This is a genomic window from Acinetobacter tjernbergiae DSM 14971 = CIP 107465 (assembly GCF_000374425.1).
Taxonomy (GTDB): domain Bacteria; phylum Pseudomonadota; class Gammaproteobacteria; order Pseudomonadales; family Moraxellaceae; genus Acinetobacter; species Acinetobacter tjernbergiae.
This window is the reverse complement of sequence record NZ_KB894353.1, coordinates 173,015-288,357: the sequence shown is the minus strand read 5'-3', so window position 1 is coordinate 288,357 and position 115,343 is coordinate 173,015. Positions and strand designations below refer to the sequence as shown.

Annotated in this window: 109 protein-coding genes and 1 tRNA gene (2 of these 110 running past the window's edge); 54 read left to right on the top strand and 56 right to left on the bottom strand. The window is 38.1% G+C overall.

Annotated elements, in window-relative coordinates:
* The 4 genes in view from C502_RS0101250 to C502_RS0101235 are tightly spaced (at most 11 nt apart) and all read left to right on the top strand, a layout consistent with a single transcriptional unit that may run on beyond the window.
* Window positions 1-759, top strand: partial view of an AAA family ATPase gene (locus C502_RS0101250; RefSeq protein WP_018677046.1) — the 3' portion only. 447 nt of this gene lie to the left of the window's left edge; 759 of the gene's 1,206 nt are visible here — the last part of the coding sequence; the start codon falls outside the window, past its left edge; it ends in the stop codon at window positions 757-759.
* An 11-nt stretch (window positions 760-770) separates the two neighbouring features.
* Window positions 771-1,310, top strand: coding sequence for a hypothetical protein (locus C502_RS0101245; RefSeq protein WP_018677045.1), 540 nt, complete (start codon window positions 771-773; stop codon window positions 1,308-1,310).
* Window positions 1,307-2,770: a toll/interleukin-1 receptor domain-containing protein gene (locus tag C502_RS0101240; RefSeq protein WP_018677044.1), complete on the top strand. Its 1,464-nt coding sequence runs from the start codon at window positions 1,307-1,309 to the stop codon at window positions 2,768-2,770. The genes C502_RS0101245 and C502_RS0101240 overlap by 4 nt, the downstream gene beginning before the upstream one ends.
* Before the next feature lie 9 nt (window positions 2,771-2,779).
* Window positions 2,780-7,414: an NACHT domain-containing protein gene (locus tag C502_RS0101235; protein WP_018677043.1), complete on the top strand. Its 4,635-nt coding sequence runs from the start codon at window positions 2,780-2,782 to the stop codon at window positions 7,412-7,414.
* A 50-nt stretch (window positions 7,415-7,464) separates the two neighbouring features.
* Here C502_RS0101235 and C502_RS0101230 read toward each other — a convergent pair whose 3' ends face one another.
* The 3 genes from C502_RS0101230 to C502_RS0101220 form a co-directional block, all read right to left on the bottom strand.
* A complete protein-coding gene (locus C502_RS0101230; RefSeq protein ID WP_018677042.1) occupies window positions 7,465-8,685 on the bottom strand; it encodes a tyrosine-type recombinase/integrase in 1,221 nt (406 codons plus the stop codon).
* A 176-nt stretch (window positions 8,686-8,861) separates the two neighbouring features.
* Window positions 8,862-8,937, bottom strand: a tRNA-Arg gene (locus tag C502_RS0101225).
* A gap of 70 nt (window positions 8,938-9,007) precedes the next feature.
* Window positions 9,008-10,366 (bottom strand): amino acid permease, encoded by a 1,359-nt coding sequence (locus C502_RS0101220; RefSeq protein ID WP_023274470.1) that lies wholly within the window; start codon window positions 10,364-10,366, stop codon window positions 9,008-9,010.
* A 368-nt stretch (window positions 10,367-10,734) separates the two neighbouring features.
* Here C502_RS0101220 and prpF point away from each other — a divergent pair, with 368 nt between their 5' ends.
* The 4 genes from prpF (at window position 10,735) to C502_RS0101200 (ending at window position 13,857) form a co-directional block, all read left to right on the top strand.
* On the top strand, window positions 10,735-11,922 hold the full coding sequence (gene prpF / locus C502_RS0101215) for a 2-methylaconitate cis-trans isomerase PrpF (protein ID WP_018677040.1): 1,188 nt from the start codon (window positions 10,735-10,737) through the stop codon (window positions 11,920-11,922).
* 163 nt (window positions 11,923-12,085) lie between these two features.
* Window positions 12,086-12,997 (top strand): polyprenyl synthetase family protein, encoded by a 912-nt coding sequence (locus C502_RS0101210; RefSeq protein WP_018677039.1) that lies wholly within the window; start codon window positions 12,086-12,088, stop codon window positions 12,995-12,997.
* Window positions 12,998-13,092: 95 nt separating this feature from the next.
* On the top strand, window positions 13,093-13,413 hold the full coding sequence (locus C502_RS0101205; RefSeq protein ID WP_023274471.1) for a hypothetical protein: 321 nt from the start codon (window positions 13,093-13,095) through the stop codon (window positions 13,411-13,413).
* A gap of 75 nt (window positions 13,414-13,488) precedes the next feature.
* Entirely contained in the window at window positions 13,489-13,857 is a 369-nt protein-coding gene (locus C502_RS0101200; protein ID WP_018677037.1) for an MmcQ/YjbR family DNA-binding protein, read from the top strand.
* A gap of 44 nt (window positions 13,858-13,901) precedes the next feature.
* Here C502_RS0101200 and C502_RS0101195 read toward each other — a convergent pair whose 3' ends face one another.
* The 4 genes from C502_RS0101195 to C502_RS0101180 all read right to left on the bottom strand — a co-directional run bounded on the left by C502_RS0101195 (window position 13,902) and on the right by C502_RS0101180 (window position 17,023).
* Window positions 13,902-14,753 carry an SPFH domain-containing protein gene (locus C502_RS0101195; RefSeq protein ID WP_018677036.1) on the bottom strand — a complete coding sequence of 284 codons (852 nt, stop codon included), beginning with the start codon at window positions 14,751-14,753 and terminating at the stop codon, window positions 13,902-13,904.
* Between the two features lie 18 nt (window positions 14,754-14,771).
* Entirely contained in the window at window positions 14,772-15,233 is a 462-nt protein-coding gene (locus C502_RS0101190) for an NfeD family protein (RefSeq protein ID WP_018677035.1), read from the bottom strand.
* Window positions 15,234-15,416: 183 nt separating this feature from the next.
* Window positions 15,417-16,334, bottom strand: coding sequence for a patatin-like phospholipase family protein (locus tag C502_RS0101185; protein WP_023274472.1), 918 nt, complete (start codon window positions 16,332-16,334; stop codon window positions 15,417-15,419).
* A 62-nt stretch (window positions 16,335-16,396) separates the two neighbouring features.
* On the bottom strand, window positions 16,397-17,023 hold the full coding sequence (locus C502_RS0101180) for a 1-acyl-sn-glycerol-3-phosphate acyltransferase (RefSeq protein ID WP_023274473.1): 627 nt from the start codon (window positions 17,021-17,023) through the stop codon (window positions 16,397-16,399).
* A gap of 145 nt (window positions 17,024-17,168) precedes the next feature.
* Here C502_RS0101180 and C502_RS0101175 point away from each other — a divergent pair, with 145 nt between their 5' ends.
* From C502_RS0101175 to C502_RS0101155, 5 genes are all read left to right on the top strand, one after another.
* The gene (locus tag C502_RS0101175; protein ID WP_018677032.1) at window positions 17,169-18,416 is read left to right on the top strand and encodes an MFS transporter; all 1,248 of its coding nucleotides are present in this window, start codon (window positions 17,169-17,171) and stop codon (window positions 18,414-18,416) included.
* A 335-nt stretch (window positions 18,417-18,751) separates the two neighbouring features.
* Window positions 18,752-19,867, top strand: a complete 1,116-nt coding sequence (locus tag C502_RS0101170; protein WP_018677031.1) for a porin — start codon at window positions 18,752-18,754, stop codon at window positions 19,865-19,867.
* Window positions 19,868-20,156: 289 nt separating this feature from the next.
* Window positions 20,157-21,797, top strand: coding sequence for a phosphoethanolamine transferase (locus C502_RS0101165; protein WP_018677030.1), 1,641 nt, complete (start codon window positions 20,157-20,159; stop codon window positions 21,795-21,797).
* A gap of 14 nt (window positions 21,798-21,811) precedes the next feature.
* On the top strand, window positions 21,812-22,489 hold the full coding sequence (locus C502_RS0101160; protein WP_018677029.1) for a DNA-binding response regulator PmrA: 678 nt from the start codon (window positions 21,812-21,814) through the stop codon (window positions 22,487-22,489).
* Between the two features lie 6 nt (window positions 22,490-22,495).
* The gene (locus tag C502_RS0101155) at window positions 22,496-23,821 is read left to right on the top strand and encodes an ATP-binding protein (protein WP_018677028.1); all 1,326 of its coding nucleotides are present in this window, start codon (window positions 22,496-22,498) and stop codon (window positions 23,819-23,821) included.
* A 45-nt stretch (window positions 23,822-23,866) separates the two neighbouring features.
* On the opposite strand, the gene C502_RS0101150 is transcribed toward C502_RS0101155, so the two are convergent.
* From C502_RS0101150 to C502_RS0101140, 3 genes are all read right to left on the bottom strand, one after another.
* Window positions 23,867-24,673 carry a hypothetical protein gene (locus C502_RS0101150; protein ID WP_018677027.1) on the bottom strand — a complete coding sequence of 269 codons (807 nt, stop codon included), beginning with the start codon at window positions 24,671-24,673 and terminating at the stop codon, window positions 23,867-23,869.
* Window positions 24,674-24,733: 60 nt separating this feature from the next.
* Window positions 24,734-25,450, bottom strand: a complete 717-nt coding sequence (locus C502_RS0101145; protein WP_018677026.1) for a phosphatase PAP2 family protein — start codon at window positions 25,448-25,450, stop codon at window positions 24,734-24,736.
* A 113-nt stretch (window positions 25,451-25,563) separates the two neighbouring features.
* Window positions 25,564-26,751 (bottom strand): ammonium transporter, encoded by a 1,188-nt coding sequence (locus tag C502_RS0101140; protein ID WP_018677025.1) that lies wholly within the window; start codon window positions 26,749-26,751, stop codon window positions 25,564-25,566.
* Between the two features lie 413 nt (window positions 26,752-27,164).
* Between C502_RS0101140 and C502_RS0101135 the strand changes: the two genes are divergently transcribed.
* From C502_RS0101135 to C502_RS0101115, 5 genes are all read left to right on the top strand, one after another.
* Window positions 27,165-28,835: a sensor domain-containing diguanylate cyclase gene (locus tag C502_RS0101135; protein ID WP_023274474.1), complete on the top strand. Its 1,671-nt coding sequence runs from the start codon at window positions 27,165-27,167 to the stop codon at window positions 28,833-28,835.
* Window positions 28,836-28,940: 105 nt separating this feature from the next.
* Window positions 28,941-29,960, top strand: coding sequence for a coiled-coil domain-containing protein (locus C502_RS0101130; protein WP_018677023.1), 1,020 nt, complete (start codon window positions 28,941-28,943; stop codon window positions 29,958-29,960).
* A gap of 158 nt (window positions 29,961-30,118) precedes the next feature.
* A complete protein-coding gene (locus C502_RS0101125; protein ID WP_018677022.1) occupies window positions 30,119-30,943 on the top strand; it encodes a hypothetical protein in 825 nt (274 codons plus the stop codon).
* A 208-nt stretch (window positions 30,944-31,151) separates the two neighbouring features.
* On the top strand, window positions 31,152-31,484 hold the full coding sequence (locus C502_RS0101120) for an endonuclease domain-containing protein (RefSeq protein WP_018677021.1): 333 nt from the start codon (window positions 31,152-31,154) through the stop codon (window positions 31,482-31,484).
* A gap of 178 nt (window positions 31,485-31,662) precedes the next feature.
* Entirely contained in the window at window positions 31,663-32,154 is a 492-nt protein-coding gene (locus C502_RS0101115) for a hypothetical protein (protein WP_018677020.1), read from the top strand.
* A gap of 118 nt (window positions 32,155-32,272) precedes the next feature.
* Here C502_RS0101115 and C502_RS0101110 read toward each other — a convergent pair whose 3' ends face one another.
* Both C502_RS0101110 and C502_RS0101105 read right to left on the bottom strand, forming a co-directional pair.
* Entirely contained in the window at window positions 32,273-33,166 is an 894-nt protein-coding gene (locus C502_RS0101110) for a hypothetical protein (RefSeq protein ID WP_018677019.1), read from the bottom strand.
* A 45-nt stretch (window positions 33,167-33,211) separates the two neighbouring features.
* Window positions 33,212-36,112 carry a valine--tRNA ligase gene (locus C502_RS0101105; RefSeq protein WP_018677018.1) on the bottom strand — a complete coding sequence of 967 codons (2,901 nt, stop codon included), beginning with the start codon at window positions 36,110-36,112 and terminating at the stop codon, window positions 33,212-33,214.
* Window positions 36,113-36,318: 206 nt separating this feature from the next.
* Between C502_RS0101105 and C502_RS0101095 the strand changes: the two genes are divergently transcribed.
* From C502_RS0101095 to C502_RS0101080, 4 genes are all read left to right on the top strand, one after another.
* Window positions 36,319-36,999 carry a hypothetical protein gene (locus tag C502_RS0101095; protein ID WP_018677016.1) on the top strand — a complete coding sequence of 227 codons (681 nt, stop codon included), beginning with the start codon at window positions 36,319-36,321 and terminating at the stop codon, window positions 36,997-36,999.
* A 117-nt stretch (window positions 37,000-37,116) separates the two neighbouring features.
* Complete coding sequence (locus tag C502_RS0101090; protein ID WP_018677015.1) at window positions 37,117-37,779, top strand: hypothetical protein; 663 nt, start codon at window positions 37,117-37,119, stop codon at window positions 37,777-37,779.
* Window positions 37,780-37,794: 15 nt separating this feature from the next.
* Window positions 37,795-38,601: an SDR family NAD(P)-dependent oxidoreductase gene (locus C502_RS0101085; protein WP_018677014.1), complete on the top strand. Its 807-nt coding sequence runs from the start codon at window positions 37,795-37,797 to the stop codon at window positions 38,599-38,601.
* The gene (locus C502_RS0101080) at window positions 38,598-39,305 is read left to right on the top strand and encodes a Dph6-related ATP pyrophosphatase (RefSeq protein WP_018677013.1); all 708 of its coding nucleotides are present in this window, start codon (window positions 38,598-38,600) and stop codon (window positions 39,303-39,305) included. Before C502_RS0101085 ends, C502_RS0101080 begins: the two co-directional genes overlap by 4 nt.
* Before the next feature lie 32 nt (window positions 39,306-39,337).
* Here the strand turns inward: C502_RS0101080 and C502_RS0101075 are convergent, their stop codons facing one another.
* From C502_RS0101075 to sdsA, 8 genes are all read right to left on the bottom strand, one after another.
* A complete protein-coding gene (locus C502_RS0101075) occupies window positions 39,338-39,778 on the bottom strand; it encodes a YbjQ family protein (RefSeq protein WP_018677012.1) in 441 nt (146 codons plus the stop codon).
* Window positions 39,779-39,786: 8 nt separating this feature from the next.
* Complete coding sequence (locus C502_RS0101070) at window positions 39,787-40,137, bottom strand: YbjQ family protein (RefSeq protein WP_018677011.1); 351 nt, start codon at window positions 40,135-40,137, stop codon at window positions 39,787-39,789.
* A 108-nt stretch (window positions 40,138-40,245) separates the two neighbouring features.
* Entirely contained in the window at window positions 40,246-41,706 is a 1,461-nt protein-coding gene (adeK, locus tag C502_RS0101065) for a multidrug efflux RND transporter AdeIJK outer membrane channel subunit AdeK (RefSeq protein WP_018677010.1), read from the bottom strand.
* Window positions 41,707-41,711: 5 nt separating this feature from the next.
* A complete protein-coding gene (gene adeJ, locus C502_RS0101060; protein ID WP_018677009.1) occupies window positions 41,712-44,885 on the bottom strand; it encodes a multidrug efflux RND transporter permease subunit AdeJ in 3,174 nt (1,057 codons plus the stop codon).
* A 12-nt stretch (window positions 44,886-44,897) separates the two neighbouring features.
* A complete protein-coding gene (locus C502_RS0101055; RefSeq protein ID WP_018677008.1) occupies window positions 44,898-46,154 on the bottom strand; it encodes an efflux RND transporter periplasmic adaptor subunit in 1,257 nt (418 codons plus the stop codon).
* Window positions 46,141-46,791: a phosphatase PAP2 family protein gene (locus C502_RS0101050; protein ID WP_018677007.1), complete on the bottom strand. Its 651-nt coding sequence runs from the start codon at window positions 46,789-46,791 to the stop codon at window positions 46,141-46,143. The genes C502_RS0101055 and C502_RS0101050 overlap by 14 nt, the downstream gene beginning before the upstream one ends.
* A gap of 152 nt (window positions 46,792-46,943) precedes the next feature.
* Complete coding sequence (locus C502_RS0101045; protein WP_018677006.1) at window positions 46,944-48,995, bottom strand: site-specific recombinase; 2,052 nt, start codon at window positions 48,993-48,995, stop codon at window positions 46,944-46,946.
* Between the two features lie 14 nt (window positions 48,996-49,009).
* Entirely contained in the window at window positions 49,010-49,987 is a 978-nt protein-coding gene (gene sdsA / locus C502_RS0101040; protein ID WP_018677005.1) for an All-trans-nonaprenyl-diphosphate synthase, read from the bottom strand.
* A gap of 447 nt (window positions 49,988-50,434) precedes the next feature.
* Here sdsA and rplU point away from each other — a divergent pair, with 447 nt between their 5' ends.
* Window positions 50,435-50,746 (top strand): 50S ribosomal protein L21, encoded by a 312-nt coding sequence (gene rplU / locus C502_RS0101035; protein ID WP_018677004.1) that lies wholly within the window; start codon window positions 50,435-50,437, stop codon window positions 50,744-50,746.
* 19 nt (window positions 50,747-50,765) lie between these two features.
* Window positions 50,766-51,020, top strand: coding sequence for a 50S ribosomal protein L27 (rpmA, locus tag C502_RS0101030; protein WP_005296333.1), 255 nt, complete (start codon window positions 50,766-50,768; stop codon window positions 51,018-51,020).
* 76 nt (window positions 51,021-51,096) lie between these two features.
* On the opposite strand, the gene C502_RS0101025 is transcribed toward rpmA, so the two are convergent.
* Window positions 51,097-51,960: a pirin family protein gene (locus C502_RS0101025; RefSeq protein ID WP_018677003.1), complete on the bottom strand. Its 864-nt coding sequence runs from the start codon at window positions 51,958-51,960 to the stop codon at window positions 51,097-51,099.
* Window positions 51,961-52,260: 300 nt separating this feature from the next.
* On the opposite strand from C502_RS0101025, the gene lolA reads away from it, so the two are divergent.
* The 6 genes from lolA to C502_RS0100990 all read left to right on the top strand — a co-directional run bounded on the left by lolA (window position 52,261) and on the right by C502_RS0100990 (window position 58,799).
* Entirely contained in the window at window positions 52,261-52,959 is a 699-nt protein-coding gene (lolA, locus tag C502_RS0101020; RefSeq protein ID WP_018677002.1) for an outer membrane lipoprotein chaperone LolA, read from the top strand.
* A 132-nt stretch (window positions 52,960-53,091) separates the two neighbouring features.
* Window positions 53,092-54,537, top strand: coding sequence for a carotenoid oxygenase family protein (locus tag C502_RS0101010; RefSeq protein ID WP_023274477.1), 1,446 nt, complete (start codon window positions 53,092-53,094; stop codon window positions 54,535-54,537).
* A gap of 155 nt (window positions 54,538-54,692) precedes the next feature.
* Window positions 54,693-55,436: an RsiV family protein gene (locus C502_RS0101005; RefSeq protein WP_018676999.1), complete on the top strand. Its 744-nt coding sequence runs from the start codon at window positions 54,693-54,695 to the stop codon at window positions 55,434-55,436.
* 117 nt (window positions 55,437-55,553) lie between these two features.
* Window positions 55,554-56,825: a serine--tRNA ligase gene (gene serS / locus C502_RS0101000; protein WP_018676998.1), complete on the top strand. Its 1,272-nt coding sequence runs from the start codon at window positions 55,554-55,556 to the stop codon at window positions 56,823-56,825.
* Window positions 56,826-56,892: 67 nt separating this feature from the next.
* Window positions 56,893-58,266 carry a siroheme synthase CysG gene (gene cysG, locus C502_RS0100995; RefSeq protein ID WP_018676997.1) on the top strand — a complete coding sequence of 458 codons (1,374 nt, stop codon included), beginning with the start codon at window positions 56,893-56,895 and terminating at the stop codon, window positions 58,264-58,266.
* 62 nt (window positions 58,267-58,328) lie between these two features.
* Entirely contained in the window at window positions 58,329-58,799 is a 471-nt protein-coding gene (locus C502_RS0100990; RefSeq protein WP_018676996.1) for a tRNA (cytidine(34)-2'-O)-methyltransferase, read from the top strand.
* A gap of 351 nt (window positions 58,800-59,150) precedes the next feature.
* On the opposite strand, the gene C502_RS0100985 is transcribed toward C502_RS0100990, so the two are convergent.
* Window positions 59,151-59,534 carry a winged helix-turn-helix transcriptional regulator gene (locus tag C502_RS0100985; protein ID WP_018676995.1) on the bottom strand — a complete coding sequence of 128 codons (384 nt, stop codon included), beginning with the start codon at window positions 59,532-59,534 and terminating at the stop codon, window positions 59,151-59,153.
* Window positions 59,535-59,651: 117 nt separating this feature from the next.
* Between C502_RS0100985 and C502_RS0100980 the strand changes: the two genes are divergently transcribed.
* Together C502_RS0100980 and C502_RS0100975 are read left to right on the top strand one after the other, a co-directional pair.
* Window positions 59,652-60,206, top strand: a complete 555-nt coding sequence (locus C502_RS0100980) for a flavodoxin family protein (protein ID WP_018676994.1) — start codon at window positions 59,652-59,654, stop codon at window positions 60,204-60,206.
* Window positions 60,207-60,550: 344 nt separating this feature from the next.
* The gene (locus tag C502_RS0100975; RefSeq protein ID WP_018676993.1) at window positions 60,551-60,955 is read left to right on the top strand and encodes a PH domain-containing protein; all 405 of its coding nucleotides are present in this window, start codon (window positions 60,551-60,553) and stop codon (window positions 60,953-60,955) included.
* A gap of 60 nt (window positions 60,956-61,015) precedes the next feature.
* Here the strand turns inward: C502_RS0100975 and C502_RS0100970 are convergent, their stop codons facing one another.
* The 8 genes from C502_RS0100970 to rpoD form a co-directional block, all read right to left on the bottom strand.
* On the bottom strand, window positions 61,016-62,419 hold the full coding sequence (locus C502_RS0100970; protein WP_171067593.1) for an APC family permease: 1,404 nt from the start codon (window positions 62,417-62,419) through the stop codon (window positions 61,016-61,018).
* A gap of 252 nt (window positions 62,420-62,671) precedes the next feature.
* Window positions 62,672-63,856: an iron-containing alcohol dehydrogenase gene (locus tag C502_RS0100965; RefSeq protein ID WP_018676991.1), complete on the bottom strand. Its 1,185-nt coding sequence runs from the start codon at window positions 63,854-63,856 to the stop codon at window positions 62,672-62,674.
* Window position 63,857: 1 nt separating this feature from the next.
* Complete coding sequence (locus C502_RS0100960; protein WP_018676990.1) at window positions 63,858-64,391, bottom strand: hypothetical protein; 534 nt, start codon at window positions 64,389-64,391, stop codon at window positions 63,858-63,860.
* 81 nt (window positions 64,392-64,472) lie between these two features.
* Window positions 64,473-65,141, bottom strand: a complete 669-nt coding sequence (gene lipB / locus C502_RS0100955; protein ID WP_018676989.1) for a lipoyl(octanoyl) transferase LipB — start codon at window positions 65,139-65,141, stop codon at window positions 64,473-64,475.
* Between the two features lie 135 nt (window positions 65,142-65,276).
* The gene (locus C502_RS0100950; protein ID WP_018676988.1) at window positions 65,277-65,915 is read right to left on the bottom strand and encodes a hypothetical protein; all 639 of its coding nucleotides are present in this window, start codon (window positions 65,913-65,915) and stop codon (window positions 65,277-65,279) included.
* A gap of 36 nt (window positions 65,916-65,951) precedes the next feature.
* Entirely contained in the window at window positions 65,952-66,860 is a 909-nt protein-coding gene (locus C502_RS0100945; RefSeq protein WP_018676987.1) for a lysozyme inhibitor LprI family protein, read from the bottom strand.
* A gap of 121 nt (window positions 66,861-66,981) precedes the next feature.
* Entirely contained in the window at window positions 66,982-67,269 is a 288-nt protein-coding gene (locus tag C502_RS0100940) for a YbeD family protein (RefSeq protein WP_018676986.1), read from the bottom strand.
* Window positions 67,270-67,398: 129 nt separating this feature from the next.
* On the bottom strand, window positions 67,399-69,282 hold the full coding sequence (rpoD, locus tag C502_RS0100935) for an RNA polymerase sigma factor RpoD (protein ID WP_018676985.1): 1,884 nt from the start codon (window positions 69,280-69,282) through the stop codon (window positions 67,399-67,401).
* Between the two features lie 350 nt (window positions 69,283-69,632).
* Between rpoD and C502_RS0100925 the strand changes: the two genes are divergently transcribed.
* On the top strand, window positions 69,633-69,839 hold the full coding sequence (locus C502_RS0100925) for a PA3496 family putative envelope integrity protein (RefSeq protein ID WP_018676983.1): 207 nt from the start codon (window positions 69,633-69,635) through the stop codon (window positions 69,837-69,839).
* A 70-nt stretch (window positions 69,840-69,909) separates the two neighbouring features.
* Window positions 69,910-70,434 (top strand): YecA/YgfB family protein, encoded by a 525-nt coding sequence (locus tag C502_RS0100920; protein ID WP_018676982.1) that lies wholly within the window; start codon window positions 69,910-69,912, stop codon window positions 70,432-70,434.
* Window positions 70,435-70,587: 153 nt separating this feature from the next.
* Here the strand turns inward: C502_RS0100920 and tmpT are convergent, their stop codons facing one another.
* The 3 genes from tmpT to trhO all read right to left on the bottom strand — a co-directional run bounded on the left by tmpT (window position 70,588) and on the right by trhO (window position 72,966).
* Window positions 70,588-71,232 carry a thiopurine S-methyltransferase gene (tmpT, locus tag C502_RS0100915; RefSeq protein WP_018676981.1) on the bottom strand — a complete coding sequence of 215 codons (645 nt, stop codon included), beginning with the start codon at window positions 71,230-71,232 and terminating at the stop codon, window positions 70,588-70,590.
* A gap of 45 nt (window positions 71,233-71,277) precedes the next feature.
* On the bottom strand, window positions 71,278-71,889 hold the full coding sequence (locus tag C502_RS0100910) for a DedA family protein (protein ID WP_018676980.1): 612 nt from the start codon (window positions 71,887-71,889) through the stop codon (window positions 71,278-71,280).
* Window positions 71,890-72,033: 144 nt separating this feature from the next.
* Complete coding sequence (trhO, locus tag C502_RS0100905) at window positions 72,034-72,966, bottom strand: oxygen-dependent tRNA uridine(34) hydroxylase TrhO (RefSeq protein WP_018676979.1); 933 nt, start codon at window positions 72,964-72,966, stop codon at window positions 72,034-72,036.
* Window positions 72,967-73,075: 109 nt separating this feature from the next.
* On the opposite strand from trhO, the gene C502_RS0100900 reads away from it, so the two are divergent.
* Window positions 73,076-73,567: a DUF1289 domain-containing protein gene (locus C502_RS0100900; protein WP_026315706.1), complete on the top strand. Its 492-nt coding sequence runs from the start codon at window positions 73,076-73,078 to the stop codon at window positions 73,565-73,567.
* Here C502_RS0100900 and C502_RS0100895 read toward each other — a convergent pair.
* The gene (locus C502_RS0100895; protein WP_018676977.1) at window positions 73,564-74,220 is read right to left on the bottom strand and encodes a DUF2306 domain-containing protein; all 657 of its coding nucleotides are present in this window, start codon (window positions 74,218-74,220) and stop codon (window positions 73,564-73,566) included. The genes C502_RS0100900 and C502_RS0100895 overlap by 4 nt on opposite strands.
* A gap of 70 nt (window positions 74,221-74,290) precedes the next feature.
* Here C502_RS0100895 and C502_RS0100890 point away from each other — a divergent pair, with 70 nt between their 5' ends.
* Window positions 74,291-74,956, top strand: coding sequence for a YARHG domain-containing protein (locus C502_RS0100890; RefSeq protein ID WP_018676976.1), 666 nt, complete (start codon window positions 74,291-74,293; stop codon window positions 74,954-74,956).
* A gap of 79 nt (window positions 74,957-75,035) precedes the next feature.
* On the opposite strand, the gene gltA is transcribed toward C502_RS0100890, so the two are convergent.
* Window positions 75,036-76,310 (bottom strand): citrate synthase, encoded by a 1,275-nt coding sequence (gltA, locus tag C502_RS0100885; protein WP_018676975.1) that lies wholly within the window; start codon window positions 76,308-76,310, stop codon window positions 75,036-75,038.
* An 898-nt stretch (window positions 76,311-77,208) separates the two neighbouring features.
* Between gltA and sdhC the strand changes: the two genes are divergently transcribed.
* The 9 genes from sdhC (at window position 77,209) to sucD (ending at window position 89,178) form a co-directional block, all read left to right on the top strand.
* Entirely contained in the window at window positions 77,209-77,610 is a 402-nt protein-coding gene (gene sdhC / locus C502_RS0100880) for a succinate dehydrogenase, cytochrome b556 subunit (RefSeq protein WP_018676974.1), read from the top strand.
* Window positions 77,610-77,975 carry a succinate dehydrogenase, hydrophobic membrane anchor protein gene (sdhD, locus tag C502_RS0100875; protein WP_004664449.1) on the top strand — a complete coding sequence of 122 codons (366 nt, stop codon included), beginning with the start codon at window positions 77,610-77,612 and terminating at the stop codon, window positions 77,973-77,975. The genes sdhC and sdhD overlap by 1 nt, the downstream gene beginning before the upstream one ends.
* Window positions 77,976-77,987: 12 nt before the next feature.
* Complete coding sequence (sdhA, locus tag C502_RS0100870; protein WP_018676973.1) at window positions 77,988-79,883, top strand: succinate dehydrogenase flavoprotein subunit; 1,896 nt, start codon at window positions 77,988-77,990, stop codon at window positions 79,881-79,883.
* A gap of 14 nt (window positions 79,884-79,897) precedes the next feature.
* Window positions 79,898-80,608 carry a succinate dehydrogenase iron-sulfur subunit gene (locus C502_RS0100865; RefSeq protein ID WP_023274479.1) on the top strand — a complete coding sequence of 237 codons (711 nt, stop codon included), beginning with the start codon at window positions 79,898-79,900 and terminating at the stop codon, window positions 80,606-80,608.
* A 752-nt stretch (window positions 80,609-81,360) separates the two neighbouring features.
* Window positions 81,361-84,201, top strand: coding sequence for a 2-oxoglutarate dehydrogenase E1 component (locus tag C502_RS0100860; RefSeq protein ID WP_023274480.1), 2,841 nt, complete (start codon window positions 81,361-81,363; stop codon window positions 84,199-84,201).
* Window positions 84,201-85,394: a 2-oxoglutarate dehydrogenase complex dihydrolipoyllysine-residue succinyltransferase gene (gene odhB, locus C502_RS0100855; RefSeq protein ID WP_018676970.1), complete on the top strand. Its 1,194-nt coding sequence runs from the start codon at window positions 84,201-84,203 to the stop codon at window positions 85,392-85,394. Before C502_RS0100860 ends, odhB begins: the two co-directional genes overlap by 1 nt.
* Before the next feature lie 134 nt (window positions 85,395-85,528).
* Window positions 85,529-86,962: a dihydrolipoyl dehydrogenase gene (lpdA, locus tag C502_RS0100850; RefSeq protein ID WP_018676969.1), complete on the top strand. Its 1,434-nt coding sequence runs from the start codon at window positions 85,529-85,531 to the stop codon at window positions 86,960-86,962.
* Window positions 86,963-87,108: 146 nt separating this feature from the next.
* Window positions 87,109-88,275, top strand: coding sequence for an ADP-forming succinate--CoA ligase subunit beta (sucC, locus tag C502_RS0100845; RefSeq protein WP_018676968.1), 1,167 nt, complete (start codon window positions 87,109-87,111; stop codon window positions 88,273-88,275).
* Between the two features lie 12 nt (window positions 88,276-88,287).
* Complete coding sequence (gene sucD / locus C502_RS0100840) at window positions 88,288-89,178, top strand: succinate--CoA ligase subunit alpha (RefSeq protein ID WP_018676967.1); 891 nt, start codon at window positions 88,288-88,290, stop codon at window positions 89,176-89,178.
* 481 nt (window positions 89,179-89,659) lie between these two features.
* On the opposite strand, the gene C502_RS19340 is transcribed toward sucD, so the two are convergent.
* The 14 genes from C502_RS19340 to C502_RS0100770 form a co-directional block, all read right to left on the bottom strand.
* On the bottom strand, window positions 89,660-90,430 hold the full coding sequence (locus C502_RS19340) for a phage tail protein (protein WP_018676966.1): 771 nt from the start codon (window positions 90,428-90,430) through the stop codon (window positions 89,660-89,662).
* On the bottom strand, window positions 90,430-90,960 hold the full coding sequence (locus C502_RS0100830; protein WP_018676965.1) for a DUF2313 domain-containing protein: 531 nt from the start codon (window positions 90,958-90,960) through the stop codon (window positions 90,430-90,432). The genes C502_RS19340 and C502_RS0100830 overlap by 1 nt, the downstream gene beginning before the upstream one ends.
* Window positions 90,960-92,003, bottom strand: coding sequence for a baseplate J/gp47 family protein (locus C502_RS0100825; RefSeq protein WP_018676964.1), 1,044 nt, complete (start codon window positions 92,001-92,003; stop codon window positions 90,960-90,962). Before C502_RS0100825 ends, C502_RS0100830 begins: the two co-directional genes overlap by 1 nt.
* Window positions 92,003-92,365 carry a phage GP46 family protein gene (locus tag C502_RS0100820; RefSeq protein WP_018676963.1) on the bottom strand — a complete coding sequence of 121 codons (363 nt, stop codon included), beginning with the start codon at window positions 92,363-92,365 and terminating at the stop codon, window positions 92,003-92,005. The genes C502_RS0100825 and C502_RS0100820 overlap by 1 nt, the downstream gene beginning before the upstream one ends.
* A 7-nt stretch (window positions 92,366-92,372) precedes the next feature.
* Complete coding sequence (locus C502_RS0100815; protein ID WP_018676962.1) at window positions 92,373-92,852, bottom strand: phage baseplate assembly protein domain-containing protein; 480 nt, start codon at window positions 92,850-92,852, stop codon at window positions 92,373-92,375.
* Entirely contained in the window at window positions 92,849-93,985 is a 1,137-nt protein-coding gene (locus tag C502_RS0100810) for a phage baseplate assembly protein (RefSeq protein WP_018676961.1), read from the bottom strand. The genes C502_RS0100815 and C502_RS0100810 overlap by 4 nt, the downstream gene beginning before the upstream one ends.
* On the bottom strand, window positions 93,975-95,180 hold the full coding sequence (locus C502_RS0100805) for a DNA circularization N-terminal domain-containing protein (RefSeq protein ID WP_018676960.1): 1,206 nt from the start codon (window positions 95,178-95,180) through the stop codon (window positions 93,975-93,977). Before C502_RS0100805 ends, C502_RS0100810 begins: the two co-directional genes overlap by 11 nt.
* Window positions 95,181-95,197: 17 nt before the next feature.
* Window positions 95,198-95,359: a hypothetical protein gene (locus C502_RS19075; RefSeq protein ID WP_018676959.1), complete on the bottom strand. Its 162-nt coding sequence runs from the start codon at window positions 95,357-95,359 to the stop codon at window positions 95,198-95,200.
* Between the two features lie 73 nt (window positions 95,360-95,432).
* The gene (locus tag C502_RS19070; RefSeq protein ID WP_018676958.1) at window positions 95,433-95,570 is read right to left on the bottom strand and encodes a hypothetical protein; all 138 of its coding nucleotides are present in this window, start codon (window positions 95,568-95,570) and stop codon (window positions 95,433-95,435) included.
* A 1-nt stretch (window position 95,571) separates the two neighbouring features.
* Window positions 95,572-96,171 (bottom strand): Rha family transcriptional regulator, encoded by a 600-nt coding sequence (locus C502_RS18585; RefSeq protein WP_018676957.1) that lies wholly within the window; start codon window positions 96,169-96,171, stop codon window positions 95,572-95,574.
* Between the two features lie 304 nt (window positions 96,172-96,475).
* Window positions 96,476-96,991 carry a hypothetical protein gene (locus C502_RS0100785; RefSeq protein WP_018676956.1) on the bottom strand — a complete coding sequence of 172 codons (516 nt, stop codon included), beginning with the start codon at window positions 96,989-96,991 and terminating at the stop codon, window positions 96,476-96,478.
* A gap of 35 nt (window positions 96,992-97,026) precedes the next feature.
* Window positions 97,027-98,244 carry a glycine zipper domain-containing protein gene (locus C502_RS18580; protein ID WP_023274482.1) on the bottom strand — a complete coding sequence of 406 codons (1,218 nt, stop codon included), beginning with the start codon at window positions 98,242-98,244 and terminating at the stop codon, window positions 97,027-97,029.
* Entirely contained in the window at window positions 98,199-99,062 is an 864-nt protein-coding gene (locus C502_RS0100775) for a MerR family transcriptional regulator (RefSeq protein ID WP_018676954.1), read from the bottom strand. Before C502_RS0100775 ends, C502_RS18580 begins: the two co-directional genes overlap by 46 nt.
* A gap of 2 nt (window positions 99,063-99,064) precedes the next feature.
* Window positions 99,065-99,331, bottom strand: a complete 267-nt coding sequence (locus C502_RS0100770) for a helix-turn-helix domain-containing protein (protein WP_018676953.1) — start codon at window positions 99,329-99,331, stop codon at window positions 99,065-99,067.
* 197 nt (window positions 99,332-99,528) lie between these two features.
* On the opposite strand from C502_RS0100770, the gene C502_RS17970 reads away from it, so the two are divergent.
* The 4 genes from C502_RS17970 (at window position 99,529) to C502_RS0100745 (ending at window position 101,808) form a co-directional block, all read left to right on the top strand.
* Window positions 99,529-100,200: a hypothetical protein gene (locus C502_RS17970; RefSeq protein WP_018676952.1), complete on the top strand. Its 672-nt coding sequence runs from the start codon at window positions 99,529-99,531 to the stop codon at window positions 100,198-100,200.
* 1 nt (window position 100,201) lies between these two features.
* Entirely contained in the window at window positions 100,202-100,393 is a 192-nt protein-coding gene (locus C502_RS0100760; RefSeq protein ID WP_018676951.1) for a hypothetical protein, read from the top strand.
* A gap of 326 nt (window positions 100,394-100,719) precedes the next feature.
* On the top strand, window positions 100,720-101,184 hold the full coding sequence (locus tag C502_RS0100755) for a lipase family protein (RefSeq protein ID WP_228129314.1): 465 nt from the start codon (window positions 100,720-100,722) through the stop codon (window positions 101,182-101,184).
* 384 nt (window positions 101,185-101,568) lie between these two features.
* Window positions 101,569-101,808, top strand: a complete 240-nt coding sequence (locus C502_RS0100745; RefSeq protein WP_018676948.1) for a hypothetical protein — start codon at window positions 101,569-101,571, stop codon at window positions 101,806-101,808.
* A gap of 78 nt (window positions 101,809-101,886) precedes the next feature.
* Here C502_RS0100745 and C502_RS0100740 read toward each other — a convergent pair whose 3' ends face one another.
* From C502_RS0100740 to trpS, 3 genes are all read right to left on the bottom strand, one after another.
* The gene (locus C502_RS0100740; RefSeq protein ID WP_018676947.1) at window positions 101,887-103,596 is read right to left on the bottom strand and encodes a flotillin family protein; all 1,710 of its coding nucleotides are present in this window, start codon (window positions 103,594-103,596) and stop codon (window positions 101,887-101,889) included.
* 30 nt (window positions 103,597-103,626) lie between these two features.
* Window positions 103,627-104,271 (bottom strand): YqiJ family protein, encoded by a 645-nt coding sequence (locus C502_RS0100735; protein WP_023274484.1) that lies wholly within the window; start codon window positions 104,269-104,271, stop codon window positions 103,627-103,629.
* Between the two features lie 418 nt (window positions 104,272-104,689).
* Window positions 104,690-105,703, bottom strand: coding sequence for a tryptophan--tRNA ligase (gene trpS / locus C502_RS0100730; protein WP_018676945.1), 1,014 nt, complete (start codon window positions 105,701-105,703; stop codon window positions 104,690-104,692).
* Window positions 105,704-105,892: 189 nt separating this feature from the next.
* On the opposite strand from trpS, the gene C502_RS0100725 reads away from it, so the two are divergent.
* From C502_RS0100725 to C502_RS0100710, 4 genes are all read left to right on the top strand, one after another.
* A complete protein-coding gene (locus C502_RS0100725; RefSeq protein ID WP_018676944.1) occupies window positions 105,893-106,816 on the top strand; it encodes a DUF808 domain-containing protein in 924 nt (307 codons plus the stop codon).
* A 38-nt stretch (window positions 106,817-106,854) separates the two neighbouring features.
* Window positions 106,855-107,748: a KPN_02809 family neutral zinc metallopeptidase gene (gene ypfJ / locus C502_RS0100720; RefSeq protein WP_018676943.1), complete on the top strand. Its 894-nt coding sequence runs from the start codon at window positions 106,855-106,857 to the stop codon at window positions 107,746-107,748.
* 261 nt (window positions 107,749-108,009) lie between these two features.
* Complete coding sequence (locus C502_RS0100715; RefSeq protein WP_018676942.1) at window positions 108,010-109,509, top strand: cation:proton antiporter; 1,500 nt, start codon at window positions 108,010-108,012, stop codon at window positions 109,507-109,509.
* Between the two features lie 215 nt (window positions 109,510-109,724).
* A complete protein-coding gene (locus C502_RS0100710; RefSeq protein WP_018676941.1) occupies window positions 109,725-110,042 on the top strand; it encodes an MGMT family protein in 318 nt (105 codons plus the stop codon).
* A 97-nt stretch (window positions 110,043-110,139) separates the two neighbouring features.
* Here C502_RS0100710 and C502_RS0100705 read toward each other — a convergent pair whose 3' ends face one another.
* A complete protein-coding gene (locus C502_RS0100705) occupies window positions 110,140-110,577 on the bottom strand; it encodes a universal stress protein (protein WP_018676940.1) in 438 nt (145 codons plus the stop codon).
* A 211-nt stretch (window positions 110,578-110,788) separates the two neighbouring features.
* Window positions 110,789-111,412, bottom strand: coding sequence for a CatB-related O-acetyltransferase (locus tag C502_RS0100700; protein WP_018676939.1), 624 nt, complete (start codon window positions 111,410-111,412; stop codon window positions 110,789-110,791).
* A gap of 498 nt (window positions 111,413-111,910) precedes the next feature.
* On the opposite strand from C502_RS0100700, the gene C502_RS0100695 reads away from it, so the two are divergent.
* On the top strand, window positions 111,911-112,393 hold the full coding sequence (locus C502_RS0100695) for a hypothetical protein (protein WP_018676938.1): 483 nt from the start codon (window positions 111,911-111,913) through the stop codon (window positions 112,391-112,393).
* Between the two features lie 105 nt (window positions 112,394-112,498).
* Here the strand turns inward: C502_RS0100695 and greA are convergent, their stop codons facing one another.
* On the bottom strand, window positions 112,499-112,975 hold the full coding sequence (gene greA / locus C502_RS0100685; RefSeq protein ID WP_018676937.1) for a transcription elongation factor GreA: 477 nt from the start codon (window positions 112,973-112,975) through the stop codon (window positions 112,499-112,501).
* A gap of 91 nt (window positions 112,976-113,066) precedes the next feature.
* Window positions 113,067-115,343, bottom strand: the 3' portion of a protein-coding gene (carB, locus tag C502_RS0100680; protein WP_018676936.1) for a carbamoyl-phosphate synthase large subunit. Its footprint extends 957 nt past the window's final position; 2,277 of the gene's 3,234 nt are visible here — the last part of the coding sequence; its start codon lies off the right edge, out of view; the stop codon is at window positions 113,067-113,069.

The following is a 115,343-nucleotide window of genomic DNA, read 5'->3' as shown; positions in this document are numbered from 1 at the left end:
GATGAAGAAATTGTAAGTTATAAACACCGTCATTTCCTTTCACCCTCATTAGCTGATGATGCTAATACAAATGTTTCTTTGATTGCTTATGCTAACTTGTTAGACAGTCCGATAGCTAAAAAAGTTGTTCATTTCTTTAGCAGTTTTGCTTTTAATGTTCATCCAACGGGACGAGAGGAACACTCTAGCGAGGCTTTAATTGAAGCTGCTGAGTTGTTTAATGATAATGAAATTCTTAAAAATCAAGTAGAAAATTTACTGTGTAAGTTCGATATTGGAATTTCAAAGTTAAAATTTGAGCAGGTTGTTTCATTTGATTTAGATCAACAAGCTAAAGAAGTTTTAATGCCAGTAGCAATACATCAATATGGCAATGAAGAATTAAAATTCTGGTTCATTAATGAATCTAATGGCACTCGCTCTGCTTTTATTTTGTTAAGTATAATTTTGCCAATTTTACAGAAAGGTGGTTTAGCAATTATTGATGAAATTGATAACGACTTGCATCCACATCTTTTACCTCATTTAATTGATTTATTTAAATTTGAACAAACAAATCCTTATCAAGCACAACTTATTTTTAGCTGTCACACACCTGAGGTATTTAACATACTTCAGAAGCATCAAATTTATCTTGTGCAGAAAGAAAATCAAGAATCAGAAGCTTGGCGTTTAGATGATGTAGTTGGTGTCAGGGCAGATGATAATTTATATGCGAAGTACATGGCTGGCGCATTTGATGCTGTTCCAAATGTGTGAGGTTATGCATTATGGCTAGAACTCGTCACATTAAAAAAACAACACTCATCATTGTTGCAGAGGGAGCGCACGATAAAGCCTTTTTAGATCACATGAAAAGTCTTTATGACCATCGGGATTCTGGTCAAAAAGTTACGATTAATTCAGCAGATGGTGGTTCACCTCACGATGTAATTAAGACAGCAATTAAAAAGACAAGTCATGCCGCCTACGATCAAAAATACATTTTTATGGATAGTGATGTTGCTATAAAGCAGCAAGATCTAAGTTTAGCTAAGAAAAATAATATTATTGTCTTGCTATCCGAACCTTTATGTCTAGAGGGTATGTTACTTGATATTTTAGGGCAGCGAATTCCTGAAAATTCAGAGTTATGTAAAAGAGCTTTACACCCTCAATTGGCAGGACAGCCAACAGAAGCAAAAAGCTATATGGTACTTTTTCCACACGCCGTACTTAATGCTACGGAAAAACAAGCAGTTGTTGAATTAAGAACTCTTCTAATCAATGAAATGAAGAAAATTAAAAAGCATGAGGACAATAGTTCATGACGGCACCAAAGTTATTTATTTCCTATAGTTGGACTTCTACTGAGCATGAAGATTGGGTTTTAAGATTAGCTCATGAATTAACAGAGTCAGGTGTAGAAGTAAAATTTGATAAATGGGATCTAAAAGAGGGTCAAGACCCTTATCATTTTATGGAACAAATGGTTGCAGATGAGACTATTACTAAAGTCATCATGATTTGTGATAAGAAATATAAGAGTAGAGCCGATGATAGAGAGAAAGGCGTTGGTGTTGAAACACAAATTATTTCTTCAAAAATTTATAATGAGGTTAAGCAAACGAAATTTGTAGCTGTTATTGCAGAGGTTGATGATCACGGGAACCCTTTTATACCAGTATATTACTCAGGAAGAATCCATATTGATTTGAGTAATGATGATAAATATACGCAAAATTTTGAACAGTTAATACGATGGGTATTTGATAAACCCTTGTACCAACGACCACAGTTAGGTAAGCCACCAAGTTATATTTTAGAAGAAAAGTTTTCTTTGCTTGGGACTGATGCGCTAGCAAGACGATGTATAGATTTGCTCAAGAGTGGAAAGCCTAATGCTCAAGGAACAGTAAGTGAATATTTTGATACAGTGCTAGAGAATCTAAGTAGATTCAAATTAGAATATTCTGATGATTTAGAACCAGTTGATCATGCAAAATTAATTTTTAATAGAATTGAAGAGTTTAAGCAACCTCTAGAGCAAATTATTGGAGTGCTATATACAATCGCTTCACATGCCGCAAATGAGGATAGTATCTTGGCTCTTCACCGTTTTTTTGAGGGAATGTCTCAATATTTCTATCCAGATTCAAATGGAAAAACGAGCTATAGTTATAGAGCATGGGATTTTGATTTTTATAAATTTATTGGATGTGAACTTTTTCTTTATACATTAGCAATTTTTATAAAAATGGAAAAATTTTCTGTTATTTCATTTTTGTTAAATCAACCATACTACTGTTATAGAGAGTCAGGTCGTTCAAAAAAGATCAAGCAATTTGATTTTTTAAATGAAGATATTGAATCACTTAAATTTTATTTTTCAAATGCGGAGTCTCAGAATTGGATATCTCCACTTGGTGAGCTTATCAAAAGAAGATTTTCCATAAAATTTTTAGGACTGGATCATTTATGTCAGGCAGACTTTATTTGTTATTTAAATTTGATGTCTAAAAATATAGAAAGTAATGGATATGATTACTGGCACCCATCCTTACAGGTATATCACGATGGACATGATGCTTATGAAATTTTTGCAAAATCAGTTTCAAAGAAATACTGTGAAAAAATATTACCATTATTAGGTATTAACTCTACATCTCATTTGAAAGAATTATTAGAAAAACTTTCTAGTAATTCAAATATGCTTCCAAGAGTAGGGGGATGGAGAAATTTGCCTATCCAGCGTTTATCCAATTATGACTTACTTTTAACCTTACCTTAGTTTTTGAATATGCCAGAATTAAATTTTTCAAATATAAGAACTTTTGATGGGAGTAAAGATGGTGGATTTGAAGAATTAATCTGCCAATTAGCTCACCTGTGCCCTCCGGCAAATGCCCGGACCTTTGAAAGGAAAGAGGGGGCTGGTGGAGATGCTGGTGTAGAGTGTTATTGGATACTTGATGATGGTACAGAACATGCTTGGCAGGCTAAATACTTTTTAGAGAATGTTGATGATTCTCAATGGACTCAAATTAGTGATTCAGTTTTAACAGCATTGGATAAACATCCAAATATCACAAATTATTATGTTTGTATTCCTCAAGATTTACCAGATAGCCGAAAAATGGGGCGTGGAGGAAAGCAGGTCGTAAGTGCCAGAGATAAATGGAATACTCATTGTTATAAATGGGAAAAAGAAGCTCTAAAAAGAAATATGCTGGTAAATTTCCATTTTTGGGGAAAGCATGAAATTTTATTAATGCTAAGCCAACGGGATAATCCATTGTTTAATGGACGAGCAAGATATTGGTTTGATGAGTTAATTATAACTAAAGATATTTTTGAAAGAATTATTAACAGGTCTAGGCTTTCTTTAGGTGATCGTTTTACACCAGAATTTCATGTGGATCTACCTATAGCTAAAATATTTGAGGGGTTAGGTCGGACAAAAGAATATATAGAATTATTGAACTCCAATGTGTATGAGTGGCTTTCAATAGTTGGTGAGGTGGAAAAAGCTCTTTTACGTTTGGAAAGTTGTGATAAGAATTATTTTAAAGATTTAGTTAAAAATATAAGTTATCAAGATAAATGGAGTTTAATAACTACTACTATTGAAGATATAAAAAATAGTTTGAAATATAAGGACTGGTTCTCCAATCTGGAAATATATATTTCAGTATTTAGTGAAATTAAAGAATTTTGTTCTGAACTTATTAGAGTTTATCATTTTGCTTCTGATCATAAAAAAACTGTAGAAACTGTAAGAATATATCAAAATGATATTTATAAATTTAGTGATATAACAACTAATCTATTGAATTTTTTTACTGATAAAATTACTCAAGCTGCTTATACAAGGCAGTTTCTATTACATGGCGATGCTGGGAATGGTAAGTCTCACATGCTGTGTGATATTGCTTTAACGAGAATGGGTAAGGGATTATCTACAGTATTTATGTTAGGGCAGCACTATCAGGGTGGTAATCCTCTAGATTTTTTAAAAAGAGAATTAGATTTAGCAACAATAGATGATAGTACACTTTTAGGAGCATTGGATGCTTGTGGAGAAGCAGATAAGTCTAATCTTCTGATCATAATTGATGCAATTAATGAGGGGCGATTTAGTAGAGATTGGAATGACTGGTTGATCAGCTTTTTTCATCAAATTAGCCAATATCCACATATAAGTATAGTTGTCAGTTGTAGATCCACCTATCTTAACTATATATTTCCTGAAGGTTTAAGAAGTAATATTACTCAACAGGAACACAATGGATTTAAAGGGTTTGAGCATAGAGCTGCTTCGATTTATCTAAATAGACAAGGGATTGTTAAGCCATCTGTACCTATATTAGCTCCTGAATACACGAACCCCCTTTTTCTTAAGACATGCTGTAAAGCAATAAAACAAGCAGGTCTGAGTGAGTTTCCTAAAGGGTTACATGGAATAGTAAATATTTTTGAGTTTTATATTCAAAGTGCCCAAAATAAAATTTCTAAAGTTAAGGGATATAGACCGCATGAAAAGGTTATTTATAATGCCTTGCTGCGGTTAGCAGAAAAACTGTTTCCAGATAATATTTATGGGCTAAAATTTGAAGAAGCATTTGAATTAATTAATAGTGTAGACTCACGTAATGGTTCAGATAAATGTTTATATGATTTGATGCTAGAAGAAGGACTGATATCTGAAGATATTGAGTATAATGGAGTAGATGGTCAAACGAATCATAATGTGGTCGTTCGTTTTACTTTTGAAAGGTTTAGTGATTACTTAATTGCTATTAGCATAATGGCTGGCATAAAAAGTATACCTGAACTAGAAGTAGCACTTTATGAAAATTATAATTTCCAAATTCTAAAATCAAAACCGAACAGCTTTAAATTTTTAGGTATCTGGTCTGCACTTAATATTATCATAGCTGATGAATTTAAAACTGAGTTGATTGACTATTTTCCTATTGAAATTCTAAACTATTATTTTTTTAAAGAGATTTTTGTTAAGACCTTAATAAGTCGAAGCACAAGTTCATTCACTGATAGAACAATAGAAATTTTTCACCAAATTCCTAACAAGTGTTATGAAGATCATAGGATAAATATTTTATTTGCATTAGCAACAGAACCTACTCATAAATTGAATGCAGTTTTCTTAAATGATTGGCTTAAAAATATGTCTCTCTCTTCAAGAGACTCTTATTGGTCAACTTATGTGGCATATGCTGATGAAGTTGAAGAGGAACATGAAACAGAGTCCAACCTTAGAGCATTAATAGAATGGGCTTTGAGCAAAGAGATTGCTTTAGCAGAAGAAGAAAGGCTCTATTTGTGTTCTATAGCATTAACTTGGATAACATCAACTACAAATAGAAAGCTACGAGATGAGGTAACTAAGGCAGTTACTCATTTGCTTTGCTTTATTCCAGAGAGAATTATCTTATTTCTTGAAAATTTTTATGAAACAAATGACCCTTATATTAATGAAAGAGTTTACGCTATTGTCTATGGGGTTTTGACAAATCTTCAAGATAACTCTTATACATCTAAAATAAGTAAGTGGATTATAGAACATCACTTTAAAGATAAATATCCATATCCACATGTTCTATTAAGGGACTGTATTGTCAGTATATTGCTTTATGCAGAACATAAACAAAGTCTTCCTATTGATATAAAAAGAGAATATTTTTTACCACCTTATAAGCAGAAATGGGCTTTAAAAGACCCTGTTCATGTTCTGAATATTGCTGATCAAGATAAAAATGAGATTTATCACTCTGTTATGAGTTCTATGTCAGATTTTTATTGCTACAGCATGAGAGCTATTGATGAAGTTACTTGTACTGAATTAGATATAGAGGATATGAGGGTAGGATTAGATGAGAAAATAAAATTTGCAAAAGAATTACCTGCAAATTTAGCTACTGAGTTGGAAGCTTTGATTTTGGAAGAAGCAGATTATCTTTTGATGAAAAAATTAGAAGAATCTAAATTATGGAAATCTTTAAATTTTGATAAAATTTTGGAAGAAATTTCTAATAATAGAACAAAGCAGATTGTTCTTGATCCGAATCCAGAACCTAATGAAATTATTAATTTTAATAAAAAAAATAAAAAAAATGAGAAAACAAAAATACAGTTATTTTTAGAAAATAACAAAGATAAATTTAATTCATTGCAACAAATTAGAGCTAAATGGGTATTTAAATTATCTAATTTCGAAATTGTGATGCAATCAAAAAAGCAAGCTCAGCGATGGATTTATTTTAGAGCAATGCAGCTTGGTTGGAGTGATGAGTTATTTAAATCATTTGATAGAAACTTATCTTCTAATGGCGGAAGTAGACCTTTGATAGAGCGAATCGGTAAAAAATATCAATGGATTGCTTATCATGAATATTTAGCCTATTTAACAGATAGCTTCCAAGTGAAGCCCGATAGTCGTTTCCCTGAAGCAGTTTCTACTGATTTTTTTGGGGGGTGGCAACTTGGTGTAAGAGATATCGATCCAACATTATTGATTAGAAGAACAGGAGATGATGGTTGGTCAATAAATAACACTACTACATGGTGGCAACCAATTTCAATAAACTTTGCTACGAGCAATAAGATAAATGAATTACAGGAATGGCTTTGGACTGAAAAGAACTTACCGCAGTTTAATAAAGCTCTTATAGTAAAAGATGAATGCGATATAAGTTGGTATGCTTTAGCTGGTTTTGTGAAATTTAGAAAAGAGCCAAAAGTAAATAAAGATGAAATTCCATCTCAGGATTTTTGGTATAGAATTAATCCAGTTATTATATCTAATCAATTTTTTTCTGATTTTAAACAAAAGGTCTTGGGGCAGGAACTTTGTAATCCTGATTTAATTGAAACGCTACGAATAGGATATCATTCTTTTCTAGGTGAGCATTGTTGGCACCCTTGTGTAGATGATTATCTAAATGATTTATCTGAAGGTTTTGGATGTAGATTGGAGCATATAGATGAGAATTTAGAAGCCTTTTCTCCAATCTCAAAATATGAATATGAAGGTAGTACTAATGATGCTTCTGTTAAAGATGGCATAAATTTTTTTCTTCCTTCACCACAATTCATTCATTCATTAGGTTTAAAGAGAAAAGCTTTGTCTGTTAATAATTGGATTGATTCTTCAGGGCGAATTGTTTTTCAAGATCCAAGTGTTGATGAAAGTGGTTCTAGTTTTGCTTTATGCAGAAAAGATATACTTGATAATTGGTTAGAAGAAAATGATTATAGATTGATTTGGTTAATAGGTGGTGATAAAAAACTTTTTACAGAATACAATTATGATTTCTATGGCAAGTTAAATTTCAATAGCTTTTTATCTTTTGATAACAATTATATAGATGGTAGTATTTGGACAACTAAGACAGAGCCTGTCCTAGAGGATTAATTTTATAAGTAGTACTTTATAAGTCTTTTATTAAAAAGATAAGCACCAGTTTATTTAATTGAATTAAGTTTAATATTCTCACAATAATCTGCCCAAGCCTGCAACATTGCACTACGCTTCTCTAAATGCTTGGTGCGATTGTAAGCAGTTCCATGCATATCTCTGACTTTATGAGCTAGTTGTTGCTCAATCCATTCAACAGGGTACTCAAGTACCTCCTCCAAAATAGTTCTGGCGGATGCTCTGAAACCATGTCCACAAGCTTCTTCTGATGTATAGCCTAAGCGACGTAATGCCTGATTAACTGTATTTTCTGACATCGGGCGTTGCCATGAAGTAAGAGAAGGGAAAACGTATGCGCTGTTTGCCTGAGTAATTTCAGCAAGCTCTTTCAGCATTTGGATGACTTGAGTGGATAAGGGGACGATATGCGATACACCTGTTTTTTTCTTGGTTTTAGGTGGTGTGTATTCCCAACGATTTTTTTCTAAGTCTATATCTGCCCATTTTGCATGACGTAATTCACCAGGGCGAACAAAGACTAGAGGAGCAATACGCAAAGCATATTGCGTGATAACTGAACCATTATAATGATCTAGATCATTTAGAAGCTTTGCAAACTCATTTGGATCTGTGATTGCTGCCATATGTTTAATCTCAGGTGTAGTTAAAACCCCTCTTAAATCTTGTGTTACATCACGTTCACATAAGCCTAATGAGACAGCGTAACGGAAAATTTGACCACATTTAGTTTTTACCTTCTTTGCTGTTTCATGTTTGCCTTCTTTTTCGTAAATACGACAAATATTTAAAATATCCATTGGCTTTAGTTCATGGATAGGAATCCTGCCAATATGTTTGAAAATCACTTCAAATAAACGTTGTTGTCCTTTAACTGTAGCCTCAGCAAAATTCTGCTTTGTTGCCCATTCTAGAGCTACAGTGGAGAATATATTCTTATTTGCATTTAGAATCTCATTCTCAATTCTTAATTTCTCTACTTGGGGATCAATGTTCTGAGCAAGTAATGTACGAGCGTCATCACGTCGTTGCCTTGCTTCTGCCAAACCAATGATAGGGTAATTACCAAAGCTTATAGAGTTACGTTTCTTTGTATAAGGACGAGCATAGTCAAAACGCCAGAATTTTTCTCCATTCTTGGTAATCATTAAAAATAAGCCTTTTCCATCAGATAGCTTTTGTATGTTTTCAGGATCAGCTTTGGTCTTTTTTATTTTGGTATCTGTAAGTGGTACAACAACTTTTGGCATTTTTGCGGTATCAGTTTATACGGTAAAACGAGTTTACCGTATAAATTACCGTAAAGAAACATGGATTTTGGTAGATCAATAGAGACAGTTATTAACTTTTATATTAATTAAAATATTAATTTATATTGATTTTTTTCGTGTTGTATACCATATAGATACTGAATTAGACTATAAAATGGTGCGCTCAGCGGGACTCGAACCCACGTCGGTCGCTTAGGAGGCAACTGCTCTATCCAGTTAAGCTATAAGCGCATAATTTTCTGATTATAAACAAAAAAATGATTGCCGAAGCAATCACTTTTTAATTAAACCGATCAAATGCTTAGTCTTTTGTTCTAAGATTTAAAACTTTATATAGCATAAACATCAATGTGATCCAAATTGGAATCATCAGCACAGATTCTTTGAAACCTTGCTGCCACATAATGTATAAAACAACGCCAATGAAAGCTAAAACTAAATAGTTACCAAACGGTGACCATAAAGCAGGGAAGTTTGTCTTTAAATTATTCTCTTTGACCATGGCTTTAAATTTTAAATGCGTTAATGTGATCATTGCCCAGTTTAAAACTAAAGCACCAACGACCACATACATTAAATGACTAAGTGCTTCTTCTGGGACTTTATAATTCAAAATCACACAGCCAAAGATTAATAAAGCAGAAAGTAAAACTGCTGGAACTGGTACACCTTGTTTATTTACTTTGGCGAAGACCTTGGGTGCATTGCCTTGTTGTGCCAAACCAAAAAGCATACGGCTGTTGGCGAACATACCACTGTTATATACCGATAATGCCGCAGTCAGAATAACAAAATTGAGTAAATGAGCCGCCCAACCAATCCCCATTTGACTAAAAATCATCACAAATGGGCTCTTGTCTAAACCACCTAAATCAAGTTGGTTCCAAGGCACAAGTGATAATAGGATTGCTAAAGAGCCAATATAGAAAACTAAAATACGCACTACAACTTGGTTAATCGCTTTAGGTATTGTTTTCTTTGGCTCATTTGCTTCTGCCGCAGCCATACCAATCAATTCGATTCCGCCAAAGGCAAACATAATAAAGGCAAGCATATAGAACAAACCATCGAAACCATTTGGGAAAAATCCACCATGTGTCCAAAGGTTACTAAATGATGCGGTTGAGTTTGCATCAGCCGTGAAAAGCAAGAATAAACCAAATAAAATCATGGCCACAACAGCGGTGACTTTAATGATGGCTAACCAAAATTCTGATTCACCATAAAATTTAACATTGGTTAAGTTAATTGCTGTAATAATCACAAAGAAAAATAATACAGATTGCCAAGCTGGAATTTGGGGCCACCAATAATTGATATATTTACCGACAGCTGTTAATTCAGTCATTGCAACTAAAATATAGAGTACCCAATAATTCCAACCTGATAAAAAACCTGGAAACTTCCCCCAATAACGGTGAGCAAAATGACTAAATGAACCCGCAACAGGTTCTTCAACGATCATTTCACCGAGTTGACGCATGATGAGAAATGCAATTAGACCGCCAATTGCATAACCTAAAATAATGGATGGTCCAGCAGACTGGATGACTTGCGCAGAACCTAAAAATAAGCCCGTACCAATAGCTCCACCCATCGCGATGAGCTGAATATGGCGGTTTTTAAGTCCACGCTGAAGTTGAGAGGAATCGTTGTTCAAAGGACTGAGCTCGACGGAAAATAAGTGGAATATTCTAATAGATTGCAAGGTTTTAGCCTAGTAAAAGTACAGCTTGGCTATGACTGGAAAGTAGTTTTTAAAAGTTATTTAAAATCTGATATTTGAACGAATAGTAAACTGTGAGGTGTTTGGTTTTTATGCAGATAAATCCTATTTTTGTTTTTTAAACGAGACTTCTTTATGTTAGTGCCATTGTTAAGTCATTTAGTTTTACTCAATATAGCGAACGAGCTTTATCCATTCTGCTTTACTTTAATCGTATAGTCGTATGGCATTTCAGATGACTGTACGATAATTTAAGCTCACAATCTACTTGACCAAGAACATGATAAAAGGATGAAATTGACATGAGTTCAGTACCACAAATTAAAGTCCCTGCAACCTATATGCGTGGTGGCACGAGTAAGGGTGTCTTTTTCAATCTAAATGATTTACCACAAGCTGCACAAATTGCAGGCAAAGCACGAGATCAACTTCTGTTACGTGTGATTGGAAGTCCTGATCCATATGGTAAACAGATTGATGGTATGGGCGGTGCAACTTCAAGTACCAGTAAAACGGTAATTTTGACAAAAAGCTCAGAACCAGAACATGATGTAGACTATTTATTTGGACAAGTTTCGATTGATCAAGCTTTTGTCGATTGGAGTGGTAACTGTGGCAATCTGACAGCAGCTGTAGGCTCCTTTGCTATTTCAAATGGTTTAGTTGATGCTGATCGAATTCCTGAAAATGGAATTTGTACGGTACGCATTTGGCAAAAGAATATTCAAAAAACCATTATTGCACATGTCCCTGTGACCAATGGTCAAGTTCAGGAAACCGGTGATTTTGAATTAGATGGGGTGACTTTCCCCGCAGCAGAAGTTCAAATTGAATTTTTAGACCCTGCCGATGATGGTGAAGAGGGTGGGGATATGTTTCCTACAGGAAATGTTGTTGATCAATTGGTGGTTCCAGATGTTGGAACATTCCAAGCGACATTTATTAATGCAGGTATTCCAACGATTTTCTTGAATGCTGAAGATATTGGTTATCAAGGGACAGAATTACAAGATCATATCAATGGCGATGCCGCAGCTTTAGCTCGTTTTGAAAAAATTCGTGCTTATGGTGCAGTACATATGGGTTTGATCAAAGACATTTCGGAAGCTGCTGCACGTCAGCATACGCCTAAAATTGCATTTGTTTCAAAACCAAAAAGCTACACCTCTTCAAGTGGCAAAACTGTTGAGGCAACAGATGTTGATTTATTGGTACGTGCATTGTCTATGGGCAAATTACATCATGCTATGATGGGTACAGCAGCCGTGGCGATTGGAACGGCAGCAGCTATTCCGGGTACTTTAGTGAATTTAGCAGCAGGGGGTGGCGAACGTGAAGCAGTTCGTTTTGGTCATCCATCAGGCACTTTACGTGTCGGCGCTCAAGCAGAATTCATCAATGGTAAATGGGCTGTGAAAAAAGCAATCATGAGTCGTAGTGCACGTGTTTTGATGGAAGGTTGGGTTCGTGTACCGGGTGATACTTTCTAAATGCTAATTTAATCCCGTGAATAAAGCCTTCATTTGAAGGCTTTATTATTTTGAAGTTATTCAAAACACAAAAACAATTTCTCTAAATAAATGATGTTATGATGTTGTCATTCTGGCATTTTCTTGTCAGTTGATCCTTTCATTAAAATTTCCCGAGGCAATCGTGTCATCTATTTCTCAAGTTAATGCGGATGTTCTACAACAAGCTCAACAACGTATTCAACAAGATTTATTGACAGCATTGGCTGCATTTTCCATTCCTGAACCATTAAAGTCAGCCGTTCATCATGCGGTGATGTTGGGGGGGAAACGTGTCCGTCCAGCGTTATGCTACGCAGCAGCTTCGTTACAGTCGAACCACAATTTTGCGGCGGCGCGTCGTGCTGCTGTTGCTGTTGAGTTAATTCACTGTTACTCGTTGGCGCATGATGATTTGCCATGTATGGACAATGATTTGCTTCGCCGTGGTCAGCCAACGTGTCATGTTGCATTTGGTGAGAATACAGCATTATTGGCAGGCGATATTTTGCAGTCAATGGCATTTGAGATTTTGGGAAGCCGTTTGTTTGATGAACAGGGACAGGGCACAGATGCAGCAGTTGTCTTGAAACAAATGCAGATTTTAGCGACAGCCAGTTCGAGAATGGTCAGTGGTCAGGTCTTAGATTTGCAGGCTGAAGGCAAACAAGTTGATCAAACTGAATTAGAAAATATTCACCGTAATAAAACGGGTGCATTGATTCAAGCGGCAATTATGATGGGTGCTGTGACAATTTTTGCAGGGACGGATCAGGCAATTCCTAAACTACGTCAATTTGGACAAAGCATTGGTTTAGCTTTCCAAGTTCAAGATGATATTTTAGATATTACGGCAAGCACTGAAATTTTAGGTAAAACTGCAGGTAAAGACGAGCAAGTACAAAAATCTACTTATCCCGCATTGATGGGCTTGCAACAGGCTCAAGCTTATGCCCAAAATTTACATGATCAAGCCTTTGAAGCATTGGCATATTTTGGTGATGATGCCAAAGAATTAGTTGAGATTTCACAATTCTTGTTAGCACGGAAAAGCTAAGATATGCTCTATAATCTAGGGGCTTAGGAATTAATAAGTATTTTCAAGATTGAGGTATTTGTCGAATTTTTACAGTTTGATTTAGGTGGAATGTGATGTACATGCTCAATGTTCAGATCGTTCGATTTGTAGATTCCTCTTTTCCTGGTTGGGTTGAGTGCGTATTAACAGATAGTTCAAATCGAGAATGGTTGTTTATTGATAAAGTACCTATATTTACAGATCAAAACTTACATGAAATGAGCCATTATCCACAACAAGGAGTGATTGCTTGCGAAATTATTCGCATATGGGTTGAATCCGATGGGCGAAAGCGTTGCATAATCACGACTGAAATACCTTGGGGTATTGCAGCACAAGATGGTAAAACTGAGTTTGAGGTATTTTATGATCAGCTCAGATTTGAGAAAGAATGAATAGAAAATAATTCAAAGTTTATTTATAGCAACGAAATATTTTTATAAGTATTCATAACAATAGGATACGGTTTTATGAATGAAGATCAACTAGAACAATTGGCACTGGAGTATGGACAAACACTTGCTTTTTCGATCCAGTCACAACCTTTTGGTCCAGATTGTGAAGTGTTTAAAATTTTTGACAAGATGTTTATGTTGATTGGTTCTTACTCAGGAAAATTGATCATCACTGTAAAATGTAAGCCTGAAAAAAGTCTAGAATATCAAGAACTCTATGCCTCAATTTCAGCGGGTTATCATATGAATAAAAAGCATTGGATTTCGATTGCCAGTAATTCAGATATCACAGCTGATTTAGTTCAGGATCTCATTCAAGATTCTTATGATTTGATCGTAAAACAGCTACCAGTCAAAGATCGAAAATTGATTTTGAATCGTTAAAATAAAAGCAGCATTATCGCTGCTTTTATTTTTAGAAGTAACAGTTAGTGTTTACCCATAATTCCACGAATTGCATTGAGTACATCTGCTGGAAGTACCACAGTTTTTGCGTTGCTTGATTTAGATAGATCCTGCATCGCTTTCACATATTGCTCACCGAGTAAGTAAGCGACAGGGATTTCTTTGTCACCAACAGCACTCGTTACCATTTCAATGGCACGTTGAGACGCTTCAGCAAGTACTACTTGTGCTTCGGCATCACGACGAGAGGCTTCCAAACGACCTTCTGCGCTCAAGATAGCTGCTTGTTTTTCACCATCTGCTTTGGTTACGGCAGCACGACGTTGACGTTCAGCCGCCGCTTGTTCTTCCATTGCCGCTTGCATTGTGTGAGATGGCTGAATATCTTGAATTTCAACTGTTTTAAGGGTGATGCCCCAATCTGAAATATCATCAGAAATGGCAGCTTTTAATTTTGCTTTAATATGATCACGTGAAGATAAAGCATCATCCAAATCCATTTCACCGACAATTGATCGTAGTGAAGTCTGAACTAGATTTTGAATCGCCCAGATATAGTTTTCAATCCCATACACAGCTTTTTCAGGTGTGGTTAAATTGATATAGGCAACGGCATTCATCACTAATACGGCATTGTCTCGGGTAATCACTTCTTGTGATGGAATATCTAAAACAATATCTTTGGTCGTGATTTTATAAGCCACTTCATCAATATAAGGAATAACAAAATTCAGACCAGGACCTAAAGTGGTATGGTATTTACCTAAACGTTGCACAATCCATTTATAACCTTGGGGAACAATACGAACCCCTTTAAAAATAGTTGTACCAATAAAAGCTAAAAGTGCTAAGACAACAATAGTACCGACAGACATTGGAAACCCTCTTTATGTTTATGAGTTGCTATGCGGTTGAACGACTAAATCATTACCCAAAATATCAATTACTCGAACGCGATCACCGACTTGTACTGGAACAGCACAACGGCAATTCCATTCATCAGAACCTAAAACAGGCATCGAAAAACGGACGATAATTTGCCCATGATTCAGTCCCGTTTGAATGACCATACCCACTTGACCGATGGTTGCTTCACGAGGAAGCCCTGCTTTGGTTTTATCGATAGAAAGTGGTTTGATAAATTTGAACCAAAGAATCGTACATAAAATAGATAAAATCCCCCAAGTAATCACTTGGGTGGTAAAGCCCATCATTGGGAAAAGCCATAGTAAAATGCAGACCATCACTGCTGCTATACCAAACCATAACGCAGCAAAAGCGGTCAGAATCAATTCTGAAAGAATCAGTAAAATTCCTAATACAAACCAGTGCCACGGCTCAACTACAAATTCCATAGATTTGCTCACATCATTAAACTGAATGGAGGTGAAAAAACATTCACCTCTAGCACTCTAGCAGATCATTATCTTGATGAATATACAATGATTGTTTTTTTAGAATTTAGGGCTGGTGGTCATCAAGAATCTTGCTCAGATGGCAAGTAGCGATCAAATACCAGTAGCCCTTCAAGATTATTTTTAGAATTTAGAACGAGAAGCAGGTTTAAAAGCAGCAGGGGATTTCTTAAATGCTGTAATCGCATTTTGAATTGCGGTAATCTTTGCTTGAGCCGATTTTTCACCTTCTAAGATCGCTTGATTACTTGATTTAAGATCAAGCACACCTAAATGACCTACTTTAGGCTGGATCACCACATTCGCTTGGCTCAATTCTTCATTAATACTTTGTTGTCCCATAATATTAATGGTTTGGTCTAATAATCCCCACATGCTTAATGGTTTGTCACCAGTTGGGCGTGCAGAAATATCAACAGCAATCACAATATCAGCACCCATATCTTTCGCTGTTTTAACAGGAATTGGACTGACTAAACCACCATCTACATATTTAGTATTCCCAATCACCGCAGGGACAAAGACGTTTGGAATACTACAAGAAGCCCGTACTGCTTGACCTGCATTCCCTTTAATAAACTCGGCTTTTTTACCATTGTCTAAACGTGTCGCTACAGCAGCAAAACGAATTGGGAATTTCTCAATTGGTTTATTGCCGACTTGGCTGTTCACATAGTTTTGCAGTTTTTGACCCAAAATAATGCCTTGGCTATTCAACGTTAAATCACGTAAGTCTGATTCTTGTAGTTTTAATGCAAGATTCTGCATTTGATATGGTGTTTGACCACTGGCATAAATACTGCCCACAAAACTACCTGCGCTAGTACCTGTGACAATTTTCGCTTTAATCCCATGTGACTCTAACACTTTAATCACACCGATATGGGCAAAGCCTTTTGCACCACCGCCACCTAAAGCCAATGCAATGACAGGTTCACGTGCTTTAATCGCTGTTGTTGGGGGAGTTTTCTTTGCGGTTTGATCACAACCAAATAAAGCTAAGCTAAGAAGTGCAAAGCAAGACAGTCGAGCAATTTTCATATGAAATGGAGATAAAATATACAAAAAGATGGTCACATCAGAGCAGATTTACCCCTAATTTTCTAGTTCTTTTTCACAAGTTTTTGTAATGGTTCTGCAAGCCAGTGTGGATTCTTGGGAGAGAAATGACCGACGTAACGTTGCATGATTTGTTCAAGATCATGTTGATAATGACCTGTTGGCGTGAATGCACCTAAGCAGTAAATGATCTTGTGATCATAGTCAAAGGCAAACATCACAATTGGAATTCCCGCTGCATGGGCAATATGATAGAAACCACTTTTTATTTTTTCAGCTTTTTTACGTGTTCCTTCTGGTGCCATACCCACCCAAATTTTGTCATATTTTTGAATGGTTGCGACCACTTGTTCTGTCAGACCATGCGCACTATCTCGATGAACAGGAATGAGACCCGCCCAATCTAGAAGCGGCTTAAATGGTGGTTTAAATAAAGTATCTTTGCCGAGAACGGTCACTTTTAAACCAAGACCACCAATCGCTAGAAAACCATACCAACCGTCAATATTTGAGGTATGGGGAGAAATAATTGCAACCGCTTTGGCTAAATTAGGAATTTCGCCTACCACTGTCCAACCTTGAGTTAGAAACAGTTTTCGACACAAGGCTCGGCTAAATGCTGTCCCACGTTGAGGAACTAAAGGAGGGAGATCTGGAAAATATTGTGACATAAATTCAGAATTATGATGACAACTACAATTGATGTTAAACATTCATGACATACACTGCATTGGCAAAAACTAAGATTTTATTGCCAGATGAATGAAAGGATTGGATACTTAAGCCCCCTTATTGTGCTGTTATGGAAAACTCTAAATGCTTAATCTTCGACAGATTTACATTTTATTGTTTTCTCTATATTGGGCACAGGGATTGCCTGTTGGTTTTATGACCCATGCTTTACCTGTGATTTTAAGAGCGCAAGGCGTTTCTTTGGCGCATATCGGTGGTTTTGGTTTGCTGATGTTGCCGTGGTCAATCAAAATCTTTTGGGCACCTTATGTTGATCGTTTTGCGCTTTCTCGTTTAGGGCACTATCGTAGTTGGATTATTCCAACGCAATTATCCAGTGTTTTGATTCTCATCATCCTGTCTTTTTTCCCTATTCAAGCACTTGATCAACCCAGTTATTTATTTATTTTCTTTGCCTTACTTTTTCTGATGAATTTGACAGGTGCCACTCAAGATATTGCGACAGATGCCTTAGCTGTCAATTTACTCAAAAATGATCAACAGCATTGGGGCAATACCTTTCAAGTGATTGGCTCGCGTCTAGGGTTTATTGTGGGCGGTGGGGCGGTGTTGTGGTGTTTAGATTGGTTGGACTGGCAGAAAACTTTTTTAGTTTTAGCTGGGCTGGTTTTTTTGAATACCGTACCTGTTTTGTTCTATCGAGAACCTATACATGCAGTGAAAAATATTGCAGATCAAAAGACTCCTCTTTCATTTAGCCAAGCCATCAAAAAATATCTCAATTATTTTACGTCTTCTAAAGAGTTAGAAACGTGGTTAATGGTTTTGTTGAGTTTTAAAGTTGCTGATGGTTTAGCAGGGCCTTTATTAAAACCGCTGATGGTAGATATGGGGTTAAATTTTAGCCAGATTGGTATTTTTATTACCATATTTGGTGCAGTTGCAGCACTGATAGGTGCAGGGATTGCTGGGCTATTGTTAAAACATTTTTCAAGAGTGAATTGCTTAATTGTATTTTCTATTTTGAAAATTATCAGTTTAGCGGCTTATACTGTCATTGCTTATGGTTATGAATTTAACGCTTCGATCGCTCCATTTTGGTTGTATAGCGTAAATGCATTTGAAGATGCATGCTCAGCCATGTTGTTGGTTGTAATGTTAACCTTGATTATGCAATACAGCCGTAAACAATCTGCAGGTACAGATTTCACTTTTCAAGTTTCTATTATGGCGACAATAAGTGGTTTATTGTATTTAGGAAGTGGCATTATTGGCGATCTAGCGGGTTACTACCACTATTTGCTCATCATTGTTATGATTTCTATTTTATGTTTATTGCCTATTTTTTATTGGAAAAATAATACAAGGTAAAAATAGATTTTTATTACAAATTTATGGGTGTTTTTTTATTTTTTGAAATAAATTAAGGCAATTGTTTTGATCACTTATCGACTAAAGTACAGACTCCTCTTAGAAATACCATTTTTATGAATAAGTAATTTTTATTGAATAGTATTGTTTATTTTTGTTTCAATATATTGATATTTATTGATAAATTTGTTTTCTAATCTGATTTTTAATAGGTGTTTAATACGTATAAAAATTAAACTTTAGTCGAAAATAGAATAAATAAATAAGATTTTAATCGTTTTGTCATATAAAGTTAATGTGTAGGATTTGTTACAAATTTAGCTAGGACGTAAACAATGAAAATCAAAATTGTAACAGCAGCAGTGCTTGGTTTACTCGCAACTTCAACATTTGCAGCACCAACAATCTATGGTGAGATTGATGCCAGTGTTGATTATTTACCAGAAAAGAATGCAAAGACGGCTAATCGAGATGTTTGGGAAATCAGCTCAAATAGTTCGTTTATTGGGATTAAAGGCGATGAAAAACTAACAGATCGTTTAAGTGCTGTGTATGCTGCAGAGTGGGGATTGAGTGCTGATGGTGATAGCACTGATTGGACGCAACGAAACCGATTTGTTGGTTTAAAAGACAGTCAATTAGGTACAATTAAAATTGGCGTACATGATACTCCAGTTAAACAATTATCGAGTGTTGTTGATACTTTTAATAACTATGTTGCAAATAAAGCTGATGTGAATGGTATTTTCACTGGTGAAAATCGTATTAGCAATGTCGTTGTTTATGAATCTCCAGCGGTAAAAGTACCTGTATTAGATGGTGCGATTAAAGTAAATGCTTTGTTGGCAACGGGTGAAGCAACAGGTATTGATAATAGTAAAGCCGGCGTTGCGAAGGTTGATGGGCGTGGATTAGGTGATTCTTGGTCAGCATCTGCAAGCTTTGAAAGCCGATTATTGGTTGCTGGCATTGGATATGATAAAGCGATTCCTAGTAATTTCTTAGGACGCGGTATTCTCAATGCTTCTGATAAGGCTATTACAGGAAGTTCATTATTTGCTGCTGCAAATACGGTTCGTGTAATTGGTCGTTTGAATCCTGTGGAAGGTTTAGCATTAAAAGCACTTTATCAAACATCTGAAGTCGAAAAAGCATTAGGTAACGCTGCTGGATCTGAGAATATTGATGATGCTCAAGGTTGGTTACTTGGTGCGGAATATAATATTCCACAAGCGAAAAGTTGGACTGTAAAAGGTCAATATAGCCAAAATGATACCAGTTTTAAAAATAACACTGCTGATTTTAAAGCTAAGCAAATTATTGGTGGTGTAGACTATGCCTTTAATAAACAAGTTAAAACCTATGGTTACGCAGGTTATTTAACACTTGAGCAAGCCGATAAAAAAGATAAACAACCTGTAGCTGGGTTGGGACTAGAATTCAAATTCTAATATCTTAATATCTAAAAACACCCTCTAAGTTTCGCTTAGAGGGTGTTTTTTTATTTCTATTTCATTATGCTGTCATCTAATAATTTAACTGAATAAGATGATTTCAGACAAGAAGATGAAGATCATTTATAGATGAGAAAGTAAAGAAAAGTCATTTTCAATTCACACTTTCATATATAGAGATTGATCCATAGTTTTGTTAAGTCTCAATTATTTAGTTTAAGTCATTTTTAAGTTTTTATTCTTATCTTAACGAAGCTAAGAAATTTATTTTCAGATTGTGAAGATCATGCTCCTACAGAAACTCAAGACTAAATCGATATCCTTATTTGCTTTCAATCTATTGCTTGCAATATGGTTGGGTGTTTTTCTAAATATCGCTTTTTATGAAAAAATCCAATCGCTTACACCTTATACTGGTATAAAAGCAGGACTGTTTGTTGTTGCATCAGTTATGGTGGTTGTTGCGGGATATAATTTTATTTTTCAGCTTTTAAACTGGAAATGGACAGCAAAGCCGATTGCGATTGCTTTAGTTTTTATCGGTGGATTTGCCTCATATGCCGTAAATACTTTAGGTGTGTTGATTACTTCAGATCAAGTTCAGAATTTAATGCAAACCGATATTTCTGAGGCGCGTGATACATGGTCATGGCATTTGGTTGTGTGGACATTGGGGATGACGGTGCTACCGATCATTGCCATTTTAATGCTTAAATTAAAGCCTGAGCCAATCGTTCGTCTAGTCATCAAAAAAGTAGTGGCCTCAATTGTTTCTTTAGCATTGGTTGGTGGATTATTATTTGTGTTCTATGTCGATTTTGCGGCAATCTTCCGTGAAAATCGTGATTTAAAAGGCATGATTTCACCGCAAAATATGATTGCTTCATTCGCTTCATATTATAAAAAGAAAGCGCCTAAAGAGAAATTACCTCTTGTCACTTATGGTGAAGATGCTGTGATGCAAAAAGCGAATGGCAGTACTTTACCTAAATTGATGGTATTAGTCGTAGGTGAGACAGCACGTGCGGAAAACTTTTCTTTAAATGGCTATGCGAAAAATACCAATCCAAAACTGTCGAAACAGGATTTACTTAATTTCTCTCAGGTCAGTTCGTGTGGTACAGCAACAGCAATTTCAGTACCTTGTATGTTCTCTGGTATGCCGAGAGAAGATTATGATGAACGACTTGCGAGCCATCGTGAAGGTTTGTTAGATATTGCAAAACGTGCTGGCTATCAAGTGACATGGATTGATAATAACTCGGGTTGTAAGGGAGCATGCGATCGGGTTGAACAATTTAAAATTCCTGAACCACTGCAACAAAAATGGTGTCAAGACGCAGAATGCTTCGATGATATTTTGATTGAGAGTTTAAAAGCATATCTTGCAACGATTCCTAAAGGCGATACCCGTCCACGTTTAATTGTTTTACACCAAATGGGCAGTCATGGCCCTGCGTATTACAAACGTATTCCAGCAGCATTTAAAGTTTTTAAACCGACGTGTGATACCAATGCGATTCAAGGATGTTCGCGTGAAGCTTTATTAAATAGTTATGATAATACGTTGTTGTATACAGATTATGTTTTAGATTCTTTAATTGAAACATTAAAAACGGCAACACAATATGAAACAGGTTTGTGGTATTTATCTGATCATGGCGAGTCGACAGGTGAGAGTGGTATGTATTTACATGGCGCGCCTTATGCAATTGCACCAACTCAGCAAACCCATGTTCCGATGTTTATGTGGTTCTCTGACCTTTGGAAAAAACAGGCAACTCCACAAATTAAATGTTTAGCGCAACAGAATAAAAGTGAATTAAGTCAAGACAACCTATTTCCAACGATGTTGAGTTTACTTGATGTGAAAACTCAAGTCATTGACCCTAAAAATGACATGTTAGCTACATGTTCTAAACCTTAAAGTGAGATGAAATCATGACTAAAATCTTGATGATCGAAGATGATTTTATGATTGCAGAGTCTACATTGACCCTGTTGCGCTACCATCAATTTGAGGTAGAGTGGGTCAATAATGGGGTTGATGGGCTTTCCTTACTAGGCAAACAAAGTTTTGATTTGGTCTTGCTTGATTTAGGTTTGCCATTGATGGATGGTATGCAGGTTTTGAGACAAATCCGTCAGCGTAGCTCACTTCCTGTACTGATTATCTCAGCAAGGGATCAATTACAAAATCGTGTAGATGGGTTAAATCAGGGGGCAGATGATTACTTGATTAAACCTTATGAGTTTGATGAATTATTGGCTCGAATTCATGCGTTATTGCGTAGAGGTCATGCTGAAACATCTCAATTGAAGAATCAGGCACATTTATTAAAAAATGGTGATCTAATTTTAGATGTAGAACAACACTTAGCAACCTTCAAAGGTCAGCAGATTGAGTTATCAAATCGTGAATGGGCGATTCTCATCCCCTTAGTGACGCACCCGAATAAAATCTTTTCTAAAGCAAATCTTGAAGACAAGCTTTACGATTTTGACAGTGAAGTCACCAGTAATACCATTGAAGTCTATGTACATCATTTACGTGCCAAACTAGGTAAAGATTTTATTCGAACAATTCGTGGTTTAGGCTACCGACTAGGACAATCATAAATATTTATGAAAATATCTAAGCAATATTCACTGAAAAAAAGGCTGGTTTGGGGAACATCGGTCTTTAGTTTTTTGCTTGGATGTTTATTAATTTTTACTGCTTATAAAACAGCGTTGCATGAAGTTGATGAAATCCTTGATACGCAAATGCAATACATGGCTGAACGTTCGACAACTCAGCCCTTAACCACAGTTGCAAGTAAAGTTGAATTACATCGAACTTATCATGAAGAAGACTTACTAGTTGATATTTGGGCATATAAAGATCAGAGCCATTTATGGCATCAGACACATTTATTGATTCCACCTGTAAAACAAGCTGGTTTTTATAGTCAAGACACGCCGCAAGGTAAATGGCGTGCTTATGTTATTCCGCTCAAAGATTATCAAATACAGGTGAGTCAACAAGAAGAAGTACGCCAATCATTTGCATGGGAATTGGCGGGGAGTATGTTTGTTCCTTATGTGGTTTTATTACCTTTCGCTATTTTAGTTTTAGCTTTTATTATTCGATTAAGTTTGAAACCTTTGGATGATTTTAAAACAGAATTAAAGCGGCGTGATTCAGAGGGCCTCAGCCCAATTGATAGTCATGATTATCCCCAAGAACTCATCCCAACGATCGAAGAAATGAATCATTTATTCGAACGGATACAACATGCACAAACTGAGCAGAAGCAGTTTATTGCCGATGCAGCGCATGAGTTACGGACACCCGTCACCGCATTAAATTTACAAACTAAGATTCTGATTAGCCAATTTCCTGAGCATGAAGCTTTACAAAATTTGAGTAAAGGCTTAGCTCGTATACAACATTTGGTCACACAGTTATTGGCATTGGCAAAACAAGATGTTGCATTAAGTTTGATAGAGCCAAATACGCAGTTTTGTCTTAATGATGTCGCACTGAATTGTGTTGAACAGCTTGTTAATCTGGCTATGCAGAAAGAAATTGATTTGGGTTTTGAGCGTAATGATCTGATCGAAATGCAAAGCCTTGAATCAACTGTACATTCAATTATTTTTAACCTGATTGATAACGCGATTAAGTACACGCCAGATCAAGGTATCATTAATATTGCCGTGTATAGCGATAGTGATGATTTTGCCTGTATCCAAATTGAGGATAGTGGCGTAGGTATCGACCCCGAACAGTATGATAAAGTTTTAAAACGCTTTTATCGGGTGCATCACCATTTAGAGGTGGGGAGTGGCTTGGGGCTTTCAATTGTCGATAAGGCAACACAGCGATTAGGTGGAAGCCTAATCTTATCCCGAAGCCTTGATTTAGGCGGGTTATCAGTTTTAGTACGTTTACCTAAAAAACTTTAATTGTGACATTAAGCACTGCATTTGTATTGAAGGACTATTTTAAAATTACGTATTTTTTTCTGATTGCTCTTTCAAATAACGTAAGAATAAAACACATTTTTGGATACGTTTTCCATCATTGCCAACTTTGCTGATATTAAAATTTAGAACCCACTTTAAGCGTTTTCCAACTTTACAAATGTCACTATATACTTGTGGTTCGGCAAGTAATGCACGATAAAGGATTTGGCTAGCATCAGCTAATTTTTCAAATTCAAAATGATAGGCTGTAGAGAAAATAAATAGTAACCAATCACGGACAAAGCAATCATGTAAACTGAGTACCTCTAAAGGGTCAGTTTCAAAATCAATAAAACTAAACTGATGATTTTGATCAACAAGAATGTTTCGAGCAAATGCTTCGCTTAAATAGCCTTTTTGTGAATGAATATATTGAATTGCTTGAATTGCTTGGCTAAATAATAATGATTTTGAGGCAATATCATTTTGACATTGAGCAAGTGCTTGATCGAGTTGGATAACTTGGGTTTGGTGTTGTGATCCGATATCTTCGAGTAAGATCCCTTTCTGTGAGATAGCCAAAACATTGGGTGTTGAAACACCTAGAGATTTTAGTTGTTGAATACGTTTTGATTCACATTGTATCGCAGCAGAACCGCCCTGATTGGGAACAGGAACCATTGCACCTAAATTAAAAATCTTGGCTAACCATTTGAGTGGTGTATAAAGCCATAAACCATGACGTTCAGATGCTTTCTTTAACCATACTTTACGTGAACTTAGATCATAAACGTGTATAGAAGATTGTTGCCCAGTTAAAGAAGTTTCTAAAAAATTTTGAAAGTCATCCATGAGCAGCAAAAAGTACCTAAGTGATTATTGTGAGGTGCATGTGTGAATGCAGATTGAGCCTCACTTTATCATATTAGGACTCATTTGCGTTACAGAATTGCGTTCTGCAAGCAGCAAGTGACGTTTATATGTGATCATATAAACTACAAAATTTATGACTAAACAGATCCATCCTGTCCATAGATTATGACTTAGAAAGTGAGCACCACGCATCATTTGCGCCCAACCCATAGCAAAGCCAAGTAAGACACCTGCGAATAAATAAAACCATGCTCTGTTGGTTTGATCAAGACGATAAACAAAATAACCCGTGACTAAAGCAAAGCCTGTACTTGCGTGCCCACCTGGGAAACAATGTCCTGCCGTTGCCGAAAAATCCCAAATAAATCCTGTTGCTGTTGGATGAGTCATATCATAAGGGCATGCATGCATCGAATGTGCTTTGAGTAAACCTATGATACATGTACACAACATACTGACCCAAAACATATAACCATATTGCCAACGTTTGCTTTTGAGTTTTTCAACTTTAAATGATGCACACCATAGAATGAAAAAGCTGAGATAAACCGCAGTAATCATTTGTTTGACATAAGTATGATTAAGTTTTGCGAGATACCAATCACCTTTTAATGCAAACTCACCAAAAGTACCGACCCAAGGTTGAATTAAATAAAGATCAATTGCTCCGCCAACTGGAAACAGAAATAACAGGATAAAAAAACTGATGCACAATAAAGAGCTTGTGAGTAAAAAAAAGCGGGTTTTGAAGATCATAGCGCATGCAGTTTGGGCGGAAAAATCATGCTGCTATTTAATATTTTAAAGCTTAATTGTCTCTTAAATATCCATAAAAAAAGCGGCTTGATTGCCGCTTTAAACATTACAGTTTAGAACATTGATTCTTCTGAATTGGCTGAAATCTTGTGAATAGAAAGATCTGCACCACGATATTCATCTTCTTGAGAGAGACGAATACCAATTGTGGCTTTCAATACACCATAGACAATAAAACCACCGGCAAGTGCAATGATAATACCTAAACCAGTTCCAATGATTTGCGAAATAATGGATACACCGCCTAAACCACCTAATGCTTGTTGACCAAAAATACCTGCTGCGATACCACCGAAAGCACCACACACACCATGCAAAGGCCATACACCAAGCACATCGTCGATTTTGAGTTTGTTCTGAGTATAAGTAAATAGATAAACAAACATACCGCCTGCGGCACTACCAATCAACAATGCACCAATTGGGTGCACAATATCCGAGCCTGCACAGATTGCAACTAGACCTGCAAGTGGGCCATTGTGTAAGAAACCAGGATCATCTTTACCCATAAAGTTTGCAGTCAATGTACCGCCAACCATTGCCATGAGTGAGTTAATCGCAACTAATCCTGAAATGGCATCGACACGCTGTGCACTCATGACATTAAAGCCAAACCAACCGACAATCAAAATCCATGAGCCTAAAGCAAGAAATGGAATCGATGAAGGTGGATGTGCACTTACACGACCATCTTGTTTATAACGACCGTGACGTGCACCGAGCAAAATCACTGCTGCTAAAGCAATCCAACCGCCCATTGCATGTACGACAACTGAACCTGCAAAGTCATGGAAGCTTGCACCAAAAGAGCTTTCTAACCATTTTTGAAAGCCGTAGTTACCATTCCAAATCATGCCTTCAAAAAAAGAATAGATTAAAGCGACTAAAATCAAGGTTGCTATTGCTTGTGAACGCATTTTGGCACGTTCCGCAATACCACCTGAAATAATCGCGGGAATCGCCGCTGCAAAAGTCAGGAGGAAGAAGCAGCGCATGAGGTTGTAACCATGATCGGCTGCTAAAGCACTGCCCGCATGGAAAAAGTTTTGTCCATAGGCAATCCAGTAACCGACAAAGAAATAAGCGATTGCTGAAATCGCAAAATCGGTCAGAATTTTACTGAGTGCATTGACTTGGTTTTTGTGGCGGACTGTACCCAGCTCAAGAAATGCAAAACCTGCATGCATTGCCAATACGAGTACTGCACCGAGCAGTAAGAAAAATAGATCTACGTTTTGCATAGTGGTGCTCAAAAAAAGTGCTAAATTTAATTTCGATGCAAACATTTGATTCGTTTTTTGCACCAAAATAGATTTAGTAAATCTAAAAACTTAAGTTGTCATTGAACAACCCAATTTGATAAAAAATATAATGCAAAAAACGCACCAATTTAGAAAATAAATTATAATTTTGGTGAAAAGTGGTGCATTTTTCTTAAAAATAGCACCATTTATTGTGCTTTGAGAACTAAATTTTTAAATATTAATGCGTTATTGCAAACGAAAATTGCAGTTTAAGCTCGAGCAATAGAACTTGAGTCTACTTTCATCGGATTCAGCGTTTTTCCGAGTCCATTCGTTACTTTGACTTAATAATTCATAAAAGATCTTTGATATATTGCTGAGCTTAAAAAGTGATTTGCTATAGGGTGTAAATGAACGTATTTCGCATAGATTCCTTTCGTAATCGACTACTAATCCTGTTTGCAGGGATGTCTTTTATGTTTGGGCTGTGTATTACTTTATATATTGGTAAGACTGCTTCGGCGCAAATGAATCAAACCAGTGGTCAGACTTTATATATTGCAGCGAAAAGTATTAGCAATACCTTGGCAAACTCACTTACAGAACGTGAACGAGAAATGGTGTTATTAAGTCAATCTCCATTTTTTGCTGAGGCTGACTTTCATAACCCGCGAGTACAGCAACAACTTGAGCAAGTTAAAAAGTCTTATAAATATTATGCTTGGTTAGGAATCGCCAATACTCAGGGGCAAGTTGTCGTTGCAGCTAATCATTTACTAGAAGGGGCTGATGTTTCTGAACGCCCGTGGTTTATTCATGGTGTGAATCAAGTGTATTTGGGGGATGTCCATAAAGCTGTTTTACTGGCTAAGAAAATTAAAGCGATTAATCCTAATGAACCATTACGTTTTATTGATTTCGCTACGCCAATTTATGATCCATCGACACAGAAAATTAAAGGCGTTTTGGCTGCACATGCAGATTGGAGTTGGGCGAGTCATGTATTGAGCAGTTCACTGTCGGAAAATTCTGCACAACGAGGTATTGAGGTATTTATTGTCAATCAGCATGGTGAAATTCTATATCCCTTTAAAAGCATTGGACAAGTCCAGCCTCCTGTATTTCAGGCAAATCGTGGACATTCTTTTTTGCATAATTGGAATGAAAAACAACAGTATTTAACTACAGATGTCCCCGTGCTTTCTCAAACTAAGAGCAATTTAGGTTGGCACGTAATTATTCGTCAGCCTATTTCGATTGCTTTAGCAGAAGTGAAATCACTACAACATAAAATTTTAGCCCTCGGCTTTATTTTGTCATTATTGCTGTTGCTACTCACTTATAAATTGGCGAATAAGTTCAGCCGTCCGATTGAATTATTAGCAGATTCAGCGCATGCAGTAGAAAAAGGGCAAGAAGATATTCAATTTGAAGCACAGACCAGTATTCGTGAAATTCAAGGTTTATCGCAATCGTTGCAAAGCATGACCGATACCTTGCTTACTCAAAAGCATCAACTTCAAGATGCCAATGCCACACTTGAGCAAAAAGTTGCAGAACGTACGCACGAACTACAAGTTGCCAATGTCGAATTAGCTCATATTGCGCGTTATGACGCACTTACGGGCTTACATAATCGCCGTGCTTTCAATGATTATTTATCCTATCTATTTACTCAAATGTCGCGTACACAACAGACTTATGCAGTGCTATTAATGGATATCGATTTCTTTAAAAAGGTGAATGATACCTTTGGACATGAAAAAGGTGACCAAGTATTGCAGCGTGTTGCAGAGATTCTTCCAACTGCTTTACGCATTACTGATTTCGTTGCACGTTTAGGTGGCGAAGAGTTTATTGCCTTGTTGCCTGTTACTTCATTGGATGGAGCTGCGATATTGGCAGAGAAAATCCGATCTACGATTGAGCAAGAACAAATTATTGTAGATCACCGCATCAGTTTAAGTATTGGGGTAAGTGTAGTCCAGTTAGATGATACTGATATGAATGGTGCGATACGTCGTGCAGATAAAAATTTGTATATGGCGAAGCAGCAAGGACGTAATCGGGTGATTTCTTGACTGCTATAGCAGATTAAGAGGTTGACGTAAGTAGATTCGGCAAAGCACTACTTTTAATATTTGATTATTACTACGCTTTTTAAAATTTTTAGGTGAATGATGAGTATGTCCTTTGATCTTAAAGTCAGTTTAAAGCAAAGGGCTGAACCTTCCTCGCAGCAGAAGAAGCTGAATCGCCTGATTGATCAAATAGAACAGCAAAAAGTTAGTCTCGCGACATGGCAAAATGCCCAAGCTGAAATTCAACAACATACACGGCAAAAACTGATGCCTGTATATAGTGAATTGCATGAAATCTTGTTTCAGCAGTTAGAACAACTTTGGAATCTGTTACACAGCCATGAGTTTTCCAAAGCGGATATGCAGCAACTGGATGAAAAAATTGCTCAACTTGCACAAATGTTAAAGCGTTCTAAAATGTTGAATGAAGAACGATTAGAGCTAGTGAAGCAGATTGATACCTTTTATCAGCAACATGCACAGCAATCAGTGAAGCAGAATAAAAAAGTACAGTCCGTTAAGTTCGAACTTAATGAAAATTTTGATCAAAAAATAGAACTAGAAGAAGAAGATTTTGAACAATATGCTGCCGAGCAGCAACAGGCACGAGAGCAAGCCAAGCAACTGAGACAACAGCAGAAACGTGAACAAGCTGAGCAAATGGCAGCCCAATCGTTGAAAACAGTCTATTTGAAAATTGCTGCGATGATTCACCCTGACCGTGAACAAGACGAGACTAAGAAAGCAGAAAAAACTGAATTGTTCCAACAGGCGAGTCAGGCGTATGAACAACAGGATTTGTTTTATTTACTCAAACTCCAGTTACAGCTTGAACAGAATAAAGGTGTTGGGACGAAAGAGTTATCTGCGGAGCAAGTGAAGTTTTATAAATTGGCATTGGATGCGCAAAGTCAGCAGCTTGAAAGTCAAATTGATGAGATTTTAGATTCTTTTCAGTTAGTGAAGAAAGTCAAAGCAGAGCATCTAAATATGAGTGATGTGTATAAAGCCATAGATGCGGACTGTGCTGAGTTAAAGCAGCAGTTGAAGTGGGAAAAAGAACGTTTAAAGCATATGAAAAAGCTGAGTGGGGTGGAGATGTTGTTAGGGCATGGGGTGCTTTGATTATTGTATTTTAGAGATAAAGTCTAAATTGTGAGTAAAAAACATACAGGAAGTAATTATTTAACGCTGTAATTAGAGTATTGATAATACCAAATATTGTCTGAATAAATAAAATGTTATATGAATAACAACAGCAATAACTTTATGAAATTAAATAAATGCCAAACTATATAGCAATTGAAAAGAAAATAGAAAATTCAAAATCTTATGCATTATTACAAATTGCACATACAGATGATCTGATTCGAAGTTATTGTGCAAAACATTGGTATGAATGTGCTGTTCTCTTAAAGGATGATTCTGCTCTTCAAGTGCGAATTGAGATAGCTAAAAATTGGTATGATTTAGCACAACAATTAGTAAATGATGAGGCTGATGATGTAAGAGTTGAAGTAGTAGCAAAATGGTATGATCTCGCTCAAAAACTTATGAATGATTCATCTGAAGAAGTCCGAGCAAAAATTGGAGCTAAGTGGTTTGAATTAGCCAAAGAATTAATCAAAGATCAATCTACTTATGTTCAATCTGCTTGTGTTGCAAATTGGTATGAGTTAGCTGTACAAACTTTAGATCATAATCAATCTATTGATATTTCCGTTAAAGTGGCATGTGTTGCATCGTGGCATGATTTGGCGATACGAGTTATTGATGAAGGTGAAACGGATGTTTCTGTGATCAATGTCTGTATTCGTAAATGGCATGATATTGCTGTGCGTTATATCGATTCGTCTACAGTTGGTCATCGTTTTATGGCTGCGAAAAGCTGGCATGATCTTGCAGAACAGTTGCTTGATGATCCTGAGTCTTTTGTTCGGGCATATTGTGCTGAGTGGTATGATTTTGCAGTGAATCTGGTTGATGATAGTAGTAGTAAAGTGAGACAAGAGTGTGCAGCTAATTGGTATGACCTTGCAATACAATTATTAGATGATAAAGACCCACAGGTGAAAAAAATTGCAAAAATGACTGCTAAGAAAAAATGAAGAGTATCACATTATAGCCATGCCTTACTTGTGTCGCATTTTATAAGCAGTGCTTTAAAATTTATGGCGATGATATTCACCTCTCCCTAACCCTCTCCTAGAAGCAGAGGGAACATCCACTAAAATATTTACTTTCATGAAATTAGATGCTACTCCCTCTCCCTCAGGGAGAGGGCTGGGGTGAGGGTAATTAAAATGGAAAATAAAAATGAAAATAGACCCACAATTATTAGAATTAGCCAAAACCATGCGGACTAATGCCACCGATGCAGAACACCTGATATGGCAATTACTCCGTGCTAAACGATTTATGAATCTCAAATTTCGCAGACAGCATGTGATTGCGCCGTATATTGTGGATTTTTATTGCCATGAATTGGGTTTAGTGATTGAGTTGGATGGTAGTCAACATAATACAGATGATGGTCGAGCTTATGATGTTGAGCGAACCAAGTTTTTAGAAGCTTTGGGTTTAAAAGTGGTGAGGTATTGGAATAATGATCTGTTGAAGAATACTGAATCAGTTTTGGGTAATTTGTGAAATATTTGCTTTCATTTGAAAAGTAAAAGCACCTCTCCCTTGCGGAACTACAATCATTCCTCATCTCCTAAGAGGAGAGGGAATATCATATATTGAATCTATGTTAGCAAGCCTATTACTTGTAGTATTAATAGAGTTCAGCAATATAGGAATATTAAATTTATTCGGATATTAACGAATGGAACGTAATCCAATCATATTTTTAAATATTGATAATGAAGACAAACTTTATTCTTTTAACTTTGAAAGTAGAGAATTAGATCAATCGAATATATCAAAAAATCAGCGTGCATCAAATGGATATGGTCTTTATGCTGAAGTTGATAAACAGAGGAAATTAGTAGCAATTTTTGGTTGTGGAGATTTTATTTACTTTTTATTTGATAGAGCATTGTATCGTTTAGATGATGAGAGCTTAACAGTAAGTCAAAAAGATGGATTTCTAAAAAATACTTTTCAACTTTTCATTAATGGACAAAAGAAAATTGATATTCGTTATAAGCAAATCTGGGATATTGATAATGATGTTTTCTTGGATGTAAAAGATTGGTTAGATATAAAACCTAGAGAGAAATTGCTCTTTAAGTTGAGTAAATATGCAGAGTTTTTAAAAGAGGAAAATTTGGAAAGAAGATGTGATGTTAGTTGGCATAAAGAATTAGGTATTTAGTGGGATGCATGGAAAATTTTTTGGAATAGATATTATTTTTAATTTGATATAACCCTGATTTATATTTTTGAAATATCAACTTAAAAAGGTATTAATTTGGGGGTAGAAAGGATTTAGGTTATGAAATCTCAATATAATGATCTTTATGGTTGTATAGCCAATCTGATATGGTTTCTAGTTTTTCGATAGAATCTTTTGAAATAGTAATCAGTTCCATCATATCACTTTTTAAAGTTAAGACTTTGGGGGCTGTATCGGAAAACTGAGAAATTGAACTTTGATAGCAACAAATCGCTTTAGGGTTTAATGAGCGAGTGTCCCAAGTCCATTCTGGATGACAATGAAATTGGTTAGGCAGATGGTTTTCAGCACGGTTCCATGGTTTATTCGAACTATAATTTGTTGAAATGTAAACTTTTGATGAGCAATTTTTATGCTCTGCTAAAAATGTATATAATAAATCATAATCTTCAAAGCCATTAACCATCCACGTAGCAGTAGTACCAATATCAATAAATTTTTTGCATTCTATACAGCCTAGATCAAAGCTATCCTCATATCGATCAAGTGGGATAAACTGAGCATTTAATATTGGTAAGCAATTTACATTTTCTATTTTTAGTTCTTTATTTTTTAAGCAAGATGTATTGATTATAAATTCAGCTATGTTTTCTAAATCGTCTAGTTGATTTTGATATATTTCAATGAAATGAGCTAATTGGTTGTAAATTCTAATACCGCTATTTTTTTGTATTTTTAAAAAGTGATTTTGTAATGAAGTATTAATTTGATCTTCATAATCTTGATCTGAATTATTTTGGTTATATTTAATATCATACCATGCTGAGTCATGATCATCACGACATACTAATAGCTCACAAGTAGAGTGAATATGTTGATCTAAAAATGCATATAATTGGGTGTTACCATAAGAAAATCCCATAGAACAATAATTACCTAAATTGATATAGGTATTACAAGTTATACAGGCTAATTCAAAATAAACACTCATCTGAAAATTCCTAAATAAAAGGGGCTAAAATAGCCCCTTATTATTTTATAATGCGGCAATTTGCTCCATATTCGCTTTAATCTTCACTAACTGATCAGCAAACTCAGCCAATTTCACTTTTTCACCTTCAACTACAGCAGCAGGTGCTTTAGCAACAAAACCTTCATTTGCCAATTTTCCTGCAATTTGGTCATGTTGCTTTTGAACTTTGTCTAAGTCTTTTTGTAAACGCCCCAACTCAGCTTTAGGATCAATCAAGCCTTTCATTGGAACAAATACCGATACATGACCCACAACAGAAGAAGAAGACAATGGCGGTTGCTCAGCATCCGCCAAGAAAGTAATGCTTTCAACTTTAGCTAAAGCTTTGAATAACGTTTCAATACGGGTGATTTGCGTTTTTTCAGCGTCAGTGGTGTTTTGAAGTAACACAGGTAATAAACGTGCATTACCTAAGCCCATTTCACCACGAATATTACGTACCGCACCAATCAAGCCTTGTAACCACTGCATATCTGTTTCAGCTTGATCATTGATCTTCGCTTGATCAGGCACAGGGTATTGAGCAGTCATAATCGTTGCGCCACCTTTGCCTAACATCGGCGCAAGTGTTTGCCAAATTTCTTCAGTCAAATACGGCATCAACGGATGTGCTAAACGTAGAGACGATTCCATCACAGCAAGTAAGACACGGCGAACTTCTGTTTTACGTTCTTCTGCAACATTAGCATCATTCAGAACTGGTTTAGTTAACTCAACATACCAGTCACAGTATTCATTCCAGATAAAGTCATAGATCGCTTGCGCAGCAAGGTCTAAACGATAGGTAGCGAATGCTTGATGCACCGCAGCTTCAGCTTTTTGTAGACGGCTGATGATCCATTTTTCTGGAAGCTCCCAAAGATCAGGACGCGCTTCTTGCCCAACGGTTTGACCTTCAACATTCATTAGAACGAAACGAGTTGCGTTCCAGATTTTGTTAGCAAAGTTACGGTAGCCCTCAACACGCTTCATATCGAACTTAATGTCACGACCTGTATTGGCAAGTGCGCAGAAAGTAAAGCGAACTGCGTCCGTACCATAAGCTTGAATGCCTTCTGGGAATTCTTTACGAGTTGATTTTTCAATCTTGGCTGCATCTTTTGGATTCATCAATCCAGTGGTACGTTTTGCAACAAGACTTTCTAGATCAATACCATCAATCAAGTCGAGTGGGTCAAGTACGTTGCCCTTAGATTTCGACATCTTCTGACCTTCACCATCACGAACCAAGCCGTGAACGTAAACGGTTTTGAATGGCACTTGAGATGAACCATCTTCATTCTTCATGAAGTGCATGGTCATCATGATCATACGTGCAACCCAGAAGAAGATAATGTCAAAACCTGTCACCAACACATCAGTTGGGTGGAACATTTTAAGGAAATCATTGGCTGCATCTTTCTGTGCATCGCCAGACCAACCTAAAGTTGAGAACGTCCATAGCGCAGATGAGAACCATGTATCCAATACATCTTCGTCTTGACTTAATTCGATATCGGCAGCAATGTTGTTGTTGGCACGAACTTCAGCTTCGTTACGACCGACATAAACATTACCTTGCGCATCGTACCAAGCAGGGATACGGTGACCCCACCACAACTGACGTGAAATACACCAATCTTGAATATTGTTCATCCATGCCATGTACATGTTGCTGTATTGTTCAGGCACGAATTTGATACGCCCATCTTGTACCGCTTCAATCGCAGGCTGAGCCAGTGGCGCAATTTTTACATACCATTGATCCGTCAATAATGGCTCAACGATCACACCTGAACGATCACCGCGAGGTGGTTTAAGCGTGTACGGTTGGATTTGGTCTAACCAGCCTTCAGCTTCAGCTTGAGCAACCAATTGTTTACGTGCGGCAAAACGTTCTAAGCCGATGTAGTCCGCAGGCGCAGCGATGGTTTTAGAGATTTGTTCACCTGCTTTCGCAATGTAATCAAACTCAGCCAATACTTCCGCATTTTTGTTGAAGATGTTGATAATTGGCAATTCACAACGTTTGCCCACTTCATAGTCATTAAAATCGTGTGCAGGGGTGATTTTTACACAGCCTGTACCGAATTCTTTATCAACATATTCATCTTTAACGATAGGAACAGCACGACCTGTAATCGGTAGAATGATATTTTGACCAACGAGATGTGAATAGCGTTCATCATCTAGTGCAACTGCAACCGCAGTATCACCCAATAAGGTTTCAGGACGTGTAGTTGCCACTACGATATGATCTTTACCATCGTGTGTGCGTAGTGATTTGTCTTCAAAGAAATATTTAAAGTGCCACAATGAACCTGCTTCTTCTTTATCAGACTCTACTTCGAGGTCAGAAAGTGCAGTTTGTAATTTAGGGTCCCAGTTAACCAGACGTTTACCACGGTAAATTAAACCATCTTCGTGTAGTTTGACGAAAACCTCTTTCACCGCATTCGATAAACCTTCGTCCATCGTGAAGCGTTCACGCGACCAGTCGACTGAAGAACCTAAACGACGGATTTGACGAGTAATTGTGCCGCCTGATTGTTCTTTCCATTCCCAAACTTTGTCGATGAACTTGTCACGACCCAAGTCATGACGGCTAACACCTTGCGCACCTAACTGACGTTCCACAACCATTTGCGTTGCAATCCCCGCATGGTCAGTTCCTGGTTGCCATAAAGTGTTTTTACCCATCATACGGTTATAACGTGTGAGTGCATCCATGATGGCATTGTTAAAACCATGCCCCATATGCAAGCTACCCGTGACGTTTGGTGGCGGAATCATGATACAGAATGATTCACCTTGACCTGATGGTTTGAAGTAACCTTGTTGTTCCCAGATTTCATACCATTTCTTTTCGATCTCAGTTGGATCGTAAGTGGTTGCAATATTTTGAGCAGATTGAGCGTCAGTCATAGTAAAGAGGATTAAAATTGAATAAAAAATTAGGTCTATTGTATCAAAAAAATGATCAATATTTTCATGAAAAAAAGCCGATGAAAAACGTTGGTTTTTTACTTAAAAAAAGCTAGATTTATGTGTTGTGAATCACACAAATAAAATGTTTACACATAAAACAACAAAACAATATAAAAAGATTAAGACCCTAAAGGATGGTCCTCATGAGTTATTCAATTTTATTAAAAATCAATGAAGTAAGTTATAAAAAATTTGAATATATACGCCAACAACTCAATGATGGAAGCAGTATAAGCCAATCTAAAGTTTTGGGTGAGGTACTTTCGGAGATCGCTTGTGACATCGTGGAACAAGTTTTTGCAGTTTTACTGACACAAAATCATCACTCAACGCAATTGTCGCAAAAATATATGGCTGAATCTGAAAAAGTGATTCAACACATCATGAATGCAGTACGTAAATATATGCCTTGGTCAATCGCACTGTTTGGTAATGAGCGGCTTTGTCCTTTTGCGAACTATTTTTCTAATATGATTAAATATCATGATCAGCAAGTGTATGTGTCTTATCCGATTGATCGAAATTTAGTTCAACAAGCACATCAATTGGCAGAACAAATAAAAAATAATGAACTCAATGATATGGTAGAGGTGTTTCAGACTTTGATTCAGATTGTTGATTTAGGTGTTACCAATCTGATTCGTGAACCTAAAAAATGTCTTAATTTCAATCGAGTGGTTGATAAAACCTTGAATGGGGTGATTCATATAACCACACAATTCAGTTATAAACGTTTAGAAAAAATGGGCAATCAAGTTGATCCCAATGCAGCAACGGATTGTGTTAATCATTTTTGGGCATTTATGCATGTTGATCGCGAATAGAATGTGCTAAATTCAGCATTCAGAAAGCCAAAAATGATAGAAAAACAGAATCTAGGGATAAATAAGGGCTTATCAAACAAGCCCTTATTTTATAGGATCTTAAATAGGGTGATTAAAATGAATACCGCCGTTTTTTTAAATATTCATGCTGATACATATGCACGATTTGCGCATATTCGCACGCAACTTTTACAAGGCAGTAAAGACAGTCAAGCAAATGCATTGGGTACAGTCTTATCCGAAATTGCATGTGAAGTGATTGAACAAGTTTTTATGGTGCTATTACAAGACAATCAACACCATTCTTTAACAGGTGAATCTGAAAAAGTCATTCAACAAATTTTAGAAGCGATCCGAAAATATATGCCGTGGTCAGTTTCATTCTTTGGGAATGATCGTTTAGTCCCTTTGGTTGAATATTTGTCCAAAGCCATTCAACTTGAAGATGAATCGGTATATATGACCTATCCGATAGAGCAGCAGTTGACTCAACAGGTGCAGGCATCAAGTCAAAAACTTGCAGAAGGCGAGAGCCGTGAAATTGCCAACGCATTGAAACTATTGACGGAAGTGATTGATGTCGGTGTAACGCATTTGATTCGTGAGCCTAAAAAAAGCTTAAAATTTAACTTTGTAGTGGATAAAACCTTAAATGGTGTGATCAATATGACCACGCATTTGGGTTATAAGCGTTTAGAGAAATTGGGAACTCAACTTGATCAACAAGTTGCAGCAACGTATGTTGATTATTTCCTTAAATTTATGCGTCATCCAACGTAGATAGAGGATATAGACATGGCGAAACTTAAAAGTCTTGATAATAAAGTCGTATGGATTACAGGGGCATCTTCGGGCTTAGGCAAAGCATTAGCACGTGAATGTGCTTTGCAGGGCGCTCAAGTGGTGCTGACATCACGCCGTTATGATGAATTAGAAGCGGTTCGAGTTGGCTTGCTTAAACCTGAGCAACATCTCTCAATTGCTGCGGATATTACTGATGAAGCTCAAGTTCGCCATGCACATGAACAGGTTCTAGCATGTAAAGGACGTATTGATTGGTTGATTAATAATGCAGGTTTGAGTCAACGTGCTTTGATTCAAGAGACGAGCATGCACACTGAACGTGCGATTATGGAAGTGGATTATTTCTCACAAGTCTTCTTTACTAAAACAGTATTACCAACGCTTATCAAACAAAAGTCAGGTCGGGTGGTGTTTGTCTCTAGTGTTGCAGGTTTATTGGGTACGCAATATCGTGCCACGTATTCTGCGGCAAAAGCAGCGATTCATATGTGGGCAAACAGTTTACGTGCGGAAGTCGCGAAAGATGGAATAGTGGTTTCAGTGGTTTTCCCTGGTTTTGTTAAAACCAATGTTTCATTTAATGCTTTAAATGGGGAAGGCAAACCACAAGGGCATCAGGATGAAGCGATTGAAAATGGTTTAGACGTCGACGTCTTTGCCGAACGTGTGGTGGAATCCTTGATGGCAGGGGATGAATATATTGTTGTTGGTGGGAAAAAAGAACAACTGGGTGTGTTGGTCTCTCGTTTATCACCAAGCTTGTTGTATAAAATGATTCGTAAAATGAAAGTGAAATGAGTGTGGATAATCGTAAGAAAGCCGTTTTTAATTGGAGCGGTGGTAAAGATTCAGCCTTAGCACTGTATACGGTGCTACAGCAAAATGAGTTCGAAGTGGTCGCTTTACTAACCACTGTGAATGAAGAAACAGAATTGTCTTCCATGCATGCCATTCCGCATGCATTACTTGAAAAGCAAGCTGAGAGTATTGGGATTCCATTGTATCCCGTGTTTCTTCCTAAAAATCTCCCTGTCTATGAACAACGCATGCTAGATGCTGCCAATCATTTTAAAGCGCAGGGGGTTGAACACTTTATTTTTGGTGATATTTACCTGAGCGATGTACGCAAATATCGAGAAGACCGTTTGCATCCTCTTGGGATTGAAGTGGTTGAACCCATCTGGAATCTGAACTCGACTGAAGTGATGCAGAACTTTTTGGATTCAGGTATTAAAACCAAAATTATCGTGACTGATGCTAGTAAGTTGGATGAGTCTTTTATTGGTCAAGATATTGATGCTGCACTAATTGCAAGAATGCCAAGCGAAGTCGATGTCTGTGGTGAAAATGGTGAATATCATACCTTTGCCTATGCAGGTGCGTTGTTTAAATATCCTGTCGATTTTAAGATCGTTGAAACTCGTAAAATGTCTTATGAGTTTAAATTAGATGATGGTGAGGAAAAAATCTATCACTATTGGCAAGCGATTTTTGGGATGTAGGGCAATATCCTGTGCATGGCACAGGATATTTTTTAATGTGTGTTGATAATTGCAGTTCCATAAGCAAATACTTCAACCATCCTACCTTGCATACCTAATTCGGTGGTGCTGAGTCGAACACCCATGATATGGTTTGCGCCTATTCGATCGGCTTCTTGCTTGAGGCGAAGCATGGCTTCACGACGTGCACGTTCAACCACACTTTCATAACTAGTCAGACGACCACCGAAAAAGTTCTGAATATTGGCAAGTACATATTTAAAGTAATCATGTGAAATCACAACATTGCTACTCACCAACTGTCCATTTGCGGATGTTTCAGTAAAGCGATTGGTATCAATCCGAATATGGGCAAATAGTTTTTCTTTTTCATCCAGTTCACGTAAATGTTTTTGTTCGATATGTCGACCAAAAGTCCAACCGACTGAAAATAAAATCAGAAAAAGAATAATCTGAAAAATTAATCCACTCATAAAAATGCCTAAGCGCTAAATGGATCAGGAAGTTTCGGTGTGATCGGTTGAACCACCACTGCCGTACCATAGACAAAAAGTTCAGATGCACCTTGAGCAATATTTGAGGTCGAGAAACGAATCCCTACAATTGCATTCGCACCTAAACTATGTGCTTTATCAATCATTCGTTGGGTCGCTTCTTGGCGAGATTCTTCAAGCAACTCGGTATAACCCGTCAATTCACCACCCACGATGTTTTTCAAGCCAGCCATCAAGTCACGTCCCACATGTTTACTACGGACGGTACTGCCATGCACCACATCCAATTGACGTAAAATAGTGTGACCGGGTACAGATTCTAAACTGCTTAGTAACATAGTATTTGTCTAAATCATTCATCGTTAGTCTTTGAAGATAAGAAATATTCGCAATAGTTGCAATAAAAAAGCTCACCGAAGTGAGCTTTTATTTGTAAATGATTTCAACTATTTAGCAGCCTGAATTTGTGCGCTAGATGCTTGTTGCGTTACAGTATCGCTCGAGTTGGCTTTTAGACCGCCCCCCAGTGTTTTATATAATTCCACTTGGCTATTTAGATTTGCTTGCTGTAATAACAATAAACCTTGCTCAGCCGAATATGCAGAGCGTTGTGCATCTAATACCGTTAAATAACTATCAATACCTGCACGGAAGCGAGCATTAGAAAGTTTATATGTGGTATTGGTTGCTTCAACTAAACGACGCTGAGCAGTTAAACGATCACCGATATTGGCACGAGTCGCCAAAGCATCATTGACTTCACGGAAAGCTGACTGTACTGACTTTTCATAGTTAGCAAGTGCAATTTTCTGATCCGTTTCTGAGATTTTTACGTTGGCTTTACGTGTACCCCAATCAAAGATGGGTAAGCTAATATTTGGACCAATTGACCAGCCTACATTGCCTGCTTTAAAAAGATTACTCAAATCTGTTGAAGCATAACCTGCTGAACCTGTCAGGCTAATTGTCGGATATAGCTGTGCTTTAGCAGCACCGATATTTGCACCAGCCGCACTCAATTGATATTCCGCAGCTTTTACATCTGGACGGTTATTTAACAAATCACTCGGTAAGCCTGCACTTAACGCACTTTGCTGTGTGATACGAGTCACTTGTTGTTGAGGCAATAAGTTCTGAGGAACTGGCTGACCTACTAGTAAATTCAACAAGTTTTGTGCTTGAGCAATTTGTGTTTTGTAGTTCGCCACATCATTACGCGCAGTTTCAACCGAAATTTGTGCTTGACGCACAGGAATTTCGCTATCGATGCCCACATCAAAACGTTTCTTGTTCAAGTTAAACGAATCTTGTTGTGCTTTGAGCGTTTGATCGGCAAGTTTAAGTTGCGCACTTGCAAATGAATAATTCAACCAAGCTTGAGTCACTTGGCTAATTAAGCTGATTTGCGTTGCATCACGTGAGCTTTGCGTTGCTAAATAGCTGTCCAAAGCTGCATCTTTTAAGCTTGCAACACGACCCCAAAAATCTAATTCATATGTCGTTTGTGGGATACCCACTTGATACGTTGAATATGGATTGTTTGGGTTTTGACTCGGGGATACTTGTCGAGTTGTGCTACCAGCGATTCCAATGGTTGGTAATCTATTATTTTCCGAGATTTGATATTGCTGCTGTGCTTTTTGAATATTGAGAACAGCAGTACGCAAATCACGGTTGTTGGCAATCGCCAAATCAATAACTTCTAATAAACGTTGGTCAGCAAAGAAGTCTTTGTAACCTTGTTCAGCAATTGATGTTCCAGAAGCATTACCATAAGACGCGTAGCTTTCAGGCGTATTTGTGCTCACAACAGGCTCTGGCCCACGCATACTTTGGCAGGCAGCCAAAGAGAGCGCGAGTGCAGAGATTGCAATGCCACGACTGGAAATAGACCAAACAGTTTGCATCACGATCAATGCTCCTGAGTATTTAAAGTTTTAGGTTTGTACTTAAAGATACTACGAATCCACACGAAGAACACAGGGATGAAGAAGATACCTAAAAGTGTTGAAGAAATTACACCACCAAGTACACCATAACCAACAGAGTGTTGGCTACCTGCACCCGCACCACTTGCAAGCGCTAATGGTAAAACACCAAAACCAAAAGCAAGTGTGGTCATAATAATTGGGCGTAAACGCATTTTTGCAGCATGTAAGGTTGCATCGAATAGATCTTCACCTTGTTCCTGCAATTCTTTTGCAAATTCTACAATTAAAATTGCATTTTTGGCAGAAAGACCTATGACTGCTACGATCGCGACTTGGAAGTAAATATTAAAGGATAAGTTTGGATCACCTTTAATCACCATACCTAACCATGTCAATGTAAATGCACCAATAATACCTAAAGGTACAACTAACAATACAGAAATTGGAATGGCCCAACTTTCATATAGTGCAGAAAGACATAGGAATACGATCAATAACGAAAGAATTAGCAAAGGAAGCGTCTGATTACCAGAATCACGTTCTTCTAAAGATAAACCTGTCCATTCGTAGTCGAAACCTTGTAAGCCCATTGATGGTAACTTCCCAATGATTTCTTCCATTGCCAACATTGCATCACCAGAGCTGACACCTTGCGCAGGTGTACCTTGGATATTTACGGATGAAACGCCGTTATAGCGCTCTAAACGAGGTGAACCATACGTCCATTCACCTTTGGCAAATGCTGAGAACGGAACCATTTCGCCTTTGTTATTACGTACATACCATTTGTTTAAGTCTTCAGGCATCATGCGTGTATCCGCTTCGCCCTGAACATAAACTTTTTTGACACGACCACGATCGACGAAGTCATTGATATAAGAACCACCCCAAGCCATGCTCATGGTGCTGTTTATATCGCTGATACTGATACCCATTGCACCAGCTTGTGCTTGATCAACCATAATTTGATACTGAGGTGTATCTTCCTGACCATTTGGACGAACACCTGCAAGACGCTTGTCTTGTGATGCCATGCCTAAAACAGCATTCCGCGCAGCAATCAGCTTGTCATGACCTTGACCACTCACATCTTTTAATTGAATGTTAAATCCTGATGACACACCTAACTCAGGCATTGCAGGTAACTGCAATGGCATGATGTAAGAGGCATCTTTTACAATCATATTGAGTGCCATACCACGTTGAATGATGGCACCAATTTGTGATTCAGGTGTGGTACGTTCACTCCAGTCTTTCAGTTTAATAAATGCAAGACCTGCGTTTTGACCGACTCCCGTAAATGAGAAACCAGAGACCGTAAAGATTGACTCTACGTGTTCTTTTTCCTTATTTAAGAAGTAACCCGTCATTGTTGTGATGACTTTATCCGTACGTTCAAGACTCGCACTTGGTGGTAACTGAACTAAAGTCATGACCACGCCCTGATCTTCTTCGGGTAAGAAAGAAGATGGCAACGCCTTATATAAACCAACCAAACTCGCAATGACGGCAATATAAACAACACCAGAGAAAATTTTATGATGGGTCATACGATTGACACCACCTTGATATTTCACTGATAGCTTATCGAAGCTGCGGTTAAACCAACGGAAGAAACGTGCAAAAATATTGTTGCTTTCTGGCTTGTTTGGATCGTGTTGTTTTAACAACGTTGCACAAAGGGCGGGGGTAAAGGTTAATGCAACAATTAAAGACAAAATCATTGCTGTGACTAGAGTGATGGAGAACTGACGGTAAATGACCCCAGTTGTTCCACCAAAGAATGCCATTGGTACGAATACCGCTGTTAATACACTGGTAATACCAATCAAAGCACCAGAAATCTGACTCATTGACTTTTCAGTTGCAGGTACAGGTTCTAAATGCTCTTCTTGCATTACGCGTTCGACGTTCTCGACCACCACAATCGCATCATCAACTAATAGACCGATGGCAAGTACCATTGCGAACATGGTGAGAGTATTGATCGAAAAGCCAAAGATATTAATTACGGCAAATGTTCCCAATACCACCACGGGTACAGCAAGCGTTGGAATAATGGTTGCGCGCCAGTTCTGTAAGAACAGGAACATCACAATAAATACAAGGATAACTGCTTCAATCAGCGTATGGACGACACTTTCAATCGAAAGTTTAACAAACGGTGTTGTGTCATAAGCAAGTTTGTCTTTTAAACCTGTTGGATAGTTATTACGAAGCTCAGATAAACGTTTCTCAACAGCTTTTGCTGTATCAAGCGCATTTGCTCCTGTTGCAAGTTTGATTGCAACACCACCCGCAGGATTACCATTAAACTTAGAATCGAATTGATAATTATCCGAACCTAATTCAACACGTGCGACATCACTTAAGCGAACTTGTGCGCCAGCAGCCGTATTTTTAAGGAAAATATTTTTAAACTGTTCAGGGGTTTGTAGCATGCTTTGTGCATTGACTGTTGCATTGAGTACCTGACCTGATGTTGCAGGTGCGCCACCTAATTGACCTACAGCAACTTGGGCGTTTTGCGCACGAATAGCTGCTGCAACATCTGCTGGCGTTAGATTGAAACTGGTCAGTTTTGCTGGGTCTAGCCAAATACGCATTGCATATGAACCACCAAAGACTTGAACCTCACCGACACCTGCGACACGACTCAGTGGCTCAGAGATATTTGAGTTTACATAGTCTTTAATGTCTGAAGCAGAAAGATTGTTATCTGGTGAATAGAATGCAATAACCTGCATAAAGCTTGCGCCAGATTTGGTTACTCTTACCCCTTGACGTTGTACATCTTCAGGTAAAAGTGCTGTTGCAGACTGTAATTTATTTTGAACTTGAACTTGTGCAATATCAGGATCGATACCTTGTTCAAAGTTTAAGTTAATTGATGCTTGACCGTTTCCTGCACTGTTTGAAGAAATATAACGTAAGCCATCTAAACCATTCATTTGTTGTTCAATGATTTGGGTGACCGTATTTTCTACAGTTTTAGCAGAAGCACCAGGATAGGTTGCAGAAATTGTCACCGTAGGGGGTGCAATGGTTGGATATTGTGCAACTGGCATTTTAGTGAGCGTGAGAATACCCGCCAACATAATGACCAGTGCAATCACCCATGCAAAAATTGGACGATGGATAAAAAATTGAGCCATGCAATCTACCCCTTAAGCTTGTGAAGTTGCTTTTTGTTCAGCTTTTGGTGAATTGACTTGCTTTTGTTCAGTTGCTTGAGGTGTCGCATTTTGACCTTGTGGTGCTTTTGCTTGTGGTTGATAAGGTTTAGCAGAGACTTCTTGTCCCTCTTTGACCTTCGCAACACCATCAACAACAACTTTATCACCCACTTTTAAGCCATCAGTAACAATCCAGTCTTGACCTTTCACGCCCACTGTTGTGATTGGTCGAGTTTCAATTGCACCTTTCGCATTTACAATTAAAGCAATCGCTTGCCCAGTTGGTAAACGTGTTACGGCTGCTTGTGGAATCAAGTAAGCATTAGGTAAAACTGCTTGAGAAATTTTTGCAGTTGCATACATACCTGGTAATAACAAGTGGTTTGGATTTGGGAATACCGCACGTAAAGTCACTGTACCAGTTTCTGGATTTACACTTGCGCCAGAGAATGCAAGTTGTCCTTCGAGTGGGTAATCTGAACCATCTTCAAGGGTAATTTTGACACGCGTATTATTGCTATTGTCTAAGCTCCCTTTATTGAGTTGTTGGCGCAGACGTAATAACTCAGCACTTGATTGATTAATATCGACATAGATTGGATCAAGTTGTTGAATCGTTACTAATGGATCAGCTTGATTTGCTGTAACTAAAGCGCCAGACGTAACAGAAGAGCGACTCGATTGACCTGAAATAGGTGCGCGTACAGTTGAATAGCCCAACGTAATTTCAGCATTTTTCAGTGCTGCTTGTGATGCTGCGACGTCAGCTTCAGCCAGTTGCACTTGTGCATTAATATCATCATATTCTTGTTTTGAAACAGCATTTGTCCCCACAAGTTGACGATAACGACCTTCTTTGACACGTAGCGCATTTAGGTTCGCTTGCTGACGGAGTAAGGTTGCACGCGCGCTGTCTACAGTTGCACGATTGGTATTGGCATCAATTTCATAAAGCGCCTGACCTGCTTGAACATAACTGCCTTCAGCAAATAAACGTTTTAAAATCACACCACCTGTTTGTGGTCGAACTTCTGAAATTTGATATGCAGACGTTCGACCTGAAAGTTCAACGTTTTGTTCAACGCTTTGTGGTTGTGCAACGATGACACCGACTTCTGGAGGTGGCATTTTTTGTGCAGCAGCAGTTTGCTGTGCATCTTTAGGGTCTTTGCTACAACCAACAAGCGCAATGCTTGTTGCTAATGCGCAAGCAGTCAGGGCAGGTGCCCAAAGCTTAGCCGACATCATTATTCCACCTCAATTTAGATTTCTTATCTAAAAACAAATTGTTGCTGAAATTGCTTTGATACAGCCAAAACCAAAGCAATGAAGTCCAAATCAACCCAATTCCCCAACCTGCAAATACATCAGTTGGAAAGTGAACCCCTGCATAAACTCTAGATATCCCCATGAAAATAAACCACAAAGTAGATACTAAAATGACACTCGTGCGGTACTTATGTTGCTGAAGCAATAACATCATTAAACTCGCAAGGGTTGCAGCATAAAGGCTATGGGCACTTGGGAATGATGCGCCATAGCTTTGAACCAAGTGATAAAACTCCAATGGTCTTGGTCGATCAATACTCCATTTCAGAAGCCAACCAATCACAATACTTCCACTTATACTTAAAGTGATAAAAATCACATTCTTATAGTTTTTAATCCAAGTTTGATACATACACAAAAATGTAGTTAAAAATAATAAAAATGGCATTCCACCGATGAGAGAAAGCAGAATTGTTACATGGTTAAGCATCAATGAACGGTGTTCAAAAAAAGCTTGAACACTCAAAAGGTCTAAATTTGATGTGTTGGAAAAAATGAACCCAATCACACCGAATCCTAAAAAAAAGCAACCAATACAAAGCAATAGGTACGGCATGCGAACCTCTTTATTTGCTTAACCATTGTTCAGGGTTATCGAATATTTCAAAGTGTACTCGTGAGTACACTTTTGGTCAAGTCTTGAAATTTTATGATAATTTCATTTTCACCTTTTTATAAGGCTCAGTAAAAAAACATAACAAAATTTGATTAATGTCGCACTTTTTGTTCAGTCTTACTTTGCTCTTCCAACTGAACAGGTTGATCCGGTGGCCAAAAGAAATCACTTGGTCGAGTTAAAAAATGTGTGATGACCAGTTTGGCTAATGGCTTCCATTGGGCGAAACGAACACGGCGAGCACGAAGCGCAACAATAATCGTGAGCGTAAAACTCACAAATAAATTGGTTAGACCGATCAGCATAACCCCTAAGAATGACACAGTGATTAAACCAATATCAGGACTACCGATGGTCATCAGACCCTGAATAAAGTTGGCAGAAGCAAAAGCGATATGACGAATATCTAAAGGTAAGCCGAGAATAAAACCAATGGTTCCCATGCTGCCCAACATGATGCCAAAAAGGAAATTACCAGCCAAAGCGCCTAGATTGGTTTCAATATAATTGGAAAATTTATCTAAGCGTTGTTGTCCGATCCAACGTTTCAAACGCTGGTGCTGTTTTAAACGAGGACCAACCTTTCGGTAAATGGCTAAATTATCGAAATAACCTGCAAGTAACCCTGAAAAAAATAAACAGACACCTGCAATCGCAGCATGAGGAACGGCTAAAGACGTGAAAGGATTTAGATCATGTAAAGTCTTAGCTGCTTTTGTTGATGAAAGTAAAGGTTCGTGCAGATTGTATTGCCATAAAAAAGTAATGAAGGCCGCAACAGGAATCGCAATTGAAATATTACCAAGAATGGCAATAAATTGAGTGCGGATAATATTAATAATCAAAGAGGCTAATTCAGCAATCTGAGCTGTTTTACTGCCTTTTTGATGTTGCACGGTTGCTGCAAGTGCTGCGGCTGTCATAGCGGGTTGTTTGGTCGCAACGGTAAAATGCAAGACATGGATCAACATGAAGCCTAAGGCATAGTTCATGCTGTATAAAAATGCATGTGTGAAAGGCGCTAAAACTAAACGAGCAGTTAAAATCTTTAGGGTCGCCATAGTGGCAATAATCGCACCTGCACCCGCGGCAGCTTTATACATTCCCCAAAAACCAGCTTTATCAGTACTGACATAGTGTTCGCCTGTTTTACTAGCATTTTCAGTTACTTGTAATGCAATCAATTCGCTGGTTGAACTGAGTAAATGGCGAACACTTTTTTCATCATAATGTGCTTTTGTGAAGTCACTAAGAAGTTCACCAAGTGTAAGATAACGTATGTCATTTTTACTTACTAATAAACTGAGCAAGAGTTCAATACGGTCAATTGCCTGCTCTAGTAAAGACAATAAATAGGTCAAACTCACACTGACACCAATACGTTTGGTTGCGCGGCGAATTTTGAGTACCACCTCACGGCACTGATCTAGCATCACAAATGCCTGAGATGCATCGGGTGGAGGCAGTACGATGACGGTATTTGGGTCATCAATTTGTTTTTTATACTTTTCGATGAATTCTACAATTTCTCGATTTTGAACCAAAAAAGGAGATTCATATTCAGTGAGGTCGGGTTGAGCATCAATAAATTCGGGATATAAACCAATACCACTAATACGATAAGATAGAACGGTAATGGCTTTGACTAGTTCAGTCTTAGAAATTTGATCTTCAACAGTATAACTTTGGCTTTCATTCAGTAGATTAAGTAAAGTAATCCAATCCTGATTATCGATGAGATCTAGCCATTCACTATCTGTTTCTTGATGAAAGACTTTTCCTACCAGTATTTTGAGTTGATCACCATCCTCAACCAGAGGCAGAAAATGTGCACCGAGGCGTTGACTGAGTTGATTCCAAAAACCATCCAGTGAAAGAATACCACTATCAGCATATAAGCTAATTTGTTTATATTGGCTTATTAATTTAAGTAAGAAATTTTGTAGTAAATTTGCTGAATTTGGTGTCAATAATAATATTTTAATCAAGCTTTTAATTTGCTGTTTGACTTGCTCCGCGTCCTTTGGATGTTGTGGTCGTAAGCGGTTAACCAATTCGATGAGAAGATTTTCATCAAGAACAGCTTGGTTTTGATCAAGCTGTTCCTGCATTTTTAAAAATAAATCAGATAAAGTTAGATGCATAGGCACTCATAAAATTATTGAAGTCGATGTAAGGCCATTAAAGTCAAATTAATCAATGCTTGGCGATATTCATTATCTGGTAGCGCTTTTAACGCTTCTAAAGCAGCATCCGTTTCTTGTTGAGCACGTTTTTGACAGTAGTCTAAGCCACCTGAGTGATGAACAATTTCAATCACTTTATCTAAATGTTCAATTCCACCTGTTGCGATACTGCGACGAATAATCGCATGATCATCACCAGTTGAATGAGCTAAGGCTGAAATTAAGGGTAAAGTGGGTTTACCTTCCATTAAATCATCACCAATATTTTTACCTAATGTTTCCGCATCGGAGGTATAGTCTAAAATATCATCAATAATTTGGAAAGCATTGCCAAAATGACCTGCAAAGCGGCGTAGTGGTTCTCTATATTCTTCAGCACCCGCTAAAATTGCGGCACCTTCAGTGGCAAGTTCAAATAAACGTGATGTCTTACCATGAATAATTCTCAAATAAGTTTCTTCAGTGGTCTCTGGTTGGTGTTGTGATTGCAATTGAAGGACTTCACCTTCAGCAATTTCACATGTTCCAGCTGAGAAATCTTTCAATAAAGTCATGTTGTTGAGGTCGACTAATAAATCAAAAGAACGTGCAATTAAAAAGTCACCGACTAAAACCGCAGTTTGGTTATTCCAAGTCGCATTTGCGGTTGGACGACCACGACGCAAATTTGATTCATCAACCACATCGTCATGTACTAAAGTTGCTGTATGCAGCATTTCGATAATGGCCGCTAAGTGTTGAGCTTGTTCCATATTAGCGATATTACAAGCACGAGCAGCAAGTAAGCACATGATTGGGCGCATGCGTTTACCACCTGCTTCAACCACATGTTTGCTGACTGACATGACAAGACCAACTTTAGAACTGATTCCTTCATTGATCAGGTGATCCATCGCAGCAAAATCTGTCGCAACAGGGGAGAGAATGTCTTGCTTAAAATCGATAACCATCTGAAGGAAAATCTCGTATAGGTGGATAATGTTGCTAAGTGTATCAATTAATCTACTGCTAAACAGTTATACAGGCTGTGTAATCTGTCATTTAAAACATGATGATGAGTTTTTTGGTTTTAATTTAGGCAAAAAAAGAAATTCTCTACCAACCGTTATCACTCTACTTATGACTTTGTAAAAACACAGTTTGTTATTGTCGCAATTTGTTTTAAAAAATGTATTTCAAATTTTGATCAGAATCAACCAAAACAGGCGACATCAATCTAATTGATTTCATTCAAAAATCCAAGCAACTTAGCAATATGTTTGCATTTGTGCAAAATGACTTGTTGTTTGATCAATTTTCACTTAAAATTTGTCCCCTTGTATAACCCCAGTGGCGATCGTCTTAAGAACGATATATCCCTTTATCGGCACGACGACACGGGCATGTTGGAGTACATTATGTACGCAGTAATCCAAAGCGGTGGTAAACAGCACCGTGTTGTTGAGGGTGAAACCCTTAAAGTAGAATTATTGAAAGCAGAAACTGGTTCAACGATTACGTTTGATGACGTATTAATGGTTGTAAGCGGTGAGAGCATTCAAATCGGTGCTCCAGTTGTAGCTGGCGCAAAAGTAACTGCAGAAGTAGTTAGCCATGGTCGTCACGACAAAATTCGCATCATCAAAATGCGTCGTCGTAAGCACTATCGTAAGCAACAAGGTCACCGTCAATGGTTTACTGAGTTGAAAATTACAGCTATTTCAGGCTAATCACGAGGAGTAATGAGACATGGCAACTAAAAAAGCCGGTGGTTCGACGAAGAACGGTCGTGATTCGAACCCTAAAATGCTTGGTGTTAAAATTTACGGTGGTCAAACTGTAACTGCTGGTAACATCATCGTTCGTCAACGTGGTACTGAGTTCCACGCTGGTGCAAATGTTGGTATGGGTCGTGACCATACTTTATTTGCTACTGCTGACGGCGTAGTAAAATTTGAAGTGAAAGGTCAATTTGGCCGTCGCTATGTAACTGTTGAAGCTTAAGCTTTAATGGTTCGAGAAAACCCGCTTTTTAGCGGGTTTTTTTATGAGTATTCAATTTTGAAACTGGTGAGTGATTTTAGTATTTGCCAAACTGACCCGTTTTCAAGTCTTCATAGGCTTGTAGAATTTCATCATAACGATTCATCACAAAAAAGCCATGTCCATTAATCGGTTCATGTAACGGTGGGGCAGATAAAAATAATAAATCACAATTTTCCAAAGCTGTAATAGCAACATCAGTATCAAAACTAGACATCATTGCCATTGCTTGTTCTTCTAAAAGGTCTTCATCCGCAGAAAATTGAATTTTGCCTCGACGCAAATAAATTAAAGTTGTGTCACCATGATTGGCAGGAAGAGTAATTTGATGACCTTTTTTTAGATGCACATCCAAGACATTCATTGGGCTAAATGTTTGAGCAATACCAGGGGTATTTTGAAACTGCCCAGCCACGATACGCACATAACCTGCATCATTTTTTAACAAGTTTTTTGGGATCGTGTTGTTTAATAAACTTTGGTAGTGAGGTGTGGACATTTTATCTTTTGCGGGTAAGTTGACCCACAGTTGTACCATTTCAAAATAGCCGCCTTGCTCTCTAAATTTAGGACTAAATTGTTCAATATGTTGTATGCCCGATGCGGCTGTCATCCATTGCACATCACCTTGCCCAATAACGCCACCATTGCCGATAGAGTCCTGATGCTCTAATTCACCTGCAAAAACAAAGGTCACTGTTTCAAAACCACGATGAGGATGTTCATGAACTCCTTTTTTATTGCTTTTAGGTTCTAAACGACCTGGCCCAAGATGATCTAAGAGTAAAAATGGTGAAGTGGTGTTGCCTAGTTCCTGATAGGAAAATACAGAAAGTGCAGGATAGAAGTCACCGATAGCAAAGCGGGTATCATTGCGGTGAATAAAGGCAAGGCTTTTCATGATCTATACTTTTTGAGCTGATTCAGCTTTAGACTAACAAAATTTAGTCTTTCGTCTAGTCCATTCTTTAGGCATCACTTCTGTGGTTGGGAGTAAATGATTGGATTGAGTGGTACAGAGAGATTGGTCGAAAAGTAAATTTCTAGTATTACAATCTCTACATAAAGGCTGCAACTTCATACATAATGCAGAACTTTGCGACACGAACTACACAAAACCGATGCTTTTCTTCATTTTTTTAATGATCAAAAACAGTAAGATGTCGCCATAACAGTAAAAATCTGATTGAAGGTTGTTTTTATGAATTTCGTAAAAAAAATTGCTTATGCTACAACTTTAAGTGTAATGACACTTGCTCCTGTTGTGAGTACTCAGGTATTTGCTGCGCCTGTCGCTGCATCGGCTCAACAAGCAACGACCAGTCTGGTTCAGCAGTTATCAGGTTTGCAGCGATTCACAGCAGATTTTGAACAAACCACCAAAGTCGACTCTAATAACAAAGCATTACCCAAAAAAGGCTTAACGGCACAACATATGAATCAGACCTTTAAGGGGACGATGAAAGTTGAGCGCCCAGGGAAATTTTATTGGGAAACCACGAGTCCTGCGAAGCAAACCATTGTGACGACAGGGAAAGTGGTGTGGATTTATGATCCTGATTTACAGCAAGCGGTACGTCAAAGTTTAGATGATCAGATTGCCAATACGCCTGCCTTATTGTTATCGGGCAATACCAATCAGATCATGCAGTCTTATCGAGTGACTCAGCCTGATCGTAGCAAACTGTATTACACCTTGTACCCAAAACAACAGGATGGTGCATTTCAAAGCTTGACCATTAGTTTTGGTGCAAATAAAGCACCGAATTTGATGGTATTACAAGATTCGTTAGGACAAACCACCTATGTACGTTTTAGCAATCTCAAGGTAAATCCAACCATTCCAGCATCAGTGTTTAATTTCGCACCACCGAAAGGCACCGATATTATTGATCAGTGATTGGTGTTGGATATAAAAAGCAACCTATGGGTTGCTTTTTATTTGTTGAAGGTTTAAATATTGATGTGATTGGATTTAGACCATAGATTATTCTATGCTTAAACAATAATTAGAACCCGTTTTATTATACAAATGATAGATTTAGTTAATCAAAAAAAGGTTCAAACCTATCCTAGAATGACCGCATTAAAATCTTTGCGTAATACTTTTATGCAAAATATCATTCGAGTCGTTGGTTTGTTTTTAAGGCGAAATGTAAAACTGACAGAGATGAATCTTTATCAGAAAATTGTTTACTGTCCTGTCGCTGAAACAGTCGTTTCCAATTTGAATGTAAAGGGTGAGATTCCAAAACATTTGTATGGTTTATTGCTTCGTATTGGTTCAAATCCAATCTATGTCCAAGACCCTTCTTTATTTGAATGGTATTTGGGTGATGGAATGATTCATTGCTTAAAATTGCAATATGGTAAAGCTGTTGAATTTAAGAGTCGCATGGTGACTGAGAGCGGTATTCGAGGATATACACGAGGAGCGCATGAGGTTGTAAATACCAACATTTTTGAACACGCTGGAAAGCTTTGGGCTGTTATTGAAGCAGGTGCTTTTCCGATTTGTTTAGACCATGATTTAAATGTAGAACGTTCTCAATTATTTAATAGTGATGCGGATTTACCATTTACTGCACATCCACGTAAAGATCAGAAAACGGGGCACTTGCATGCGATTTGTTATGATGCCTTAGACCATAAAAATGCCTATTACGAAGTTATTGATGAACATGGGGAGTTGGTTCATCTCACTCAAATTTTTTTACAGCATGGCCCTATGATTCATGATTGCTTGATTACCGAGCAAGATGTCATTGTTTTTGATTTTCCACTGACATTTTCAGTGAGTCGATTATTACAAGGTAAGAGCGTGCCTTATCAATGGAATGAGCAACATCAAGCACGTATTGGAATTTTACCTAAATATGGGCATGCTGAAAAAATTCATTGGTTCAATATCGAGGCTTGTTTTGTTTTTCATGCGGCTAATGCCTATCGAGATGAACAGCATCGAATTATTTTAGATGTTGTGGTGCATCAAAATGATTTTGAGCATGCACAACACGCAGCTTATGAACATCAAAAGGCGACATTGGAGCGTTGGATCATTGATCTTGATTTAGAGCAGATTGAGCGATCTATCTTAGATACTCAAGTACAAGAATTTCCAAAAATTGATGAGCGTTATATTGGTCAAGCCTATCGTTATTTATATACCTTGGGCTTTCCACAGGATGGGGTGTTTAATTTTATCAAGATTCATGATTTAGTTACACACGAATCCTCAAATTATGATTTTGGTGATCAATGGGCAATCGGCGAGGTGACATTTGTGCCTGAAGCTGAGGACAGTTTGGAGGGAAAAGGTTTTTTAATGACGTATTTGCATCATATCAATGGTGCTGCTTCAAAAGTACTAATTATTAAAGTGGATGGGCTTCATTTAGAGCTTCAAGCGGAGATTGATTTAGGTGTCCGAGTACCTTTAGGTTTTCACTGTAATTGGGTTAGTCTTCGTAAAAAATAAATCAATGATCTTCGTTTTCAATCGATTGAGCAGCATTATTGTTGCTCTTGAGGGATTGTTGTTCATCGTGCCTTCTAAACCGAGATACATTTCTTAATTTCATCTGAGTGCAAGGCTTTGTATAGTGAAGAAAAATATTAGAGACTTACACCGTGATGCATACAATAAAACGATCAACACTTATTCCACTTTTTTCGATTCTTACTGTTATGACATTCGTTGGTTGTCAGCCTGCAAATGAGAGCAAAGTAGACATTCCGTTGATCCAAGCCAAAGTCGTTGCAGTCAAAATTCCAAAACAAAAAGTCTGTTTGGAGGATGGTTGTACCCAATATGACTTACAAACGGTGGAAACCAATCAGAAATGGATTGATGATTATTTTGTCAATCGGATGAAAAAAGCAGAGCCAAATGCATTTTCTAATCTTGCTGATCAAAAAGTAAAAGTGCCTGCTGATCAACCATCGCTTAGTGAGAGCAGCACCTATGTGCGTTTCGTGGGGCAGAATTATAATTTAGCGACTTTTGCGATGCAGACATATTCCTATTCTGCGGGTGCAGCGCATGGTATGTCGCATCAAGAGTTTGTAAATTTTGATTTATCCAATAAGAAACACATTACCGTGAGTGAGCTCATCAAAGCGAATATGAATCAAAAACTGCGTGATGAGTTATATGTATCCAATCAAAATTGGTTGGAAGAGCATCATATTAAAAAAGAGCAATTACAGGTCAGTGATAACTATTACTATGGCGTGAATGGAATTGTATTTGTTTATCCGCTGTATGAATTGGCTTCTTATGCAGAAGGGATGAGTGAGTTGACCTTGCCATATTATGCAGCGAAGCAATTCATTAAAGCTGAATATTTGCCAAGCTTGCCGAAAGAACCAAATTAGTTTGTATTCAGCATCTGCATCTTGTTTGTCGATGCTGATACTTTATTGCCAATCGCTGTATTTTTTTAGGTTAAAGCCTTACACTATAGCCAGTTTTTTCTCTATTCATGATTGATTATGATCGACCCAAAATTACTCAGAAATAATATTGAAGCAGTCAATGCTGCTTTAGCAAAACGTGGTATTCAGCTTAATGCACAAGAGTGGGCTGATTTAGAAGCTCGCCGTAAAGATTTGCAATCCAAAGCTGAGAACTTACAAGCAGAGCGTAATGCTGGTGCAAAACAAGTCGGTCAAATCAAAAAATCGGGTGGGGATGCTTCAGAAATCATGGCGCGTATGGCTGCTATTGGTGATGAAATCAAAACTGCCGAAGTCGCTTTGGCTGAGTTGCAAACAGAGCTTGAGCAAAAATCGCTTGCGATTCCGAACTTACCTGATGAATCTGTTCCAGAAGGTAAAGATGAAAGTGACAATCTTGAAATCTTAAAGTGGGGCACACCACGTCAATTTGATTTTGAAATCAAAGATCATACCGATCTTGGTGAGTGGATGGGCGGTCTTGAGTTTGAAACTGCAACCAAATTAACAGGTTCACGTTTCAGCGTACTTAAAGGTCCTTTGGCACGTCTACAACGTGCGTTGACGCAGTTTATGTTAGATACACATACGCTTAAAAATGGTTATACCGAAGCGTATGTACCCTATTTGGTCAATGCGGATAGCTTGCGTGGTACAGGTCAATTACCAAAGTTCGAAGAAGATTTATTCAAGCTCCAAGGTGAAAAAGAATATTACCTGATACCGACTGCTGAAGTGCCAGTCACCAACTTTGTGCGTGATGAAATTTTAGATGCAGATCGTTTGCCACTGAAATACGCAGCACATACACCATGTTTCCGTAGTGAAGCAGGCTCTTATGGTCGTGATACGCGTGGTTTGATTCGTCAACATCAGTTCGATAAGGTCGAAATGGTGCAAATTTCAAAACCAGAGCACTCAATGCAGGCACTTGAAGACCTAACTGCACACGCAGAGGGCATTTTGCAGGCACTAGGCTTACCATATCGCAAAATTTTGCTCTGTGGTGGTGACATGGGCTTCGGTGCAACCAAAACTTATGACTTAGAAGTGTGGGTGCCAAGCCAAAATACCTATCGTGAAATCTCAAGTTGCTCAAATATGGGCGATTTCCAAGCACGTCGTATGAAAGCACGCTACCGTGTCGATCAAAAGAAGATCGAATTGGTGCATACTTTGAATGGTTCTGGTTTGGCAGTCGGTCGTACCTTGCTTGCGGTGATGGAAAACTATCAACGTGTTGATGGTTCGATTGAAATTCCTGAAGTTTTACGTCCATATATGGGCGGTATTAGCTATATCGACTAAAATGCATCGAATTTGTGCATAGTTTTTGCTTTAGCTCAATCAGATCTAAAAAATATAGAGGCGTATCGTGGAAATTTTCCCAATCTCTTTAAAGTTGCAACAGCAACGTTGTCTGATTGTGGGTGGTGGGCATATTGCCTACCGCAAAGCAAATTTATTAGTCAAAGCGGGTGCAATCGTTGATGTGATTGCACCAGAGATTGAGCCTGATCTACAACGATTAGTTGAAAAGTCATTAGGTCAGTACATCCAAGCGCCTTTTTCAGAAAGTATTCTGACAACGCCTTATCGCTTAGTGATTGCTGCGACAGATCAGCCTGATGTCAATAAAACGGTCTTTGAGCAATGTGAAGCACGCAATCTTCTCGTCAATAGTGTGGATGATATTCCACATTGCCGCTTTATGGTGCCTGCAATTATTGATCGTTCGCCTTTGGTCATTTCGGTTGCTTCAAATGGCGCATCGCCAGTTTTATCACGTCAAATTCGTACTCAATTAGAAACGACGATTCCACATGGTATGGGGAAACTGGCTGAGTTTTCGGGTCAATGGCGTAAAAAGGTGAAAGAAAAAATTGCGAACCCAGACGAGCGCCGTATTTTTTGGGAAAATTTATATGCCAGCCCGCTAAAAGAACAGGTCTTTAATGACAATCTTGAAGTGGCAAATGGTCTGATTCAACAAGCGTTAACTGAATGGACTGCACCGAAAGGTGAGGTGTACTTGGTTGGGGCTGGACCTGGTGATCCTGAACTTTTAACTTTAAAAGCATTACGCTTGATGCAACAAGCAGATGTCGTGATTTATGATCGTTTGGTCTCTGCACCGATCTTGGATTTGTGTCGCCGTGATGCTGAAAAGATTTATGTAGGTAAGGCACGTTCTAACCATTCCGTTCCACAAGATGGTATTAATGCGCTGCTGGTTGAATATGCTCAACAAGGGAAGCGTGTTTGTCGCTTAAAAGGTGGTGATCCATTTATCTTTGGGCGTGGCGGTGAGGAAATTCAGGAATTAGTTGAAGCTGATGTCACTTTCCAAGTTGTACCAGGAATTACCGCAGCATCGGGTTGTTCTGCTTATGCTGGGATTCCATTGACACATCGGGACTATGCACAAAGCGTACGGTTCTTAACAGGACATTTAAAGGAAGGCTCACCAGAGCTACCTTGGAATGAACTGGTTTATGAAAATCAAACACTCGTGTTATACATGGGCTTGGTAGGTTTGGAACGTATTTGTGAGCAATTGATTGCACATGGTCAACGTCCAAGTATGCCTGTTGCTTTGATCTCAAAAGGGACAACGCCTGAGCAAAATGTCGTGGTTGGGACTTTAGCGGATATTGCAAGTAAAGTATCTGAACACCATATTGTAGCGCCAACTCTAACCATTATTGGTGAAGTGGTGAGCCTACGCGAACAGTTAAAATGGCAATAAAACCTCTCCTTGTGGAGCGTTTATAGCTCCGCAAGGGAGATTATGAACAGTAGAGAAAATTTGTGATTCATGTCGTCTTATACGAGCCTGAGATTCCTGCCAATACAGGTAATATCATTCGTTTATGTGCCAATACAGGCGCTCAATTACATTTGGTTAAACCTTTGGGTTTTGAACTGGATGATAAGAAATTGAAGCGTGCAGGCTTGGATTACCATGAATGGGCAAGAATTCAGATTTGGGACAATATCGAATTATGCCTTGCTGATTTAAAAGCGAAGGGTGTGGAACATGTTTTTCCACTGACGACAAAAGGCACAGCAACACCACACACCGTGGATTTAAACCGTCCTGTCGCTTTGCTGATGGGACCTGAAACACGGGGTTTGCCTGAGCAAGTCCGTCTCATGTTTCCGCAAGAACAATGGATTCGTTTGCCGATGGCTGAGAACTCAAGAAGCTTAAACCTTTCTAATGCGACTGCGGTAATCGTCTATGAAGCTTGGAGACAACAGGGTTTTAAACAACTCTAATCCGATGGTTGATTTATCAATATCCTCATGGAATGTTGCAAGATGCCTATCCTCTTTAACTTAATCTTCTGATGATGCACATGAGGATTATATTTAGCTTCTGCTGAAATCTTGAGATGATGAGTTTGTGATTTATTCACAATCTCATCAATCTAAGTGCTTTCAAATCGCAATAAAACGATATATTTCATCATTTAGCTTGAATTGCTAATCGGGTGAAGCTCGTAGATCTGTTTTAAATACTCATCATTGTCGTTACGGCCATGACTGGTTGTTACGCATAGAACAGACGGGCTTTACTGCTCTTTGTAATGCTTATGAATGCTCATTGAGAGATTTAAGCTTCTGAGATTATTCAGTTTCCTCTTGTTGAATTGCATCAAAGCGCTGTTGTGCATAAATGACTTGTTCAATGTTGCTTTCAGCCCAATCTTTCAATTGGTATGCCATTTTTGCGACTTCTAAACCCAATGGGGTCAATGAATAATCGACACGAATAGGAGATGTGTTTTGCACCTGTCGCTCGATAAAACCATCTCGCTCAAGCATTTTTAATTTTTGCGAAAGCACTTTGGGGGAAATACCCTGAATGCTCTTTTTGAGTAAATTGAAGTGCTGAATTTCTCTCGCAAGCACATTAATAATCAATAGAACCCATTTATCTGCAATTTTTTCAAAAAATAATCGAGCAGGGCAATGTTGTTGATAAATATTATATTTTAATGCCTGATTCATGTTTTTAACCCTCGATTTATTCATTTAGCACACCTAGTTACCAGTTGGTAACTAATTGACACCTAGTTTCTAAAATATATCATTAAATCGAACTTTTTAAAAATTTTGGATCATCTCATGACAAAAATTGCAGTGGTTTATTTCTCTGGTTATGGTCACACCAAAGTGATTGCGGAAACTTTTGCACAACCGATTGATGCTGCACTGATCGAAATTGATCAGAATGGTGATATTACAGAGCAAGATTGGCAAACTTTAAATGAGGCTCAAGCGATTGTATTTGGTGCGCCTACATATATGGGAACAGCACCTTGGCAATTTAAGAAATTTGCCGATGCTTCTTCAAAACTATGGTACACACGTGGTTGGCAAGATAAGGTTTTTGCAGGTTTTACCAATAGTGCAAGTCTGAATGGCGATAAGCAAGTGACGCTGATTCAATTGCAGACTCTAGCATCTCAACATGGTGGTCTTTGGGTGAGTTTAGGTTTACTTCCAGCGAATACTAAAGCAGCCAAACGTGAGGATGTGAATAATCTAGGTGGTTCAGTTGGTTTATTGGTTCAATCTCCTGCTGATGCAAGCGTTGATGAGATTCCAACAGGAGATTTAGAAACAGCGAAGCTGTATGCGCAACGTGTTCAAACGATTGTTGAAAGACTACATGGTTAAACGCTAGAGTTAATAGAAAAGGCGCATTCAGCGCCTTTTCTAAGTTTAGGTATTTTTATTAATGTTAATTGTGTTGTGGTGTATTATATTGTTATAAAATTATAATTTAGTTTTTTTGTTTAATTATTTTAAATATACTATTTATTTTTTTGAATTAAAAATTATTTAAAGTTGAAATTTAATTCCATATTTAATTTATATTGTTTTAAATTTTTTTATTGTATTTTAATGTATCGGAAATATAATTTTTATTAACATTAAATGTATTTAAATAAATTGAATTATTAATTGTGAATGAAAATTTATGATAACTAAATTTTGTTAACTAACTCATCGGGGCTGTTATGGAAAATGTGGAGTGGGAAGGTACGCCATCCCAAGTAAGTAATTTTGTATATTTCTTTGTCTGTGGGATTCTTTTCTTTTTAATTATCCCATTGCTGTTAATTTTGTGGCGTTGGTTGCAGACTAAATGTACAAAGTATGAGTTAACTTCTGAACGTCTAATCATGTCTCATGGTGTGCTAAATAAAACAACAGATCAATTAGAATTATATCGTGTGAGAGATTATCGGCATGAACAGCCATTTTTTCTAAGAATTTTTGGGTTGAGTAATATTGTTTTAATTAGTAATGATAAAACGGATAAGATTTTAAATCTGATCGCAATTCGTGATGGTGGAGATTTATTGACTAAGATTAGAACAAATGTAGAAGGTTTAAGGAAATCTAAATCAAGAATTATATAAATTTAGAAATTATTTTTAGAGAAAAGGCGCATTCAGCGCCTTTTCTAAGTTTAGGTATTTTTATTCATGTTCATTATGTTGAGGTGCATTATACTTAAAGCCTTTAGTTTTATAGCCAAGATATAAAATACCAAACATTGCCCACCATAAACCATATTTTAGCGCAGTCTCTTCGATTTCTAACCACATTGCAAAGACACTCAAAAAGCCAAGCAGTGGAATAATCACAAAGTTGAAGATATCTTTGATGTTTTTGGTTCGACCATCACGCAGTGCATAGCGAGAAATCACTGAGAGATTCACAAAAGTAAATGCAATCAATGCACCAAAGCTAATCATTGAAATCACAATATCCAGACTCATGAGTCCAGCAGCTAAGGCGACAATACCGACAATGATAATATTATAAGAAGGGGTGAAGTTCTTTGGACTAATATGACCGAAGATTTTCTTATTAATGACCCCATCTCGTCCCATGACATACATTAAACGAGATACCCCAGCATGCGCAGAAATCCCTGAAGCCATCACAGTTACGATCGCAAATGCCAGTACATAAGACTGAAATAATGAACCACCAACCAATAATAAAATGTCAGGTTGCGTTGCAGCGACATCTTGGAAATAGCTCTTTGGATCATTCGGGAAATAGATTTGCATAAAGTAAGTGCTGATAATAAAGATCACACCTGCAAATAATGCCGTCAAGAAAATCGCTTTCGGTAAGGTTTTTTCTGTATCTTTGGTTTCTTCAGCAAGTGAACTTAGTGAATCAAAACCTGTAAATGAGAAGCACAATAATGTTGCTCCTGTAATCAATGCACCCACAGAAGTTAATTCATTCCAAAATGGCTGTAAGCTCCAAAGTTGATAACGCGTTTCTGCGGTAATTGGACCTTCGGCATTATAGCCCATTTGTAATTTGCTATAGACTAAGTACGTAAATACCCCAATGACAATCAGTTGCACTAAAACAATCAGACTATTAAAGTTTGCAACGAAACGAGCGCCACGTAAATTGACACCAGTCATAAAAGCTGTTAATACAATAACCCAAACCCAATGGTTTACATTTGGAAATAAGGCATCTAGATAAATTCCCGCCAAGATAATATTCACCATTGGCGATAGTAAATAATCAAGCCAAGAAGACCAGCCCACCATAAAGCCAACATTTGGATGGATTGATTTTTGTGCGTACGTATAAGCCGATCCTGAAGATGGATAGCGGCGAATCATGTGCCCATAGCTTAGCGATGTAAACAAAATCGCAATCAATGCCACAATATAAGAGGTTGGAACATGATGATGGCTTTCTTCTGATACCAGACCGAAAGTGTCAAACAAGGTCATCGGTTGAATATAGGCCAAGCCAATAATGATAATGTGCCAGAGACCAAGCGTTTTTTGTAGTTTAGCTACCGATGGAGTCCCAGAAGTATTTGTCAACGGCGTTATCCTCATAATCGTTGATCAAGGATCAGCTATGGTTTAAGGATCATTTGAGACGGAAATGATCCCTGCTACAGAAAATAGAAGTGCGCCAATTTATCGTAGTTTGTTATAAATTGTCAGTACTTTTATGCTTGTTTTAGCAATTTTTTTGCCAAATAGGTAGACAAATAGATGAATAAAGATTCACCCCAAATATAAAAACCCCGATAACAGGTTGATATCGGGGTTTGATGCGTTAAATCATTTATTTAACGAATTGAATTACCATGCTTTTTGTAGGATAGCACGGAGATCTTGTAAACTTGCTTCTTTTGGATTGTAGATGATTGAGCCATCATTCAATGCTTTTTCAGCAACTTCATCTAACTGAGCTTCAGTCACTTTACCTGTTTCACGTAAAGTACGAGGAAGTTTAGTCAGCGTGAATAAACGATCACGCATGGTTAAGATTGTTGCAATGGCTTTATCTGCACGTAAGTTTGCAGGCGTTTGTGCATAAATATCTGCACCAGCAAGTGGCAATAATAATTCACCAATCTTGGTGCCATTAACTTCTTTGTTATATTCAAGCACATATGGCAAGAATAAGTTCATGCAAAGACCATGGGGCAGGTGAGCAACAGCACCTAAGGCATGACCGAGTGAGTGTACCAAGCCCACCATTGAGTTCGAGAATGCAATCCCTGCCATTGTTGATGCTTGAGCAAGTTCTAAGCGACCTTGGGCATCACTTGGGTTGTCTAAAACTTTGAATAGGTTTTCACTGATTTTCTTGATACCCGCGCTTGCATACGCATCGCTTAACGGATTCGCTGCTAAGCAGGTATAAGCTTCAACACAGTGTGTCAGTGCATCCATACCTGTCATTGCGGTTAGGTGTGGCGGTAATGTTTGTGTCATGCGAGGATCAAGAATCGCGGCATGTGGCATCAGATAGTAAGATGCAAATGCAAGTTTTACATTTTTCTGAGTGTCTGAAACGACAGCAACCATTGTTGCTTCTGAACCTGTACCTGATGTGGTTGGGATCACAAAGAATGGTTTTAATGGTTTTGGTAGGTTGTGTGCACCTGAGTATTGTAATAAATCATCGCCACCTTCTGAAACTAAAATATTAGTTGCTTTCGATGTATCAATAACCGAACCACCACCAATCGCAATAATCGCATCACATTTTTTTTCACGATACAGTTGCGCTGCTGCACGTACCACTTCCAAACTTGAATCGGGTGGAACATCATCAAAAATTGCGCCAATTACAGCATCTGTGGTGCTAAAAGCAGCTTCAATTGGGCTGAGTAGACCATTTGCGCGTACGCCTTTATCCGTAATGATCATTGGGCGTTTTGCGCCTAGAGTCGCAAGTTCAAAAGGGATGTGCTCTAACGCAGCGTTACCAGCAATTACTTTTACAGGACAGAAAAATTCGTAATAAGGCTTAGCCATGTTATGCGCTCCGTTTGAAGTATGATTGTGCGACTTTAAGGTAGATATTTTTTGCACCAGTGAATTTTTCTTTAAATGATAGTTCAGCTGGATAGCGTTTCACAGCAAGTGAGGCAATCAATTTAGGTAGAATTAACGCTTCCATTTTATTCAAACAACGCACTAAGCGAATGGCACTTGAAACATCACCATCAGCAATCATACGGTCATTGGCAAATGCTTGAGCAGTACTTTCTTGGAAAGAAAATACCAGAAAAGCATGAGTTAAATGTTTGAAGGTAATTGTTAAATCAGGTTTGCCTTTATAGTTGGATAAAAGCTCTAATTGTTTTTCTTCAGTTACACGTGCAACAAACGCAGGCCCATTAGGGAAAACATTCATTGAAAGTATAAAGCCAACAGGGAACTTAGATACTTCCTGTTGTACTTCGTCATCCACTTGGCTTGCCATTACTAAACCACGACCGACGACATCCATCATGAGTTTTACGTAGGCAAATTGCAAAGTGGGCTTCACTGCTTTGGTCGAAATCACTCGCGTATCCCTTGTTAAAATTATGCAAAAGCAAATTTAGAGTAATTACTCTAATTTATTTCTTTAGAATTTAAAAGTAGTTTATTCAGATTTGACTACAAGGTCATGAAAGAAATTTGTATTTTGTAAATAGCCAATAAAATCATGACAAAGTTGCTCAAAGCTTGGGTAATCTTTTAGCAAGTCTTGCAAGCGTACCATTTCTAAACCTGCGTATCCACAAGGATTAATGGTTTGAAAGCCTGTTAATGCACAATCAATATTGAGTGCTAAGCCATGATAACTACGACCACGACGAATTTTAAAGCCTAGAGAGCCAATTTTTCGTCCATCGACATAGACCCCTGGTGCATCTGGTTTGGCATAGGCATTGATATGGTATTGCTTGAGCAAGTCAATCATGGCTTGTTCAGCAAAGCTGACGAGAGTTCGGACATGCCATTTCAAGCGATTTAGATCTAATAGGAAATAAGCAACGAGTTGCCCCTTGCCATGCCAAGTGACTTGTCCACCACGATCAGTATGCACGATCGGAAGGTTACTCGGTATAAGGATGTGTTCAGCTTTACCTGCTTGCCCTTGAGTCAAAACATCTTGATGTTGTAATAACCAAACTTCATCTGGTGTGGTTTCATCACGATTGGTTGTGAAATCTTTCATTGCTTCAAAACGTGTTGTGTAATCTTGTAGGTCTTTGAAACAGCGAATGATTAAGGGGGGAGTATTAACTTGAGGGCTTAAAATATCCATAGGAATAGATAGATTCATTTGATTCTAGATTATTGTATTTAAAATGGGCATTAAAAGATATTTTTTTGTTTCGAAATAGATTCTCATAACTCTATAAAAGCTATGAAATTCTATTTCAAAAAAAAATTTATGAATTTATTCGTAATATTCTTCATTAGAATATTGAGTATCAGGTTCGTGTTGTTGACCATTAAAGCCAATTTTCCCACTATCTACCTGTGGTTTAATAAATGCATAAAATAGCGTGTCCGAAAGAAGTGTAGTAAGTTTGTCTGAGTTGGTAATTGTTGCAAAAATTTTATCACCTTTATCAGAAGGCTGTAAGATATAGTCCAAAGTGATTTTTGCTTTACTTTGAGTAAAATCAAGTTCTAATTTTTGTGCTTGGTCTTCTGTATTTGATGTATTTGCAATATTACGGACACTGTCAGATTTTTTAATAATATCTGATGGGATTGTGGCTGTTAAATCAATTGCACATACTGTTTTGGGACTATCTGGATCAATATGATTAGTACGACTATCCATTAAATTAAACTGGATAGATTTAGCTGATAGTTGAAGCTTACTTGTATCTACATCTTCCAAAAGATTTTTCTTGATTAAATCTTTTAATCCGATATCAAGTTTTTTCTCTAATTGTTCTTGTAGGTTTTTCTGTAGTAATGCAATAGCATTAGGGTCATCACATTTAAGATGTTTTTGACCTGTAAGTGAACATCCATGGAGGATAGGAAGACCAAATAGGCAGCTAAGTAATATGAGTTTTTTCATAAAAAATTCCAATATTTTTAATCCGAAGGAAATAGGTTAATAATTAGCATCAAGTTGGTAAATAGCTTGTTTTAATTGATCCACTCGAGAGTTTGTCATTTCGGTTTCACAGTTTAGAGTGGTGATTTGCTCTTCACCATATTCGGCATTATTGCCTTGTAGTTTGCATTCGAGTTCACGTTTTTTTAACCATGTTTTTTGGCTATCTAATAATTGACTACGAATCTCTTTAGTTGTGGCATTCCAAACTAAATTAAGATTTGCGTTTGCTGCATCAATTTGTTGTTGAGCTTCGTTTATACGTAATTGTGCATATTCAGTTTCAGCTTGTGCTTGTGCTTGTGCTGCTTCCGCTTCTGCTTGTTCAGCTTGCTGTCTGGCACTTTGTTTAGCATTCTTAGTGAGAGAGTCAATAGTGATTTTTGCAACAAAATTTGAAATAAGATTCTGATTTTCTAAAGAGACATAGATTTTTTTTGCATCATCTGTTGGTTGAACTGAATATTCTAATTCATGTTTTAATTGGTTTAATTCGAATTTAAGGTCATCTAAAACAGCTTGCTGTGCAATATCGGTTTCGTCTGATAGCTTTCGACTTTCATTTGCAGCATCTATAACTTGGGATGGAATCTTAATATCTAATTCAGCCACACAAAATTCTTTTTTACTATTAGGGTCTGAGTTATTGGTTCTTACATCATTAATTGTAATATCAAGTTGTTTAATTGTACTTCTGACTTTACCCATATCTAGGGTTATATTTTGGGTGTTGATAAGTGTTTTAACTTGTTCAGATGTTAGTTGATCAATATCTTTATTTATAAGTTCGATGACTAGTTTACGAGTATCCTCGCTATTACATTTAGCAGAATTGAAAGATAGTTTTTCGCAGGCAACTAGAAAAGATGTTGAAATAATACAAAATAGAAGGGTTGTTTGTTGCATTTATTGTTACTCCTAGTAATATAATATTATTATAGTAACAAAAACATTACAAATTGTCGCTGATTATAATTATTTGTATATATCACAAAATATAGGGATATATTGTATATCCCTATATGTATTAAAGCGCTGTCTTAATTAAAGGGCAGGCTGCAAGATCAGCATATAGCGCATGAACTTGTTCCAATTCTTCGAAGCGTAATTGTGCGGTCAAAGAATGGTATTTACCTGTACGTGAAGGTTGTACCTTGACTGTACCACCATCGAATTTAGGGAAGTGCTTCTGCAAAATATCAACAACAGCCACTCGAAGTTCATCCCCAGCATCACCAATCAATTTGATTGGATAGTCCATTGGGAAAACCCAAAGATGTTCTTGTAATTCACGAGAAGGAGTGCGGTCTAACATGAGCAACCTCTTAATTTGAAACGCCTGCATCAGTGCAGGCGCTTATGATCTAATAACTAAATGGGGATGAAGTGCTTAACTTCAAGTCATGAACGAGGGCGTTAACCATCGTTTAAACTTTCCCAATAATTAGTCATTTTCCAAGAAAGAACGTAAGTGTTCTGAGCGAGAAGGGTGACGAAGCTTACGCAATGCTTTTGCTTCGATCTGACGAATACGTTCACGTGTTACGTCAAATTGTTTACCTACTTCCTCTAAAGTATGATCGGTTGGCATGTCGATACCAAAACGCATTTTCAATACTTTTGCTTCACGTTCAGTTAAGTTTTCAAGTACTTCACGCGTTGCTTCTTTTAAGCCTTCTGACGTTGCCGCATCAATTGGGGAAGTGATGTTGCCATCTTCAATGAAGTCGCCAAGATGTGAATCTTCATCATCACCGATCGGTGTTTCCATTGAAATCGGTTCTTTTGCGATTTTAAGTACTTTACGAACTTTAACTTCGTCCATTTCCAGACGTTCGCCCAATTCTTCAGGGGTTGGTTCACGTCCCATTTCTTGAAGCAGTTGGCGTGAAACACGATTGATCTTGTTAATCGTTTCAATCATGTGAACTGGAATACGAATGGTACGGGCTTGGTCTGCAATCGAACGTGTAATCGCCTGACGAATCCACCAAGTTGCATAAGTCGAGAATTTATAACCACGACGATATTCAAACTTGTCTACTGCTTTCATCAAGCCGATGTTACCTTCCTGAATAAGATCGAGGAATTGTAAGCCACGGTTGGTGTATTTTTTCGCAATCGAGATCACTAAACGTAAGTTCGCTTCAACCATCTCTTTTTTGGCACGACGTGCTTTCGCTTCGCCAACAGCCATACGTTTAGAGATATCTTTGATATCTTTAACATTTAAATCTAAATCATTTTCAATGTCAGCAATCTTTTGTTGGAATGCCAAGACGTCAGGACGTACTTTTTCCAAGTGAACTTTAGTTTCAGCAGGTGCTTTAGCGATTTGTTCATCTAACCAAGCTGGATTTGATTCTTGCTCAGGGAAAGTCATACGGAATTGATTACGATCCATACGACCACGGCGAACAGCATAACGCATGATTTCACGTTCGTTTGCACGGATTTGGTCGTGGGTACCACGAATCATTTCAGAAATGATGTCAAATAAGCGCGGTGTAAATTTAAACATCATGAATACAGTTGCTAAGGCTTCAAGAGCAGCAGTTGCTTCATCACTATTACGACCATGCTTTGCAATAATTGCTTTAGTGTCATTCCATGCTGTTTCTAATTCAGTAAAACGAGCTTTGGCTATTTCTGGGTCTGGACCTGATTCACCTTCAGAATCATCATCACCTTCAGATTCTTCATCTTCATCTTCGTCATCAAGCTTCACATCTTTAGTCGTTGTAGACGCAGAACCTTCTTCTTCAATTTCTGTATCTTCTTCAATGACTTCTGGAATATCTTCATCAGTTTCTGGGTCTAAATAACCAGAAAGAATATCAGCAAGACGACGCTCACCAGTTAGAAAATCATTATATTCTTTTAAAACGACTTCAACCGCATTTGGCCAGTAAGCAATTGAATGTAAAACGTCACGTATACCTTCTTCGATACGTTTTGCAATGCTAATCTCGCCTTCACGGGTTAGTAGTTCAACTGTGCCCATTTCACGCATATACATACGCACAGGGTCAGTTGTACGACCTGGTTCACTTTCAACCGATGCGAGTACAGCAGCAGCCTCTTCTTCAGCTACTTCATCCGCAGCCTCAGTTGATTCACCAAACATGGTGTCATCAGTTTCTGGCGCACGTTCATGTACAGGAATCCCGACATCTTGAAGCATCTGAATGATGTCTTCAATTTGCTCACTTTCCGTAATTGAGTCTGGTAGATGATCGTTAACCTCAGCGTAAGTTAAGTAACCTTGTTCTTTGCCTCGGCTAATCAGAGCCGCTACTTGCGAAGTAGGGGAATTCATATCGCTCATCTTTGCTTACTCTTTTGTTGAATCTGTGGCGGTGAAAAACCGTGCATGATAGCACAATTCACGAGGAATGTTTTGGATTTGATCCGCTTGCTTTAAATAAAAAATAGGTTCAATTGAACTATAGTTTGTTAAATATGGGGGTGTATCATAATTTTTCAAGCAGGGTATTCCTATTCAATAACTTTTTTCATTTATAAGGTTGTTAGGATATAAATACACAAAAAAACTGACGAAAAAAAGTACAAAACATCATTTTATAGCAATAAAATAAAATATATCTTGACAATGTTTCATAATACCGATAAATAGCGCCTAGACCCAATTACATTTTTCATAACGAGGTAGTTTTAGTGTCTTCTACAGATTTTGAATTAGATGATGATAACTACGGTGAAGATGATGTTAGTTTTGATGAGTCATCAGGAAAAATCACTGCCAAAGAATCATTAGAAAAGCGCCGTTTAATTGATGATTTATTAGCTCAACGTCGTTTAGAGCGAGAATTAAAAGATTTTGACTATGATTTCGACGATGATGATCTTGGTGACGAAGACTAAGCAAAATTGCTGAGACTTTGTATCTGAAGATGTTATGCTGTTGCGGATGTATTTTAAAGTTGGATGGAAAATGAGCACGTTGAATTTAGACTTATTAAGTAATTATCTTGACGGTGATCAAAACGAATACGGTCTGGATTTTGCAGCGACTCATGGCTTTTTATGTGCTATTGCCGTTGGTCCAAAATTTGATCGCTGGTTAGATGAGTTATTTGATAATAATCAAAAGAAAATCCCAAACGAAATGATTGAACAAATCAATCTTTGGTTGGAATCTCTTCGTCAAGATTTAGCCAATGAAAATGGAATTGAATTTCCATTTGAAATTGAAGAAGCTGATGTTGAGTCTAGCTTGGGCGATTGGAGTGTTGGTTTTGTGGATGCAATGTTCCTAAATGAAGATGCATGGTTTGCACCTGAGTTTGAAGAACAGCTTATCGATTTAACTTTACCAATTATGGTATTTAGTGGAATTGATGAGGAAGATCCTCAAATGGAATCTTTCCGCCGCAATGGTCAGTTGATGGATGAATTGGCAGAAGAAATTCCTGATAATTTAAATGAACTTTATCTCATGTACCACACGCCAGCGTGATGTTGCATCTTATGCTGTTACAAAAGTAACGCATAATTAGATACCAAATTAAATATTAAACGTCCTTTAGAGGACGTTTTTTATATCTCGTTTGGGGGTGAGAAAGCATTAAGTCGAGATCACTTTCAATCCTTTGATATGCGTCTGCACTATTTAGTTTATTTGTGGTGATTTACTCAGAGACCAAGCATTTTCATGGGCGATTACTTTACCCTTAAGATTTTCTGTCATCGTTTCCAATAATTTAATTTGGTAATGCGTTGCATAATGCTCAGTTAATTCATGTTCAGGAACGGAGAATGGTGGCCCTTGAAGTAGGTTCTGATCATATTCAAGGCTAATTAATAGTTGAGGTGCTTGTTTTGTAATGTCTAACAAATGTTGTGTATATTGGCTGCGCATTTGTGGCGGAAGGGCGATTAATGCAGCTCGATCATAAACAGCATCTACATCACCAAGTTGTTTTACTGTTAACTGAAAAAAATCACCTACAAATAATTCAATTTGGGGATGTTGATAGTGAGTCAATTCACCTGATTGCGTCTCTGTAAAGCTTAAACCTAAATCTATAATAAGAGCTTGAATGGCGATGGGACTAAGATCAATGCCAACCACATGATAACCTTGCTTGATCAACCAAGCTAAATCTAAGCTTTTGCCACAAAGTGGAACAAAGATACGAGCACTTGAGCTTAGACTGAGTGATTGTAAGTGTTGAGTGAGTAAAGGGTGAGGCTGATCTTGATGAAAACCGATATTATTGGTTTGCCATTTATCATGCCAAAAATCATGTTGCATTATTTGAGTCTCGGTATTGATTTAAAAAATTGGAAATGCCATTTACTATTTTTTCGATAAATAAAATTTCTTCACTAAGTATAAAAGTGTATAAAGTATTGTAACAGATAGAATTATATAGCCAATGCGCTGTGTAATCGCACTCATTAATGCTGGATTTTCACCAAAATGATAGCCGATATAAGCGAGAAACGTTGTCCAAATAATCGTACCTGTAGCACTATAAGTCATGAATTTACGAAAGGGCATGTTGCTCATGCCTGCTGGAATGCTAATTAGGGAGCGAACAGCAGGTATCATGCGACCAAAAAATACAATCCGATGTCCATATTTTTCAAACCAAGTGAGTGATTTTTCAAGATCAGTAACACTGATATGTAAGTATTTTCCGTAGCGTTCGATAAGATTAAATAGGTGGTGTTGTGGAATCTTTCTACCCATCCAATACAGTAATGCAGCAGCTAGAAGTGAGCCGATACTGCCAGCAATAATCACTCCAATTAAGCTAAGCTCGCCTTTTGCCGCAGTATAGCCTGCCGAGGGCATAATGATTTCGGATGGAATCGGCGGAAAAACATTATCAAGGAACATTAGAAATGCAATTCCTAGATATCCAAGTTTCTCCATGATGGATAAGACCCAATCTTCAAGTCCCATAGTACTTTTATCATATTCATTTGATTATTATTTTTTAGCATAGTTGTTGTTGCGATCATGCTCAATGGCGGAATCGTTACACTATTTTATGATGTAATAAAAAAGCCATAGTTTGACTATGGCTTTCAAGCTGTCTGTTAAGCTTTATAAGCGTTTACGTTTAGCTGCTGCAATTTGTGACTGGCGCATACGGAAGCCCGCTTTTTGCTTATCCGTAGTTTTATCAATACAGTAGACACAAGAAACACCATGCTCATAGCTTGGTTGCTCGGCTTCAACTTTGGTGAGAGGCCAACCACATGCGTGACATTTGATATTTTCGCCTTCTTCAACACCGTGGGTCACAGCAGTACGACCATCAAAAACGAAACATTCACCTTCCCACATGCTTTCTTCTGCAGGGGTTTCTTCTAGATATTTTAAGATACCGCCTTTGAGATGATAAACTTCATTAAAGCCTTCTTGTAGAAGTAGTGACGTTGATTTTTCACAACGAATACCACCCGTACAGAACATCGCAATTTTCTTGTCTTTGTGTTGTTCAAGGTTTTGTTTTACATATTCAGGAAATTCGCGGAAGCTTTCTGTTTTCGGGTCAATTGCACCTTTGAACGTTCCTGCCTTGAATTCATAGTCATTACGCGTGTCAATTAAGATCACGTCATCACGACTAATTAAATCGTTCCATTCTTTAGGGTCTAGATAGTGACCCACTAAATCACGTGGTTTAACTTCAACACCTAAAGTGACAATTTCTTTTTTAAGTTTAATTTTCATTTTACGAAATGGTTTCTCAGAGCTTTCAGACTCTTTGTATTCCATTGCGTTAAAACCTTCATTCAAAAGGAATTGATGAATCGCATCAACTGCTGCACGGTCGCCCGCAACCGTACCGTTAATTCCTTCAGAAGCGACAATTAGAGTTCCACATAAATTGATGCGATTCACTAAGTCCAAAAGACGCTGTTGCAGATCAGCTGCATCAGAAACTTCTTTAAATTGATATAGTGCGGCAACAACCCAATTATTGGTCGCTTGCTGTTCTACAGGTGCAAGCTGTTCTACAGTAGCGTTCATGGATAACTCCAAATGTATTAAGATAGAAAAATAAGGCGCACATTTTAGCGCGAAATCTGAAAATAAGCGAGAAAGCCATAAATTAAATATGGTTTTAGAGGAGTTGATTTTGAGTAACGATCGTCGAATTCCATCATTGACCCCTTGTGCGGGACGTTGTTCAACGGTATTTGGTGATTTAGTTTGTCGTGGTTGTCGCCGTTTCAATCATGAAGTGATTCAATGGAATACTTATACGCCAGAGCAAAGGCTCATGGTGTGGAAGCGCTTAGATGCGCAGCTGAATCAAATTTTGGTGCCTTTGCTACCTCATGCCAATCTTCAACATATTGAAGGTTTTATTCATAGTAAACATGTCCGTATATTAGACACGGCAAGTACTGGTCGTAAGCTTTATCATGCTTTGAAAATTTGTGAAAAGAATAAACATTTGGCACATGAAAGTGGATTGGGAATCAAAGATGCCGAAGTTAAGCCTATTTGGAGTGAGTTTGAGCGTCGTGTACTTGCCTTAGCGAAGGCAAGTTATGAGTTAGCATGGCTGCGTGCTGATGGAATTAGCACAACTTTATTGCGTGCTTTAGAGGAAGATGAAATCTAAAACGATTTTTTCTTGATACTGAGCCAATAAATAATGAGTTCAGCAATGAATAAATTGATTGTCCAACCTAACCATGCTTCGAGTTGATAGATGTGGATTGGTGTAAGCCAATCCCAATACGGTTGGATTTGGTAAAGCGTCAGCTTCCATGTTCTTAAACTTAATGCAGATAACGCTAAAGCAAAGCTCCGAATCATCCAGTTACGGTGTTTAAGCCATTGTTTATGGAATGCATAATAAAGTGCAAATAGGGTACTCGCTCCCCAAAATGAACCAAGAATCACAAAGCAAATTTGTGTACTAAGACCGCCATTTGCAGAAAAGGCTAGAATAAAACCGCTAGGCAAAGCTAGACCTAATGTTGCAACAATATAAAGCCAGCCTGCACAGCGATGTAAACGAGGTGTGTTTCTACGAATTGAAGGTGAGAATTGGGTAAAACCTGCCAATAATACCAAACTACTGGTGATGACATGGATTTGAAAAGCGAAACGCCACGGTTGCGTGTTGACCACATCCTGTTTTAAAACTAAAAAATTAGTGCTATCCGACCATGGAAAATAGTTTAGGCAAATTTCCAACATTAACCAACACAGATAGCCAAATATCAACATGATGATCAATTGAGAGAATTGATTGAGCATTTTCCACATAAATATTGATCACTGTTATGATGTAGGATGAAAATAATCTGAATAATGTCTTTTAAATGAGAATAGAGAAATGAATCCGTTTAAACAATTATTAATCGTCGCCAGTACCTTAGTGAGTAGTACCTTGAGTTTTGCACAAATTCCTCAAGTGGCAGCTACATGGACAGGTTTATATAACGATGAGCAAAAAATTTCTTTGTTTATGCAGCAAAAAGGCACTGATATTACAGGCTATAGTCTGTTAAATGGCAAGCAGACCAATTTTAAAGGGAAAATTCAGCAAACTGACTTGAACCACACTTTGACTTTAAATGAAATTGGACAGGGTGCAAGTGTTGGTCGGTTTATTTTAGAATATAAGGGTAATACTTCGCCGATTGAAGCTCAGTGGTTGCCTACAACGAAAACGGTGAAACCGAAATTTTTTAGTTTAAATGCGCAGCAATGTAAATATGCAAAGGGGCAAGGTGAATTTCCTGATGCTTCTGTGCGTTTGTTGAAAGATGCTGATTTGCAAGTGCCTCTAGGGCAGTTGCAATATATGCGTAATGAAATTTATGCACGTCATGGTTATGCTTTTCAGAATAAAAATTGGGCAACTACATTTTCGCAATATGATTGGTATATGCCTTGCTATACCAATGTGGATACACGTCTAACTCAAATTGAGAAAGAAAATGTGAAGCGACTTAAAATGGTTGAGCCATATGCAAAAGAAGTTGATTGGGGGCGTTAATTGGTGTTGATCAATAAAATGTACCAATAAAAAAAGCTGCCAAGAGGCAGCTTTTTTCACATCAATTTTACGAAGAAAATTAACGTTGGATGTCGCGTTTAGCCGAGCCTGTGTAAAGCTGACGTGGACGACCGATCTTGTATGGGCCGCTGTGCATTTCTAACCAGTGGCTGATCCAACCAACTGTACGTGCAAGTGCGAAGATCACAGTAAACATTTCTGTTGGGATACCAATCGCTTTTAAGATGATACCTGAGTAGAAGTCTACGTTTGGATACAAGTTACGTTTGATGAAGTATTCATCAGAAAGCGCAATTCTTTCAAGTTCCATTGCAAGTGCAAGTTGTGGATCTTGGATGCCTAACGCTTCAAGTACTTCGTCACAAGTTTGTTTCATGACTTTCGCACGTGGGTCGAAGTTTTTGTACACACGGTGACCGAAGCCCATGAGTTTAACTTCTTTACGCTTCACTTTTTCCATGAATTCAGCAACGTTTTCTACGCTACCAATTTCATCTAACATTTTAAGTACAGCTTCGTTTGCACCACCGTGAGCAGGTCCCCAAAGTGCAGAGATACCAGCAGAGATACATGCATACGGGTTCGCGCCAGTAGAACCAGCAAGACGAACTGTAGAAGTAGACGCATTTTGTTCATGGTCAGCATGAAGCGTAAAGATACGATCCATTGCACGAGCAAGAACAGGATTTACTTGGTAATCACGGTCAGCAGGTGTAGCAAACATCATATGCAAGAAGTTTTCTGCATAATTCAAGTCGTTACGTGGATAGATAAATGGCTGACCTATCGTGTATTTGTAGCTCCACGCTGCAAGTGTAGGAATTTTCGCGATTAAACGAATTGCGGTAATTTCACGGTGGTTAACATCTTCGATGTCTAAACCGTTGTGATAAAACGCAGATAATGCACCAACTACACCAACCATTATAGCCATAGGGTGAGCATCACGACGGAAACCATTGAAGAAACGGCTTACTTGATCGTGAACCATGGTGTGGTTACGTACTTTCGCGTCAAATTCTGCTTTTTGTTCAGCATTTGGAAGCTCACCATTTAATAATAAATAGCAAGTTTCTAAGTAGTCTGCTTGAGTCGCTAATTGATCAATCGGATAGCCACGGTGTAATAACACACCTTTGTCACCATCAATGAATGTGATCTTAGATTCGCAAGCAGCTGTCGCCATAAAACCAGGATCGAAAGTAAAGTGACCAGATGCCAATACATCTTTAACGTCAATTACATCTGGGCCCAATGTGCCGCTGTAAATTGGTAATTCAATTTCTTTGCCATCAAGCTGTAATACGGCTTTTTTGCCAGTTGCTGCAGACATTCAATAGATCTCCTGTCATGGTGAATGATTATCTGACTCGAAATCCTAATCTTGTCATGTGCGAATCAGACGGTGTCAAAATTTGCTATAAGATTAGTGGCTACTAAAATTTTGTCAATTATACTTAGGGATAAAAAATAACGTTGTTGCAGTCAATTAGTCATTCAGTACCAAAGAAAAAATTGAGTAAAATCACAGCATCGGTCGAGTATAATATGTCAAATCAGGTTTGAGGTGCATAAAAAAAATGAAGCATCAGTACAATTGTAAGTAAATTTTTACACTGGCAATATTTTGGTGCTTAAAAAATAAATACTTAACTTGGTTTAAAAGCCTATATATCTCATGGTTTAGAATTAAATCACTATTCAAAAAAGGACATTGAGAGCTTGTTGATTATTCTATAATTGTTTCATTATGGTGCGATTGATTGTATAAAAAATGACTTATTTATTTTTTGTTTGATAGATCAAGATAGATTATTGGTTGTTGATATTTAATATATAAATGAGGGGTATTATTTCTAGCTATATTTATAATTGGTAAATTTAAGGCATTTTTGTCACTGGAAAGCGAGTTTTGTGAAATAAATTGGAAATAATTTGAACAGGTGAGCCCGTATGGTGGAAAAAATGAAAACGTTTTTTATTGTTTAATAACAATTGGATAGATTCTTTGTAAGAAATGAAATAGTTTGATTGTTTATGTTGTATATGTTAATGATTCTTATTCAAGTGTCTTTTCGACTAAAGCGAAAACTGATTGTTTGTATTTTGATATTTCACGTTTTATAATTCGGTGTCGTTTATAGGTTGGGCATGCATTGTGCTTGCCTGACAATGCCAGCTTTCCTTTGAATTAATTCAAACAAACTCCGGATGGAGTTTCTACCTACAGGATGCCCGCTGTGAAAAGCAACAGACCTGTCAATTTGTCCATGGGTCAGGTGTTAGCGGTAAATTTACGCTCACCCGTGGCTATTGCATCAATTCTACACCGTTTATCAGGTGTAATCGTTTTCTTATTAGTCGCTGTTCTTTTATGGATTTTAGATAAATCTTTATCTTCACCAGAAGGATTTGACTACGTTAAAAATGTCGTTTTCGGAAATATCTGTGTACGTTTCATCGTATGGGTATTTGTAGCTGGCTTAATTTTTCACTTCATTGCTGGAGTAAAGCATTTACTTGCTGACCTCGGTTTTGCTGAGGAACTTCAAAGCGGTCGTATTGCAGCTACTATTTCATTGATCTTGTCTGCGATTGGTATTCTCGCGGCATTCGTATGGATTATGTTCTGATGAAAAGTGCTACAGGTTTAACAGGTTCAGGTTCTCGCGATTGGTATATCCAGCGTGTTAGTGCTGTGGTTTTAGCTGCCTATACTGTGGTGATGTTCGGTTGGATCTTGTGTAATAGCGGATTTGGTTACGAACAGTGGGCTGGCTTTATGTTGACTTTACCAATGAAGATTTTCTCTTTGTTGGCAGTATTGTCACTCGTTGCTCATGCTTGGATTGGTATGTGGCAAGTCTTTACTGATTATGTAACGACTCGTCAAATGGGTCCTTCGGCTTCAGGTTTACGCCTTGTACTCACTACCGCTGTCATTATTTCAGTGTTCGTGTACGCAATCTGGGGTATCCAGATTTTCTGGGCAAATTGATAGGAAGAGATCATGGGCGCAATTAACCCTAAAGAAGATTATTCAAATATTCAAAACCTCACTTTCGATGCAGTTATTGTTGGTGGTGGTGGTTCTGGTATGCGTGCTTCTTACCAACTTGCTCAAGCTGGTTTAAAAGTTGCTGTATTGACCAAAGTATTCCCGACACGTTCGCATACAGTTGCTGCCCAAGGTGGTATCGGTGCGTCGTTAGGTAACATGCAAGAAGATAACTGGCATTATCACTTCTATGACACGGTTAAAGGTTCGGATTGGTTAGGCGATCAGGACGCAATCGAGTTCATGACCCGTGAAGCACCAAAAGTTGTGTATGAGCTTGAACACTTAGGTATGCCTTTTGACCGTAACGAAGATGGTACGATTTATCAACGTCCATTCGGTGGTCACTCTGCAAATTATGGTGAAAAAGCAGTTCCGCGTGCGTGTGCTGCTGCTGACCGTACAGGCCATGCGCTACTTCACACTTTGTATCAAAGCAACGTAAAAATGGGAACTCAGTTTTACGTTGAATGGATTGCTTTAGATTTAATCCGTAATGAAGCGGGTGATGTCCTAGGTGTAACCGCAATCGACCAAGAAACAGGTAATATTGCAGTCTTCCAAGCAAAAGCGACTCTATTTGCTACAGGTGGTGCGGGTCGTGTTTACCGTGCATCTACCAACGCGTATATCAATACGGGTGATGGTCTTGGTATGGCTGCTCGTGCAGGTATTCCATTACAAGATATGGAATTCTGGCAATTCCACCCAACGGGTGTTGCAGGCGCAGGCGTATTGTTAACTGAAGGTTGTCGTGGTGAAGGTGGTATCCTTCGGAACAAAGACGGCGAACCATTCATGGAACGTTATGCACCAACTTTAAAAGACTTGGCACCACGTGACTTCGTATCACGTTCAATGGACCAAGAAATTAAAGAAGGCCGTGGTTGTGGTCCTAAAGCAGATTATATCTTGTTAGATATGACGCATTTGGGCGCTGAAACGATTATGAAGCGTCTTCCATCTGTATTTGAGATTGGTAAGAAGTTTGCAAACGTTGACTGTACGAAAGAGCCAATTCCAGTTGTACCAACAATCCATTATCAAATGGGTGGTATTCCAACGAATATTCATGGTCAAGTGGTTGTACCACATGGTGTGGAAGAGGGTGAATTCTCTGCACATTATGATAAAGAGACGAAAGAATATACCTATAAAGGTACGCGTGATTACGTAAAACCTGTGAAAGGTTTCTATGCAATTGGCGAATGTTCTTGTGTATCTGTACATGGTGCAAACCGTTTAGGTACCAACTCATTGCTTGACCTTGTGGTATTTGGTAAAGCTGCTGGTGAACACATCATTGATTACGTGACTAAACATCACGGTGATGATTACCAACCGCTTCCAACGGATGTGTTGGTTAATACTTTAGAGCGTATTCGTAAGCTTGATGATTCAACGACGGGTGAGAATGCGCAAGAAGTTGCTGATGTCATTCGTGATATCGTACAAGATCATGCAGGTGTATTCCGTACTCAAGCGTTGCTTGATAAGGGCGTAAAAGAAATTCTTGCGATCGAATCACGTGTTCGTAACATTCATTTAAAAGACAAATCTAAAGTATTTAACACTGCACGTGTTGAAGCATTAGAAGTGGAAAACTTATATGAAGTTGCGAAGGCGACTCTGATTTCAGCTGCTGCACGTAAAGAATGTCGTGGTGCGCATACAGTTGTTGACTATGAGTTAGCACCTGATCACCCAACTTATTCTTACGGTCGCCGTGATGATGAGTGGATGAAGCATACTTTATGGTATTCATCAGACAACCGTCTTGAATATAAGCCGGTACGTTTCAACCCATTAACGGTTGAAGCGATTGAACCTAAACCACGTACATTCTAATCGGGAGAACAAAGATGAGTAGAGGCACTCGTACATTCGAAATCTACCGCTATGATCCTGATAAGGATAAAGCGCCGTACATGCAAACTTTTAAACTTGAGTTAACTGACAAGCATCGTATGTTGCTTGATGCGTTACTTGCGTTGAAAGTGCAAGATGAGTCATTAACATTCCGTCGCTCTTGCCGTGAAGGTATTTGTGGTTCGGATGGTGTGAACATCAATGGTAAAAATGGTTTAGCGTGCTTGTGGAACTTGAACGATTTACCAGAGAAGATTGTGATCCGTCCTTTACCAGGTTTGCCAGTGGTAAAAGACTTGGTTGTAGACATGAACCAGTTCTACGATCAATATGACAAGATTCAACCGTTCTTGATTAACAATCAACCAGCGCCAGCGAAAGAACGTTTACAGTCTCAAGCAGAACGTGAACATTTAGATGGTCTATATGAATGTATTCTATGTGCATGTTGTTCAACTTCATGCCCATCATTCTGGTGGAACCCTGATAAGTTCCTTGGACCATCTGCATTGTTAAATGCATACCGCTTTATCATTGACTCTCGTGATACGGCAACACAAGATCGTTTGGCTCGTTTAGATGACCCATTCTCTTTGTTCCGTTGTAAAGGGATCATGAACTGTGTATCTGTATGTCCTAAAGGGTTAAACCCAACCAAGGCTATTGGTCACATTCGTAATATGTTGTTAGATCAAGCTGGTTAAAACCATTTTCTAACTCCGAACGGGAATTTCGAAAGAGATTCCCGTTTTTTATTTATAATTTTGAATTCGATAAATTAGGGGTTGCTGGTATTTCACAAATATATTTTTAATCTTAATAAATGCAATTCTGTGGTGAAATGCTTATTTATTTTATAAATAGGTCAAATGATTTAAATGAATAGAAAAAAAGAGGGTGGTCTGTTTTTAAGCACTCTGCATAGTGTTTGTGCAAGAATTGTATAGAATCTTTAACTTTGGTCGATAAGGGTGCACCTATCATAAAAAGCGCTGTATATTAGAATATAATTTAGTATGTGTATTTAGCTGCTTTATAGATGGTATGTGTCAAAAAAATCAATTCGAGCTCGAGAACATGTTAGGATTTCTGCCACAACTAAAAGCAAAAAATAAGCATATTCTTGATGTTATACGATTATAATATTTTAAGCGATTGTATCGGCTATTCGCAGAAAGCCAGTTTAGAAAAGTTAATTTTTTTAATTAATTTTTCTAAAATGGTTTGCAAAAAATTGCTCGATTTCATCGAGTATAAGAATGAGTTATGTGCTTTGAATTGAAAGTGCATAGCTCATTTATTACATCAAAGGGAATACTCCTGATGTGTAGTGATAATGTCTCAAGGTTGGATGATCTTGAGTAGTAGTGTCATATTACCAATTTGATACTATGAATCATGGGTCTGCTTAAAAGGCAACCTGTATTATTTTTTGCAATAGGAAATGGGTCCAAAAATGCAAGAAGTTGCTGACGCATCGCGTCTTGACACTGAACTTTCCGCTGATAGTGCAGCGTATATTGAAGAGCTTTACGAACAGTACCTAACTTCTCCAACCTCAGTGTCAGAGGATTGGCGTGAATATTTTGATAAATATCCTAAAGGTGATCAACCACATAGTAATGTGCGCGAGCAATTCCTCCTCTTAGGTCGTAATTCAAACCGAGTTCAACCTGTCGTACAAAGCGCTGTAAGTACAGAGCATGAGCGTCGCCAAATTGGTGTCTTACAACTCATTGCTGCTTATCGTAACCGTGGTCATCAAAAAGCCAAACTCGATCCATTAGGTCTTGCGAAACGCGAAGAAGTTCCTGATCTTGATTTGTCTGCACATAGTTTAACTAAATCTGATTTAGATACCGTATTTAATACAGGTAATCTGGCGATTGGAAAAGCAGAAGCAACATTGTCTGAAATGATTGAGGCAATGGAAGCAACTTACTGCAGTTCAATTGGTGCAGAATATATGCATATCGTTGATACCAAAGAAAAACGTTGGATTCAACAGCGTTTAGAAGGTATGCGTGGTAAATTTAATTTAAATGCTGATCAGAAAAAAGGCGTATTAGAGCGCTTAACAGCGGCTGAAGGCTTAGAAAAATATCTTGGTAATAAATTCGTTGGTGCAAAGCGTTTCGGTGTAGAAGGTGGTGAATCTTTTATTCCGATGGTGAATGAAATTATTCAGCGCGCTGGTAGTGTTGGTTGCAAAGAAGTTGTGATTGGTATGCCACATCGTGGTCGTCTCAACCTTCTTGTCAACATCATGGGTAAAAACCCAGCTGATCTTTTTGGCGAGTTTGAAGGCAAGAGTATCCATAAAAAAGGTTCTGGTGATGTTAAGTATCATCAAGGCTTTTCTTCAAATGTAATGACACCGGGTGGTGAAGTTCATTTGGCATTGGCATTTAACCCATCTCATCTAGAAATTGTAGGACCTGTTGTTGAAGGTTCAGTCCGTGCTCGTCAAGTACGTCGTAAAGATATTGGTGGGGATGATGTACTTCCTTTGATTGTTCACGGTGATGCTGCGTTTGCGGGTCAAGGTGTGAACATGGAAACTTTCCAAATGTCACAAACGCGTGGCTATACGGTTGGTGGTACGGTTCATCTAATTGTCAATAACCAAGTTGGTTTTACAACATCTGACCCACGTGATACACGTTCTACAGAGTACTGTACTGACGTTGCAAAAATGATTCAGGCACCAATTTTCCATGTCAATGGTGATGATCCTGAAGCTGTAATTTTTGCGACACAAATTGCACATGATTTCCGTCATGAATTCCGTAAAGACGTAATTTTAGATTTATTCTGTTACCGTCGTCGTGGTCATAATGAAGCAGATGAACCATCTGCAACTCAACCATTGATGTACCAAGTCATTAACAAAAAAGCGACAACGCGTACCTTGTATGCAGATCAGCTCGTGCAAGAAAAAATTCTTGATCGTGCAACTGCTGATCAAATGGTTGAAGATTACCGTTCTGATTTAGAAGCAGGTAATCATGTTGCGAATGCACTTGTTCGTGAACCAAACAAAAAAATGTTTGTGGATTGGACACCATACTTAGGTCATGAATATACCGATATTTGGGATACGACTGTTGATATCGAACGTTTGAAAGAACTTGGTAAAACAATGAATACATTACCAGAAGGTTTTGTATTACAGCGTCAAGTTCAAAAAGTGATCGACGATCGTGTTAAAATGCAAACGGGTGAAATGCCACTTAACTGGGGTGCAGCTGAAACTTTAGCTTATGCAACTTTGCTTGATGATGGTTTCCTCGTCCGTATCACCGGTGAAGACGTGGGTCGTGGTACATTCTCACATCGTCATGCTAAATTGCACAACCAAGTTGATGGTTCTGTTTATATTCCACTTTGCCACATTAAAGAAAATCAACCACGTACTGCGGTCTATGATTCTTTATTGTCAGAAGAAGCAGTGCTTGCATTTGAATATGGCTATTCAACCACTTTGCCGAAAAGCTTAATCGTTTGGGAAGCGCAATTTGGTGACTTTGCAAACTGTGCGCAAGTGGTGATTGATCAATTCATCGCTTCGGGTGAAACCAAGTGGGAGCGTGTTTGTGGTCTCACTATGTTGTTACCACACGGTTATGAAGGTCAGGGTCCAGAACATTCATCTGCTCGTTTAGAACGTTTCTTACAGCTATGTGCTGAAGACAACATGCAAGTGATGACACCAACGACGCCTGCACAGATTTTCCACGCATTACGTCGCCAAGCGGTTCGTCCGATTCGTAAGCCAATGATCGTGATGTCACCAAAATCGTTATTACGTCATAAACTTGCGACCTCAACTTTAGATGAATTAGCAAACGGTTCATTCCAAACTGTGATCGATGAAATTGATCAAATCAATAAAGCTGACGTAACTCGCTTAGTGCTTTGTGGCGGTAAGGTTTATTACGATTTACTCGAAAAACGTCGTGAGCTTGGTTTAAACCATATTGCGATCGTTCGTATCGAACAATTGTATCCTTACCCAGAACAACGCTTAGCTGAAGTTATGGCGGCTTATCCAAACATTCAAGAACTTGTTTGGACACAAGAAGAACCGAAAAACCAAGGTGCTTGGTTATTCCTTGTTCCTCGTTTATATGAAGACGTTCTTAAAACGGGTAAACAAATTCGTATTAGCTATGCTGGTCGTGAAGCATCAGCCGCACCTGCTTGTGGCTCGCCGTACTTGCATGCAAAACAACAAGCTCAGCTCGTCAATAACGCACTTGCAATTGAAGCTGAACAATCAGGAGATTCTAAATAATGGCAACCGAAATTAAAGCACCAGTATTTCCAGAGTCAGTTGCTGACGGTACGATTGCAACTTGGCATAAGAAAGTAGGTGAGCCTATATCACGTGATGAAGTGATCTGTGACATTGAAACCGATAAAGTTGTTTTAGAAGTGGTTGCTCATGCTGATGGTAGCTTAGTCGCAATCATTAAAGGTGAAGGCGATACGGTTCTCTCTGATGAAGTGATTGCTCAATTTGAAGCGGGTGCTGTTTCTGCGGCTCCTGAAGCTGCTGCACCAGCCGCGGCTGCTCCTGTTGCATCTGCGCCAGTGGCTGCATTAACTCAAGCAGTTGATCAAAATCAAGCACCTGCGGTTCGTAAAGCATTGTCTGAAACTGGTATCAATGCTGCTGACGTACAAGGTACAGGTCGTGGTGGTCGTATCACTAAAGAAGATGTTGCAACTCACCAAACCAAACCAGCTGCTGCATCAGTTCAACCATTAAGCGTTGCTGTTGGTGAGCGTATTGAGAAACGTGTTCCAATGACACGTTTGCGTAAGCGTGTTGCTGAGCGTTTATTGGCTGCGACACAACAAACTGCAATGTTAACGACGTTTAACGAAGTGAACATGAAGCCAATCATGGAAATGCGTAAGCAATATAAAGATGCTTTCGAAAAACGTCATGGTGCTCGTTTAGGCTTTATGTCTTTCTTCGTTAAAGCAGCGACTGAAGCATTAAAACGCTACCCAGCTGTAAATGCATCTATTGATGGTGATGATATTGTTTATCACGGTTTCTATGACATCGGTGTAGCAGTGTCTTCTGATCGTGGCTTGGTTGTGCCAATTCTTCGTGATACGGATCGTATGAACTACGCTGAAGTTGAAAACGGTATTGGGGCTTATGCTGCTAAAGCACGTGAAGGTAAATTGTCGATTGAAGAAATGTCTGGCGGTACGTTCACGATTACTAATGGTGGTACTTTCGGTTCATTGTTATCTACACCGATTTTAAATACACCACAAACGGCAATTTTGGGTATGCACAAAATCCAAGAGCGCCCTATGGCAGTAAATGGTCAAGTTGAAATCTTGCCAATGATGTATTTAGCGCTTTCTTATGACCATCGTTTAATTGATGGTAAAGAAGCTGTCGGTTTCTTGGTAACAATCAAAGAATTGTTAGAAGAACCAGCTAAACTTATTCTTGACCTATAACTTATTACTTAAGAATCCCCCTAAATCCCCCTTTATAAAAGGGGGGATTTCACGAGTCATATACATTTTAAGATTTGTGGAAATTCCTCATCTTTTTCAAAGAAAGGTTAGGGGAGATTAAAATGGAGATAAAAATGTCTCAACAGTTTGATCTTGTTGTTATTGGCGGTGGTCCAGGTGGTTATGAAGCGGCGATTCGTGCAGCTCAACTTGGTTTCAAAGTCGCTTGTATCGAAAAACGTATTCACAATGGTAAACCATCTTTAGGCGGAACTTGTTTAAACGTAGGTTGTATCCCATCTAAAGCATTGCTTGACTCTTCTCACCGTTATGAAGCAACGGTTCATGATCTTGCTGAACACGGTATCACGACAGGTGAAGTTAAATTTGATTTAGACACTTTGTTGGCACGTAAAGACAAAGTTGTAGATCAATTGACGGGTGGTGTTGCTCAATTACTGAAAGGTAATGGTATCGAGTGGTTACAAGGTACTGGTAAATTACTTGCAGGTAAAAAAGTAGAATTCACACCGTTTGAAGGTGAAGTACAGGTTTTAGAACCAAAGTACGTCATCCTTGCGACTGGTTCTGTACCTGTAAATATTCCAGTAGCTCCTGTTGATGAAGACTTAATCGTTGATTCGACTGGCGCATTGAAATTCTCAGAAGTTCCTAAACGTCTTGGTGTGATTGGTGCAGGCGTTATCGGTTTAGAACTTGGTTCGGTATGGCGTCGTCTTGGTTCAGAAGTTGTTGTGTTTGAAGCATTAGATGCATTCTTACCAATGGCAGACAAAGCATTGGCGAAGGAATATCAAAAAATCTTGAAGAAACAAGGTTTAGAAATCCGTATCGGTGCAAAAGTTTCTGGTAGTGAAATTAATGGTCGTGAAGTGACGGTTAAATACAACCAAGCTGGTGAAGACAAAGAACAAGTTTTTGACAAGTTAATCGTTTGTGTAGGCCGTAAAGCGTATGCAGAAGGTTTATTGGCAGAAGATTCTGGCATTAAATTGACTGAACGTGGTTTGGTTGATGTAAATGATCAATGCCAAACATCTGTAGAAGGTGTTTACGCGATTGGTGACTTAGTACGCGGTCCAATGCTTGCGCATAAAGCAATGGAAGAGGGTGTAATGGCGGTTGAGCGTATTCACGGTCATGCTGCTCAAGTGAACTATGACACCATTATTAGTGTTATTTACACGCATCCAGAAGCAGCTTGGGTGGGTTTAACTGAAGAACAAGCAGTTGAAAAAGGTCATGAAGTTAAAGCAGGTCAGTTCCCATTTGCGGTGAATGGTCGTGCATTGGCTGCTGGAGATACGGCTGGTTTCGTTAAATTCGTTGCTGACGCGAAGACAGATCGTTTGTTAGGTATGCATGTCGTCGGTCCAAGCGCATCTGATATTGTACATCAAGGTATGATTGCACTTGAATTTGTATCTTCAATTGAAGATCTACAATTAATGACTTTCGGTCATCCAACATTCTCAGAAGTTGTACATGAAGCAGCGCTTGCTGTTGATGGTCGTGCCATCCACGCGATTCAACGTAAACGTAAATAATAAAAAAATAAGTGTGGTTCGCCACACTTTTTAACTAATAATGGTTGATATAAGAACCATCATTTAATATAACTTATAACAGTCTATAATTAATAATATTTCTAGACTGTATGAATGACACTATAAACAACATAGTAGGTAACTGAATGAACTTACATGAATATCAAGCTAAAACATTATTGAAAAAATATGGGATGCCAGTGCAAGAAGGTATCTTAGCAACAAATGCAGATGAAGCGGTTGCTGCGTTTGAACAGCTTGGTGGTAAATTCGCTGTAATGAAAGCGCAGGTTCATGCTGGTGGTCGTGGTAAGGCTGGTGGTGTAAAAGTTGCAAAATCTAAAGAAGATGTTATCGAATTTGCAAACAATATTATTGGTACACGTCTTGTAACATATCAAACAGATGCAAATGGTCAGCCAGTAAATAGTATTATTGTTGCTGAAGATGTTTATCCCGTTGAGCGTGAGTTGTATTTAGGTGCAGTGGTAGATCGTTCTAGTCGTCGTATTACGTTCATGGCTTCTACCGAAGGTGGCGTAGAAATCGAGAAAGTTGCAGAAGAAACACCTGAAAAAATTATTAAAGTTGAAGTTGATCCACTCGTTGGTTTGCAACCTTTCCAAGCCCGTGAAGTTGCATTTGCATTAGCATTAAAAGATAAACAAATTGGTCAGTTTGTGAAAATCATGACGGCTGCTTATGACGCTTTTGTAGAAAATGATTTTGCCTTATTTGAAATTAACCCACTTTCTGTTCGTGAGAATGGCGAAATCTTATGTGTTGATGCCAAAGTAGGGATCGACTCGAATGCACTATACCGTTTACCTGAAGTTGCAGCGTTACGTGATAAGTCTCAAGAGAACGAGCGTGAATTAAAAGCATCTGAATTTGACCTTAACTATGTTGCTTTAGAAGGTAATATCGGTTGTATGGTCAATGGTGCAGGTCTTGCAATGGCAACCATGGACATCATCAAGCTTTATGGTGGTCAGCCTGCAAACTTCCTAGACGTTGGTGGCGGTGCGACCAAAGAGCGTGTAATTGAAGCGTTCAAAATTATCCTTGCGGATACGTCTGTACAAGGTGTTTTAATCAATATCTTCGGTGGTATTGTACGTTGTGACATGATTGCTGAAGCAATTATTGCAGCGGTTCAAGAAGTAAACGTTACTGTGCCTGTTGTTGTTCGCTTAGAAGGAAACAATGCTGAGTTAGGTGCGAAGTTACTTGATGAATCTGGTTTGAAATTAATTTCTGCGAATGGTTTATCTGATGCCGCAGAAAAAGTTGTAGCTGCAGTGAAAGCGTAAGGAGTATCAATCATGAGCGTATTAATTAATAAAGACACTAAAGTATTGGTACAAGGTTTTACTGGTAAAAACGGTACTTTCCACTCTGCGCAAGCTTTAGACTACGGTACTAAAGTTGTTGGTGGTGTGACTCCAGGTAAAGGTGGCACAACTCATCTTGAACTGCCTGTATTCAACACGATGAAAGATGCTGTTCGTGAAACACATGCTGATGCAACTGTGATCTACGTACCAGCTCCATTTGTTTTAGATTCAATCATTGAAGCGGTTGATTCTGGTGTTAGCTTAATTGTTGTGATCACTGAAGGTGTTCCAACGATTGATATGCTAAAAGCAAAACGCTACTTAGAAACCAATGGTAATGGTACGCGTTTAGTTGGCCCTAACTGCCCAGGCGTAATCACGCCAGGTGAATGTAAGATTGGTATTATGCCAGGTCACATCCACCAACCGGGTCGTATTGGAATTATTTCACGTTCAGGTACATTGACTTATGAAGCGGTTGCTCAAACAACGAAGCTTGGTTTAGGTCAGTCGACTTGTATCGGTATTGGTGGTGACCCAATTCCGGGTATGAACCAAATCGAAGCACTTCAATTGTTCCAAGACGATCCAGATACTGATGCAATCATCATGATCGGTGAGATCGGTGGTACAGCGGAAGAAGAAGCTGCTGAATTTATCAAATCTAACGTGACTAAGCCTGTCGTAGGTTACATCGCTGGTGTAACTGCGCCTAAAGGTAAGCGTATGGGTCATGCAGGTGCGATCATTTCTGGTGGTCAAGGTACTGCTGAAGAGAAATTCGCTGCATTTGAAAGAGCGGGAATGGCTTATACTCGTAGCCCAGCTGAGCTTGGTTCTACTATGTTGCAAGTTTTAAAAGAGAAAGGTTTAGCGTAATACGTTAGATTTTGATCTGAGAAAACCCCGATGGAGACATTGGGGTTTTTTTATTGGGAATATTATCTAGCAAATTCACATTTAATTTATGAATAAATATCCATGATAAAATACTTGACATGGTTATTTTGTATTCGTACTTTATAATATACATTTAAATGCTAGCGACAAAGTAATGGAAGTTATATATCTAATTTTTGGAAAGTTATATGGCAATTTGCCGTATAACTGTAGCTAGGTCTTTAAGTTCTATGCAAGCATTGTTCGTACATGGAATGGGGCGCTCGCCTTTATCTGGTTGGCCAATGTGTAAGTTTTCGCCCAATTTTGCACTAATTCATTTTTAATTTTGCACTGAATTTTTATATCTTATTTTGCACTAGAATATAAATAAACAACTAGTTTTAATTCCTTATTCACACCCATAGCAATTACTTATTAATAAACTGAGCAAATCTATATTGATTCATCATTAAAACACTTAAGTTTTAATGATGAACATTAATGCCAAGTTCCTTGGGCGTACTGACATTGTAGTGTCTATAGCTGGCACGGGATCAATAGCTTGAGCAGGACTTGAAAGTACGACGATATTTGTAGGATCAATCGTTGTTACTTCACCATTTAGCCCACTCATAAGTGTTTGAGGATTATCGTTAGAGGTATTATATAAGTTTGCAAGAAGAGCAGCAGTTACAGAAGGATCTCCCATAAATACGCTGGTCGCTTTCTGAAAGCTACCGAACGCTCGAATATGATCCCAACCTCGTGCGAAGTTATCTATCATATTTGGTACAGCAAAGGTTGTCACGCCATCACCGCCAAAGGTATTGCCAATCACAGCAAATAAATTTGGATAGGATGAAATCGGATATATATTCCCATTACATTCAAGATACCCCGCTGGACAAACTGAATTTGTCCATAACTCCATCGTTCCAGTCTTTATAAGAAATGGTTGAATAGCTGAAGCTAAAGCCGTTATTGCAGCCGTTAACCTGCTATCAACTTCTTGAACGTTCTCATTTGTTGCAAACAACGCGAATAGAGCAGCCTTTAATTGGTTTTTGTTATTCGGATCAAGAGGCTCATGTACCTCAACTACACCAGCAATTTCTTCTTGAATATGATTACACCATGATGGGTTAATGTAAGTAGCATCTTGTCCGCTTAAATCTGCATTATCATGAAAGCCTTTTTTACCTGCACCATTCACATTAGCACGTGCATTAACGCTATTAATACGTTCCATTAGATTTCCTCAATATCGTAGCGTAAAAACGCGGGTAAAAAATTTGAAATGATGCAATTAATATCAGCTAAAACAGGGCTTTGTAGCTTGAGTTTGACTTTATACCTAAGCTGCTCAGTATTGACTGCTGAATTGCAAGGCGCTGTACATTGCATTGGTTTATAAGTAATTAGCTCAAAATCAACGTTAAAAATCGCTAAAAGCTGCTCTAAGTAATCAAGGTTAAAAACATTTTTGGTATTTTTAATCCAGTTGATCACTTGTAAACGTTCTTGCACTGTTTGAGCGACATTTGTCTGACATTTAAGCGGTAAACCGTATTCTTGCTCATATTCAGTTAGAAGTTCAGGTGGAATGCCTTCCAACACTGATAATAAACGCTTCGCGTTAAGGTCACACTCCGCCAATGTTTTAGCATGAGCATAAATATCTTTAGCAACCACAGTATTTAACGCCGTGTCATAACCACCCACAGGCAACAACTGACGCAATACTGAAGCATAAATTTTTGTTGTTTCTTCTAAAGTCATTATGTAGCACTCACTGCCAAAGTGCCGATCCGTAACCAGTTTGTATCCATCCAGTCCACGATAGGCACAACGTTAGACGATGGTGTCAAAGTTACATCCGTGACATTCGGCAAAGCCACGATACGAGCTGTTAAAATAGCGACTTGATATGTATCAGCGGGTGCAAGCTCAGCGAAATAATCTCGAATCACTTGCTCAACTTGATTGAGATTTATGCCGATGCCTGAGACAACAGCCGTTATATTTACTAGCTGTAAAGTAGGTAAATAGACACGACAATCAGCCCAAAAGCCTGCGTAAGTATCTAATGCGGCTTGAGCCGCATCGAGTAGCGTTTGGTTTGGTAAAGTTGGTGGATTGCCTATAGCCGTAATCGCCACATCAAGCGAACCAAGTCCGCGACGTTTTGGATAAACATAAACATGCTGAACGCCTGTCACACCTTTCATAAAACCAATCAAGTCAGCTTCACGGTCACGTGATAAACCGAGCTGCTTACGTTCTAAAAGTCTAGCTCGCCATGCCTCTAATTCTTCTTGATCTGAACCGCCGCCAATGCTTACATCAGTAGCCTTACCACTCAAGCCCGCGACAGGGCTAACCCATGATAAAGACCCGTTAAAATTCCATGATGCACCTGTTTTATCAGCAATAACATTCACAATAGCAGGCGTGTTCGCTATCAATGAAACATTAGCAACTACGCTCCAGTAATGGCTTTTACCGTCAGTCAACTTGCTACCAGCATTAATCGTTAGATCAACGTTAGAAATGGCTGTGACCGTGCCCGATGCTTGAACACCACCCAAACGCGGCAAGCCTAATTCTTGAGCGTGAATATACAAATATGGTTCGTCAGCCGTTGCAATAAATTGCTGCTTTTGAATATATAGCTGGTGACTATATAAACCGTCAACGACTGAAGCTGTACCTTCAGCACGAATTGCAGCATCGCTATCCTCATGTGCTGTGATACCTGTTTGCCCTCTAATTTCTTGAAGAATTGTATTTCTGATTTGTTGGAAATTCGGAATATTAAACATTATCCACCCACTGGAACAAAATAAAGAATAGTCTGCTTTTGACCTGTTAATTGAGTGATTTCAATATGCAAGTCTAAACGGCTGCGTTCGCTCTGTGATGCCATAATTTCTATGTCAGCTACGCGACTTGGGGCTAAATCTTCTAATGCTTCTTCAGCATACTGAACCGCTAACAGTCGATTACGTGGCACATCTTTTGATCGTCTCAACAAGTACAAGCGGCTGCCTAAATTTGGATTAGCCCAATATTTCCGTCGTTGTATTTTGAGCCGCATGATGATTGCTTGAATCAAATCCACATCAAAATTCTCATCAAGGCTTTCGACAATATAGTCACGAGTTTTTATATCAATTTTCGCCATGAAGCCCTCACATTTGTTGAGTTGGGGCAGGGGTATTGCCATTGGTATGACTGTTATAAATCTCACGCATATTTTGCATTGAACTTTTCTTGTCTGAGATTTCAGCCAATGATTTAATGTCTTTTTCAACAATTAAACCGCCTTCAATAATTTCAACATCGCCAACCATTTTTATGCCATTTTCATGGAGTAGAACTTGATGCCCGAATTGGTCATAAATACAAGTTTCGCCTTCAGAGACTGTGATCATTACAGGGGCTTCAGTAGAACCAACAATGATGGATCGGGACGATTTACCAAGTAGGGGAATAATCACGACACGGCTGCCTTCAGGAATCCATGAGTTAAAACCGACTTGTTGGATAATTTCCATCTCGTCCAGCACTTCGCCATCATTACCCGTAATTTGTGCCTTGTAGCCAGCACGCGCAATAATGCCGAAAAATGCTTGCCGAACTTGACCAATAGCTCTTGAGATTTTGCTCATTCTGCATCCTCGTGATACGTGCCGTAACCGTCCTCATCCAATCCAAGATCGGCATTGGTTTTAGCTTTCTTTGTTTTTTTAGCTTTTTGTTCAGGTTCTTTATAGATGAGTGGCTGTGCCCAATCGCCTTTGCGCTTGAGCTTCAATTCAGTAGTTTTGCCATTGTTACGTGACAATTTAAGCGTGCGCCCGATGACAACCCAAGTTGCATTTGCACGAATTAGTACATCAGTTTGTAGATTGATTTGACCACCTGTTTTCCAAACTTGACCATTAACAGTCCAGTCAGGGACAACAGCGGTGAGGGTATAAGCTTCTAAATCATTATCATGTTGAATTTTATTGATAGCCGCTTGAGCTTCGGCTTGTGTCTCAATATCGCTCATGGTGACGATCTTAAATCGCTTGAATGAATAGGGGGTATTTGCTGTCGTAGTTGCAGAAATAGCACCGCCTTTTCCGTCTTGACTGAGAATTTTTATTTCATTAAAAACGTTAGAAACATCTTCTTCATAACTCATGCTAATGACATTGTTATCAAGACCTGAGCGCATGAGTTTCAGTGTTTGAATATTTCGATCAGCGAATTTGAATGGATCACCAACTTGCAAGCCGTCACTTGGATCGAACCAAACGAATTGACCTGTGACTTGAGCCGCTTTAGAAATTGCATCATAAAGCGACTCGCTGGGTTCTACTGTGACTTTGTTCTTTAGCCAGTTATTATCTTGTACTCGCACTGTTTCAAAAATAGAGCTGAGATCAGCAAGTACAAATTGTTCTAGTAGAGTTGATAAATTGACCTGTCTTGAATTTTTAATAGGCACAGAACAGTCAATGAGCTGACCAACCATGTCACGCCCTGTAATCTGTAAAGCGCGCCCTGATCGGCTGACAGCTTCAGTCAGTCGATCTACAATTCCCGTTAAAACTAACTCATTTCCGTAATAAATTTCGGCTTTCACGCCTGCTTTTACTTGTTGTGGCAAATGACCAGTTGGAGGATTAAATAAAGTCATTGACCACCCATCAGCGGGCACATCAATTTGACTGTCTATAACTACTTCGTCCCAGTCCGTACATTCAAAACCACTCAACAATAAACGAATGACTTTGCCCTGATTATCTTGCATAAGTAATTAACTCCATGCCTGATTGCAAAGTTGCTAAATTAAATATTGTTGGATTTAGCCGTTTAATTTCTTCAGCACGATTCATATCGCCATATAGTTGATGCGCCAACCAATGCGTAGTGCATGGCAATAAAATAGGGGTATTTCGAATCGGTGGACGTGTCTCAATCAATGCTTGAATCTGATCATGCACGTCACTCGCTAACGTTTTGTAATGAGCAACTTGTAATGCTGGATCAATGTTTGACTGTAAAGCTTGTGTTTGAGTGATTTCACGTTCAGTGGCGATAGCCTGCTTAATCTCTTTACGCACTTGCCGACGTACAATAGCTAAATCAATAGGTGTGACTTTTACATCACGATTTTGAGACATATCTGTACGTGTTTGCTTAACAATAGCTTGAGCTGCTGCAACTGAAGACGCCACGCTGACAGAGCGCCAAAGCTGTTTAAAAGCAGCACTATCAATTTCGTCATCTTTTTCAAAAATTTTACTGACTCGTTTGACTCGATCAATCATTGATTGCCATTTGCTGATTGCTGAAATGTCAGTAAGTTCAAATGTCGCTAAACGGACAACATCATCAACTAAGCCAACCGCCCAGTCGGGAGGTGACAAAATATTATCAATAGTTGTACGGACTGTTCCCAAGATTCTTCGAGCAGTTTGCAAGCCGTTACGAATGCGATTGATGACTTTAAAAAATAAATTCGGGTCTTTGTCTTTGAGTTGTTCTAATTCACTTTGTAATGCTGCCGCAGGCGTTAGAATGACATGCGTATAAACAATCTCAGGCGGTAAAGTACGCGGAATAAATAATGTTTTGCGCTCAGCTTTAGCAACAATAAAATCGACATCAATATCACAGCCGTCTACGGTTTCTGTACCATGCACAATGTTCCAGTTTTGAACATGCACATTCTTAATACCGTCAATCGGGTGAATTAATTCACCTTCACCAGCCATGGAGAATGCTGCTTTCAGAGCATCTAAATAAATAAGGTAGTCAGTGCCAGAAAGGAAAATACGCATGCTGATTTTTTCAGCATCGTTCCCCATATCTTCTATTTTTGCATCGTTAGAGTAGGGTGCTTGTTGTACAGCCAAAGATTTAGAAATGCTATTGTTTGTTGATACACAATCAAACTTCACACCTCTAAAACTTGCTTGCTGTAAATCTTCTTTCCAGCCCATAAATAACCCCTTAGTACTTAGTACCAACGTCTCTTTTTGAATATAGGATCATCACGTTTAACTGTTTGCACAGCAGGAGTGGCTATAGGTTGAGATTGAGGGCGATTCTTAGGCGTAGCCTCTAGTTCCTCAACTTTACGCTGCAAAAGCTTGTCTGTAATTGGTGCAAGGAAATCCATAAAAAAGCCCCATCTTAATGATAGGGCTATTGTAAAAGGGTGTGATTTTTCTGTTTAGATGGAACTACTTCCTTTAACTATAAACAATTGGCTTCTTGGTTTCAGTAAAAGCAAGGATAGTACTTAACGCAATAATCGCATTTTCAGGATGTCCTTGTTGCAGTTCAACTAAAGCCCAGTTGAGTAATTCATTAAATTTTTCAGGTTGCATTTTATACCCCCAATAAACCAAGTTGAATAGGGGATACGGTACGGGCAATTTTACCTGTATGCGCAAGCACGAACACCTCTTGATCTGGTAGTAACTCCAGATCACGCATTTCTTCTTTAATCTTACGGACACGACGGGTTGAAATTTGCATGCAGCGTGCAATCTCATCATTATCCAGTCCTTTTGATAGATAACGGTACATCTGGCGGTATTGTAAATGATCGACCATTAGGCGGTCTTTAAGGCGGGAATTTAAGTCAATAAGGGTAGACTGGTGATGAATGATGTGGTATTCGAGTTGGTTGAAAGCATTAAGGTAGGCTAGCTTAAATTGCAAAGCTTTAGAACCCGTAAAGCCCATTGCAAGCAAGACGAAAGCATCACGAGTTAGATTGTAGTAGGCTTGTGGTTTCCCATTTTGCAAGTCATTGTTTTTATAGCAAAGCTGAAAATTCAGCGATGCAAAAGACTTATCCAATTGGATAGAAAGATTTTCAATTGATTGTAAAATATTTTTGTGTTGCTTATCAAAAATTTCAGCAATTTGCAGTGATGAAGTAACGGCATGACCGTTTTCAAGGTGAACAAGATTAGTAGCCATAATTGACTCCGTTTGAATGAGTAGCTTACTCATCACCACAACGCCAATTATGGTGATGAACTAGACAAGATTGGCGTACTGACTCAAACGTTATCAGCGTAGCAAAAGCTACTCCTGTCTAGCCCACCATAACAGTGTACTAAATTTTTGACATAAAAAAACCGCTAGTGCGGGATTTATGCACGTTTGAAAAAACAGAACGCCAATTCAGACGGCAGATTTTGCTGCCGTACCGTTAGAATGAAATATCTTTAGATAAAAATCAAGCGATTTTTTATAATTTATTTTGCACTAAAATGATTGATTATTTCTTCTCCCCCATTTGTCTCATCCAATTTTTATGCTCCTCAAGTTGTTTTTTTCTAGCTTCTTGTAATTTTTTACCTTGCTCTTCACTCAAACCATAATGCTCTTTTGATAGTTTTTCAAATTGATTGGATTGATCAATTAATTTCTCACGTTTATAAGCTATACGCATTGCATCATATACTTCTGCTAAATAAGAATGTTTGACTGTTGGCTTATAGAATTCTTTTAAATCATGTGTTTTGCTAACCCGTTCAGCATATTCATCTACAGAATTAATTAATTCATTAAAACGTTCTTTGGCTTCAGAAAAGCGCCCAGCTTGTTGTAAAAATTTAGGTAATCGAACCAGAGATTGTGCGCCATAATCCATCATGGCGTTAGGCATTAATAACCAAACTTCTTCTAAACACTTTATGGCATTATCCCAATCATTATGAGAATATTGCGTCGCTTGTTTATTTAATGTACTAATTTTTTTATCAACTTCATTTCTTGGGAACATTAAAGACATTGCATTTCCTTGATATAATTAATGAAAACACTATATCAATAAGGGTTTTGAAAAACCAAAGGTTTAGTCGGAACTGCACCCTCACGATTACCAGTATTTAAGCCAAAATTGCTAAAATTAACATTGATTGCACCGCTCAGTGCATTGGGTAGCTTTTGTAGTTCTTTAACTACTTGCCCCATTTGTTTATTCTGTTCTTCTAAAAGTTGTGATTGATTTTCCATAATTCCATTTTGCTCATTAAAATATTCACCAAAAGCTTCACCACCTTCTGATCCTGCCCAGTATCCCAAACCGCCACCAATAAGCCCACCAACTAAAGTGCCTAGGACGGGAACAACTGAACCCAATGCTGCACCCGCAGCAGCACCAGCTAATGCGCCACTAGTACCGCCAACGGTTTTAGAGTAATCAACGTTTTTTTGATATTGCGAGAGCGAGTCATTTTGTGCTGTATCATATAATTGATACGCACCTAGACCTACAGTTAAAGGTACAGCACCACGAACTAGCAATTTTTTTGCACCAGCTAAAGCACCTGCTGCACCAGCTCCAGCACCCCCCAAACCGCCGCCCATTCTCGCACCGACACCAGTAGCGGCTAGAACAGCAAGAGCGCCTGCGGCTGTAACTGCCCAAGCTGCTAAAGCTTGGTTAGCTTGCATTGTATCTTTCAAACCACTTTCAAATTCTCCAAGTGTACCTTTGACCTGATCATAAACTTTGATCGTTGCAAGAATTGTTTCTTGTTCTAAGGCGTGGGCTTGGGCGGGTTCAATAAATGATTTTTCTTTTGCAACTCTTTCATTACTGCCTTCGCCATTCCATGATTGTTGTGAAATTCGCTCAAAATCTCCATTATTTAGACCCGCAATAATCGACATTAAGCCTGATAATGATTGCTGATTATGGAAAATTTTACCGAACTCTCCAGCAGCAACAATATTCATCGCTTCAGTTTTTAGAGCAATTGCTTTACTTTGATCGCCTGATTTTTCAGCCGTTGCAATTTGATTCTGTAGCTCTACAAAACGCTTATTTTTAGATAGTTGTCGATTCATCAGCATGACTGTTGCTGTAACTGTATCAACGCCTTTTAATTTTTGATTTGCTAGATATGTCGTAATATCAAATCCTGTTCGATTACCTTTTAAACCGATCTTTTTGATTGGATCTCCATCTTGCAATTTAATATATTTGCCAATGCTTAAAGCGAAGTGGTTTTGAGAAAATAAGCTATATAGATCACGCATAGATCAGAGCTGTCACGACGAATAAAGCCCTTAATATTCTTAATATCACGGCTACCCATACGACCTTTTTCACGAGAGACTGCACCAAGCTTTTTGATAAAACCCCATGCTTGTGTGTAGCTTGGTTGTTTGCCGCTGTAATAGCTCGGCAATAATTCCAAACAAGCCGCTAAAGTTGGTTTTTGTGGCTTTGCCCAAAGTTTAAGCAAAGGTTCAGCCCAATCGGGAATATCTTTCTTAGCTCGTTCTTTGGGAGCTAAAACGCTGATAGCGTTAATATTCTTTTCTTCAGCAGCTTTAACAGTGCTAACCCAATCAATGACAGTACGTCGACTAACTACACGGCTATCACCCGACTTAGCATTTGCTTTTGAAACAGCCTCCTGCAACTCTGGCGATAATTTACGGATAGTTGCATCAGTTATGAATTGCTCAATTGTGCGTGTGATCTGTGCGCCCTGATTCACTTGCTGCTGCAAGAAACGCACGACATACAAACGGTTTTCCGCGATCTCACGTTGCCAATTACTTAGCTGGTTAGCTGACTGAATTGGTTGTGATGGGTTAATTTCAGTTAGCCCTGTTTCTAATTCCACAGTTGCAGTTAGATTTTTGCTTTTAAGAACTTTAGATATGATTAAGTTCTTAAAATTGGCATTAGGTTCGTATTCTCGACGAATACCCCCTTTCCCGCGGCTAGGAACTTCTCTATACTTCCAATTGTTCCGTGTTAAGAACTTGTCTAATCCTTTTTGACTTTTAGGTAAGCCATCAAGCTCTAATTCAAGTAATTCGGTTACACTGTAATGAGTTTTCATGTTTACACTCGCTCGCTATAACGAGGGTAAATACGCTTGTTATTGCTAGTCCATCGTTCAGGGAAAAGCACATAAAGTGGTTCTCCTAAAAATTTAGCAATAACAAGCTCTGCACTTTTGCATGGTTTTATTAAAGCACTGCGTAAAGTTGTTTCGGGCATTGCGTTATCATGAGCTAAATCAGCTAAAGTCTTACCTTTTCTGTAAATAGCTGCTTTGATTGCGTGTTTATCCCAGAACTGTTCTTTTGGGTTTTGCATACTTCCCATATTGAACTCCCCGCCTTGTTAGGCATTTTTTTGACCTGTTAGAATCATTGTTTAATGAATCTAACGACAATATAAGTTCTTAAAAAAGAACTGTCAACAGTTCTTAATTCAATTAAGAACTAATTTTTATTGGATTTTATAAAATTCAATATTATCAACAACTTATTTTGGTTCTTAAAATAAAGGAATTATGTGTTATGAGTTCTAATAAAGCTAAAAGTAATTCAGAACTAGAGAATCCATTAAAAGATCGTATAAAAGTTCTTATGACACCTGATGAACTTGAAAAACCATATAGTTTTGCAACACGGGTGGGGCTATCAAAAGGCACATTTACTGGAATATGGGTAGAAGGGAGAAAATCCTTCCATCAAACTACTGTAGAAAAAATATGTAAGGCTACAGGTGCAAACCCTGGTTGGTTAGTGACAGGAATAGGAGAGCCATTTACGGATGTTGTTCCAGTAGTTCAACAAGAACAAACCACATTGGTAGAGCCACAGATCATAGAAGAAGAGGGCTTAAAGATTACGACGGCTATAGATAAAGCCATGCTACAAACCGCATTAGAAACAACAGAAAAAAAGCTTAGAGAACAGCATCTTACTATGCAGCCAAAGCCTAAAGCCGAATTTATTCTTATGCTTTATGAAATCTTGATTGACCAAGAAAAACAGCCATATAACAAGCAGTTATTGAATGATGTGATCTATGAAGTAGAAGAATGTTTAGAAAGACTACATAAAATGATGTTAGTTGATAAAAAAACCTTATTAATAATAGCAATTTATACATTATATAGTGTAAATTCTCAGGACAAGGACGGTATTAGACAGACCGTTACGGACATTATTAGGAAAGCCGCATAATATGCCTGAGAGAACAAACATTCTGCAATTCTTAGACCACCATACAAAAGGAGATACCCAACCTCAAACCATGTTAAAATTCGAGCATAAAGGCTGTAAAATAGAACTCACGACTATGAACGGCAAAGAAAATGCTAAGGAATTATTAGAAACTTGTTTGCAAGCAGTTTATTTAAAAAACGCTGCAAAATAAAAAAAGAAAACGTCTATTTTTGCACAAGATAGCTTTAATCCAGTGCAAAAAAAAGGATAAAGCCATGATCCAGCCTTATCCTCTTAAAAAATCCTCAAACTCTTACGCTTCAATGGTTTCATCCCATCTCATCCCGCTTCATCCCGTCTCATCCCGCCACAAGCTAAGTGCAAACTAAACCAGTAACTCACACAATGCTTCGCCACATTAAAAAGGCTGGCATTACAACTAGGTGCTTCGGCTATTCTGTAAGCTTACAATCGTTTTCTGAAATTCAAGTTCGCTTGACTAGATGGATTGAAGAAATCGCAGCAAAGGGGGACTATGTGCTGATAGGTCATTCCCTCGGAGGAGTGCTAATCCGCTCCGCTCTAAGTTCGCTCCCAGCAGGAACAAACCAGCCCAAACACGTTTTCTTGCTCGGTTCTCCGATTAAGGCATGTCACCTTGCTCAGCGGTTCCATAAAAACATCTTGTTCCGTTCAGTCACACGTGACTGTGGTCACCTTCTTAGTTCGATAGAGAGAATGGCAGCCATTCCATGCTCTAAACATTCGACTACAGGCATTGCTGGTATTAAAGGGCTTTCAGGAAAGTTAAGCCCATTTGGAAAAGAATTCAATGATGGCATCGTCTCGTTATCTGAGGTGAGTGCAGATTGGCTTACAGACCAAGTCAAGTTACCTATCATCCATAGCCTACTTCCATCTAGTAAACAAGTTGCACAAATCATCATTCAACGCATTAATTGCAAAGATACCCATGCTCGGTTTTCAAATCAAATTCCTTAATCTATGAGCCTGAACTCTAACGTATTTATCACGTTGTCACCATTTAATTAGGTGTGGGGTATTGGAAACCAAAGTGTTTAGCTTGAGTAATCAGAGTTTCCTGCATTTAAAGATTAAGGTTGTTTACCAGAGTTCAATACATACTCTCAGGTTTTACAACAACGACTAATCACTCTACTTCATGCAACAATTTTGGATTCCGACGAAGATTTTATTGCGTTCTTTGATCGTATTAAACTAGCATTTGATAATGAAATTATTGATAAACGTGTTTTTATGACTGCTTTGTTGGCTGGGATTGAGTCAACTTCTTAATTCACCTCGTTTCATCACACCGATTAACAGTAACAAAACGACGGGGTAATTAGTCCTAGGATAAGATAAATGATTAAAGACAAATTAATTTATAGTATTAAGCAGTTTATAGATAAAAAAGATATATCTATTAAGAATGCGCAAAGAATAGAAGTTCTTCTTGATGATTTGAAGTCAGAGGAAGAGTTGATAAATAATATGATTCTAATTTTAGCTTCATATGTGTGTGGAGGCGGTGAGTACATGTATGATGAAGATGAGGTAATTTTAGAATTGAAGAAAATCTTAATTTTTTTAAATGATGCTTAAGCTCCACTAGTTATCTATTTATATTTTTTAGATGAAAAAAGAGCCTTATTCATAAGACTCTTTCTAGCTCAAAAACAATTACTCAGCTTTTGGTTTTAACCCTTGAGTTAAACCATTGATATCACCACCTTGTAAGCCAAGTTCATTCATTAAGCTATCAATGAGTGGTGCTTGTGAACGATAGCGTAGGGCGCTATTCACCACTTGATCAGACAAAGACATTTGACCATTTTCAGTGCCATCACTACCGACAGTACCGCCACCTGCAAAGTTACTTAAACCATTCACTTGTAAAATCTTGATGTCATCAATATTTTCCATTGGTTTAACACTTTCACGAATGATTTCTGGTAAATGTTTAAGCAATGCCAAGCGCACTTGCATTTCAACCTGTTCAGCAGAAAGGGTATTGGCGGCTTCATTGACTGCACGAGCACCTTCTGCATCAACTTGATACTGTTTCTCTAAAGCTTGAGCAAGCAAAATTTTAGCATCTGCTTCACCTTTCGCTTTTAAGCGGATTTTTTCAGCATCCGCTTCGGCAGCGATACGCACAGCTTCTGCTTCATCGGCAGCGGCTTTTTTACCTGCTTCCGCAGCAACAGTAATGGCAATTGCTTCTTTCTCTGCCGTCTGTTTAGCTGCAACCAATTCAACCGCTTTTTGACGTTCCGCACGTTGAGTTTCACGAACTGTCACAACTTCTTCTTCTGCTTTTACTGCTTCAGCTCGGGCTTTATCGGCTTGGGCTTTGGCTTCTGATTCTGCACGAGATTTTTCCGCAATCGCAATCGCACGATCTTGTTCAGCCAATTCAATGGTTTTCTTCTGCTCAACTTGCGCTTTTTGAATCAACTGAGCTTTTTGGATATTTTCATTCTCTACATCACGAGCAGAAGCAATTCGTTTTAGTTCCACTTCACGCTCAGCAGCAATTTGAGCTTCTTCAGCCTCACGTTTTTTACCTGCTTCTTGCGATGCGATTTCAGCAGTTTGTTCTGCTTTACGAATTGAAATCTCACGCTCTTGTTGTAACTTGGCATATTCCTCTTCACGAGAGATTTCTAAACGTGCGCGCTCAGCTTGTAAATTTTTTGCACGAATCGCCAAGTCAGCATCTTGTTCAATGTCGTTACGTTTTTTACGACGATCTTCAATAGTTTCAGTGAGTTTGGTTAAGCCTTCCGCATCAAAGGCATTTTGAGGATTAAAGAATTTAAAACTCGTTTGGTCTAAACCTGTCAAAGAAACAGTTTCAAGTTCTAAACCATTTTTAGATAAATCTTCTGATACGACTTGTTGAACTTTTTGCACAAAATCAACACGTTTCTCATGTAGTTCTTCCATAGCCATTTCGGCAGCAACGGCACGTAAAGAGTCGACAAATTTACCTTCCACCAGATCTTTCAGTTCTGGTGGAGACATGGTTTTACGTCCAAGCGTTTGGGCTGCTGTGGCAATCGATTCAGCAGTCGGTTTTACACGAACATAGAACTCAGCCATGACATCGACACGCATACGATCACGTGTAATCAATGCTTGATCGGCTGCACGTTTGACTTCTAAACGTAAGGTATTCATGTTTACTGGAATAATTTCATGTAAAACAGGAAGGACAATTGCGCCACCATTTAAAATTACTTTTTCGCCGCCAAAACCTGTTCGTACAAAAGAAACCTCTTTACTTGAACGGGTGTATAGGCGAGCAATCACAACACCAATGAAAATAAGCGCGGCAAAAATAATACCAGTAATAATTAAAATTTCAGTCAATGCTGAATTCAACATTTAAAGTTCCTCATATCGTAAATATATAAATTAAGTGGTAATCGCTTGGAATCCAATTTTTGTTCTCTGCGTTAAAACTACCTCCTGACCTTGACGGAAGGTAATATCCAGCTCTGGTTCTACTAAAATATAATGGGTTTGACCAAACTGATCTTTGACTTTGGCTTGGGCTGGAGAGTTTGGTTTTGCCTCTCCTAAAATGATTTGCGCTGTTCGCCCTATTAATTCATCACTATGAATGGCTGTGGTTTCATCTTTTGGAATAATTTTAGCAATCAGGGCTGCACTCGCTCTCACCATAGGCATACATAGAAATAAACAAGCTGGTGCAATAAGCCAGACTGATAAATACTGATCAGTGAGATGGGCAAAAATATCTTGAATAATGAGACCTGTGAGTGAGTAGACCGTTAAAAAGATAATTAGCCAGATTAGAAGAGGTACTTTACCTAAATAGAGCCATTCTAATAATTGTGTAAATAAATTGTCAGGAATTTCAATTGAAGTATTGGTGTGATCTCCTTCAACCAAGTTATCTGGTAAAAACTGATCAATAAAACTAGAACTACCACCAAATAACAATAAAATTAATTCAAGTATGCCAATAAATAAGCATAACATTAATGAAATGCTAAAAATAATATTTGAAGGGTGTATTAATAAGTCCCATATCATCAGTTTTACTCTTATTTCTTTTAAAGATAATTTAAGAAAAATTTTATAAAAATAAATTAGTTATCAGATTAAGTCTAAGTTGATTTAATTTCAACCTAAATTAACAACATTATTGCAGACAAAAAAATACGCAATGATTGGGGTGATCATTGCGTAGAACAACGAATCTGTAAAAACAGTTTCGGTTGAAAGGAGAAATGTCATGAGATTAGTGTTTACTAACCTACATCGCTATATTATAAAAAAGCTTGACTTATTTCATGGGTATTCATGTAAATTACTGTTAATTGATGTTAATAAGTGACAAAAAATGTTAGTTTTTCGGTGAGTATTAAAAGTTCTTAAATTGAACTCAAATCAAATGCTTAAATAAAAAAAAGCCTAATAAATAGGCTTTTTAGTGTAAAAGTAACGTAAATTAAAATTTAAATAAACCTAAACCCGCCTTTACTTCATCCAATGTCTGTTGGGTAATATCGCGACATTTATCTGTACCGTGTTTTAAAATATCCATAATGTAGTCAGGATCTTTTTCTAATTCGGCTCTACGTTCACGAATTGGAGTGATGAGTTCTTTAAGCACACCTTCTAAACGTTTCTTCACTGTGCCATCGCCTAAACCACCACGACGATAGTGCGCTTTTAATTCCTCAACTTCTTCTTTGTTTGTATCGAAAGCATCGAGATAGGTAAATACAATATTGCCTTCAACTTGACCTGGATCTTCGATACGTAAGTGGTTTGGATCGGTATACATGGCATTGACTGCTTTTTTAATGTCTTTATCAGAAGCATTCAGCACAATAGTATTGCCTAAAGATTTAGACATTTTTGCTTTACCATCAAAACCAGGTAAGCGTCCCATATTTGATAATAAGGCTTTGCATTCTGGCAATAAGTCATGACCGATTTGACGGTTAATACGACGCACGATTTCATTGGTCTGTTCGATCATCGGGATTTGATCTTCACCAACAGGCACTACAGTTGCTTTAAATGCCGTGATATCTGCAGCTTGAGCGACGGGATAGCATAAAAATCCTGCTGGAATATCTCGTTCAAAACCACGCATTTGAATTTCAGATTTAATCGTTGGATTACGCTCTAAACGTGCAACAGTCACGAAGTTTAGATATAGCATGGTGAGTTCATTGAGTGCAGGCAAACATGACTGGACGCAAATCGTAGTTTTCGTTGGATCAATACCAACCGCTAAATAATCTAATGCAACTTGAAGAATGTTATTGCGAACTTTATCTGGATTATCAGCATTATCTGTCAGTGCTTGAGCATCGGCAAGTAAGAGATGTTGATGGTGGCTGTCTTGTAAACCTACACGAGAACGCAATGAACCAACAAAATGCCCAAGGTGAAGTTGTCCAGTAGGGCGGTCGCCCGTCAAAATAATTGGACGTTGATCAATATTACTCATGATATGTTCCAAAATTTAATCATTTAATGAATATACAATGCGCTATATTGTACGGCATATTGTTATGATTCGGGTAAACCTAATAAAACGTGCCTACAAAAAATAATCAAAGAAATTTCTGTTTCTGAATATAAAAAATACTTAAATGCACCTTACAATACGCTGATAAATACAAACTAGGAAATAAAAATGGCGAGTGGTTTATTATTGTTACTCGATGATATCGCAACGATTTTAGATGATGTTGCGGTCATGAGTAAAATGGCAGCTAAAAAAACCGCAGGGGTATTGGGTGATGATTTAGCTTTGAATGCTCAACAAGTTAGTGGTGTGCGTTCTGATCGTGAATTACCTGTTGTTTGGAGTGTTGCCAAAGGCTCTTTTGTTAATAAATTGATTCTAGTTCCATTAGCATTATTGATTAGTGTGGTTGCCCCTTGGTTAATTAACCCCTTGCTTATGATCGGTGGTTTATTTTTATGCTATGAGGGTGTAGAAAAAGTTGTACATATGCTGCATCATAAAAAAGCAGAAACGGCTGAAGAAGCAAATGAAAGCCTGCAACAAGTTGAAGTAGATTTAGAAAAATTTGAAAAAGAAAAAATCAAAGGTGCAATTCGTACTGATTTTATTTTGTCTGCTGAAATTGTAGTGATTTCATTAGGTACTGTTGCTACAGCAGCATTTATGACTAAAGTGACCGTATTAAGTATTATTGCAATTGTCATGACTGTAGGGGTATATGGTTTAGTTGCAATGATCGTGAAAATTGACGATTTAGGTTTATATTTAACACAACAGGCATCTGAATTTAAAAATAAGATTGGTCGTGGCTTACTTGCTTTTGCACCAATTCTAATGAAAACGTTATCGATTGTTGGGACAGTCGCAATGTTTCTAGTCGGTGGTGGTATTATTACCCATACCATTCCCTTATTGCATCATTTTACAGAAGAAACGGTTGATCATTTGGAACTGATTCCGAGTTTTGGTTCAATTATTGGTGCATTGACCCCAACATTAATGAATTTAGCGATTGGTTTTATTGCAGGCGCAATCGTATTAATGATTGTTATGTTGATTCAGAAAGTGTGGTCAAAAGCATCTGCTTAATTCAAAAATTGTCATCATCATAATAATGTGAGGTAGCTATGCGTTGGAAAGGTCGCCGTGTCAGTACCAATGTTGAAGATCGTCGTGGTGGTGGCGGAGCAAAAGCAGGTGGTATTAGCATCTTAGGTTTAGTCGTGGCTTTTGTTGCATGGAAATTCTTTGGCGTTGATCCACAACAAGCCTATCAAGCAACCCAAGCGGTCACTAGTGCGCAATCTTCACAGCAAGGCACTGCACCACAAAATTTAACTGCTGAGCAGAAAGAGGCGAGTGATTTTGTTGGAACTATTCTTGCTGATACCGAGGATACGTGGACACCGATTTTCCAACAACTGGGTGTGACTTATAAAACACCGCATTTGGTTTTGTTTAGTGGTGTCGTTAAATCAGGGTGTGGCACAGCACAAGCAGCGATGGGGCCATTTTACTGCCCAGCAGATCAGAAAATTTATATTGATACAGCTTTCTTTCAAGAGATGCGTCAGCAAATGGGTATTTCAGGCGAGCAGAATCAAACTGAACTTGCTCGTCAAGATCAAGCTGGAGATTTTGCTCAAGCTTACGTGATTGCCCATGAAGTCGGACATCATGTTCAAAATTTATTGGGTATTTCTGGTCAAGTTCAACAAGCCCGATCAAAATCTAGCCAAAAACAAGGAAATCAGCTGTCTGTTCGTTTGGAATTACAAGCCGATTGTTTTGCTGGTGTTTGGGCGCATCAAAATCAGCAGCGCACCCAATTTTTAGAGCAAGGAGATATTGCGGAAGCGATGGATGCTGCGGAGAAAATTGGTGATGATTACTTACAACGCCGAGCTACGGGGCAAGTTGTACCAGATAGCTTTACACATGGTAGTAGTGAACAGCGCATGTATTGGTTTGAGACAGGTTTAAAATCGGGTGATATCAATCAATGTGATACTTTTAAATAAAAGTGATTGATATTTATCCTTGATTTTTATACGGAAGATATACGAATGACAAGAAAAAATAACGTAAAATTATTTGATCTATACTGAACTGAGGATGATAAGTCTATTATTACTGTATCTCAATCATTTATTGCCCAATAACGATAAACGAATTGCCGTATAGACGTTCATTTTTCATTCAATTATAGAATCATTCACGCATAAATTTTATGAACACTAAATTTTAGTAAAGCATTTTGTTGAAAATAAATAAGAGGTTGTATGGGTAATTATTTTCTATTACAGGCGCTCACCGTAATTTTTGCATTATCCATTGCAACCACCATTTTTAATAAACGGATTTTAGGCTTTCCTCAAGCAATTGGTGTTCCAATTGTATCTGCAATTTTTGTTTTTATTTTGCAGTGGGGCGCGAGTTTGTTAAACGGTAATGAATTTGTGACGATTAATATTCATAATATTGAAGCGGCAGTACGTGAAATTGATTTTTATGATTTTTTAATTAATGGTGTTATTTGCTTTATTTTAACCTCATCGGCATTAAAATTTAAAATTTCAGATCTACGTAATTATTGGAAACCAATCAGCATATTGGCGACGATTGCATTGGTATTATGTGCTGGGTTTTATGCAGGAATATTATATTTATTCCAATGGGCTGTGGGTTATCCTGTTCCAATTTCTGTTCTATTACTGTTAGGTGCAGCTTTAGGGGCAACAGATCCGATAGGAATTAAAGGCGTATTAAGTTCTATTCGGGCACCGCATCATCTGATTGTAAAACTTGAGGGTGAATCTTTATTTAATGATGCGATGTGTATTGCTTTATTTATGACTTTATTGAAAGTTTTACAAGGTGAACACTTTTCATTAGTGGCAACAGTTGAAACATTATTATATGAAATCTTTGTTGCGGTCATTATTGGCTTTGCTTTCGGTTTTGGTATCTTGCGTTTGTTACGTGGTAAGCATGAGATGGAGTCGTTAATTTTAACGACAGCGTTACTTGCCAGTGGTTCGTATTTAGTTGCCTTATTTGCACATGCTTCTGCACCAATTGCTTGTGTGATTGGTGGTTTAATTGTGGGTAATAAATGGCAAGAAATCCGTGAACAACGTGAAATTCGTGAGGTTAATCATTTTTGGCATACAGTAGAAGGAATTATTAATTCATTTCTTTTTACATTAATTGGTTTAGAGCTTTTTATTCTAGATTTGAGTATAAATTTGATTATTGGCGGGATTATTTCCTTCTTGATCCTCCATCTATCTAGATTTGCAGCAAACTTTTCGGCTTTTGCCTTATTTCCTTCATTTCGTAATAAAAGCTATAACGGAAGCTTAACCATCTTGTCATGGGGGGGTGTTCGTGGTGGAATTTCACTAGCATTGATCTTAGCCGTTGCAAACATTCCTGAGTTGAATGCATATAGTAGCATTCTGATTGGATATACATTCATTACTGTGCTGTTATCTGGTGTTGTATGTGGTTTGGGGCTACCGGCAGTGATGAATACTTTTTATTATAACCCTGATGAGCAAAAAGAAGGGTTTAAGGGTTTTTATCAACAGTTGTGTAATAAGATGAATCGTCGAGGTTTTAAGTACATTGTTGGTGAGGATGTATCGGGTAAAGAAACCATAACCATCTATAATCCTGAGATTTTATTAGATAAAAAATCCGATGATGGTGTAGCAACTGTACATCACCCAAATAAACGAGAAGAAGTACGACGTTTGGAAAATCCTGATAATTTTTAATTGCTTGAGTATTTAAGTCTATGGAGAAGTATGATTTCTTCTTTATGTGAAAGCAAAAATAGAGACTATTCCTATTTTAAGAGTCAGTGACGTAAAATTTAGGCAAATCATTTTTAGCTGCATTTTTATTCTCTAAATACATGAGTTATTTTATTTCTTGTTTAAGCTTTTAAGTGTCGTTTTAATCATAGTATCAGATTTTTATAGGTTATTTTATGCAAGATACCAATGAACTACATCGACAGATATTAGAAGTTATCGCTTTGATTCCGTATGGAAAAGTAGCAACCTATGGTCAAATTGCAAAATTAGCAGGTTTGCCTAAGCACGCTCGGTTAGTGGGTTATGTTTTGAAGCATTTAGACAAGAGTAGTGAAATCCCTTGGTATCGAGTGATTAACTCACAAGGAAAGATCAGTGTGACTCGCATCAATCAGCAAGGTGAGAATGTGCAGCAGAGCTTGTTGGAGCAAGAAGGTATTTACTTACTTAATGGTAAAGTTAGTTTAAAAATTTTTGTTTGGCAGCCTTAATCTTTAAATGAAAAACTCAATAATCAAAAAATAACTCGCATGAAATTTAAGGTTTCATACGAGTTGCGATGCTATTTAAAACTAAAAATCAGAATATTTAACGTACCACTAAAACAGGAATATGACTTTCGCCCAAAACTTTTTGAGCTACACTACCTAAGATAAATTTTTTGAAACCAGTTCGCCCGTGTGAACCCATAATAATCAGGTCAACACCTAAGTTTTGTGCAGCACTAATAATTTCCCCATTTACAGAAAAACCTTCTAGCACTTGCGTAGCCACCGTGAGCCCTAAAGCTTCAAATTTCTTTTCAGCTTTGGTTAAATTTTCTTGAACATAACTACGAACACGTTCGATCAATTCATTACTTTGACCCATGCGTAAGTATGCATCTGCCAAATATGGGTCCAAGGTCATCACTTGAACCAAAGTAATTTCACTATTTAGCGCTTTTGCAAGTTGAGCTGCTTGTTGAATGACGTTGTCAGAGATTTCAGAGTCATCGATTGCGACTAAGATTTTTTGATAACCCATGTTTATTACTCCTTATTATTGCACTTTGATTCGGTTCTAAATTTTTGTTTAAAATAAGATCTATGTTTTCATATTAAACTTATTAGTAGCATAATAAAACCTAGTAATTTCATAAGAATAATGAGGTGTTAAAGATGTTTTTATGTATTCAATTTATTGAAAAACATGTTGTTTTTTTAAATTTTTAAGGTAAATATTAGATTTGGAAAGATTATAGACTTTGGTCTAAATATGAACATAAATTTCCAAGCTGATCCGTCTGCAATTCTTCACGCATTTTTAAAATCTGCTTTTCATCTAGCTCATAAAGTTTAAGTGAAAGTAGCTTTTCAGTATCTGCTTCAGAAAAGCGGTATTTAATGACTTTAGCTGGAACACCAGCAACAATCGCATAAGGTGGCACATCTTGGGTGACAACAGCACCTGTGGCCACGACAGCGCCTTCACCTAATTTTACTCCCTGCATAATCATGGCACGGCTACCAATCCAGCAGCCATCGGCAATTACAGTGTCACCCGCAGGCAGAAAACTCCGTGTATCGAAGGGGAAGGTTGATATCCAATCAGGACGGTGGAGTTGATTACCACCCATCATAATGATGCATTCAGCACCAAAGCAGACAAAATTACCGATATGGAGTTGATCAATCGGCTTCTCAGCTGTAGAGGCTTTATCATGTAAATAGCGAACTACACATCGTTCAAAGCCTTGATCCCAATAAGCAGAATAATAAGAATAATTGCCTTTGATATGGATATTTGGATTTTTCACTGTTTTGGAAATAAATTCGAATTCACACCAATGTTTAACAGGGGAGTTGATCAATGAATCCATAACTAAGACAAAATACTAAAAGAAATCTGCGCTATTATAGCTTTTATATCAGGAGAGAACGCTAGTTGAAGAAAAATTTCTAAAACCAAATCAACAAACATTCAATTTGATTGGGAAATCAAACCCCATAATGGCTTAGAGCAGAGCAGTATTAAGAATAATCAGTACTGCATCGGTCATAAGATTGATGTGGAAAGCTCATGCGATTGCAACAGCAATCCATAGGATTATTCCAGTGATCGCATACATAATGGTACTGATCAGTCGATCTTGCATTTCTTTATTTAATTTTTATTGTATTTAGAAATAGGATGCTTGAAACAAAAGAACCCTTCAATCGGTCAAAAATTCATTTTTGATATAATTGAGTAAATTTTGCATATTTAATCTGATCGATGTTATTGGGAATAAAATTATGGATTTAAAGGAAAAATAATATTGAACTGAATTCATTTATAAATATACAATATCTGAATTATAACAAAAGGATAAGCGTTAATGATTGAACCAATAAATGAAAGTTCAATTTTAAAAATTATTGGTGAAAAACCTTTATATATACATGATTTAATTAATTTAGTATTTGAAATTAAAAGAAAATTGAGAAGTAAAGAGTTAGATTTTTCTGCATTAATTCAACCGTATGGTGGTTCTGAATGGGAAAATTTAACGATGATGGTTCCATATCTTCCACGAGAAATCATAGAAGAAAACTTAGATCAGTTATTAGAGGGTTTTATGGATCTAAATTGGCCTGGCTCTAGAATTTTGTATGGATATTTAGCTGAGATAGATATTTATAAACTAAAAGATTCTTTTGATCGAGTCATTGATAAAGCAATAGGAATGGATGATACCGAATGGGTATATTTCCTTTGCATCTTTATGGATGATGAAAGAGTTGGAATGAAAGATTCTTTTATTCCACAGATTGAAAAGAGTCATTCATTTCTAAAATCTCGCAATATAGATTATGATTAAAACTCTTAGGAGTGAAAATGAATACTAAGCTTTTAAAAGCTAACAAAAGAAAAATAACTGAGAAGAAAAACCCCTCAAATAGAGGGGCTAATTCAGTTTAGAATATTAAAGATATTCCACACTGACGATTTCGTATTCAACTTCACCTTGTGGTGTTTGAATTTTTGCTTCGTCGCCTTCGCTTTTACCTAAAAGACCACGAGCAATTGGCGAGTTTACTGAGATTTTATTGATTTTAAAATCTGCCTCATCATCACCTACAATTTTATAGGTCTTACGCTCTTCAGTATCTAGGTTTTCAATGGTCACCGTAACACCAAACACGACACGACCGTTTTGTTCAAGGGTTTTGACATCAATCTCTTGAGCTGCGCCCAATTTACCTTCGATATCCTGAATACGACCTTCGCAGAAACCTTGTTGTTCACGAGCAGCATGATATTCAGCATTTTCCTTCAAGTCACCGTGCTCACGAGCTTCCGCAATCGCTTGGATAATACGTGGGCGATCCACTGTTTTGAGCTGTTGTAATTCTTTCTCTAAGGCAACCTTGCCTTCAGGAGTCATAGGATAACGTTGCATTTCAGTCCCTCTAAATTGGTTGGGAAAATACAGGATTAAAAAAAAGAAAAAGCCCGCCACCGATAAGGTGGCGGGACTTATCGGTAAAGAATTAACCTACAGTTTGTAAATCTTGCAAGCGGTATACATCCATTGGCAATTTCACAGCAAATGCTTGGCAAACAGCTTCTGCACCATTAATTGTCGTAGTGTAATACACTTTGCCTTGTAGGGCAGCACGACGAATCATTGCAGAATCATATTGAGCTTGTTTGCCTTCAGTAGTGTTGACAATAAGATGAATCTCACCATTTTTCAAGCGGTCTACAATATGTGGACGACCTTCAGTGACTTTGTTGACAGCTTCACATTCAATGCCTGCTTCTTTCAGAACACGATGTGTGCCATTAGTTGCAACAAGTTTGAAACCATAAGCAATTAACTGTTTCGCAATATTAGCGATGTATTTCTTATCTGATTCACGAACCGACAAGAAAGCATGCTTCACTTCGCCTTCAGTTGGTAAGCCTGGTAAACGTTCATTTGAACCGAGTACGGCTTTATAGAATGCTTCACCAAAAGTTTGACCAACACCCATGACTTCACCTGTAGACTTCATCTCAGGCCCAAGCATTGGATCAACGCCTTGGAATTTAGAGAATGGGAATACAGCTTCTTTCACAGCAAAGTGAGTAGGAATGATCTCTTTAGTGAATCCTTGAGATTCTAAAGATTGACCTGCCATACAGCGTGCAGCCACTTTCGCTAAAGAATCACCAATACATTTAGAAACGAATGGAACAGTACGTGATGCACGTGGGTTCACTTCGAGGATATAAATGTCATTGCCTTTCACCGCAAACTGAACGTTCATCAAGCCGATGACGCCAAGTTCTTTTGCCATTGCAACAGTTTGACGACGCATTTCATCCTGAACTTCTTGTGAAAGAGAGTAAGGAGGAATTGAACATGCTGAGTCACCTGAGTGAATACCCGCTTGTTCAATGTGTTGCATGATGCCGCCGATCACAACGTCTTTACCGTCAGATACGCAGTCCACGTCAACTTCTGTTGCATCGTCAAGGAAACGGTCAAGTAGGACAGGGGCTTCATTCGATGCTTGAACTGCTTCACGAAGGTAGCGTTTTAGCTCATCTTCGTTATAGACGATTTCCATTGCACGACCACCCAATACATAAGATGGGCGAACAACCAATGGATAACCGACTTTAGCCGCTTCTGAAATACCTTCTTCAGCAGATTTTACAATGCTGTTGTTCGGTTGACGAAGTTGCAAACGTTGAATCATTTGTTGGAAACGTTCACGGTCTTCTGCACGGTCAATTGCATCAGGAGATGTACCAATAATTGGTGTACCTGCTTCTTCTAAAGCACGTGCCAATTTTAATGGTGTTTGACCACCGTACTGTACGATTACACCTTTAGGCTTCTCGATACGAACGATTTCAAGTACATCTTCAAGTGTTACTGGCTCGAAGTATAAACGGTCAGATGTGTCATAGTCAGTCGAAACTGTTTCAGGGTTACAGTTCACCATGATGGTTTCATAACCGTCTTCACGCATTGCGAGGGCAGCATGTACACAGCAATAGTCAAACTCGATCCCTTGACCAATACGGTTTGGACCACCACCAATCACCATGATTTTGTCACGGTTCGATGGATTTGCTTCACACTCTTCATCGTAAGTTGAGTACATGTAAGCAGTGTCTGATTCAAACTCAGCAGCACAAGTATCAACACGTTTGTAAACTGGATATACACCCAAGTTCCAACGTTGTTTACGGAATTGCTTTTGTGAAATACCCATCAAATCCGCAATACGAAGATCAGATAGACCTTTGCGTTTGAATGAACGAATATTGTCAGCATTTAAGTCGCCAAAACCTAAAGTTTTCACTTGAGCTTCAGCTTTAACGATATCTTCGATTTGGATCAAGAACCAACGATCGATTTTAGTCGCTTCAAATACGTCATCTAATGAGAAACCATGACGGAATGCATCAGCAACGTACCAAATTCGCTCAGGACCAGGAACTTTAAGCTCTTTTAAGATAATGTCTTTGGCATTGGCTGCCCCAACTTCAACTTTTTCGTCAAAGCCGCTGACACCTACTTCAAGACCACGAAGTGCTTTTTGTACTGATTCTTGGAAGTTACGACCAATCGCCATGACTTCGCCCACAGATTTCATCTGAGTCGTCAATACAGGCTCAGCTTGTGGGAATTTCTCGAAGTTAAAGCGAGGAATCTTCGTCACAACATAGTCAATAGCTGGTTCGAAGCTTGCAGGTGTGATACCGCCTGTGATGTCATTTTTCAATTCATCAAGGGTGTAACCAACCGCAAGTTTTGCCGCGATTTTCGC

Bases quoted from the DNA above. Each gene is read 5' to 3' on its own strand.
- C502_RS0100980 (WP_018676994.1), top strand. From the start codon at position 59,652: ATGACAAAAATTGCAGTGGTTTATTTCTCTGGTTATGGTCACACCAAA.
- rplU (WP_018677004.1), top strand. From the start codon at position 50,435: ATGTACGCAGTAATCCAAAGCGGTGGTAAACAGCACCGTGTTGTTGAG.
- C502_RS0101105 (WP_018677018.1), bottom strand. From the start codon at position 36,112: ATGACTGACGCTCAATCTGCTCAAAATATTGCAACCACTTACGATCCA.
- C502_RS0101110 (WP_018677019.1), bottom strand. From the start codon at position 33,166: ATGAGTGTTTATTTTGAATTAGCCTGTATAACTTGTAATACCTATATC.
- ypfJ (WP_018676943.1), top strand. From the start codon at position 106,855: ATGCGTTGGAAAGGTCGCCGTGTCAGTACCAATGTTGAAGATCGTCGT.
- prpF (WP_018677040.1), top strand. From the start codon at position 10,735: ATGAGTTCAGTACCACAAATTAAAGTCCCTGCAACCTATATGCGTGGT.
- C502_RS19075 (WP_018676959.1), bottom strand. From the start codon at position 95,359: ATGGATTTCCTTGCACCAATTACAGACAAGCTTTTGCAGCGTAAAGTT.
- odhB (WP_018676970.1), top strand. From the start codon at position 84,201: ATGGCAACCGAAATTAAAGCACCAGTATTTCCAGAGTCAGTTGCTGAC.
- C502_RS19340 (WP_018676966.1), bottom strand. From the start codon at position 90,430: ATGGAACGTATTAATAGCGTTAATGCACGTGCTAATGTGAATGGTGCA.
- C502_RS19070 (WP_018676958.1), bottom strand. From the start codon at position 95,570: ATGCAACCTGAAAAATTTAATGAATTACTCAACTGGGCTTTAGTTGAA.
- C502_RS0101125 (WP_018677022.1), top strand. From the start codon at position 30,119: ATGCCAAACTATATAGCAATTGAAAAGAAAATAGAAAATTCAAAATCT.
- C502_RS0100710 (WP_018676941.1), top strand. From the start codon at position 109,725: ATGCAAGATACCAATGAACTACATCGACAGATATTAGAAGTTATCGCT.
- C502_RS0101070 (WP_018677011.1), bottom strand. From the start codon at position 40,137: ATGTTACTAAGCAGTTTAGAATCTGTACCCGGTCACACTATTTTACGT.
- C502_RS0100810 (WP_018676961.1), bottom strand. From the start codon at position 93,985: ATGCAAGATAATCAGGGCAAAGTCATTCGTTTATTGTTGAGTGGTTTT.
- gltA (WP_018676975.1), bottom strand. From the start codon at position 76,310: ATGTCTGCAGCAACTGGCAAAAAAGCCGTATTACAGCTTGATGGCAAA.
- C502_RS0101205 (WP_023274471.1), top strand. From the start codon at position 13,093: ATGTACATGCTCAATGTTCAGATCGTTCGATTTGTAGATTCCTCTTTT.
- C502_RS0100695 (WP_018676938.1), top strand. From the start codon at position 111,911: ATGATTGAACCAATAAATGAAAGTTCAATTTTAAAAATTATTGGTGAA.
- C502_RS0100740 (WP_018676947.1), bottom strand. From the start codon at position 103,596: ATGTTGAATTCAGCATTGACTGAAATTTTAATTATTACTGGTATTATT.
- C502_RS0101095 (WP_018677016.1), top strand. From the start codon at position 36,319: ATGAGTTATTCAATTTTATTAAAAATCAATGAAGTAAGTTATAAAAAA.
- C502_RS0101140 (WP_018677025.1), bottom strand. From the start codon at position 26,751: ATGCAAAACGTAGATCTATTTTTCTTACTGCTCGGTGCAGTACTCGTA.
- C502_RS0100985 (WP_018676995.1), bottom strand. From the start codon at position 59,534: ATGAATCAGGCATTAAAATATAATATTTATCAACAACATTGCCCTGCT.
- C502_RS0100785 (WP_018676956.1), bottom strand. From the start codon at position 96,991: ATGTCTTTAATGTTCCCAAGAAATGAAGTTGATAAAAAAATTAGTACA.
- C502_RS0101085 (WP_018677014.1), top strand. From the start codon at position 37,795: ATGGCGAAACTTAAAAGTCTTGATAATAAAGTCGTATGGATTACAGGG.
- greA (WP_018676937.1), bottom strand. From the start codon at position 112,975: ATGCAACGTTATCCTATGACTCCTGAAGGCAAGGTTGCCTTAGAGAAA.
- C502_RS0100825 (WP_018676964.1), bottom strand. From the start codon at position 92,003: ATGTTTAATATTCCGAATTTCCAACAAATCAGAAATACAATTCTTCAA.
- lolA (WP_018677002.1), top strand. From the start codon at position 52,261: ATGAATTTCGTAAAAAAAATTGCTTATGCTACAACTTTAAGTGTAATG.
- C502_RS18585 (WP_018676957.1), bottom strand. From the start codon at position 96,171: ATGGCTACTAATCTTGTTCACCTTGAAAACGGTCATGCCGTTACTTCA.
- trhO (WP_018676979.1), bottom strand. From the start codon at position 72,966: ATGAACGCTACTGTAGAACAGCTTGCACCTGTAGAACAGCAAGCGACC.
- sdsA (WP_018677005.1), bottom strand. From the start codon at position 49,987: ATGGTTATCGATTTTAAGCAAGACATTCTCTCCCCTGTTGCGACAGAT.
- C502_RS0101175 (WP_018677032.1), top strand. From the start codon at position 17,169: ATGCTTAATCTTCGACAGATTTACATTTTATTGTTTTCTCTATATTGG.
- C502_RS0100890 (WP_018676976.1), top strand. From the start codon at position 74,291: ATGAATCCGTTTAAACAATTATTAATCGTCGCCAGTACCTTAGTGAGT.
- C502_RS0100970 (WP_171067593.1), bottom strand. From the start codon at position 62,419: ATGAGGATAACGCCGTTGACAAATACTTCTGGGACTCCATCGGTAGCT.
- C502_RS0100950 (WP_018676988.1), bottom strand. From the start codon at position 65,915: ATGAAAAAACTCATATTACTTAGCTGCCTATTTGGTCTTCCTATCCTC.
- C502_RS0101055 (WP_018677008.1), bottom strand. From the start codon at position 46,154: ATGATGTCGGCTAAGCTTTGGGCACCTGCCCTGACTGCTTGCGCATTA.
- C502_RS0100735 (WP_023274484.1), bottom strand. From the start codon at position 104,271: ATGATATGGGACTTATTAATACACCCTTCAAATATTATTTTTAGCATT.
- C502_RS0100745 (WP_018676948.1), top strand. From the start codon at position 101,569: ATGATTAAAGACAAATTAATTTATAGTATTAAGCAGTTTATAGATAAA.
- C502_RS0100775 (WP_018676954.1), bottom strand. From the start codon at position 99,062: ATGAAAACTCATTACAGTGTAACCGAATTACTTGAATTAGAGCTTGAT.
- C502_RS0100940 (WP_018676986.1), bottom strand. From the start codon at position 67,269: ATGTTAGACCGCACTCCTTCTCGTGAATTACAAGAACATCTTTGGGTT.
- sucC (WP_018676968.1), top strand. From the start codon at position 87,109: ATGAACTTACATGAATATCAAGCTAAAACATTATTGAAAAAATATGGG.
- rpoD (WP_018676985.1), bottom strand. From the start codon at position 69,282: ATGAGCGATATGAATTCCCCTACTTCGCAAGTAGCGGCTCTGATTAGC.
- sdhC (WP_018676974.1), top strand. From the start codon at position 77,209: ATGCCCGCTGTGAAAAGCAACAGACCTGTCAATTTGTCCATGGGTCAG.
- C502_RS0100830 (WP_018676965.1), bottom strand. From the start codon at position 90,960: ATGACTTTAGAAGAAACAACAAAAATTTATGCTTCAGTATTGCGTCAG.
- C502_RS0100920 (WP_018676982.1), top strand. From the start codon at position 69,910: ATGAGCACGTTGAATTTAGACTTATTAAGTAATTATCTTGACGGTGAT.
- C502_RS0101025 (WP_018677003.1), bottom strand. From the start codon at position 51,960: ATGAAAAGCCTTGCCTTTATTCACCGCAATGATACCCGCTTTGCTATC.
- trpS (WP_018676945.1), bottom strand. From the start codon at position 105,703: ATGAGTAATATTGATCAACGTCCAATTATTTTGACGGGCGACCGCCCT.
- C502_RS0101050 (WP_018677007.1), bottom strand. From the start codon at position 46,791: ATGCCGTACCTATTGCTTTGTATTGGTTGCTTTTTTTTAGGATTCGGT.
- C502_RS0100975 (WP_018676993.1), top strand. From the start codon at position 60,551: ATGGAAAATGTGGAGTGGGAAGGTACGCCATCCCAAGTAAGTAATTTT.
- C502_RS0100895 (WP_018676977.1), bottom strand. From the start codon at position 74,220: ATGTGGAAAATGCTCAATCAATTCTCTCAATTGATCATCATGTTGATA.
- C502_RS0101165 (WP_018677030.1), top strand. From the start codon at position 20,157: ATGCTCCTACAGAAACTCAAGACTAAATCGATATCCTTATTTGCTTTC.
- C502_RS0100770 (WP_018676953.1), bottom strand. From the start codon at position 99,331: ATGGGAAGTATGCAAAACCCAAAAGAACAGTTCTGGGATAAACACGCA.
- C502_RS17970 (WP_018676952.1), top strand. From the start codon at position 99,529: ATGAGTTCTAATAAAGCTAAAAGTAATTCAGAACTAGAGAATCCATTA.
- C502_RS0101200 (WP_018677037.1), top strand. From the start codon at position 13,489: ATGAATGAAGATCAACTAGAACAATTGGCACTGGAGTATGGACAAACA.
- C502_RS0101180 (WP_023274473.1), bottom strand. From the start codon at position 17,023: ATGTCACAATATTTTCCAGATCTCCCTCCTTTAGTTCCTCAACGTGGG.
- C502_RS0101195 (WP_018677036.1), bottom strand. From the start codon at position 14,753: ATGTCTGTCGGTACTATTGTTGTCTTAGCACTTTTAGCTTTTATTGGT.
- C502_RS0101045 (WP_018677006.1), bottom strand. From the start codon at position 48,995: ATGCATCTAACTTTATCTGATTTATTTTTAAAAATGCAGGAACAGCTT.
- C502_RS0100910 (WP_018676980.1), bottom strand. From the start codon at position 71,889: ATGGGACTTGAAGATTGGGTCTTATCCATCATGGAGAAACTTGGATAT.
- tmpT (WP_018676981.1), bottom strand. From the start codon at position 71,232: ATGCAACATGATTTTTGGCATGATAAATGGCAAACCAATAATATCGGT.
- C502_RS0100705 (WP_018676940.1), bottom strand. From the start codon at position 110,577: ATGGGTTATCAAAAAATCTTAGTCGCAATCGATGACTCTGAAATCTCT.
- C502_RS0101230 (WP_018677042.1), bottom strand. From the start codon at position 8,685: ATGCCAAAAGTTGTTGTACCACTTACAGATACCAAAATAAAAAAGACC.
- C502_RS0100760 (WP_018676951.1), top strand. From the start codon at position 100,202: ATGCCTGAGAGAACAAACATTCTGCAATTCTTAGACCACCATACAAAA.
- C502_RS0101075 (WP_018677012.1), bottom strand. From the start codon at position 39,778: ATGAGTGGATTAATTTTTCAGATTATTCTTTTTCTGATTTTATTTTCA.
- C502_RS0101150 (WP_018677027.1), bottom strand. From the start codon at position 24,673: ATGGATGACTTTCAAAATTTTTTAGAAACTTCTTTAACTGGGCAACAA.
- adeJ (WP_018677009.1), bottom strand. From the start codon at position 44,885: ATGGCTCAATTTTTTATCCATCGTCCAATTTTTGCATGGGTGATTGCA.
- C502_RS0101235 (WP_018677043.1), top strand. From the start codon at position 2,780: ATGCCAGAATTAAATTTTTCAAATATAAGAACTTTTGATGGGAGTAAA.
- sdhA (WP_018676973.1), top strand. From the start codon at position 77,988: ATGGGCGCAATTAACCCTAAAGAAGATTATTCAAATATTCAAAACCTC.
- C502_RS0100815 (WP_018676962.1), bottom strand. From the start codon at position 92,852: ATGAGCAAAATCTCAAGAGCTATTGGTCAAGTTCGGCAAGCATTTTTC.
- C502_RS0101185 (WP_023274472.1), bottom strand. From the start codon at position 16,334: ATGAAAATTGCTCGACTGTCTTGCTTTGCACTTCTTAGCTTAGCTTTA.
- sdhD (WP_004664449.1), top strand. From the start codon at position 77,610: ATGAAAAGTGCTACAGGTTTAACAGGTTCAGGTTCTCGCGATTGGTAT.
- C502_RS0101155 (WP_018677028.1), top strand. From the start codon at position 22,496: ATGAAAATATCTAAGCAATATTCACTGAAAAAAAGGCTGGTTTGGGGA.
- C502_RS0101010 (WP_023274477.1), top strand. From the start codon at position 53,092: ATGATAGATTTAGTTAATCAAAAAAAGGTTCAAACCTATCCTAGAATG.
- rpmA (WP_005296333.1), top strand. From the start codon at position 50,766: ATGGCAACTAAAAAAGCCGGTGGTTCGACGAAGAACGGTCGTGATTCG.
- C502_RS0100865 (WP_023274479.1), top strand. From the start codon at position 79,898: ATGAGTAGAGGCACTCGTACATTCGAAATCTACCGCTATGATCCTGAT.
- C502_RS0101130 (WP_018677023.1), top strand. From the start codon at position 28,941: ATGTCCTTTGATCTTAAAGTCAGTTTAAAGCAAAGGGCTGAACCTTCC.
- C502_RS0100965 (WP_018676991.1), bottom strand. From the start codon at position 63,856: ATGGCTAAGCCTTATTACGAATTTTTCTGTCCTGTAAAAGTAATTGCT.
- C502_RS0100725 (WP_018676944.1), top strand. From the start codon at position 105,893: ATGGCGAGTGGTTTATTATTGTTACTCGATGATATCGCAACGATTTTA.
- C502_RS0100945 (WP_018676987.1), bottom strand. From the start codon at position 66,860: ATGCAACAAACAACCCTTCTATTTTGTATTATTTCAACATCTTTTCTA.
- C502_RS0100700 (WP_018676939.1), bottom strand. From the start codon at position 111,412: ATGGATTCATTGATCAACTCCCCTGTTAAACATTGGTGTGAATTCGAA.
- C502_RS0101145 (WP_018677026.1), bottom strand. From the start codon at position 25,450: ATGATCTTCAAAACCCGCTTTTTTTTACTCACAAGCTCTTTATTGTGC.
- C502_RS0101170 (WP_018677031.1), top strand. From the start codon at position 18,752: ATGAAAATCAAAATTGTAACAGCAGCAGTGCTTGGTTTACTCGCAACT.
- C502_RS0101240 (WP_018677044.1), top strand. From the start codon at position 1,307: ATGACGGCACCAAAGTTATTTATTTCCTATAGTTGGACTTCTACTGAG.
- lpdA (WP_018676969.1), top strand. From the start codon at position 85,529: ATGTCTCAACAGTTTGATCTTGTTGTTATTGGCGGTGGTCCAGGTGGT.
- C502_RS0100820 (WP_018676963.1), bottom strand. From the start codon at position 92,365: ATGGCGAAAATTGATATAAAAACTCGTGACTATATTGTCGAAAGCCTT.
- C502_RS0101245 (WP_018677045.1), top strand. From the start codon at position 771: ATGGCTAGAACTCGTCACATTAAAAAAACAACACTCATCATTGTTGCA.
- C502_RS18580 (WP_023274482.1), bottom strand. From the start codon at position 98,244: ATGCGTGATCTATATAGCTTATTTTCTCAAAACCACTTCGCTTTAAGC.
- C502_RS0100860 (WP_023274480.1), top strand. From the start codon at position 81,361: ATGCAAGAAGTTGCTGACGCATCGCGTCTTGACACTGAACTTTCCGCT.
- C502_RS0101090 (WP_018677015.1), top strand. From the start codon at position 37,117: ATGAATACCGCCGTTTTTTTAAATATTCATGCTGATACATATGCACGA.
- C502_RS0101120 (WP_018677021.1), top strand. From the start codon at position 31,152: ATGAAAATAGACCCACAATTATTAGAATTAGCCAAAACCATGCGGACT.
- C502_RS0100715 (WP_018676942.1), top strand. From the start codon at position 108,010: ATGGGTAATTATTTTCTATTACAGGCGCTCACCGTAATTTTTGCATTA.
- C502_RS0101135 (WP_023274474.1), top strand. From the start codon at position 27,165: ATGAACGTATTTCGCATAGATTCCTTTCGTAATCGACTACTAATCCTG.
- sucD (WP_018676967.1), top strand. From the start codon at position 88,288: ATGAGCGTATTAATTAATAAAGACACTAAAGTATTGGTACAAGGTTTT.
- C502_RS0101190 (WP_018677035.1), bottom strand. From the start codon at position 15,233: ATGGAATTTGTAGTTGAGCCGTGGCACTGGTTTGTATTAGGAATTTTA.
- C502_RS0100805 (WP_018676960.1), bottom strand. From the start codon at position 95,180: ATGGGCTGGAAAGAAGATTTACAGCAAGCAAGTTTTAGAGGTGTGAAG.
- C502_RS0101080 (WP_018677013.1), top strand. From the start codon at position 38,598: ATGAGTGTGGATAATCGTAAGAAAGCCGTTTTTAATTGGAGCGGTGGT.
- C502_RS0101115 (WP_018677020.1), top strand. From the start codon at position 31,663: ATGGAACGTAATCCAATCATATTTTTAAATATTGATAATGAAGACAAA.
- adeK (WP_018677010.1), bottom strand. From the start codon at position 41,706: ATGCAAACTGTTTGGTCTATTTCCAGTCGTGGCATTGCAATCTCTGCA.
- serS (WP_018676998.1), top strand. From the start codon at position 55,554: ATGATCGACCCAAAATTACTCAGAAATAATATTGAAGCAGTCAATGCT.
- C502_RS0101160 (WP_018677029.1), top strand. From the start codon at position 21,812: ATGACTAAAATCTTGATGATCGAAGATGATTTTATGATTGCAGAGTCT.
- lipB (WP_018676989.1), bottom strand. From the start codon at position 65,141: ATGGATATTTTAAGCCCTCAAGTTAATACTCCCCCCTTAATCATTCGC.
- C502_RS0101005 (WP_018676999.1), top strand. From the start codon at position 54,693: ATGCATACAATAAAACGATCAACACTTATTCCACTTTTTTCGATTCTT.